This window comes from Anaerosphaera aminiphila DSM 21120 (assembly GCF_900129925.1).
In the GTDB taxonomy this organism is placed as follows: Bacteria; Bacillota; Clostridia; order Tissierellales; family Peptoniphilaceae; genus Anaerosphaera; species Anaerosphaera aminiphila.
In genome coordinates this window covers 1-115,343 of the sequence record NZ_FQXI01000005.1, presented here as the reverse complement: position 1 = coordinate 115,343, position 115,343 = coordinate 1, and the positions used below count along the sequence as shown (strand labels likewise).

Annotated in this window: 111 protein-coding genes, 1 tRNA gene and 1 other RNA gene (1 of these 113 running past the window's edge); 100 read left to right on the top strand and 13 right to left on the bottom strand. The window is 30.7% G+C overall.

What is annotated here, in order from left to right; all coding sequences use genetic code 11:
• On the top strand, positions 1 to 398 hold the 3' portion of the coding sequence (locus tag BUB47_RS04890) for a GNAT family N-acetyltransferase (RefSeq protein WP_073184301.1). It extends 100 nt beyond the left edge of the window; 398 of the gene's 498 nt are visible here — the last part of the coding sequence; the start codon falls outside the window, past its left edge; it ends in the stop codon at positions 396 to 398.
• Positions 399 to 410: 12 nt separating this feature from the next.
• Here BUB47_RS04890 and BUB47_RS04885 read toward each other — a convergent pair whose 3' ends face one another.
• Positions 411 to 2,231, bottom strand: a complete 1,821-nt coding sequence (locus tag BUB47_RS04885; RefSeq protein ID WP_073184299.1) for an ATP-dependent helicase — start codon at positions 2,229 to 2,231, stop codon at positions 411 to 413.
• A 146-nt stretch (positions 2,232 to 2,377) separates the two neighbouring features.
• On the opposite strand from BUB47_RS04885, the gene BUB47_RS04880 reads away from it, so the two are divergent.
• The 3 genes from BUB47_RS04880 (at position 2,378) to BUB47_RS04870 (ending at position 6,194) form a co-directional block, all read left to right on the top strand.
• The gene (locus BUB47_RS04880) at positions 2,378 to 2,926 is read left to right on the top strand and encodes a phosphatase PAP2 family protein (protein WP_073184297.1); all 549 of its coding nucleotides are present in this window, start codon (positions 2,378 to 2,380) and stop codon (positions 2,924 to 2,926) included.
• A gap of 12 nt (positions 2,927 to 2,938) precedes the next feature.
• Positions 2,939 to 3,733, top strand: coding sequence for a nitroreductase family protein (locus BUB47_RS04875; protein ID WP_073184295.1), 795 nt, complete (start codon positions 2,939 to 2,941; stop codon positions 3,731 to 3,733).
• Between the two features lie 157 nt (positions 3,734 to 3,890).
• Positions 3,891 to 6,194 (top strand): heavy metal translocating P-type ATPase, encoded by a 2,304-nt coding sequence (locus tag BUB47_RS04870; protein ID WP_073184294.1) that lies wholly within the window; start codon positions 3,891 to 3,893, stop codon positions 6,192 to 6,194.
• Positions 6,195 to 6,252: 58 nt separating this feature from the next.
• Here BUB47_RS04870 and BUB47_RS04865 read toward each other — a convergent pair whose 3' ends face one another.
• Complete coding sequence (locus BUB47_RS04865; protein ID WP_073184292.1) at positions 6,253 to 7,149, bottom strand: tRNA modification radical SAM protein MnmL/YtqA; 897 nt, start codon at positions 7,147 to 7,149, stop codon at positions 6,253 to 6,255.
• Between the two features lie 78 nt (positions 7,150 to 7,227).
• Positions 7,228 to 7,686, bottom strand: coding sequence for a copper amine oxidase N-terminal domain-containing protein (locus tag BUB47_RS04860; RefSeq protein ID WP_073184291.1), 459 nt, complete (start codon positions 7,684 to 7,686; stop codon positions 7,228 to 7,230).
• 171 nt (positions 7,687 to 7,857) lie between these two features.
• Between BUB47_RS04860 and BUB47_RS04855 the strand changes: the two genes are divergently transcribed.
• The 11 genes from BUB47_RS04855 (at position 7,858) to BUB47_RS04805 (ending at position 17,103) form a co-directional block, all read left to right on the top strand.
• A complete protein-coding gene (locus BUB47_RS04855) occupies positions 7,858 to 8,763 on the top strand; it encodes a tetratricopeptide repeat protein (protein WP_073184289.1) in 906 nt (301 codons plus the stop codon).
• Entirely contained in the window at positions 8,757 to 9,512 is a 756-nt protein-coding gene (map, locus tag BUB47_RS04850) for a type I methionyl aminopeptidase (RefSeq protein ID WP_073184288.1), read from the top strand. The genes BUB47_RS04855 and map overlap by 7 nt, the downstream gene beginning before the upstream one ends.
• Before the next feature lie 146 nt (positions 9,513 to 9,658).
• A complete protein-coding gene (locus tag BUB47_RS04845) occupies positions 9,659 to 10,093 on the top strand; it encodes a hypothetical protein (protein WP_073184286.1) in 435 nt (144 codons plus the stop codon).
• Between the two features lie 221 nt (positions 10,094 to 10,314).
• A complete protein-coding gene (locus BUB47_RS04840; RefSeq protein WP_073184284.1) occupies positions 10,315 to 11,139 on the top strand; it encodes a glycosyltransferase family 8 protein in 825 nt (274 codons plus the stop codon).
• Positions 11,140 to 11,252: 113 nt separating this feature from the next.
• Positions 11,253 to 12,428, top strand: coding sequence for an SAM-dependent methyltransferase (locus tag BUB47_RS04835; protein WP_073184283.1), 1,176 nt, complete (start codon positions 11,253 to 11,255; stop codon positions 12,426 to 12,428).
• 254 nt (positions 12,429 to 12,682) lie between these two features.
• Positions 12,683 to 13,384, top strand: coding sequence for a B3/B4 domain-containing protein (locus tag BUB47_RS04830; RefSeq protein ID WP_073184281.1), 702 nt, complete (start codon positions 12,683 to 12,685; stop codon positions 13,382 to 13,384).
• Positions 13,385 to 13,539: 155 nt separating this feature from the next.
• Positions 13,540 to 14,262, top strand: a complete 723-nt coding sequence (locus BUB47_RS04825; RefSeq protein ID WP_073184280.1) for a DUF1361 domain-containing protein — start codon at positions 13,540 to 13,542, stop codon at positions 14,260 to 14,262.
• Positions 14,263 to 14,277: 15 nt separating this feature from the next.
• Positions 14,278 to 14,877 carry a peptidylprolyl isomerase gene (locus tag BUB47_RS04820; RefSeq protein WP_073184278.1) on the top strand — a complete coding sequence of 200 codons (600 nt, stop codon included), beginning with the start codon at positions 14,278 to 14,280 and terminating at the stop codon, positions 14,875 to 14,877.
• Between the two features lie 61 nt (positions 14,878 to 14,938).
• Complete coding sequence (locus tag BUB47_RS04815) at positions 14,939 to 16,186, top strand: dihydroorotase (protein ID WP_073184276.1); 1,248 nt, start codon at positions 14,939 to 14,941, stop codon at positions 16,184 to 16,186.
• A 10-nt stretch (positions 16,187 to 16,196) separates the two neighbouring features.
• Entirely contained in the window at positions 16,197 to 16,436 is a 240-nt protein-coding gene (locus BUB47_RS04810; RefSeq protein WP_073184275.1) for a PF20097 family protein, read from the top strand.
• Positions 16,423 to 17,103: a DNA alkylation repair protein gene (locus tag BUB47_RS04805; RefSeq protein ID WP_073184273.1), complete on the top strand. Its 681-nt coding sequence runs from the start codon at positions 16,423 to 16,425 to the stop codon at positions 17,101 to 17,103. Before BUB47_RS04810 ends, BUB47_RS04805 begins: the two co-directional genes overlap by 14 nt.
• A gap of 20 nt (positions 17,104 to 17,123) precedes the next feature.
• Here the strand turns inward: BUB47_RS04805 and BUB47_RS04800 are convergent, their stop codons facing one another.
• Positions 17,124 to 17,837: a hypothetical protein gene (locus tag BUB47_RS04800; protein ID WP_073184271.1), complete on the bottom strand. Its 714-nt coding sequence runs from the start codon at positions 17,835 to 17,837 to the stop codon at positions 17,124 to 17,126.
• A gap of 143 nt (positions 17,838 to 17,980) precedes the next feature.
• Between BUB47_RS04800 and BUB47_RS04795 the strand changes: the two genes are divergently transcribed.
• Both BUB47_RS04795 and BUB47_RS04790 read left to right on the top strand, forming a co-directional pair.
• Entirely contained in the window at positions 17,981 to 19,372 is a 1,392-nt protein-coding gene (locus BUB47_RS04795) for an aminopeptidase (protein WP_073184269.1), read from the top strand.
• 19 nt (positions 19,373 to 19,391) lie between these two features.
• Positions 19,392 to 19,943 (top strand): pyridoxamine 5'-phosphate oxidase family protein, encoded by a 552-nt coding sequence (locus BUB47_RS04790; protein ID WP_073184267.1) that lies wholly within the window; start codon positions 19,392 to 19,394, stop codon positions 19,941 to 19,943.
• A gap of 48 nt (positions 19,944 to 19,991) precedes the next feature.
• Here the strand turns inward: BUB47_RS04790 and nrdG are convergent, their stop codons facing one another.
• Together nrdG and nrdD are read right to left on the bottom strand one after the other, a co-directional pair.
• Entirely contained in the window at positions 19,992 to 20,483 is a 492-nt protein-coding gene (nrdG, locus tag BUB47_RS04785) for an anaerobic ribonucleoside-triphosphate reductase activating protein (protein WP_073184266.1), read from the bottom strand.
• On the bottom strand, positions 20,483 to 22,606 hold the full coding sequence (gene nrdD / locus BUB47_RS04780) for an anaerobic ribonucleoside-triphosphate reductase (protein ID WP_073184264.1): 2,124 nt from the start codon (positions 22,604 to 22,606) through the stop codon (positions 20,483 to 20,485). Before nrdD ends, nrdG begins: the two co-directional genes overlap by 1 nt.
• A 264-nt stretch (positions 22,607 to 22,870) precedes the next feature.
• Here nrdD and BUB47_RS04775 point away from each other — a divergent pair, with 264 nt between their 5' ends.
• Positions 22,871 to 23,716 carry a DsbA family protein gene (locus tag BUB47_RS04775; RefSeq protein WP_073184262.1) on the top strand — a complete coding sequence of 282 codons (846 nt, stop codon included), beginning with the start codon at positions 22,871 to 22,873 and terminating at the stop codon, positions 23,714 to 23,716.
• 51 nt (positions 23,717 to 23,767) lie between these two features.
• On the opposite strand, the gene BUB47_RS04770 is transcribed toward BUB47_RS04775, so the two are convergent.
• The gene (locus BUB47_RS04770; RefSeq protein ID WP_073184261.1) at positions 23,768 to 26,113 is read right to left on the bottom strand and encodes a bifunctional dihydroorotate dehydrogenase B NAD binding subunit/NADPH-dependent glutamate synthase; all 2,346 of its coding nucleotides are present in this window, start codon (positions 26,111 to 26,113) and stop codon (positions 23,768 to 23,770) included.
• Between the two features lie 306 nt (positions 26,114 to 26,419).
• On the opposite strand from BUB47_RS04770, the gene BUB47_RS04765 reads away from it, so the two are divergent.
• The 11 genes from BUB47_RS04765 (at position 26,420) to thrB (ending at position 40,487) form a co-directional block, all read left to right on the top strand.
• Positions 26,420 to 26,929, top strand: coding sequence for a (2Fe-2S)-binding protein (locus BUB47_RS04765; protein ID WP_234945633.1), 510 nt, complete (start codon positions 26,420 to 26,422; stop codon positions 26,927 to 26,929).
• On the top strand, positions 26,929 to 27,771 hold the full coding sequence (locus tag BUB47_RS04760; RefSeq protein WP_083529069.1) for an FAD binding domain-containing protein: 843 nt from the start codon (positions 26,929 to 26,931) through the stop codon (positions 27,769 to 27,771). Before BUB47_RS04765 ends, BUB47_RS04760 begins: the two co-directional genes overlap by 1 nt.
• A complete protein-coding gene (locus BUB47_RS04755; protein WP_073184257.1) occupies positions 27,764 to 30,031 on the top strand; it encodes a xanthine dehydrogenase family protein molybdopterin-binding subunit in 2,268 nt (755 codons plus the stop codon). Before BUB47_RS04760 ends, BUB47_RS04755 begins: the two co-directional genes overlap by 8 nt.
• A complete protein-coding gene (locus BUB47_RS04750; protein ID WP_073184255.1) occupies positions 30,032 to 31,531 on the top strand; it encodes an HAL/PAL/TAL family ammonia-lyase in 1,500 nt (499 codons plus the stop codon). It begins immediately after the preceding gene.
• Positions 31,532 to 31,546: 15 nt separating this feature from the next.
• On the top strand, positions 31,547 to 33,106 hold the full coding sequence (locus BUB47_RS04745) for a BCCT family transporter (RefSeq protein WP_073184253.1): 1,560 nt from the start codon (positions 31,547 to 31,549) through the stop codon (positions 33,104 to 33,106).
• Between the two features lie 67 nt (positions 33,107 to 33,173).
• Positions 33,174 to 34,550, top strand: coding sequence for a YfcC family protein (locus tag BUB47_RS04740; RefSeq protein ID WP_159430534.1), 1,377 nt, complete (start codon positions 33,174 to 33,176; stop codon positions 34,548 to 34,550).
• 48 nt (positions 34,551 to 34,598) lie between these two features.
• Positions 34,599 to 36,095, top strand: coding sequence for an HAL/PAL/TAL family ammonia-lyase (locus BUB47_RS04735; protein ID WP_073184251.1), 1,497 nt, complete (start codon positions 34,599 to 34,601; stop codon positions 36,093 to 36,095).
• 71 nt (positions 36,096 to 36,166) lie between these two features.
• Positions 36,167 to 36,958, top strand: a complete 792-nt coding sequence (proB, locus tag BUB47_RS04730) for a glutamate 5-kinase (protein WP_073184249.1) — start codon at positions 36,167 to 36,169, stop codon at positions 36,956 to 36,958.
• On the top strand, positions 36,930 to 38,192 hold the full coding sequence (locus tag BUB47_RS04725; protein WP_073184247.1) for a glutamate-5-semialdehyde dehydrogenase: 1,263 nt from the start codon (positions 36,930 to 36,932) through the stop codon (positions 38,190 to 38,192). Before proB ends, BUB47_RS04725 begins: the two co-directional genes overlap by 29 nt.
• A gap of 3 nt (positions 38,193 to 38,195) precedes the next feature.
• A complete protein-coding gene (gene thrC / locus BUB47_RS04720; RefSeq protein WP_073184245.1) occupies positions 38,196 to 39,644 on the top strand; it encodes a threonine synthase in 1,449 nt (482 codons plus the stop codon).
• Positions 39,645 to 40,487: a homoserine kinase gene (gene thrB / locus BUB47_RS04715; protein WP_073184243.1), complete on the top strand. Its 843-nt coding sequence runs from the start codon at positions 39,645 to 39,647 to the stop codon at positions 40,485 to 40,487. It abuts the gene before it with no gap.
• 57 nt (positions 40,488 to 40,544) lie between these two features.
• Here the strand turns inward: thrB and BUB47_RS04710 are convergent, their stop codons facing one another.
• A complete protein-coding gene (locus BUB47_RS04710) occupies positions 40,545 to 41,267 on the bottom strand; it encodes a hypothetical protein (RefSeq protein WP_073184242.1) in 723 nt (240 codons plus the stop codon).
• Positions 41,268 to 41,360: 93 nt separating this feature from the next.
• On the opposite strand from BUB47_RS04710, the gene BUB47_RS04705 reads away from it, so the two are divergent.
• Entirely contained in the window at positions 41,361 to 43,667 is a 2,307-nt protein-coding gene (locus BUB47_RS04705; RefSeq protein WP_073184240.1) for a DNA internalization-related competence protein ComEC/Rec2, read from the top strand.
• Positions 43,634 to 44,650: a DNA polymerase III subunit delta gene (gene holA / locus BUB47_RS04700; RefSeq protein ID WP_073184238.1), complete on the top strand. Its 1,017-nt coding sequence runs from the start codon at positions 43,634 to 43,636 to the stop codon at positions 44,648 to 44,650. Before BUB47_RS04705 ends, holA begins: the two co-directional genes overlap by 34 nt.
• A 26-nt stretch (positions 44,651 to 44,676) precedes the next feature.
• Here the strand turns inward: holA and rpsT are convergent, their stop codons facing one another.
• The 5 genes from rpsT to lepB (BUB47_RS04675) form a co-directional block, all read right to left on the bottom strand.
• On the bottom strand, positions 44,677 to 44,940 hold the full coding sequence (rpsT, locus tag BUB47_RS04695) for a 30S ribosomal protein S20 (RefSeq protein ID WP_073184236.1): 264 nt from the start codon (positions 44,938 to 44,940) through the stop codon (positions 44,677 to 44,679).
• A gap of 76 nt (positions 44,941 to 45,016) precedes the next feature.
• Positions 45,017 to 46,177: a radical SAM family heme chaperone HemW gene (hemW, locus tag BUB47_RS04690; RefSeq protein ID WP_073184320.1), complete on the bottom strand. Its 1,161-nt coding sequence runs from the start codon at positions 46,175 to 46,177 to the stop codon at positions 45,017 to 45,019.
• A 36-nt stretch (positions 46,178 to 46,213) separates the two neighbouring features.
• On the bottom strand, positions 46,214 to 48,022 hold the full coding sequence (gene lepA, locus BUB47_RS04685; RefSeq protein ID WP_073184234.1) for a translation elongation factor 4: 1,809 nt from the start codon (positions 48,020 to 48,022) through the stop codon (positions 46,214 to 46,216).
• Entirely contained in the window at positions 48,015 to 48,575 is a 561-nt protein-coding gene (gene lepB / locus BUB47_RS04680) for a signal peptidase I (protein ID WP_073184232.1), read from the bottom strand. Before lepB (BUB47_RS04680) ends, lepA begins: the two co-directional genes overlap by 8 nt.
• Positions 48,576 to 48,600: 25 nt before the next feature.
• Positions 48,601 to 49,095, bottom strand: coding sequence for a signal peptidase I (gene lepB / locus BUB47_RS04675; protein WP_083529067.1), 495 nt, complete (start codon positions 49,093 to 49,095; stop codon positions 48,601 to 48,603).
• Between the two features lie 213 nt (positions 49,096 to 49,308).
• Here lepB (BUB47_RS04675) and hrcA point away from each other — a divergent pair, with 213 nt between their 5' ends.
• The 69 genes from hrcA (at position 49,309) to BUB47_RS04330 (ending at position 115,009) form a co-directional block, all read left to right on the top strand.
• Positions 49,309 to 50,340, top strand: a complete 1,032-nt coding sequence (hrcA, locus tag BUB47_RS04670) for a heat-inducible transcriptional repressor HrcA (protein ID WP_073184229.1) — start codon at positions 49,309 to 49,311, stop codon at positions 50,338 to 50,340.
• A 4-nt stretch (positions 50,341 to 50,344) separates the two neighbouring features.
• Entirely contained in the window at positions 50,345 to 50,899 is a 555-nt protein-coding gene (gene grpE / locus BUB47_RS04665) for a nucleotide exchange factor GrpE (RefSeq protein WP_073184228.1), read from the top strand.
• 38 nt (positions 50,900 to 50,937) lie between these two features.
• Positions 50,938 to 52,752, top strand: coding sequence for a molecular chaperone DnaK (dnaK, locus tag BUB47_RS04660; RefSeq protein ID WP_073184227.1), 1,815 nt, complete (start codon positions 50,938 to 50,940; stop codon positions 52,750 to 52,752).
• Positions 52,753 to 52,844: 92 nt separating this feature from the next.
• Positions 52,845 to 53,960, top strand: a complete 1,116-nt coding sequence (gene dnaJ / locus BUB47_RS04655; protein WP_073184226.1) for a molecular chaperone DnaJ — start codon at positions 52,845 to 52,847, stop codon at positions 53,958 to 53,960.
• 41 nt (positions 53,961 to 54,001) lie between these two features.
• Positions 54,002 to 54,913: a 50S ribosomal protein L11 methyltransferase gene (prmA, locus tag BUB47_RS04650; protein ID WP_073184225.1), complete on the top strand. Its 912-nt coding sequence runs from the start codon at positions 54,002 to 54,004 to the stop codon at positions 54,911 to 54,913.
• Positions 54,906 to 55,619 carry an RsmE family RNA methyltransferase gene (locus tag BUB47_RS04645; protein WP_073184224.1) on the top strand — a complete coding sequence of 238 codons (714 nt, stop codon included), beginning with the start codon at positions 54,906 to 54,908 and terminating at the stop codon, positions 55,617 to 55,619. Before prmA ends, BUB47_RS04645 begins: the two co-directional genes overlap by 8 nt.
• Positions 55,620 to 55,622: 3 nt before the next feature.
• Positions 55,623 to 56,933: a tRNA (N(6)-L-threonylcarbamoyladenosine(37)-C(2))-methylthiotransferase MtaB gene (gene mtaB / locus BUB47_RS04640; protein WP_073184223.1), complete on the top strand. Its 1,311-nt coding sequence runs from the start codon at positions 55,623 to 55,625 to the stop codon at positions 56,931 to 56,933.
• A 5-nt stretch (positions 56,934 to 56,938) separates the two neighbouring features.
• On the top strand, positions 56,939 to 57,277 hold the full coding sequence (locus tag BUB47_RS04635; protein ID WP_073184222.1) for a histidine triad nucleotide-binding protein: 339 nt from the start codon (positions 56,939 to 56,941) through the stop codon (positions 57,275 to 57,277).
• A gap of 92 nt (positions 57,278 to 57,369) precedes the next feature.
• Positions 57,370 to 57,552: a 30S ribosomal protein S21 gene (rpsU, locus tag BUB47_RS04630; protein WP_073184221.1), complete on the top strand. Its 183-nt coding sequence runs from the start codon at positions 57,370 to 57,372 to the stop codon at positions 57,550 to 57,552.
• A gap of 14 nt (positions 57,553 to 57,566) precedes the next feature.
• Positions 57,567 to 58,022, top strand: coding sequence for a GatB/YqeY domain-containing protein (locus tag BUB47_RS04625; RefSeq protein ID WP_073184220.1), 456 nt, complete (start codon positions 57,567 to 57,569; stop codon positions 58,020 to 58,022).
• A 32-nt stretch (positions 58,023 to 58,054) separates the two neighbouring features.
• Positions 58,055 to 59,365, top strand: coding sequence for an NfeD family protein (locus BUB47_RS04620; protein WP_073184219.1), 1,311 nt, complete (start codon positions 58,055 to 58,057; stop codon positions 59,363 to 59,365).
• On the top strand, positions 59,352 to 60,326 hold the full coding sequence (floA, locus tag BUB47_RS04615; protein WP_200779479.1) for a flotillin-like protein FloA: 975 nt from the start codon (positions 59,352 to 59,354) through the stop codon (positions 60,324 to 60,326). The genes BUB47_RS04620 and floA overlap by 14 nt, the downstream gene beginning before the upstream one ends.
• A gap of 4 nt (positions 60,327 to 60,330) precedes the next feature.
• A complete protein-coding gene (locus tag BUB47_RS04610; RefSeq protein WP_073184215.1) occupies positions 60,331 to 60,822 on the top strand; it encodes a hypothetical protein in 492 nt (163 codons plus the stop codon).
• 79 nt (positions 60,823 to 60,901) lie between these two features.
• Complete coding sequence (locus BUB47_RS04605) at positions 60,902 to 61,894, top strand: PhoH family protein (protein ID WP_073184213.1); 993 nt, start codon at positions 60,902 to 60,904, stop codon at positions 61,892 to 61,894.
• Positions 61,895 to 61,909: 15 nt separating this feature from the next.
• The gene (ybeY, locus tag BUB47_RS04600) at positions 61,910 to 62,356 is read left to right on the top strand and encodes an rRNA maturation RNase YbeY (protein ID WP_073184211.1); all 447 of its coding nucleotides are present in this window, start codon (positions 61,910 to 61,912) and stop codon (positions 62,354 to 62,356) included.
• Positions 62,357 to 62,360: 4 nt separating this feature from the next.
• Entirely contained in the window at positions 62,361 to 63,068 is a 708-nt protein-coding gene (locus BUB47_RS04595) for a diacylglycerol kinase (RefSeq protein ID WP_073184209.1), read from the top strand.
• A gap of 8 nt (positions 63,069 to 63,076) precedes the next feature.
• Positions 63,077 to 63,487, top strand: coding sequence for a cytidine deaminase (locus tag BUB47_RS04590; protein WP_073184207.1), 411 nt, complete (start codon positions 63,077 to 63,079; stop codon positions 63,485 to 63,487).
• Positions 63,477 to 64,370 (top strand): GTPase Era, encoded by an 894-nt coding sequence (gene era / locus BUB47_RS04585; protein ID WP_073184205.1) that lies wholly within the window; start codon positions 63,477 to 63,479, stop codon positions 64,368 to 64,370. Before BUB47_RS04590 ends, era begins: the two co-directional genes overlap by 11 nt.
• On the top strand, positions 64,370 to 65,068 hold the full coding sequence (gene recO, locus BUB47_RS04580; RefSeq protein WP_073184203.1) for a DNA repair protein RecO: 699 nt from the start codon (positions 64,370 to 64,372) through the stop codon (positions 65,066 to 65,068). The genes era and recO overlap by 1 nt, the downstream gene beginning before the upstream one ends.
• 17 nt (positions 65,069 to 65,085) lie before the next feature.
• Entirely contained in the window at positions 65,086 to 65,973 is an 888-nt protein-coding gene (gene glyQ, locus BUB47_RS04575) for a glycine--tRNA ligase subunit alpha (protein ID WP_073184202.1), read from the top strand.
• Positions 65,966 to 68,041 (top strand): glycine--tRNA ligase subunit beta, encoded by a 2,076-nt coding sequence (gene glyS / locus BUB47_RS04570; protein ID WP_073184200.1) that lies wholly within the window; start codon positions 65,966 to 65,968, stop codon positions 68,039 to 68,041. The genes glyQ and glyS overlap by 8 nt, the downstream gene beginning before the upstream one ends.
• 12 nt (positions 68,042 to 68,053) lie before the next feature.
• Positions 68,054 to 68,686 (top strand): transcriptional regulator CcpN, encoded by a 633-nt coding sequence (locus BUB47_RS04565; RefSeq protein ID WP_073184198.1) that lies wholly within the window; start codon positions 68,054 to 68,056, stop codon positions 68,684 to 68,686.
• Between the two features lie 12 nt (positions 68,687 to 68,698).
• Positions 68,699 to 69,514 carry a pyruvate, water dikinase regulatory protein gene (locus tag BUB47_RS04560; protein ID WP_073184196.1) on the top strand — a complete coding sequence of 272 codons (816 nt, stop codon included), beginning with the start codon at positions 68,699 to 68,701 and terminating at the stop codon, positions 69,512 to 69,514.
• 14 nt (positions 69,515 to 69,528) lie between these two features.
• Positions 69,529 to 70,542 carry a deoxyguanosinetriphosphate triphosphohydrolase gene (locus BUB47_RS04555; RefSeq protein ID WP_143270606.1) on the top strand — a complete coding sequence of 338 codons (1,014 nt, stop codon included), beginning with the start codon at positions 69,529 to 69,531 and terminating at the stop codon, positions 70,540 to 70,542.
• A gap of 8 nt (positions 70,543 to 70,550) precedes the next feature.
• Positions 70,551 to 72,353 (top strand): DNA primase, encoded by a 1,803-nt coding sequence (gene dnaG, locus BUB47_RS10055; protein WP_073184195.1) that lies wholly within the window; start codon positions 70,551 to 70,553, stop codon positions 72,351 to 72,353.
• Between the two features lie 60 nt (positions 72,354 to 72,413).
• Complete coding sequence (rpoD, locus tag BUB47_RS10050; protein WP_073184317.1) at positions 72,414 to 73,487, top strand: RNA polymerase sigma factor RpoD; 1,074 nt, start codon at positions 72,414 to 72,416, stop codon at positions 73,485 to 73,487.
• Positions 73,488 to 73,642: 155 nt separating this feature from the next.
• Positions 73,643 to 74,341 (top strand): tRNA (adenine(22)-N(1))-methyltransferase, encoded by a 699-nt coding sequence (locus BUB47_RS04540; RefSeq protein WP_073184194.1) that lies wholly within the window; start codon positions 73,643 to 73,645, stop codon positions 74,339 to 74,341.
• Positions 74,326 to 75,120 (top strand): Nif3-like dinuclear metal center hexameric protein, encoded by a 795-nt coding sequence (locus BUB47_RS04535; RefSeq protein WP_073184192.1) that lies wholly within the window; start codon positions 74,326 to 74,328, stop codon positions 75,118 to 75,120. Before BUB47_RS04540 ends, BUB47_RS04535 begins: the two co-directional genes overlap by 16 nt.
• A gap of 17 nt (positions 75,121 to 75,137) precedes the next feature.
• Positions 75,138 to 75,470: RNase P RNA component class A (gene rnpB / locus BUB47_RS04530), an RNA gene on the top strand.
• A gap of 138 nt (positions 75,471 to 75,608) precedes the next feature.
• A complete protein-coding gene (locus BUB47_RS04525; protein ID WP_234945632.1) occupies positions 75,609 to 76,583 on the top strand; it encodes a C40 family peptidase in 975 nt (324 codons plus the stop codon).
• A gap of 177 nt (positions 76,584 to 76,760) precedes the next feature.
• The gene (gene topA, locus BUB47_RS04520) at positions 76,761 to 78,845 is read left to right on the top strand and encodes a type I DNA topoisomerase (RefSeq protein WP_073184190.1); all 2,085 of its coding nucleotides are present in this window, start codon (positions 76,761 to 76,763) and stop codon (positions 78,843 to 78,845) included.
• Positions 78,838 to 80,289: a GspE/PulE family protein gene (locus BUB47_RS04515; protein WP_073184188.1), complete on the top strand. Its 1,452-nt coding sequence runs from the start codon at positions 78,838 to 78,840 to the stop codon at positions 80,287 to 80,289. Before topA ends, BUB47_RS04515 begins: the two co-directional genes overlap by 8 nt.
• Positions 80,286 to 81,467 (top strand): type II secretion system F family protein, encoded by a 1,182-nt coding sequence (locus BUB47_RS04510; RefSeq protein WP_073184186.1) that lies wholly within the window; start codon positions 80,286 to 80,288, stop codon positions 81,465 to 81,467. Before BUB47_RS04515 ends, BUB47_RS04510 begins: the two co-directional genes overlap by 4 nt.
• A 9-nt stretch (positions 81,468 to 81,476) precedes the next feature.
• Positions 81,477 to 81,848 (top strand): type II secretion system protein, encoded by a 372-nt coding sequence (locus BUB47_RS04505; protein WP_073184184.1) that lies wholly within the window; start codon positions 81,477 to 81,479, stop codon positions 81,846 to 81,848.
• A 4-nt stretch (positions 81,849 to 81,852) separates the two neighbouring features.
• On the top strand, positions 81,853 to 82,560 hold the full coding sequence (locus BUB47_RS04500; RefSeq protein WP_073184182.1) for a prepilin peptidase: 708 nt from the start codon (positions 81,853 to 81,855) through the stop codon (positions 82,558 to 82,560).
• Positions 82,557 to 83,939 (top strand): hypothetical protein, encoded by a 1,383-nt coding sequence (locus tag BUB47_RS04495; protein WP_073184180.1) that lies wholly within the window; start codon positions 82,557 to 82,559, stop codon positions 83,937 to 83,939. The genes BUB47_RS04500 and BUB47_RS04495 overlap by 4 nt, the downstream gene beginning before the upstream one ends.
• Positions 83,936 to 84,925, top strand: coding sequence for an AIR synthase family protein (locus BUB47_RS04490; RefSeq protein ID WP_073184178.1), 990 nt, complete (start codon positions 83,936 to 83,938; stop codon positions 84,923 to 84,925). The genes BUB47_RS04495 and BUB47_RS04490 overlap by 4 nt, the downstream gene beginning before the upstream one ends.
• A gap of 42 nt (positions 84,926 to 84,967) precedes the next feature.
• Entirely contained in the window at positions 84,968 to 86,218 is a 1,251-nt protein-coding gene (locus tag BUB47_RS04485; protein WP_073184176.1) for an N-acetylmuramoyl-L-alanine amidase, read from the top strand.
• 43 nt (positions 86,219 to 86,261) lie between these two features.
• Positions 86,262 to 87,569: a ribonuclease PH gene (gene rph / locus BUB47_RS10195; RefSeq protein WP_073184174.1), complete on the top strand. Its 1,308-nt coding sequence runs from the start codon at positions 86,262 to 86,264 to the stop codon at positions 87,567 to 87,569.
• A gap of 14 nt (positions 87,570 to 87,583) precedes the next feature.
• Positions 87,584 to 88,327, top strand: a complete 744-nt coding sequence (locus BUB47_RS04475; RefSeq protein ID WP_073184172.1) for a hypothetical protein — start codon at positions 87,584 to 87,586, stop codon at positions 88,325 to 88,327.
• Positions 88,328 to 88,374: 47 nt separating this feature from the next.
• Positions 88,375 to 88,451 (top strand) — tRNA-His (locus tag BUB47_RS04470).
• Between the two features lie 176 nt (positions 88,452 to 88,627).
• On the top strand, positions 88,628 to 89,626 hold the full coding sequence (plsX, locus tag BUB47_RS04465) for a phosphate acyltransferase PlsX (RefSeq protein WP_073184170.1): 999 nt from the start codon (positions 88,628 to 88,630) through the stop codon (positions 89,624 to 89,626).
• Entirely contained in the window at positions 89,616 to 89,840 is a 225-nt protein-coding gene (locus BUB47_RS04460; RefSeq protein WP_073184168.1) for an acyl carrier protein, read from the top strand. Before plsX ends, BUB47_RS04460 begins: the two co-directional genes overlap by 11 nt.
• A gap of 6 nt (positions 89,841 to 89,846) precedes the next feature.
• Positions 89,847 to 90,548 (top strand): ribonuclease III, encoded by a 702-nt coding sequence (rnc, locus tag BUB47_RS04455; RefSeq protein WP_073184166.1) that lies wholly within the window; start codon positions 89,847 to 89,849, stop codon positions 90,546 to 90,548.
• Positions 90,541 to 91,611: an elongator complex protein 3 gene (locus BUB47_RS04450; RefSeq protein WP_073184165.1), complete on the top strand. Its 1,071-nt coding sequence runs from the start codon at positions 90,541 to 90,543 to the stop codon at positions 91,609 to 91,611. The genes rnc and BUB47_RS04450 overlap by 8 nt, the downstream gene beginning before the upstream one ends.
• Complete coding sequence (smc, locus tag BUB47_RS04445) at positions 91,602 to 95,150, top strand: chromosome segregation protein SMC (protein WP_073184163.1); 3,549 nt, start codon at positions 91,602 to 91,604, stop codon at positions 95,148 to 95,150. The genes BUB47_RS04450 and smc overlap by 10 nt, the downstream gene beginning before the upstream one ends.
• 9 nt (positions 95,151 to 95,159) lie before the next feature.
• Positions 95,160 to 96,479 (top strand): signal recognition particle-docking protein FtsY, encoded by a 1,320-nt coding sequence (ftsY, locus tag BUB47_RS04440; RefSeq protein ID WP_073184161.1) that lies wholly within the window; start codon positions 95,160 to 95,162, stop codon positions 96,477 to 96,479.
• A gap of 13 nt (positions 96,480 to 96,492) precedes the next feature.
• On the top strand, positions 96,493 to 97,653 hold the full coding sequence (gene alr, locus BUB47_RS04435) for an alanine racemase (protein ID WP_073184159.1): 1,161 nt from the start codon (positions 96,493 to 96,495) through the stop codon (positions 97,651 to 97,653).
• Positions 97,654 to 97,755: 102 nt separating this feature from the next.
• Positions 97,756 to 98,112, top strand: a complete 357-nt coding sequence (ylxM, locus tag BUB47_RS04430; protein ID WP_234945631.1) for a YlxM family DNA-binding protein — start codon at positions 97,756 to 97,758, stop codon at positions 98,110 to 98,112.
• Positions 98,112 to 99,449, top strand: coding sequence for a signal recognition particle protein (ffh, locus tag BUB47_RS04425; protein ID WP_073184158.1), 1,338 nt, complete (start codon positions 98,112 to 98,114; stop codon positions 99,447 to 99,449). Before ylxM ends, ffh begins: the two co-directional genes overlap by 1 nt.
• Positions 99,450 to 99,502: 53 nt before the next feature.
• Positions 99,503 to 99,796: a 30S ribosomal protein S16 gene (rpsP, locus tag BUB47_RS04420; RefSeq protein ID WP_073184155.1), complete on the top strand. Its 294-nt coding sequence runs from the start codon at positions 99,503 to 99,505 to the stop codon at positions 99,794 to 99,796.
• A gap of 23 nt (positions 99,797 to 99,819) precedes the next feature.
• A complete protein-coding gene (locus BUB47_RS04415; protein ID WP_073184153.1) occupies positions 99,820 to 100,056 on the top strand; it encodes a KH domain-containing protein in 237 nt (78 codons plus the stop codon).
• Positions 100,040 to 100,549, top strand: a complete 510-nt coding sequence (gene rimM, locus BUB47_RS04410; protein WP_073184151.1) for a ribosome maturation factor RimM — start codon at positions 100,040 to 100,042, stop codon at positions 100,547 to 100,549. The genes BUB47_RS04415 and rimM overlap by 17 nt, the downstream gene beginning before the upstream one ends.
• Positions 100,546 to 101,274, top strand: coding sequence for a tRNA (guanosine(37)-N1)-methyltransferase TrmD (trmD, locus tag BUB47_RS04405; RefSeq protein WP_073184149.1), 729 nt, complete (start codon positions 100,546 to 100,548; stop codon positions 101,272 to 101,274). Before rimM ends, trmD begins: the two co-directional genes overlap by 4 nt.
• 5 nt (positions 101,275 to 101,279) lie before the next feature.
• Positions 101,280 to 101,627: a 50S ribosomal protein L19 gene (gene rplS, locus BUB47_RS04400; protein ID WP_073184147.1), complete on the top strand. Its 348-nt coding sequence runs from the start codon at positions 101,280 to 101,282 to the stop codon at positions 101,625 to 101,627.
• 100 nt (positions 101,628 to 101,727) lie between these two features.
• Positions 101,728 to 103,377 (top strand): glycosyl hydrolase family 18 protein, encoded by a 1,650-nt coding sequence (locus tag BUB47_RS04395; protein ID WP_073184145.1) that lies wholly within the window; start codon positions 101,728 to 101,730, stop codon positions 103,375 to 103,377.
• Positions 103,378 to 103,458: 81 nt separating this feature from the next.
• A complete protein-coding gene (locus tag BUB47_RS04390; RefSeq protein WP_073184143.1) occupies positions 103,459 to 104,097 on the top strand; it encodes a zinc dependent phospholipase C family protein in 639 nt (212 codons plus the stop codon).
• Between the two features lie 61 nt (positions 104,098 to 104,158).
• The gene (gene asnA, locus BUB47_RS04385; protein ID WP_073184141.1) at positions 104,159 to 105,157 is read left to right on the top strand and encodes an aspartate--ammonia ligase; all 999 of its coding nucleotides are present in this window, start codon (positions 104,159 to 104,161) and stop codon (positions 105,155 to 105,157) included.
• 82 nt (positions 105,158 to 105,239) lie between these two features.
• Complete coding sequence (locus BUB47_RS04380; RefSeq protein WP_327021223.1) at positions 105,240 to 106,010, top strand: hypothetical protein; 771 nt, start codon at positions 105,240 to 105,242, stop codon at positions 106,008 to 106,010.
• A 39-nt stretch (positions 106,011 to 106,049) separates the two neighbouring features.
• Positions 106,050 to 106,544 (top strand): crossover junction endodeoxyribonuclease RuvC, encoded by a 495-nt coding sequence (gene ruvC / locus BUB47_RS04375; RefSeq protein ID WP_073184140.1) that lies wholly within the window; start codon positions 106,050 to 106,052, stop codon positions 106,542 to 106,544.
• A 1-nt stretch (position 106,545) separates the two neighbouring features.
• On the top strand, positions 106,546 to 107,142 hold the full coding sequence (gene ruvA / locus BUB47_RS04370; RefSeq protein WP_073184138.1) for a Holliday junction branch migration protein RuvA: 597 nt from the start codon (positions 106,546 to 106,548) through the stop codon (positions 107,140 to 107,142).
• 5 nt (positions 107,143 to 107,147) lie between these two features.
• Positions 107,148 to 108,167 carry a Holliday junction branch migration DNA helicase RuvB gene (ruvB, locus tag BUB47_RS04365; protein WP_073184136.1) on the top strand — a complete coding sequence of 340 codons (1,020 nt, stop codon included), beginning with the start codon at positions 107,148 to 107,150 and terminating at the stop codon, positions 108,165 to 108,167.
• Positions 108,164 to 109,297: a SpoIID/LytB domain-containing protein gene (locus BUB47_RS04360; RefSeq protein WP_073184134.1), complete on the top strand. Its 1,134-nt coding sequence runs from the start codon at positions 108,164 to 108,166 to the stop codon at positions 109,295 to 109,297. The genes ruvB and BUB47_RS04360 overlap by 4 nt, the downstream gene beginning before the upstream one ends.
• Before the next feature lie 19 nt (positions 109,298 to 109,316).
• Positions 109,317 to 110,342 (top strand): tRNA preQ1(34) S-adenosylmethionine ribosyltransferase-isomerase QueA, encoded by a 1,026-nt coding sequence (gene queA / locus BUB47_RS04355; protein WP_073184132.1) that lies wholly within the window; start codon positions 109,317 to 109,319, stop codon positions 110,340 to 110,342.
• Between the two features lie 79 nt (positions 110,343 to 110,421).
• Entirely contained in the window at positions 110,422 to 111,537 is a 1,116-nt protein-coding gene (gene tgt, locus BUB47_RS04350) for a tRNA guanosine(34) transglycosylase Tgt (protein ID WP_073184130.1), read from the top strand.
• A gap of 15 nt (positions 111,538 to 111,552) precedes the next feature.
• Positions 111,553 to 111,840, top strand: coding sequence for a preprotein translocase subunit YajC (gene yajC / locus BUB47_RS04345; RefSeq protein ID WP_073184128.1), 288 nt, complete (start codon positions 111,553 to 111,555; stop codon positions 111,838 to 111,840).
• A 13-nt stretch (positions 111,841 to 111,853) separates the two neighbouring features.
• Positions 111,854 to 112,000 (top strand): six-cysteine ranthipeptide SCIFF, encoded by a 147-nt coding sequence (gene scfA, locus BUB47_RS04340; protein ID WP_073184126.1) that lies wholly within the window; start codon positions 111,854 to 111,856, stop codon positions 111,998 to 112,000.
• 51 nt (positions 112,001 to 112,051) lie between these two features.
• Entirely contained in the window at positions 112,052 to 113,398 is a 1,347-nt protein-coding gene (scfB, locus tag BUB47_RS04335; RefSeq protein ID WP_073184124.1) for a thioether cross-link-forming SCIFF peptide maturase, read from the top strand.
• A gap of 135 nt (positions 113,399 to 113,533) precedes the next feature.
• Entirely contained in the window at positions 113,534 to 115,009 is a 1,476-nt protein-coding gene (locus tag BUB47_RS04330) for an Lsa family ABC-F type ribosomal protection protein (protein ID WP_073184123.1), read from the top strand.
• Positions 115,010 to 115,343: the final 334 nt, after the last annotated feature.

The following is a 115,343-nucleotide window of genomic DNA, read 5'->3' as shown; positions in this document are numbered from 1 at the left end:
AAGAAGATGAACAGCCAAAATATAGAGAAATAATTGAAAATCTTTCGGATATATACATATTAGAAGACGGAGAATTGGTTTCCACTGTGAGAATTGGAGGTCATGATCCACAATATGACAAAATCTATAGTGGAAGTTGGATTACTAATGGGGAATACTATTCAATTCATAAAGTTGCAACTTTTTCTACAAAGAAGAATAGGGGATATGCAAAGAAAATGTTTTTGGAAGGTGAGAACATGGCAAAAGCTGACAACATTAAAAGTATAAAAATAGACACTCATGAAGACAATATTAAAATGCAGAACTTTTTAACTTCTATTAACTATAAGTATTGTGGAATAGTTTATTTAGATGTTGAGGGAAAGAGATTTGCCTATGAAAAAATACTAGAGTAATCCTCTAGTATTTTAATATTTGGATAGTTCTATTAAAAATCGACTCATTTCTGAATTCTCGCCGTTGTGTACTTTAGGGTAGATTAAATACAAGTCTTCTTTAGCTCTGGTCATTGCAACATAAAAAAGGCGCCGTTCTTCTTCAAGAAGTGAGTTGTCATTTTCAAGAGACTTGTTTGAGGGCAGTACGCCTTCAACTAAGTCAATAACAAAGACACTGTCAAATTCAAGACCTTTAATGGAGTGAATTGTGGAAAGGGCAATATTGGACTGTGAATTTTTAGGAACTTTCATCAAAAACTCCAAGTGCTTTAATCTTCCAAGTAGTCCTTCAAAAGTGTTTTCATCTTTTGCTATATATTTTAAATAGTGGCTGTATTCTCTAAGGGACTTATAGTTAAATCCAAATTTATTTGCACTGTCTTTTAAATATTCGTCATATTCAAGAGTATCCAGTATATAGTCTATTTTTTTGTAAATAGACAGTTGGCTTAGTGTTTTAAAATTTGAAATTAAGCTTGCAATGTTGTCTTTATAGTAACTGGGAAGCCCGGGATAGGTTAATAGAACTCGCAACACATTTTTTCCACTGTGAGTTTTTAAGTAGCTAATGTGTTTCTTGGAAATATAGCCCTTTATTTTATAGTAAAAAGTAGAAAAAGTATTAATATCAGATGTATCCTCAGAAAATTTAATTATATTTAAAATATCCTTTAAGACAAAGTGATTAAAGAATTTCATGTTGTTGTCTTTAATGTTGAATGTAATATTTCTTCTCTCTAAGTATTCTACCAGACCTAAGGCACAGAGGTTATTTCTATATATGACCGCATAAGTTTTTGAAGGGTCATCTTGAGTTTTTTTGTAGATAAATTCATATTCCTCGTCATTATTTTCTAAAATAATAATATTTACAGGCTCTTTATAGCTGTTAGTTGTAGATATATTTTTTTTAAATCTTGATGTATTATTACTTATAAACAAGTTAGAAGTGTTTACTATATTTTTAGTTGATCGAAAATTATTTTGCAAATAGTATAATTTAAGATCTTTGTAAACTTTTTTCAAGTTCAACAGGTAAGCGGGGTCAGCGCCTCTAAAACTATATATAGATTGATCGTCATCAGCTACAATAAATAAATTATTGTTAGGTGAGCAGAGGTAGTCAACTATTTGAAATTGAGAAATAGAAGTATCTTGCCCTTCGTCAATTTGAAAGTATTCGAACTTTGACTTAAACTTAGTCCTAATGTATTGATCAGCTTTAAGTATTTTTAAAGCTAAAATAACCATGTCGTCAAAATCTATTAAGCCTCTTTTTTCCTTGTAGTCCTCATAAATATTAAATATTTCACAAAAATTAGGTATTTCATTTTTTGAATCCTTGGGATTAGTAAGAGAATTTTTGTGATAGGAAATTTGACTGATTATTATTTCAAGCTTTTCTTCAGTTACATTTTTTGAATTTACTTCATAGTATATTCTCTTTAAAAGTTCATATTTTCCAGTGGAGCTATCTTCTATAAGAGTGTATTTTTTTCCTCTGAGCCTTGAATACTCAAGAATAATTTGATAGCAAAAAGCATGAATTGTGGAGAACTTAAGTGGTCTATTAAATGTGGGGAATAGAGCTTTAAATCTTTTTTGCATATCTAGTGCAGATGCTTTTGAAAAAGTAATAGTTAAAATTTTACTTGGGTCTACTCCTGATTTAATTAAGTTCATAGTTCGATATATGAGCATAGTTGTCTTTCCAGCTCCGGGGACAGCTAATACTAAAGCCGGTCCATTTATATGGTTAATCGTGTTTAATTGTTCATTGGTAAGGTTCATTTAAAATTCCTCCATAGACATTCTATAGATTAAACTTATAAATTTCAATTGATTTTAAATAATGAAATGTTATAATGATAAAAATAGTTTGCAGATTCCTTTATAAAAGTAAATTATTGTTATATAATTCTACATAGAGGTAGTGTATGAAAAATCCATTTAAGTTATTTGACAATTTATTTATTAATTTAATAAATAAAAAAATGAATAATAAGTTTTTTAGCTTTTTATTTTATTATATTACAAATTTGGGAGGACCATTTTTTCTAATTGGTCTTGTCATAGTATTGATACTGCTCGGAAATAATATGAGAAGTTTAGGTATTGAAATAGCCCTTGCTTTAGGAGTTTCTACGATTGTAGTTCAAATATTGAAGAGAACTTTTTCTAGAAATCGACCTTATTGGATATTAGAAAATTTAAATACATATGGTATAGATTTAAGGGATTATTCTTTTCCATCAGGGCACTCGGCGGCGAGTTTTTCAGTTTGTACTATAATTGCCTTAAACTTTCCGGCATTTTCTTTATTAATTATGTTTGTTGCCATATTAGTAGCTGTTTCAAGAATATATTTAGCGGTGCACTATCCTACTGATGTTCTTGCAGGAATTATTATTGGCATTGTTTCAAGTTTGATTGTTCACTATAAGCTATATCCATTTCTTAGCTTATACTTTCAAAATAAATTTTAGGGGGAAAATATTATGGTTATGACCAGTTTTTTACAAAAAAGACGTTCAGTTAGAGAGTTTAAAGATGATGCAATTCCAAGTCAATTTATGACTACAATTAAATCTTATATTTCAAAAATAAATGATGAAAAAGAAGATGTAAATTATGAAATATATGAAGATGGGCTAAAAATTTACAATGGACTTATTGGCAAAGCTGGATATGGTGGAGTTATGATAAAAGCCCCTCACTATGTGGCGTTTATAGCTGAAAATGACGATAGAGAAACACTTTTAGATGTGGGATATTATCTTGAAAAATTAAATACACAAATTACAAATTTAAATTTAGCTACATGCTGGATAACGGTAGATGAAGTCGATAGTAAGGTTAGAAGTGAACTATTTGGGGAAAGTGGAGATAAAGTAAAATATATAGTTGCTTTTGGATATCCCGTAGGTAAAAAACCATTAGTTCCTGAGGCGTTTAGCTCTAGGCTTGAAGTGCAGGAAATAGTTTTTTCCAAAGAAGTTGGTCAAAAAGTTAGTATAGATGAATTATACAGTAGAGGACTGTTTAATATATTTTCTTCAGTTAGATTTGCTCCTAGTTATAAAAATCTTCAACCTTGGAGATTTGTAATAAGAGATGAGTATGTGTACTTATATATGGTGAAATCTGAAAATGACAATCACGCCCTTGTGGATATAGGTGTTGTAATGTTTTATTTTGAAGAGATGGCAAAATCTATAGGGATGTATGGGAAGTGGGAGTTAAGCTTAAAAGACGAAGAAAACTATTTAGAAATAGGAAAATTTAAAATGTAATATTGGAAATGAAAGCCTTCAATCTTAAAAAGTTGGAGGCTTTTTATTTTCTCTTGACAAAATGAGCATATGGGCATATACTTTAATTAAGATATGAATAAGTAATCATATAAACATATGATTAAGGTTTAATTACATAATGTATAGGAGAATAATTATGAAATATTTAATTAAAGGACTAGATTGTCCGGTGTGTAAAAATGATTTAATAAAACATAAAGATAAAATCCTTGGACTTTTAAAAATTTATAGTACAGGAGATGACATAATTTTAGAGTCTGAAAATTCACTTTCGGGCTCAGATGTACTAAGCGGTGTCTCGAATCACTTAAAACATATCGGTCACAATCACGACATTAAAATTTACGATGAATACACTATTTTTTTAAAGGGCTTAACATGTGCCAATTGTGCTCAAAAAATTGAAAGTGAAACCAAGAAACTTCAAGGAGTAGATGATGCTAACTTTGATTTTTCCACTGAAAAATATAATATTTCACTAGTTCCGGGAACAGATAGAGAAATGGTTTTTAAATCTGTTGATGATATAGTAAGAAAGTTTGAACCGGGTGTAGAAGTTAGAGAAACTCTTGAAGAGAAGAAAAACAAGAATTTTAATATTGCAAAGCACAAAAATGAAATTATTAAATTTGTGGCTATACTGGCTTTACTCGTAGTAAATATAAATTTAAATATAGATAACAATATAAAAATTGTAATATATCTAGCACTTTATTTAATTGTTGGATTTGACGTATTAAAAAGTGCGGTTACAAATATATTAAGTGGAGAAATATTTGATGAAGAATTTCTAATGAGTATTGCATCTATAGGGGCAATTGTAGTAGGAGAGTATCCGGAGGCAGTTGCTGTAATGCTATTTTATCAAATAGGAGAAATGTTTGAAGACATTGCACTTGAAAAATCCAGAAATTCTATTTCAGAGGCCCTTTCATTAAAACCTGACTATGCCAATTTATTAATTGGAGATGAAGTAGTAGCAGTGGATCCTCAGGAAGTTAAACTTGGAGATATTATTTTTGTAAAACCTGGTGAAAAAGTTCCTCTAGATGGAGTTGTGTTAAGTGGAGGAGGATTAGTAGATACTTCGGCAATAACAGGAGAGTCAATTCCACAGTATATTGAAGAGGGAATGAAAATAATTTCCGGTTGTGTGAATAAAGAAGCTCTATTAAAAGTAAGAGTAGAGAGCACTTACGACAATACGACAATTTCAAAAATTGTAGATTTAGTTGAAAATGCAAATACTAGAAAGGCACCAATTGAAAAATTTATTACAAAGTTTGCTAAAGTGTACACTCCAATAGTTGTTTTATTAGCTGTAATAATTACAACAATTCCTCCAATATTTGGCATATTGGAATTTAAAGAAGCTCTTTTTAGAGCGTGTACTTTTTTAGTAATATCTTGTCCTTGTGCACTTGTAATATCAGTTCCTCTAGGAATGTTTGCAGGAATAGGTTCAGCATCTAAGGCGGGTATCTTTGTAAAAGGTGGAAATTATTTAGAAGCACTTTCAGAACTAAGCGACATTGTATTTGATAAGACTGGAACTATAACAGAAGGTGTCTTTAAGGTAGCGGAAATTAACACGGCATCAAGTATTTCAGAAGATGAGCTCTTAAGATTGGCAGCAATAGGTGAAAAAAATTCAACGCATCCAATTGCAAGAGCAATAGCAAGTGGAGCTCACAATTTAGATACAAGTGCAGAAATTTTAGATTTTCTTGAAGTGGCAGGCAAAGGTGTAAGCTATAAATTAAATGGAAGTTTGATTTTAGTTGGAAATAAAAAACTTTTAACTGAAAATAATATAGAAATGCCTTTAACAAATGACTCACTGGGAGTTAGAGTGTATGTGGCAAAAGATGATGAGTATTTAGGAGAAATTATAGTTTCTGACAAATTAAAAGAAAATATTGAAGTGGACTTAAGAGAACTTGAAAACAAGGGTATCACATTGACTATGCTCTCAGGAGACACTGAAAAAAACGTATCGGAAGTAGCTAAAAAAGTTGGAATTAAAAATTACTTTGGCGGATTACTTCCTGCTGAGAAGGTAAGTAAACTTGAAGATGTTTTAAAAAATGCAAAGAAAAAAGTTGCATTTGTAGGTGATGGTGTAAATGATGCACCGGTACTTGCATTGGCAGATGTTGGTATAGCAATGGGAGCCATTGGTTCAGACTACGCCATAGAAGCTTCAGATATTGTTCTAATGACAGATGAAATTTCTAAAATTTCTCAGGGAATAAAAATATCTAGTGAAACTAAAAAAATAATATATCAAAATATTATCTTTGCACTGGGAATAAAAGTTTTAATATTAATACTTGGAGCCTTTGGAATGGCAACTATGTGGGCAGCTGTATTTGCCGACGTGGGAGTTACTATAATAGCTGTAATAAATTCAATGAGGGCATTAAAAATAAAAGCTTAAAATTTAAACTGACTTCTAAAATATACGGACTAAAAGTCCGGTTGTTTAGAAGTCAGTTCTATTTAAGTACGTTCCACCTGTTTTTAAGTTCTTTGTCTATTGAAGATATGACAGATAATTTGTCAGCGCACCATATTGGAGCAACTAGCTTTTTTTTGTCAGGGTCTCCAGTTAATCTGTGAATGACAATATCTTTTGGAAGCATATCTATAGCATCACAAACTAGCTTAACATACTCATTTTTTTCTAAAAGAGGAAAGTTGTTTTCTAAATAATATTTATATAGAGGACTATTTTTTTGAATATATAGGGAGTGGATTTTAACACCAAAGGGGTGAATATCCTTTACATATTCAATGGTGTTAATCATATCCTGTTTATTTTCATAGGGAAGTCCAAATATCACGTGAGTCAAAAATTTTATGTCATGCTCTTTTAAAACTTTAATATTTTCATTAAAGCTATAGTGTGAATATCCTCTGTTAATAAGTGAGATAGTATCTTCATTAGTTGTTTGAAGTCCAAGTTCCACCCATAAAAATGTCTTTTTGTTTAAATCAATTAGCATTTTTAAAACTTTATCACTTAGACAGTCTGCCCTTGTAGCAATGGAAAGACCAACTATATCATCTCTATCTATGACGTAGTTATATAAAGCAGATAGCTCTTCTATATTGCCATAAGTATTAGTGAAATTTTGAAAATATGCAATGTACTTATTACTATTCCATTTTTTAGACAGTAATTTTTTTTGATCTTCAATTTGTTCATCTATACTTTTAAATCTACTTCCGGCAAAGTCGCCACTGCCACTTTCTGAACAAAAAATACAGCCCTTAAAACTTAGAGTTCCATCTCTATTGGGACAGGAATTTCCAGCATCTAGTGAAAGTTTTACAACTTTTCCATTAAATTTATTTTTAAAATAATCGTTAAAAGATAAAAAACGTCTCAAGTTAATACTCTCCAGTTCTAAGTTTAGTATAAAAAGTTTCCCCTACTTAAATAGTTAAATAAGGGAAGCTTCTAAGTTTTATTTAGTTGGCTTTGTGTAGCCGTCTCCAATTACTACAGTTCTATTTTCTCCATCCCAATCTACATTTACACCAAATTGTTCTGCAATAAATCTAATAGGTACGAAAGTTCGATTGTTTTTAATTTGAGCAGGTTCATCTAAATTTAAAAGTAGAGTTTTATTGTCAATGGACTTGCCCTTGGCGATAGTTATTCCAATAGTTAACTCTAAATGAACTTCAGCATCTTGTATAGTTATTTTTTGTGAATTTTCGTCCCAAAGCACTTCATATCCAAAGTTCTCAGAGATTACTCTAACGGGAACTAAGGTGCGATTATTTTCAATATAGGGTTCAACGTCAGTTTTTAAATATTCTCCATTTAACCAAATTTTAATTGGCTCTTGAGCATTTGTAGGTTGTGAAATTCCAAGTAACAATGTAAATAACAATAATAAACTAAATAGTTTTTTCTTCATAAAATTCTCCTAACTAAATAAATTATATAATAAAAGATTAACTTAAATTTTTAATTTAGTCAATAAATGGATTTATTAAAAATTGAAATCATTGTTATTTTAAACTATTATTGTGTGACAATTTCAATTATTTGCTATAATATCTATTTGGAAGGGCGGTTTGGATAAAAATTGGAGGCATCAAAGAAATACTATAACTATATAATAATAGCCAATGATTTTTTGGCTGTTGAAGAATATACAAAAGCTTTTGATTCTTTTGAAAAAGCTTTAAAATTTGCAAGTAGTGGAGAACAGAAGATAGATGTACTTTTTGAAATGGCAGATATATATTTAATATTTGAGAAATATAGTTTAGCTAGAGAAATTTATTTAAAAATATTAAATATAGATAGTTTGAGAAGTGGTGCTTACTACGGCTTAGCACTGTGTAATGACTTCTTAAAAGGAGATATAAAAGACACTATTAAATACTATGAGCTTGCAATAAAATACGATGCAAACTATGATAGAGCATACTATTATTTGGCATTGGCATATGACAGAGTAGGAGAAAAACAAAAAGCTCTGGAACTTTTTTCTAAATGTGTAGAGCTTGATGATATGGATTACATATCTTACAATGATATGGGTGCAATATATGAGGAACTTAAAGAATATGAAAAGGCTAAATTCTTTTTTGAAAAGAGTTTGGAAATAAATCCCAATTATTTCAGAGCACTTTTTAATATGGGAGTAATTTTTGGAAGAATGGGTAATATAAATAAGGCTTTAAGTTATTATAAAGAAGCTCTTGAAGAATCAAAGGATTCCTATATATATTTAAATATGTCAGCAGCTTATATTGAAAAGAGAGATTATAGAAGTGCAGTTGAAATACTTACAGAGGGAATACACTACAATGCTAAAAGTGTAAATTTGTACTATAATAGAGCTTGTTCTAAGGTAAACTTAGGTGACAGAAAAAGTGCTATAGTAGATTTAAAACGTGCTATAGATTTAAATGAAGATGTTGTAGATTGGGCTAAAAACGACCCTGATTTATGTGATATTATTAAGGAGCATGAGAAATGGTAGTAATAAAAACTGAAGAAGAAATTCAAAAGATGATAGCAGCAGGTAAAGTTTTATCAGGTGTTCACCATGAACTTAGAAATAAAATAAAGCCTGGCATAAAGACAATAGAGTTAGATAGATTTGTGGAGGAGTATTTAACAGAAAGAGGAGCATATCCGGAACAAAAGGGATATGAAGGTTATCCTTACTCCATTTGTGCCTCAGTAAACGATGAAATATGTCATGGATTTCCTGGTGAATATGTTTTAAAAGATGGAGACATTATAACTGTGGACATGGTAGTAAATGTAGATGGATGGCTTGCAGATTCAGCTTGGAGTTATGAAGTTGGAGAAGTTTCAAAAGAGGCTCATGACCTTTTAGAAAATACAAAAAAGGCAATGTACCTTGGGATTGAACAAGCTAAAATAGGAAATAGACTTGGAGATATAGGACATGCAATTCAAAGCTTTGCAGAGTCAAAGGGATATTCTGTAGTTAGAGATTTTGTAGGACATGGAATAGGAAAAAATATGCATGAAGACCCACAAGTGATGCACTTTGGAAAACCGGGAAGAGGACTTAGAATAGTTGAAGGAATGGTATTTACTATAGAGCCGATGATTAACATGGGTGAATATGAACTGACAATTGACGACAACGGGTGGACAGCCAGAACTAAAGACGGTTCTTTATCAGCTCAGTATGAGCACCAGTTGGCAATTACCAAAGACGGTCCTGTTATTATAACTGACCAAGGAGATTGTTAATTATTAGAAATAGAATTAAAAAATAGAGAAGTAGCTATTGTGGCTTACTTCTCTATTTTAAAATAATTAAAAGAATTATGAGTAACTGCAGATTTAAGGGTATAAATATTAATAGAGTGATTGACAACAAATAAGGAGATGGTAGTATGTCAAATTACGAAGAAAAAGAAGCAAAGACTTTAAATGAAATTGCGGATACTCTAATTAAACTTGATAAAACTTTTGAAGATTTAGAGGAATCAGAGGGAAGAGTAAAACACTTTATAGAACAGGAAAAGGCAATTCATGAAATTAAAAAGATAGTTAAAAAATGTAACAAAATAGAGGATTTGGAAGATGACCATATCTACGATGAAGTTTTAAACCTAGAAGATTTAAAAGATTTTGAAAGTGAAAATTTAAAAGAAATAGGAAATACAATAATAGACTTAGATAAAACTTTAGAAAAACTTGATGAAGGTAAAAATAGCAAAGTTAAAAGTTATATAGAACAAAAAAAGGCAATTCACCAAGTAAAGAAAATACTGCACAATGTAGGTCTATTCGACTCTTATGTAGAGGATGAGCTGGATAATATGTGAGGTCTATTTAAATAATTTAATATAGTAGAATTAAATACACTTTTAAAATTGAAGCTTACTTTTAAAAGTGTATTTTTAATAAAATATTAAATTTGAAGCTCAACTACAGTAATCCAAATAGTGGTATAGACTTGGAACTTGACCTTAATAGGGATATAATAAAAAAAGAGTTTTAAAATTTCAATATATTTTAGATATTATAACAGAAGGAGAGATTTTCAATGGAAAATATTGATATTTTAGTAGCATTAGATGAAAATTATTTACCTCCACTTAAAGTAATGTTAACTTCTCTTTTTTTTAACAACCCGGGTGAAAAGTTTCGTATATGGATTATGTATAGTCACATATCAAAAGAAAAATTAGATTCATTAGATAAAAATTTAAAAGCTTTAAATATGGAACTTCACAGTGTAAAAGTAAATGAAGAAGATTTTAAGTTTGACTACACAGTTGGAAGATACACTTATGAGATGTACTATCGTCTGTTAGCTCAACATATTTTGCCGAAATCTGTAAAAAGAGTTATTTATTTAGATCCAGATGTACTGGTTATAAATCCAGTTCGTGAACTTTGGGAACTGGATTTAAATGGAAAATTTTATGCTGCAGCTTCTCATACTGGAGCTACGGGATTATCAGATGAAGTAAATAAAATACGCTTGGGAACAGACCATAAATATTTTAATTCAGGTGTATTATTAATTGATTTAAATCTTGCTAGAAAAAGGACTTCTTCTAATAACATGTTTAAATATGTAAAAGAGCATAAAGTGGAGTTAGTACTTCCGGATCAAGATGTTTTAAATGGACTCTATGGTTCACATATTATGGAAATTGAAGATGCCATTTGGAATTATGATGCTAGAAATTACAATACTTACTATGTTAAAAGTGGCGGAGAAATGGATACAATGTGGGTTATGCAAAACACTGCAATATTACATTTCTGTGGAAGTGCAAAACCTTGGCAGCCGAAATACAGGTATAGATTTGGAGTGCTCTATATGCACTATATGAAAAAATCCAGCTATTATTTTGATTAATAGAGCTTAGTTTAGGTACTATAAAATATTACTTATTTGTATTATTAAATGTTGCTTTTTAAATTAAATGTTCTATAAAAGTTAATGTATGAAGAAAATATGGGGGCGGTAAAATGACTATTTTAAAGACTGCACTAAAGAAAATTTTTCGAGATTCTTTTAAAGAACCTGTTAAAGTTATTTTTTGGGATGGAGAAGAAATTAGCTACAATGGTGAAGAGCCAAAATACACTGTAAAATTCAATAAGAGCATATCAGATGAACTATTGAACAAAGATCCAACACTTGCTCTTGCTGAGGCGTATATGGACGGAGATATTGAAGTTGAAGGAAGCCTTGAAGAGCTAATAGTAGATTTATATAAAAATAAGGACAGTTTTATAAGAGTAAAAAGCGAACTACTTTCAAAAATTATAAAGTCAAAAAACAATAAGCATGACAGTAGAGAAAATGCTCACTATCACTATGATATTGGAAATGATTTTTATAAGTTGTGGCTTGATAAATCAATGACCTATTCCTGTGCATATTTTAAGGATAAAAACGACACTTTAGAAATGGCTCAGGAAAATAAAATAGACCATATCCTTAAAAAATTAAATATTAAGCCTAATCAAAAATTACTTGATATTGGATGTGGTTGGGGAGAGCTTATAATTAGAGCTGCACGAGACTATGGAGCTAAGAGTTACGGTATTACTCTTAGTGATGAACAGTATACAAAAACTCTTGATAGGATAAAGGAAAACAAGCTTGAAGATAGAGTTTTTGTAAAATTAATGGACTATAGAGATTTAAAAAATGAAAAATTTGACAGAGTGGTTAGTATTGGAATGCTTGAACACGTTGGAAAGGGAAATTTAAATGACTACTTTTCCAAAGTAAATGAACTTTTAAATGATGGAGGAATATCTCTTTCTCACTCTATAACTATGCCAAACGATGGGGCAAATAATATATTTTTAAATAAATACATTTTCCCAGGAGGATATGTTCCGGGGATTAAGGAAATAATAACTGAAGTTGCTGAAAATGACTTTCATCTTTTAGACGTAGAAAGTTTGAGAAGACACTATGCCCGAACCCTTGAAATGTGGACAGATAATTTTGAATCTAATTTAGATGAGATTAGAAAGACAAAAGATGAAAGATTTATTAGAATGTGGAGACTTTTTTTGCAGGGCTGTGCAGGATCTTTTAAATCGGGAAATATAGATATTCATCAAGTATTATTTTCAAAGGGCATTAATGATGAACTTCCTTGGACAAGAGAATATATATATAAATAATTTTTAAATAAAAGTGTAGAGAGTATATTATATATTTTCTACACTTTTTGTTTATTTAGAATGGGCTACACCAAATAAGATACAAAATATATGTATGAAAGTTTATAAATTATTTTTAGGAATAGTTAATTCACTTGGTAATTTATAAACAAGTAATTTAATAGAATTAAAATATAGTTTAACTTAATAAAATGGAATTTATAATTTCATATGTTATAATTTAATATATGTAAATTATATAAAAGAGGTGTAAAATGAGTAAATTTATAGCTGATGACAGCTTTTTTGATTTATTCCCAGATGCAAAGTTGAGCGTACTATTAATTAAGAATCTGAAAAATGGTGAAAGTCCTTCAGATTTAAAAAAAATACTTACTGAGTCAAATACTGTAGCTGAAAAGTATTTAGGTAAGGCAAAATTTAGTGACAATGAAGTAGTTAGTCAGTGGAGAGAAGCGTATAAAAAATTTAAAACTAAGAAAAAAGCCAGATGCTCTATAGAAGCTCTGCTAAAAAGAGTTGAAACCGGAAATGTAGTTGGTCCTATAAATGCAGTTGTGGACATATATAATTCAGCATCACTAAGGTATGGAATTCCAGCAGGAGCTGAAGATTTAGATAAATTTGTTGGAGATATGAAACTCACTGTTACAGAAGGTGGAGATGAATTCTATGCAATAGGTTCTGATAAAAATGAACCTACTTACGAAGGAGAGCTGTGTTATAAAGATGATGCAGGTGCAGTTTGTCGTTGCTTTAACTGGAGAGATGGACAGAGGACAATGATAGAAGAAGACACAAAAAATGCTTTTTTAATGATGGAAATTTTAAATGACGAAAAGTTGGAAGCTTTAAATGAAGCATTAGATTTTATAACTAACTTAAGTAAAGAGTATTTAAATGCAGATGTTCACAGATATATTTTAAGTAATGAAAATAGAGAAATAGATTTATAAAACATTAGAAAAGTGTTTAAATAATATTTTTAAGGTTTTATAAATTGAATTTTAAATGTTTTGAACAATATAACAAGTAAGTAAATTGAAAGTTTAAATATTAAAGTTATTTTAATTTAAACAAGATATAATATTTTAAGAGGAGCTATATAAATTTGAGTACAATTATTTTTGCAGCATTATTATTAAATGTATTTGCATTTCTCACAATAGTTCTGCGTCCAAAGCTATTTGGTGTAAAATTGTTTAAACCGATGATTTGGAACTTTAAACTATCTCTTTTACCACTTTTACTATTAGTGGTAAATGTTATTATTTTTTATATATTAGTGGGCCTTTCAGTTTATAAAGAACTTAATTTTATTGGAAATATTGCAGTAATAATATTTATTTTAGGAATGGCATTTTGGATATTGTTACTTCCAAATTCTGGTTATTTAATAACAGAGCTAAATTTAACTCATAGAAATGTAGATGAAAAAGAGGTCCCTGTATGGTATGACATTGTGTCAGTTTTATCATTTGCACTTTCAGGAATTGTAAATACTCTTTTAAACATAGTTGTATTTCAATTGTTGTATTTGATTTTATTTGACCCTGATGTTCTATTGAAAAGAGAAAAGACAATATTAATGACGAGTGCAGTCATTATTATACTGTTAGTTTCAATTGGAGTCTATCTGGGAAGGGCCATTAGATTTAATTCATGGGACATAGTTCATATTTTTTCTTTTTTTAAAAAGTTAGTTAGTTACTTTAAAGAAAAAGAGCATATTAAAGATTTTGTACTATTTGTCTTTTTTCATACAGTATTTTTTATTATAATGTACTTGTCGTTTGGAATACAAAATTATTTTGATTATTTAAAATATATTTAAAAATAGGAGGATAACATGTTAGAACAGTTAAAAGAACCGATTAAAGGTGAAGAAGTTGCAATTTTAAAGACAAATCACGGAGATATAAAGATAAGACTTTTTGAAGAAGCGGCACCAAAGACAGTTGAAAATTTTAAGGGCTTAATTGAAAAGGGATACTATGATGGGATAATATTTCATAGAGTAATAGATAATTTTATGCTTCAAGGAGGAGATCCAACAGGTACTGGAACAGGTGGTGAAAGTATTTGGGGAGGTAAATTTGAAGATGAATTTGATTTAAATTACAGAAATATTAGAGGAGCTCTTTCTATGGCAAATGCTGGACCAAATACTAATGGTTCGCAATTTTTTATAGTGCAAATGGGCCCTGTAGAAGATGATATAATTCGCCATATGAGATCAGCTGGAGAGGAAAATGGTTATTCAGACGATGTTGTAAATGCATATGAAAATTTAGGTGGAACGTACTGGCTTGATGGCAAACACAGTGTTTTTGGGCAAGTTTTTGAAGGTATGGAAGTTGTAGATGAAATAGCTTCTGTTGCCGTGGATTTTAGAGATAAGCCTGTAGAGCCTGTTGTAATTGAAAAGGCAACTATAGAAAAATTTTAAGAGAAGATATTTTTATCTTCTCTTTTTTATACTATAATATATTAAAAGTGAGGGATGGATTATGATAATAAAAAATGCACATATAATGGATCCAAAATCTAATTTAGATGGGATTTATGATATAAAAATAAATAATGGAATAATAGAAAAAATAGGCAAATTTGATGAAGATGGGCTGGATGTAAATAAAATGATAGTTGCTCCGGGACTTGTGGATATTCACGTTCACTTTAGGGACCCAGGATTTACACATAAGGAAGATCTTACTACAGGAAGTGAATCGGCAGCAGCGGGAGGATTTACAAGTGTTATTTGTATGGCAAATACAAATCCTAAAATTGAAAGTGTAGATATTTTAAAAGAATTTTTAAAGAAGGCAGAAAAACTAAAAATAAATGTGCACACCGTAAGCACGCTTACAAAAAACTTTGACGGTGAAAATTTAGTGGATATGGAAGAAATGACAAAATCAGGTGCTATTGGATTTTCTGATGATGGAATACCGGACAGAAATACAAAAGTTATATTAGAGGCCATGAATAGAGCAGTTCACCTTGATGTGCCAATAAGTTTTCATGAAGAAGACCCAAGTTTAATAGTAAACAATGGAATCAATCATGGAAGCGTTTCAGAAGAATTGGGAATATATGGCAGTCCTAGTATTGCAGAAGATGTATTAGTTGCAAGAGACGTAAATCTTGCCCTATATACAGGGGCTAAAGTGGACATTCAGCACATCTCCTCTGGAAACAGTGTTGAACTTGTACGCTGGGCTAAAAAAATGGGTGCAAATGTATATGCAGAAGTAACACCTCATCACTTTACACTTACAGATGAGGCTATTTTAAAACAGGGTACACTTGCAAAAATGAATCCTCCACTTAGAAGTAAAAGAGATAGAGATATGATTATTGAGGGATTAAAAGATAACACTATAGAAATAATTGCAACAGATCACGCTCCCCATACAAAAGAGGAAAAAGCCGTAGAACTTTCTAAAGCTCCAAGTGGAATAATTGGATTAGAAACTTCACTGGGTCTTGGAATAAGAGAACTAGTTGAAAAGGGACATCTAACTTTAATGGACTTGTTAAGAAAAATGACAATAAATCCTGCCGAGTTATACAATTTAAAAGCCGGCTATATTGCAGAAGGTGGACCTGCAGATTTAGTAATATTTAATCCAGAGGAAAGTTATAAAGTAGAAGAATTTAAGTCTAAATCTAAAAACTCTCCTTTCATTGGAGAAACTTTACCTGGGAAAATTCACTATACAATATGTAAAGGTGAAATAGTTTATGAAAATTAAGGTGAAGTAAATGAAGTGTCCAATTTGTGATAGTGAAATGGAAAAAGGTGGAATATTTGCAGATACCATATATGTATATTGGTACAATGAGGAAGAAGTTAAAGAGGACACCATTACTTTAAAGGTGCGTACTAGTGGAGTTCCAATTGGAAAAAATAATTTCGTTTTAGGGACAACAAGAATAGAAAATGCATATCTATGTAAAAAATGTAAAAAGATAGTGGGTGTATTTGACATTGCAAGGTACTGATAATGTAGAAAAATATAAAGAGTTTTTTGATAATATCACTTCAAAAAGAAATGAAGAAAAAAGTATTCCAATGGCAAAGTATATGCAAAATAAATTTGAATTTTTGGGAATTCAATCTAAAGATAGAAGGGATTTAAGCAAAGATTTTTTAAAAGAACTTAAATCAAAGAAAGAGATAGACTGGAGATTTGTAGAACTTTGCTGGGAAAATGAATATAGAGAATTTCAGTACATTGCCAATGACTATCTTAAAATGATGGAAAAGTTTTATAAATTTGATGATATTTATAGAATTAAAGAATTAATTCTTAAAAAATCTTGGTGGGATACTATAGATTTTTTAGATACAATTGTTGGTGAAATGGCATCTATGTATCCTGAACACAATGAATTAATATTAAAGTGGAGTTTAGACGAGAATATTTGGCTGAGAAGAATATCCATTGACCACCAATTGTTACGAAAAGGAAAAACAGACACTGAACTTTTAGAAAAAATAATTATAAATAATTTAGGGCAAAGTGAATTTTTTATAAATAAGGCAATTGGATGGGCGCTTAGACAGTATAGTAAGACAAATGAGAAGTGGGTTTTAGATTTTATAGAAAAATATAAAGACAATATGAACCCTTTAAGCATAAGAGAGGGAAGTAAGTATATAAAATAAGGATAGTCTAGTTACTATCCTTATTTTTTTCCTATAAATATATGAACATAAGAGAGTAAGTCTTTTGTTTCTCTTTGAACTTTAAATTTCATGGCTCCAACTTTATATAGTTTTGAAAGTGCTAAAATAGTTTTATCTGTATTTAAAGTTTCAATATTTTTTAAAACGTCAAAAGTATTATATTCAAAGGGCTTTGAAATATTTGATATTAACATATTAAAAAAATCATCTTCTCTTATTTCATTAATGTAGTCATTTTCTGCAGGTTCATCAGATTTAAAAATATACCACTCACAAGGTGCATTTACAACTGGATTTATATATTCACTTTCTAAAATATATTTTACAATATTTTTATTAATTTTATTTTGCTTTAGAAGTCTTTTATAGATAAATATAGATTTTTCTGAGAGATTTTTTACCAGTATTGTGTCATCATATACTCGTATATTTTTAAAGAGGTAAGAAAAATATTCTGGTAAGTGTCTATAATTTAAAATTTGAATATTAGGTGCATAGTTTAAATTGTGAAATTCATATTCTTTTAAGAAATAGGCAAGAATATATTGAATGTAAATATTATTGGAGATTAAATTTTCCAGTAGTAATTCCGGTGTATTAGGTGAGTGTTTTACTTTAATGCACTTTGGTTTTGAAAAATCATTTTCATCTAACTCAAAAGGTTCAGTATAAAAATATTCATTAAACTCTTCAGAACTTACTTTTTCAAACATAGCAAACTTCCTTTCTATAATAATGCAATTATACATCTTAAAAAGAGACAAAGTTAATAAAATATGAATATTATTATTTATAGAGTCAAGTTTTACAAAGAAAGATGGCTATGATAAAATTTAGTTTAATGAGGAGTGATAAAATGAATTTAGAAGATTTGGAACTAAAACAAAAATCTATTTGGCAATTAATAGACAAAAAAGAGTATGATAATATCTTTGACTACTGTGAGGGTTACAAAGATTTTTTAGATGAGGGAAAGACTGAAAGAGAATCCTGTTCTTATATAATAAAAAAAGCTGAGAAAAGTGGATTTATTCCCTTTGAAGAAGCAGTGAAAAGTGAAGTTAAACAGGGAGATAAAATATATTACAACAACAAAAATAAATCAGTTATTCTCTTTGTAATGGGAGAAAACTTAGAAGATGGAATGAGAGTAGTTGGTTCTCATATAGATGTTCCAAGACTTGATATAAAGCAAAAACCTCTATATGAAGATTCAGAGCTTGCTCTTTTAAAAACTCATTACTATGGAGGAGTTAAAAAGTACCAATGGCCTACTATACCTCTTGCAATACACGGAATAGTAATTAATGAAAAAAATGAAACTATTAACATAAAAATTGGAGAAGATGAAAGTGATCCTGTGTTTTATATTAATGATTTACTTCCACATTTAAGCGCTGATCAAAATAAAAAATCATTGGCAGCAGGTGTGACAGGAGAGTCTTTAAACATTGTAGTTGGACACAGTAGCTATGGAATATCTGATGAAAAAAACCCAATAAAAAAAGCTGTTTTAAAATATTTAAATGAAAAGTATTCTATAAAAGAAGAAGATTTTTTAATTGCAGAACTTGAAGTTGTTCCTGCAACTAAGGCAAGAGATGTTGGATTTGATAGAGCTATGATAGCAGCTCATGGTCATGATGATAGAATTTGTTCCTATGCAAATTTAGAAGCTATTTTAACTGTAGAAAATCCTAAAATTTCCACAGTGGGACTTTTTGTAGATAAAGAGGAAATTGGCTCTGTTGGAAATACATCTATGTCAGCTAAGTTTTTTGAAAACTTTATAGCAGAAATACTAAACACTCAAAAAGAGTATTCAGATATAAAATTAAGACGTGCTCTTGCAAATTCTAAAGTACTATCAGCAGATGTAACTGTGGCAATGGATCCAAGTTATAAAGAAGTGCTTGATGAAAAAAATGCAGCTTATGTAGGATATGGAATATCAATGGCAAAGTATACGGGAGCTAGAGGTAAGAGTGGTTCCAATGATGCAAATACAGAGTTTCTAGCTGAAATTAGAGACATGTTTAACAACAACGGTGTAATTTGGCAAACAGGCGAACTTGGTAAAGTAGACCAGGGAGGCGGAGGCACAATTGCATATATCTTAGCTGAATATGGTGCAGAGGTTGTAGATATGGGAACAGCTATGCTTTCAATGCACGCTCCTGTAGAATTGGCATCAAAGGCAGATGCATATATGACATATAAGGCCTACAAAGTATTTTTCAATAACTAATAGTTTAAAGAGGAGTGCTATGAGAAGAAAAGATAGAGAAATGGACATTCTATTTGGAGAAGAAGTAATTGATAATTCTCAATATGGAGTGCTTAGTTTAAGAGAGGGAGATGGAGTTTATTCTATTCCACTTTCCATAGTTAGAGATAAATCCACATTGTACTTTCACTGTGCGCTAGAGGGAAAGAAAAATAGTTTAATAAGTGATGGAGATACTGTCAGTGCAGTATTTGTATCCTATGCGAAAGTTCCCAACCTATTTAGTGAAGAAGAGTTAAAAGAAGTTGCAAAGAACAAAAACAACATAACCAGCAAAATTTATACTACCGAGTACTCCTCGGCGATAGTAATTGGGAAAATATATAAAGTTACTGAAGAAATTGGAAAAGTTAATGCCTTGAGATTTATTTGTGAAAAATATACGCCTGATATGATGGATTATTTTTCAGCTGCAATAGATTCGTCATTAAGTAAAACTGATGTATATAAAATAGAAGTAGAAAATTTAACATCAAAGCGTAAAAAATTTGGAAAAGATAGAGAAGAGTTGAAGTTTATGAAAAAAGAATAAATTTAGTAGTAAAAAATCTCTATAAGTAATTTCACTTATAGAGATTTTTTATTTGTCCCATAGTACTATATTATCTACTGTGCTCTTATTAAGATCTATTATTCTTTGATTTGATGAACCTTTAAATTTTAGTTTTAAATCTTTTAAGTCATTTATAAATAAACCATCAACTAAAATATCGCAGAGATATAAGAGTTCAGCTTTTATTTTATCTTGTAGGATTTGTTCATAGGTATAGCCTGAATAAATCCAAATGTTTTTATTGGTTTTAGATTTAATTTCTCTTAAAATTTTTATTAAGTCAGGAGAATTTTGGAAGGGCTCACCACCTAATATGGTAAGTCCTTCAACAACATCTTCATTTAAATAGTCGATTATTTTTTTAGTTTCTTCATCAGTCCAAATACTGCCTGCATTAAAATCTTGATATTCTTCATTAAAGCAGTCAGGGCACTTGTGAGTACAACCAGTTACAAAAAAACTGGTTCTAACTCCAGGGCCATTGGCAACGTCATACTCTCTAATTTGACCGTATCTCATTAGATGTGAAGTACTCTGTCATTTATTTCTTTGGTTCTTCCTTCATTCCAGAAGTTTTCTCCAAGATAGCCACAAGTACGTCTTACAACTGTAAGAGTTGCCTTGTCAGTATTTCCACATTGAGGACATTGCCAATCTCCACTTTCATTTAATTTAATTTCTCCATCAAATCCACATTCAGCACAGTAGTCGCTTTTAGTGTTAAATTCAGCATATTGAATATTGTCGTAAATAAATTTTACAATAGTTTCAAGAGCTTCCAAATTGTGTCCCATGTTTGGAATTTCAACATAGGAGATACATCCACCTAGAGACTTGTCTTGGAATTTTGACTCAAAGGCAAATTTTTCAAATGCAGAAATCTCTTCTCTTACATCTACGTGGAATGAGTTAGTATAGTATCCCTTGTCAGTTACATTTTCAATAATTCCAAATCTATCTCTATCTATTTGACAGAATCTATGAGTTAAACTTTCAGCTGGAGTAGCGTATAGTGTGAATTTTATTCCATATTCTTCAGTCCAACGATTAACAGCAGCATTTAAGTGATCCATTATTCTCATGGCAAATTCATAGCCCTTAGGGTCAGTGTGTGAAACTCCCTTTGTTAAAATAGTAGCTTCATACATACCTATATATCCAAGGGATACTGTAGAGTACCCACCCTTTAGTAGAGGAGCAATAGATTCGTGTTTGCCAAGTCTAGCTATGGCGCCGTGTTGCCAGTGGATAGGTGATGAGTCACTAGTAACTGTCTTTAAGTGTTCATATCTGATTAAGCCAACTCTTTTAACAAGGTCAAGTCTCTTTTCTAGAATATCAAAGAATTTAGTTTCATCGCCATTTGCCAAGATACCTATTTGAGGTAAGTTTATAGAGCAAGCTCCCATGTTAAATCTTCCTTCAAATTGATATTGACCTTTTTCATTTTTCCAAGGAGGTAGAAAAGCTCTACAGCCCATTGGTGCAAATACATTTCCTTCATAGTTTTCACGCATTTTCTTTGCACTAATGTAGTCAGGGTACATCCTCTTTGCAGTACATCTAATTGCAAGGCTTGTTAAATAGTAATATTTAGAGTCTTTTTTAATATTATTTTCATCTAATACATATATTAATTTAGGGAAAGCTGGAGTAACGTAGACGCCAGATTCATTCTTAATACCTTGTATTCTCTGTTTTAATATTTCTTCAATTATTTGTGCAACTTCATCTATATATGGATCATTATCTTCTAGGTACATAAATAAAGTTACAAAAGGAGCTTGTCCATTAGAAGTCATAAGTGTATTTATTTGATATTGGATAGTTTGAATACCACTTTCCAAATCTTTTTTAGTCATATTTTGTGCCATTTTTTCAGCCAGTTCAACGTCACCTAGTGTTTCAATAGCCAAATTCAAGTTTTTTTCATAGGATTTTCTCAAGTATTTTCCTAAGAAAGATACATTTATTGACTGACCACCATATTGGTTTGAAGCAATTTGAGCAATTATCTGTGTCATTACATTACATGCAACTTGGAAAGATTTAGGTGTTTCAATCATTTTTCCATTTACAACAGTACCTTTGTCCAACATATCTTTAATATTTACTAGACAGCAGTTAAATATTGGTTGAATAATATAGTCAAGATCGTGGATATGTATAGCACCATAATCATGAGCTTCAACTAAATCTGCAGGTATCATTTTTCTTTTGGCAATGTCTTTAGATACTTCACCTGCGATTAAATCTCTTTGTGTTGATGCAATTACCGGATTTTTGTTAGAGTTTTCATCCATTACAGCAACGTTAGTTTGATTTATCAGCCCTAGGATTTCTTCATCAGTAGTATTTTGTTCTCTTTTAAATGCCTGTACAGCTTTATAATTTTCATAAGCTTTTGCAGTTGCAGGATTGTCATTTTCAATTAATTTATAGTAGACTCTGTCTTCTATGTCATAAATAGTTAACGCTTCATTTGATTCTTGTGCATAGCGTTCAATTTCAGTTGCAATTTGTTTTGCTTGTCCATTAACAAATATACCACTGCTTGAATTCATAGCCTTTTCAATAGCAATTTCAATTTTGTTAATATTGAAAGGAACTTTGTCGCCATTCCTCTTAATTACTTCCATCATTAAATCCCTTCTCCTTTTAGAATATATCCTTTAGTTATATGTTTCTTCGTAATTAATAGTATACAACATATTGTGGTTGAGTTCAATAATTTTAAAGAAAAAGGCACAATATGTTGTAAAGGGCTGAAATGGGATAACATAGCTGTTTGCACTTAATAAGTGAATATTTTAAATAAAAATTTATTTATTTTTTAAAACTTTATTTTTAAATACTCTTATAATACAATGAGTATAATATAAAATATAATTGAAAAGAGGAAGAAAATGAAACTTTTTGTATTTTCAGATGTAGTGTGTCCATGGTCTTATGGAGAAGAAAAAGTACTTAGAGCCATTGATTACATATATGGGGAACAAATTGAAATATATAATATTATGGGTGGATTAATTGCAGACTATCACGACATACTTCCAATGAATATGAAGGATAAGGATTCAGAGGAGACTGCAAATAAAATACTTTTCCAATTGTGGCAGGGAGGTTATTATATGCACCATATGCCAATAATGAACCATCCTCCAAAGTTACTGTCTAGGGAGAAGGTAAGTACTTATATAATAAATACTGCCTTTGTAGCTGCTAGAATGACTGATGAAAAGCTTGCAAATAAGTATTTAAGAAAGTTAAGAGAGGCAACTTTACTAGATGGATTAAATACAATGGAAGAGTCAGTACAAGTTGAAATTGCAAAAAATGTGGGAATTAATAGAGAAGATTTTTTAGAAAACTTAAATAATGGGGCGGCTGAAGAATTCTTAGAAGATAGGATTAGTACCTTTGATAGAAGATTTACAAGTTATCCTAACTTTATGTACGTTGAAGAAAGCGGAAGAGAAAAAATTTTAACAGGGTACAAGTCACTAGAGGAGTTAATTGAATTTATAGAGGAAAGTGATTCAACTTTGACAAAAAGGGAAGTAGTTTTAAATAGTGAAGAACTTTTTAAATTTATAGAAAAATATGAGAGAGTATTTTTTGTAGAGTTAACAGAAGTCTTTAAAGATGAAGATAAAATTAAAGAATTATTAAATGAACTTGTAGTAGAGGGAAAAATAGTAACTAATGATTTAGATAGAGGAATGGAGATAAAAATAAAAAATAGTATTTAAGTTATTACATTAAAAGCAGCTCTGCGTTAAAACACAGGGCTGCTTTTTTAATTAATTATATTTATTTCTAATATATCTGTCTATTTCTTCTGCGGCAGTTTTTCCGGCACCCATTGCCAGTATAACTGTAGCTGAACCGGTAACCGCATCTCCACCGGCAAATATTTCTTTTCTAGAAGTTTGTCCCAGTTCATTTGTAAGAATACATCCCTTGCTATTTGTCTCTAAATTATTAGTAGATTGAGAGATTAATGGATTTGGATTTGTACCAAGTGCCATTATAACAGTTTCAAAATTTTCTTCAAATTCAGAGCCTTCAACTTTAACAGGGCGTCTTCTTCCTGATTCATCAGGTTCACCTAATTCATTTCTAACAGATACAACAGATTTAACCCATCCGTCTTCACTGCCTTTAATTTCAATAGGGGCAGTTAAAGTTTCAAATTTAATGCCTTCTTCCTGTGCGTGGTGAACTTCTTCAAGTCTTGCAGGAAGTTCTTTTTCAGTTCTTCTGTATAGGACTGATACGTCAGCGCCAAGTCTTTTAGCAACTCTTGCAGCGTCCATTGCAACGTTTCCGCCGCCAACTACAGCTACTCTACTTCCAACGTTAACAGGAGTGTCATATTGTTGCTCAAATGATCTCATTAAGTTATTTCTTGTTAAAAATTCATTTGCAGATACAACACCATTTAAATTTTCACCAGGTATGTCCATAAATGTAGGAAGTCCTGCACCTGAGCCTATGAAAACTGCTTCATATCCTGAGTTTAAAAGAGTATCAACTTTAATAGTCTTTCCAACAACTACGTCTGTTTCAATTTCAACTCCAAGATTAGTTAAGTTTTTAACTTCTGAATTTACAACACTATCCGGAAGTCTAAATTCAGGAATACCATAAACTAATACTCCACCAGGTTGTTGTAAGGCTTCAAATATTTTAACTGTGTAGCCCATTTTAGCAAGTTCTCCAGCACAAGTAAGACCTGCAGGACCTGCGCCTACAACAGCAACTTGGTGTCCGTTTTGTTCAGGTTTTTCAGAAATTTTTATTTTATGTCTTCTAGCATAATCTGCTACAAATCTTTCTAGTTTACCAATTGCAATTGCATCACCTTTATTTCCAAGGATACATTTTTCTTCACATTGAGTTTCCTGTGGACAAACTCTACCACAAACTGCTGGCAGAGCAGTGTAAAGAGCTAAAACTTTTGCAGCTTGTTCAAAGTTTCCATTGGCAATTTCCTTTATAAATCCAGGGATATCTATAGATACGGGACATCCTGCAATGCAGTGAGGAACTTTACAGTTTAAACAGCGCTTAGCTTCACGCATAGCTTCTTCTTCAGTATAGCCAAAACAAACTTCGTCAAAGTTTTTATTTCTAACATCCGGTTCTTGTACTGAAACAGGTATACGTGTAAATCTGTCAATTTTTTCAGTTACAGGAATGTCTTCAAGATGTTCATTTTTTGTGAGTTTTTCTTCTAGTTCAATATCCTTGTGTTGTTTTATAATAGCTTCATCTAAATTACAAATGTGCCCATCTTTGTGACTTTGAATAACAGCTCTCTTATTGTTGGCATTTTCTCTAAATTGTCTTTGTCTTTGAATAGCTGAATCAAAATCTACAAGGTGACCATCAAATTCAGGGCCATCAACACATGCAAATTTTGTTTGATTTCCAACGTGTACTCTACATGCTCCACACATTCCGGTTCCGTCAACCATAATAGGGTTTAAAGACACTGTAGTTGGAAGATTATATTTTTTAGTAGTTTGACAGACGAATTTCATCATAATCATAGGACCTATAGCTACACATTGATCATAGTGCTTCTTTTCTTTACTTATTAGGTCTACAATTTTATCTGTTACAAGACCTTTAAAACCATAAGTACCATCATCAGTAGCTATATATACATTTTTAGCATATTTTCTTATTTTGTCTTCTAATATTACATAGTCCTTAGATTTAGCTCCAACGATTACATCAACGTCAATGCCTCTATCGTATAACCATCTAATTTGAGGACATATTGGAGCTGTACCAACTCCACCTGCAACAAATAAGAACTTTGTATCTCTAAGTTGATTTATATCCTGTGAAATAAATTCAGAAGGTTGTCCAAGAGGACCTACAAAGTCTTTAAAAGCTTCGCCTTCTTCAAAGGCACATATTTTTTCAGTAGATTTTCCTGAAGCTTGTACGACAATTTGAACAGAACCTTTTCTTAAATCAAACCCACAAATTGTAAGAGGAATTCTCTCTGCATATTTATCAGCGATAACGATTACGAATTGTCCAGGCTTAGCAGAAGCGGCTATTCTTGGAGCCTCGACATCAAAGAGATAAATATTTGGGGCAAGATTTTCTTTTTTTAATATTTTATACATTTGCTCATCTCCACTTTAGTTAAATAGTTTAATATGTTAAATATATAACTATTATATCATATAGTTATATATTTGAACCTGTCTGAGTATATGAAATTCAATAATTAAGTATAAGAAATAATCTATAGTAGTTAAAATGAAAGAAATATTTAATTTAAATAGAATCTAAACAATTATATATGTAGTAAACATATATGAAGATATATATAGTTTTCGATTTAGTATATTAATATACTATAGTGTACTATTTAAAGAGCGAAAGTTAAGAAAAGTTGGTATAATAAACAAAAGTTAATATGAGGTAGTGTGTTAAAGGTTAATTTAGATTGGTATCAGAGAGTAGAGGGTGATTTTATGTTAGTAAATGTAGTAGTTAATGGTGAAAAGATAAAAAAAGATGTTGATCCTTGCTTGAGATTAATAGATTTTCTAAGAGATGAACTCAACTTAACAGGCACAAAGGAAGGGTGTTCAGAAGGAGAATGCGGAGCTTGTACAGTTATCTTAGATAGAGTAGCAGTAACTTCTTGTACAGTACTCACGGGCCAAGTTGACGGTTCAGAGATAATAACTATAGAAGGCTTGGAGAAAAATGGGGAATTAGATATTTTGCAGAAAAAATTTATAGAACATGGAGCGGTTCAATGTGGGTTTTGTTCTCCAGGCTTTATAATGAGTGCAAAAGCTCTAATGATGGAAAAAGAAAATCCCACATTAGAGGAAATCAAAAGATCTATAGAGGGCAATTTATGCAGATGTACTGGTTTTATAAAAATAGTTGAAGCCATAGATGCTGCTTGTAAGGAGGTTGTATAATGTTTTACTCTCCTAGAAGTGAAAAAGATTTAGTAAAAATATTAAAAGACATTGATGACAATACATATATTATTGCCGGCGGAACAGATTTAATTATTAAACTTAGAAATAAAAAGGCAATAGACTACAGTATTTTAGATATTACAAAATTAAAAGAGTGGAAAAATATTAGAGAAGATGAAAAAAATATTTATATAGGTTCCTTAGTTACTATGACTGAACTTTGTGAAAGTGATTTAATTTGTGAAAAACTTCCAGCTCTGTACTGGGCAGCTCATGAATTGGGTTCTACACAAATTAGAAATAAAGCAACTATTGGAGGAAATATTTCCAATGCTTCTCAATCGGCAGATACTCTTTTAAGCCTTTATGCATATGATTCTGAGATAAAAATAGTAAATGGAGATAGCGAAGAGGTAGTAGTTTCAATAGAAGATTTTGTAACAGGTAGAGAAAAGACAATCCTTAAAAAAGATGAAGCTGTAAAGGAAATTATTATAAAAAAAGATGATAGAATGAGTACTTTTCAAAAGGTAGGTTCTAGAAAGGCTGTTACAATATCAAAAGTGAGCTGTGCTGTAAGCTTAAAGATAAAAGATGAAATAGTAAATGAAGTAAGGGTATTTCTTGGGGCAGTAGGTGTAAAACCGGTTAGAGCGAATTTAATAGAAGAAGTACTTTTAAATAAAAGTTTAAATGAAATTGATTTGGAACTGCTATACGATGCTTCCTTTAATCAAGTGGAAATGGCAATACCAACTAGAGCATCTAAGTACTATAAAAGAGTTGCTATTGAAGGGTTAATGGAAGAAATTTTAGGAGATTTGATAAACTATGGATAATTATAAATATGTAGGTAAGAGTTTAATTAGAGAAGATAGTTTAGAAAGAGTTACTGGAAAGACGAAGTATATAATTGATGTTAAAAAACAGGATATGTTATATGCCAAGTTAATCTTAAGTGAAAAACCACATGCAAATTTGACATTTGATTTAGAGGAAGCTTTAGAAGTAGATGGGATTAAAGCCATTTTTACTCACAAGGACGTTTCCAAAGTTGCCTATAATTCTATGGAGTGGTTCACTGGCATAGAGGGCAAAAGAGATGAATACGTACTAAATGAAAAAGCCAGATACGTTGGAGATAGAATAGCTTTAGTAGTGGGAACATCTAAAGAGTCAGTGGAATATGCCATAAAAAAAGTAAAGATAACCTATGAAGAACTTCCGGTTACCGTGGGATTAGATTCTGCAAAAAGAGATGAAGTAATAGTAAAGGGCAATACCAATTTAGGATTTGAGCGCCATATAGAAACAGGAGACTACGAAAAAGCTAAAAGTGAAGCAGATTATGTAATCAGTGATATTGGATACACTCCAAGGACACATCACTTGGCAATAGAGCCACACTCTGCACTTGCTGAAATAGATGACTATGGAAATTTAGTAGTTTCAAGTGCCAGTCAAATGGTATTTACAGTTCAAATGCACTTGGCAAGAGTTTTAGAAATACCTTTTTCAAAAGTTAGAGTTATAAAGGCGAATATGGGAGGTTCTTTTGGCGGAAAACAACAGCCGATTTTAGAGATAACTGCCGGATTTGCAACGTGGAAATTAAAAAAACCTGTTCTAGTGTACATGGATAGAGAACAAAGTATGATAGGCACAGTTACAAGAAATCCCACTAGACAGAGGATTGAAACTGCAATAAAAAAAGATGGAACAATTTTAGGACGTAAAGTTGAAGTTGAAGTTGATGGAGGAGCGTACGATACTAATAACTCCAGTGTTACCAATGCTCTTGCAAAAAAACTCTTTAGACTTTATAAGTTTAAAAATCAGGAATTTATGGGAAGAGCTTACTATTCAAATGTAATTCCCGGAGGAGCTTGCAGAGCCTATGGTGGACCTCAAGCTCATGCAATAACGGAAATTAACATTACAAATGCAGCAAAAGCCATAGGAATGGATCCATGCGAGTTTAGACTAAAAAATTTAGTTGACCCCTATGCAGAAGATCCTACAGGTGGTCCAAACTTGGGAAAAGCAGCTATAAAAGAATGTATTATAAAGGGAATGGAAGCATTTAATTGGAAGGAAAAATACAAGAATATAAAGGGAAAAGACACAGATAGATATGCGTATGGAGTTGGAGTTTCAGCAGTAAGTCACAGTACGGGATATTGGGGAACTTTTCCGGACTTTACAAATGTGGAAATGGTTTTAAGTCCAGATGGAACTGTACTTGCAAAAGTTGCAGTTCACGAACAGGGTTGTGGAACTATAACGAGTTTAACGCAAATGGCAGCAGAAGCACTGGACTTAGATGTTAAGAAAATAAATGTGACAGAAGCAGATACATTTATAACACCTTATGATTCTGCAGGTACTCAAGCAAGTAGGGTAACTTCCGTAAGTGGAGGAGCATTAAAAAAAGCCGGCGAGGCAATTATTGAAAAACTATTTGATACTTTGCATAAGGTAAAAGATTTAAATATAAGTGACTTATATACAGATAATGGAGTAGTAAAAGTAAAAAATTCAAAAGAAGAATACTCTTACGGTGAAATTGCAATGATGAGAGAAAAACACTTGCAGGACTATATGTCTGTATACATTAATCATGAATCTACTGGGAATCCGGCATCACTAGCTGCTTGTTTTGCAGAAGTAAAGGTGGACAAAAAGACGGGATTTGTTGAAATAGAGGATTTACTTTCAGTTCATGATATAGGAAAGGCAGTAAATCCGTTGTTAGTGGAAGGACAAGTTCAAGGAGGTTGCCAGTTTATACTTGGCATGGCTCTATCAGAAGAAATAGTAATAGATGAAAGAGGATATGTAAAAAATCCAACACTTTCCAAATACCACTCATTAAACGTTCACGATATGCCAAATGTTAGAACACTTCTAATTGAAAGTGAAGATGAGTCCACACCTTATGGTGTAAAAAGTATTGGAGAGATATCAGCGGTTGCACCTGCTCCGGCAGTTTTAAATGCAATAAATTACGCTCTTGGAACCAATATTACCGACTACCCTGCAACACCGGAGAGGATAATAGAAAGTATAGAGAGTTTAGAGAAAGGAGGAGAACAATAAGTGGGAAAATTAGTATTAAATGGGGATCAATTGAGCCTAAATGATATTTACAACGTTTCATATAATGATGTAAAAGTTGAAATATCTAAAGATGCAGAAGAAAGAGTTAAGAAGTCTAGACAAGTTTTATTTGACATGGCAGCAGAAGGAAAACCTGTGTATGGATTAAATAGAGGGGTTGGTTGGAATAAGGACAAAGAATTTGATGAGGCATTTTTTGAAACATACAATAGAAACCTTTTAAATAGTCACAGTCTGGGCGTAGAACCTTACCATCCTGAAGAGCAAGTAAGAGCAATACTATTAATAAGATTAAATAAAGCATTAACAGGACATACAGGAATATCAGCTGATTTATTAGATCACTATAGAGACTTTTTAAATTATAAAATTCACCCTAGAGTTCCTATGAGATCATCTATAGGCGAGGGAGATATTACAACACTTTCTCATATAGGTCTGGCATTTATCGGCGAAGAAGAAGTAACTTATAATGGAAGAATAATGAACTCTAAAGAGGCAATGGATTTAGTGGGAATGAAACCTGCAAGATTAGGACCAAAAGACGGTTTGAGTATAGTTTCATGTAATGCTCAAGGCGAGGCAATGACTGCTATTTTATTAAGAGAAATCAAAGATATAATCGACATGTCAACATTGGTTTTTTGTCTGAGTTTAGAGGGATTAAATGGTGTAATAGAACAGCTAAGAGAAGATGTTAATGGAGTTAGAGGTATTAGAGGTCAAAGTTATGTGGCTAGACAGTGTAGAGAATATTTAGAAGGTAGTTTTTTATATGATTATGACCCAGAAAGAGCTCTACAAGATCCACTTAGTTTTAGATGTGCCCACGCAATTCATGGAGCAATGTATGAAGCAATGGACTATGTTGAAAATCAACTGAATACAACTATGAACACTACAGATGATAACCCTTGTATAATTACTGAAGAAAATTCTTCATTTGTAAGTGCAAATTTTGAAGTTACTTCGCTGGCTATAGGAGTTGAAATGCTTGCAACTTCTTTAAGTCATCTATCTAAGTCATCTTGTTATAGAATGATAAAACTTGCAGATCCGGAATTTACAAAATTAAATAGATTTTTAACTCCAAAAGAAGTTGAAACTATAGCATACGGTACAATTCAAAAGACGTTTACAATGTTAGATACTCAAAATAGAGGACTGGCGAATCCTTCTTCAATGGACTTTTATTCACTTGCAGGAACTATAGAAGACCACGCCAGCAATTTACCTTTAGCTGCATATAAAATATTTCAAATGCTAGATAACATCAGGTATATTATAGGTATTGAAGCTATGCATGCTGTGCAGGCAATAGATTTAAGGGGAAATACGAAATTGGGAAATGGTACTAAAGTAGCTTATGAAATTATAAGAGAAGTTGTTCCGTTTTACGACAAAGATAGAAATATAAGTAAGGATATAAAGAAAGCTTATGAACTAATAAAGTCTAAAAAACTTTTAAAACGTAATTAAAGGAGGATACATAGAGTGGATAATAATAAGAGATTAGATAAAAAAAATATACGTTGGCCAGTATTTATACCTGCCTATGCCATTACACTAATTACTGCAATCTATGGAATAGTAGACAGTAAAGGGCTTGCAAGTGTATCAAATTCATTTTTTAATTGGTCTTTAGACACATTTGGTTGGCTATACCAACTAGTAGTAATGGCAAGTTTAATATTTTCATTTGCACTTTTACTTTCTAGTAAGGGTTCTATAAGAATTGGTGGTAAAGATGCCAAATCTAAAATGCCCTTTTGGACTTGGTTTGCAATGGCACTTACCGGTGGAGTTGCTTCAGGGATAGTTACTTGGGGAGTAAATGAACCGTTAATATACTTTGGAAACGCGTATGGGGAGTTGGATACTCTAGGAATACAGGCGTTTTCTGATGAAGCGGCAAGATTTGCAATTGGTAGAAGTTTTTACAACTGGTCATTTGTACCCTATGCAATTTATGCACTTACTGGAGTAATTACAGCTTATGTTTATTTTAACAAAAAGCAAAGACTTGCTGTAACGTCTACACTTCAACCGCTATTTGGGGATAGAATTACAAGAGGTGGATTGTCTCACGGTATAGATACACTGTCTCTTTTAGGTAATGTTTTAGGTCTTAGTTCAGGACTTAGTGCTTGTATTATAATAATAACAACAGGCTTAAACTACACCTATGGAATTGATAATGGACTTATGTTATTTATATTAGTAGGTGCAGTAACCATATTCTTATACACTTTTTCTTCTTATGTAGGTTTAGAAAAAGGACTACAAAAAGTAGCAGGACTAAATGCCTATTTCTACTATGGTCTTTTAGCATTTTTACTTGTAATTGGACCAACGCTATTTATATTTAAAAATACAACAGCAGGACTTGCAGAGTGGTTCCAAAACTTTTGGGGATGGGGACTTGATCCCAACACAATTGGTGGGAAACCGCTAGTAAACTCCTGGACACTGTTTGACTGGGCTTGTTGGATAGCTTATGCTCCGGTTACTGGAATTTTCCTAGGACAAATATCCTATGGTAGAACTATAAGAGAATTCTTAGTAGTAAACTTAATATTACCATCAATATTTGGTATTGTATGGTTTGGAGTTTGGGGAAACAGTGCGCTGTTTATGCAAATGACAGGTCAAGTGGATTTAGTAAATACTATATTAAATCACAACGCAGTAACTGCACTATGGCAATTCTTACAAAATCTGCCTTTTGGACTGGGGACAATTGTCATTCCAATAAATATGCTAGTAGTAATGATTTCTTTCGTAACAGCGGCAGATGCTACATCTAACAACGTTGCATCTCTATGTGTTAAAGATATTCCAATTGGCGCTGAAGCTCCTGGAAAATTAAAAGTTCTATGGGGAGTTACAATAGGTGTTATAGCAATAGTACTTGCAGCATTTGGAGGAACAGAACAAGGCGTTGAAGGTATGAAAGCACTGGCAGCAGCAGGAGGATTCTTTGTACTATTTGTATTCTTAATACAAGTAGTATCAGCAGTGAAGATGTTCTTTATAGATAAAGTAGTTGAATAAATTGAAATAAGACAATAGAGGGCGAGTTTATAATTTGTCCTCTATTTTTATAAATGGAGGGATTTTTGTGAAAAAGAAGAAAATATCAATAAATGGAATAGTTGTACTATTTATATTGTTGCTAATAGTGGCTTTAAGTACATATCTTGTTCCAGCCGGAGAGTATACTAGAATTCAAGTTGATGGAAAAACTATAGTTGACGGTTCAAGCTATAAGTTGGTAGAGTCCAATCCTACAAGTGTGTTTAGTTTTTTCAAGTCAATTCCAATGGGACTACAAGAATCTTCAACTTTAATAATAATGATTTTCTTAATAGGCGGAGCTATAAAAGTATTTGAAAGTACGGGAGCAATACGAGCTTTTATACATTATTTACAAGATAAACTGGGAGAAAATAACAGTTACTTAATACTGATTTTAATATCGATATTTTTTGGATGTCTAGGAGCTTTTCCGGGTATGTTAGAGGCTGTAATACCATTTGCCCCACTGTGCATAGGAATTGCGCTATCTCTTGGATATGATATGTTAGTTGGAATAAGTATATCACTGGTGCCAATAGTTGTAGGTTGGTCATCAGGAGTTACAAATCCATGGACTACGGGAATTGGACAATCTCTTGCAGAACTTCCAATGTTTTCAGGATTTCAGTATAGATTTATTGCTTTTGTAATATTTATGGGAATTACTATTTCTTATACAGTTATATATGCCAATAAAATAAAAAAAGATCCATCAAAGAGTTTGCTATATAAAAAAGATATAAGTCATCTGACAACTGAAAGCGAAGAAATAAAACTCACTTCTAGACATGTGAGTGTATTAATAGTTTTTGCACTTACTATTGTAGCAATAGTATATGGATCGTTAAAACTAGGGTGGGGAATGATTGAAATGTCTGCAGTATATATTATTGGTGGAATACTGTGTGGACTTGTTTTTAGATATTCTCCCAACAAAATATCTGATGAAATTATTGCAGGCGGTAGAGATATGTTTATAGCTGCATTTGCAATAGGTATGGCAAGAGGAGTATCAGTTATAATGACAGAAGCTCACATAATTGACACTGTAGTAAATTATACTGCTTCTATTCTACAGGGAAAGTCAGCTTATTTTAATGCCTTTGGGATGTTTGTAATTCAAACGATTATAAATTTCTTTGTTCCATCAGGTAGTGGACAAGCTGTGGTAACTTTGCCGGTACTTTTACCAGTGGCTGATATAATTGGTCTCAATAGACAAATAGCAATACTTGCATTTCAGTTTGGAGACGGATTTAGTAATTTAATATATCCTACAGTAGGAGCTTTAATTGCTGTGTTATCCTATGCAAAAATATCATTTTCAGAGTGGTTTAAATACATTTATAAATATTTTATAATTATATTTATAATATCTACATTATTATTGATGGTAGCGGTAAAAATAAACTTTTCATAAATTACTGTAAATGAGCCCTAGGGGCTTATTTACTTTAGGGGGAAAATAATGAGTATAAAATTAAATAAAACACTATCTATAGAAGAGGCAATGAAAGTTATAAGATTTAAAGAGAAACTTGAATTTACAAAGGAAGCTAAAGAGAGAGTGCAAGCTTCAAGAGATTGTATTAATAGAGCAATTGAATTAAATATTCCAATGTACGGAGTTACAACCGGACTTGGTGCAAATAGTACAAAAAATATTTCAAGGGAAGAAACTAAACTCTATCAGGAAAAAATACTAAAAAGTCACGCAGTTTCAGTAGGTAGAGAAATTACTGAAGAAGAAGTACGCGGCATTATGCTAATGGTAATTTTAAACGGAATAAAGGGATATAGTGGAGTTAGCTTAGAGGCATTGGAGTGCTATAGAGAAGCTTTAAATAAAGATATATACATATTTGTTCCGGGAAGTGGCTCTGTGGGATATCTGTCACTTGAAGCTCATATTGCATTATCACTACTTGGCAAGGGGAAAATAATGTATGAAGGTGAGTGGAGAAACTCAAGTGAAGTATTAGAGTTTTATAATATAAAACCCTTAGATTTGTCATATAAAGAAGCACTGTTTTTAATATCAGGGACAACAAGTGTTACAGCATTTGCAACTATAGGAATTTATGATATGGAAAATCTTTTAAAGAATTTTGAACTTCTATCTGCAATGGAAGTAGAAGTAAATGGAGCTACTACAAGAGCTTTTGATGAGAGACTTATGAGCGTTAGAAAGCAATCCGAACAAAGAGAAGCAGCTAAAAATATATTAGATTATTTAAAAGATTCAGAAATATGCGAAAAGTACTACTATGAAAATCTTCAAGATCCACTTTCTATTAGATGTATTCCACAATTAATAGGACCTGTAAAAAAGAGAATTAATGAAGCAAAGGCCACTATTTTAAATGAAATGGACAGTTGTACTGACAATCCAATAATATATCAAAATGGAGATGAAGTTGAAGTAATATCTGGGTGTAATCCGGAATCATCTTATATAGGTTTGGAAATGGACTGCTGTGCAATATCTCTATGTATGCTTGCAAAGATGAGCGAGAGAAGAACCTTTAGACTTCTAGATGAAAAACTATCTGGAAAACCCGCCTTTTTAGTTAAAGATTCAGGCTCAAACTCAGGACTAATGATAACACAGTACACTCAAGCAGGACTTTTAAATGAAATGAAAGTTTTAGCAACACCTTCTGTAATTGATAATATTCCAACATGTGCAAATCAAGAAGACTATGTGGCTATGGGATTTAACTCTGCAAAGAAAATTGCAAAATTAGTTGAAAATTTAAATTATATTATGGCAATTGAGTTACTTGCAATATTTCAATCAAATGAGTTTATGGATAGAGATTTGAAGAGAAGCAGTGTAACTGAGAAAATATATAAGTATTTAAGGGATATAGTTCCAATATTAGAAGAGGATATTGAACTTTATCCAATAATAGAAGAACTGTTTGAAGTTATAAAATCGGGAAAATTAGTAGAGATTATTTAAAATTGTCTTTAATTGCAATAGAGCTTTTGGTATAGTATATAATTATAAACTATTAGAGAGAGTTGAGAAAAATGAGAAGCTTTAGCAATGAATTAAAAACCGTAGTTGTAAAAATAGGATCTTCATCTATTACTCATGACAATGGGATTATAAATCTTCAAAAAATAGATGAACTTGCCTGGGAACTTTCCAATTTAAAAAACCATGGAATTAATGTAATTTTAGTTTCTTCTGGGGCAATTGCTGCTGGTGCAAAAAAACTTAATTTAGTTTCCAGACCTAGAGATACTGTAGGGAAACAAGCTGCATCGGCTGTAGGTCAAGTTGCACTTATGAACACTTACAATAGAGCTTTTCATGAATTTGGATATGAGGCAGCCCAAATTTTACTGACAAAACAAATTGAAACAGACTTGATGATGAGAGAAAACTCTAAAAATACATTTGAAAAACTTTTAGAGATGAATGTAATTCCTGTGGTAAATGAAAATGATACAATTTCAACCTTTGAAATAGAGTTTGGAGATAATGACACTCTTTCAGCAGTTGTCTCTAGAATTGTAAACGCTGATTTATTAATATTGCTTTCAGATATTAACGGTCTCTACGATGATGACCCCCGAGAAAATCCTGATGCTAAATTAATCTGTGAAGTAGTAGAAATAAATGAAGAATTAGAAAAAATGGCAAAGGATTCCAATTCCAGTGTGGGAACGGGTGGAATGGCAACGAAAATAAATGCAGCTAGAATGTGTATGGAAAAGGGAATAGATGTTGTAATAGCTAATTCAGAAGAGTTGAAAAATATTAGAAAAATAGTAGAGGGTGAGGAAATTGGTACTATCTTTAAGGCAAGAGCTTGAGGTAATAGGAGAAAATTCTAAAATTGCAGGCAGAAAGCTCTCAAAGCTTGGAACAAGAGAAAAAAATGAAATTTTAAGCTCTATTAAAGTTTCAATGAGAGATAATAGTAAGAAAATTTTAGATGCAAATAAATTAGATATGGAAAATGGAAGAAAAATAAATCTTTCAGAAGGTCTGTTAGATAGACTCTACTTAAATGATGATAGAATTGAAAGTATGGTTTTATCTATAGATACAATAATAGAACTAGAAGATCCAATAGGCGAAATAGAAAATATGAAGACTTTGGAGAACGGCTTAATGCTTGGCAAAAAAAGTGTGCCAATTGGAGTTATAGCCATAATTTACGAAGCTAGACCAAACGTTACATTAGATGCTTCTATTTTGGGATTAAAATCTTCAAACACCATTATTTTAAGAGGTGGTAAAGAAGCATTTAATTCAAATAAGGCCATTGCAGATGCAATTAGAGAGGGAATTAAAAACTCCGGAAATGATGAGAATATGGTTACATTAATTGAAGATACCTCCAGAGAATCTTCTACTGAACTTATGAAATTAAAGGGATATATAGATTTACTAATTCCTAGAGGTAGTGCCAGCTTAATTAATACAGTAGTTGAAAATGCTAAAGTTCCAACTTTAGAAACAGGCGTTGGAAATTGTCATATATATGTAGATAAAAGTGCAAAAATAGATATGGCACTAAATATTATAGAAAATGCAAAGACCACAAGAGTAGGAGTTTGTAATGCAATGGAGTCACTTTTAGTTCATGAAAGTGTATCAGATGAGTTTTATAGTGGGTTAAAAACTATAATAGATAAATATAGCCTTACAGTTTACGGAGATGAAAGGTCTAGAAAAAAAATCGAAAATTTAAAAGTTGCTACTGAAGAAGAATATGCAAGAGAATATTTAGACTACGCAATGTCAATGAAAATAGTAGATGGAATTGAAGAGGCCATAGATCATATTTATAAATATTCAACAGGGCATTCAGATGTAATTATTACTGAGGACTACAACAATGCAATGAAATTTTTAAATGAAGTAGATTCGGCATGTGTATATGTCAATGCAAGCTCAAGATATACTGATGGAGCAGAATTTGGCAAGGGAGCGGAAATGGGAATTTCAACTCAAAAACTACATGCTAGAGGGCCAATTGGATTAAGAGAACTTACAAGTACAAAGTATGTAATCTTGGGATCAGGACAGATAAGGAAGTAAAATATGAGATATGTTAGTACTAGAGGAAATTCAAAATTAAATTCAACTTTCGAAACTCTTTTAAAGGGTTTAAGTGATGATGGAGGCCTATATATTCCGGAGAAACTTCCTGAGATGAAGTTTTCAAATGAAGAAATAGAAAAATTTGAATATGTTGATTTTGCTAAAAAAATTATAGGAACTATTTTTGATGATATAGATAGAGAAGATTTATATAGAGAAATAGAAAGTGCCTATGCAACTTTTGAAAAGGATATTTTACCTATTAAAAAAATTTCAAATAAATATGTAATGGAACTATACCATGGCTCTACTTTTGCATTTAAAGACTTTGCACTTTCTCTCTTGCCTAGATTAATAAAACTTGCCATAAAAGAAAAAAATCTAGAAGAGAAGATAGTAGTTTTAACAGCTACATCTGGTGATACTGGAAGTGCAGCACTCTATGGTTTTAAAGATGTGGAAGATACAAAAATAGTTGTATTTTATCCAACAGATGGAATTAGTGAAATTCAAAGAAGACAGATGACTACTATTGATGGTAAAAACACCTATGCTATTGCAATTGAAGGGAATTTTGATGATGCTCAAAGTGCCTTAAAAGAAATATTTAATGATGAAGAATTTAAAAGAGAATTGAAAGATAAAAAATATATATTGTCATCGGCAAATTCTATAAATATAGGTAGATTAGTTCCTCAAATAGTGTATTATTACTACTCTTACTATGAACTTGTAAAGAGAGGAGAAATTTCAAATGGAGAACTTATTTCAGTAAGTGTTCCAACTGGAAATTTTGGAAATATTTTAGCAGCATATTTGGCAAAAAAAATGGGACTTCCAATTAAAGATCTAATTTGTGCTTCAAATAAAAACAATATATTAACTGACTTTATAAACACAGGTGTATATGATACTAATAGAGAATTTTACAAGACAAATTCACCATCTATGGACATTTTAATTTCAAGTAACTTGGAGAGATTTTTATATTATAAATTAGGAGATTCTAAGTTATTAGTAGAACTAATGAAAGATTTAAAAGAAAAAGGCCAATATGAAGTTAAAGATTTAGAAATATTTAATGATGTCTACGGATATAGTTTTAATGATGAAGAGACAATAGAGGGAATTAAAAATTCTTATGATAAAGATAAGTATTTAATGGATACTCATACAGTAATAGCCTATATGGCAGCAGAAGAATACCAAAAAGACAACAATATAAAAGTTTTAGTGGCATCTACAGCTTCACCTTATAAGTTTTCCGAATCAATAGCAGAGGCGTTAAATATTCAAGCAAATGGAGAATTGGAAAACTTAAAAGAAATTGAAAAAAATACAGGTAATAAATTACCTGCCAGATTTGAAAATATTTTACAAAGTGAAGTAACTCAAAACCTTGTAATAGAAAAGTCCAAAATGAGAAGTTCGATTTTGGAGGTATTGTAAATGATAATTATTAAAGTGCCGGCGACTACTGCCAATATTGGGCCTGGTTATGATTCACAGGGTATGGCATTGAAACTATACAATGTTTTTAAATTTACAGAAGAGAAATCTTCAATAGAAGAAAATAACTTAATATATAAGTCCTTTAAATACTTCTACACTAGAAATAATATAAGTGTTCCCGAAGTAAAAATAGAAGTTAATGGAGATGTACCGTTGTCCAGAGGATTGGGCAGCAGTGCAACTTGTATAGTTGCAGGACTTATGGCTGCAAATGAAATGTCAAAACTTAAACTTGATAAAAAAGAAATTTTAAAATATGCAACAGAAATTGAAGGACATCCGGACAATGTAGCACCTGCAATTTATGGAGGACATATCACTTCAATAGTAAATGAAGATGTATTTTTTTCAAGAAGAGAAGTAAGCGATAATTATAAATTCTACTTGCTAATTCCGGACTTTGAACTTCAGACAAAAGTGGCAAGAGAAGTTGTAAAAACTGAAGTAAAGTTATCTGATGCAGTTTCAAATATAGCCAGAGCAACTTTAGTTTCAGATGCACTTTCTTCTGGTGACTTTAAGTTGTTAAAAGGTGCAGCAAAAGATTTATTACATGAGCCCTATAGGAAAAAATTAATTTCTGACTATCCTATATTTGAGAAAATATGCAAATTAAATAGTGCAGTAATGTTTATAAGTGGCGCAGGACCAAGTCTATTAGTAATTGCAGAAAAAGAAAACAGTAAAATAGAACAAGCTTTAAAAAACAGTGGTGAGAAAAAAGCTGTTTGGAAAGCTCTTAAATTAGAAGTTTCAAATGAAGGTGCTACTATATTATAAAATTCACTTAAGGGAAGATATTCAAAATTAAAAAAAAGGGGAATGAAAAATAAAATGTTATTTTTTCATTCCCTTGATTTTATTTAAAAGCTGATTTTCATCTTTTGTGTCAAAGATATGTTTTAATTCACTTATTAAATTAAATTTATTTTTATAGTCCTTAAAAGCTCTATTTCCGGCAAGTAAATTGACTACTACATATCCTCGCTCTTTTGTAATTGATGTAATTTTAATTAAACCAATTTCTCCGGTTCTATTTAAACATGGACCTACATAGTTGATTTTTCCAAGATTTTTAATAGAAATCTCATTGTCTATATGGCTATTGGTAATAAGTAAATTGGCATTTATTATGTAGTTTGAAAACTCTTCTAATTTATCAACTAGCGAAATATCTACAATATCATCATAAGATAGATAAATTTTATTTTCTCCATGAGAGATTTTATAATTTTTAACTTTTAAATTTGTAGATTTTAGTATACTCAATCTAAGAAGTGCATTTCCAAAATTTTGTTGCATAATATCTAAGCGCTTTTGAAAATTAATCTGTTCTTTTATTTCATCTGTATTGCTTTGATAGTAAGTATCTTCTCCAATTTTAAGAGTGTGTGGTTTTTGAGAGTTTATTTTATATTCATCACCTGCTATATTTTCAGTGCCAAAGAAAATTATGCTCTCTTCAGGTTTTACGTACTTTATTCCATTAATATCTTTAGTATTTACCGCTATTGTAGAGTGGATACTTTCGTAAGGAAATTTTATATATCTTTTATTCACAGTAATCCCTCATTTCCACTTAATTGTATCACAGTAAAACTCTTTATTGAATTAAATTTAACAGTATACTATTATTAATTATAAGGTGAATTTATGATTAGTATATTGTTGTCAATTTTAATTGGAATTTTATTTGGTCTGTACATAGATGTAAATATAGCAGTTATAGTAGTACTGGTGTCTCTTTGTGTAATGGGATTTTTTCTGTTGAGCAAAAAGAGAAGTGACAGGTTGTTATTTTTGTGTTTAATTTTATTTTTTATATCAATTGGGAATGTAAGTATACGAGAGAATATATCTATACCTGAGACTAATGTTATAGAGGCGACAGTAGTAAAAAAATATGTAAATAATAAAGAGAAGTACATTTTAAAAGAAGATGGAATTTTACCTAAAAAACATTTATGTTATTCAAAGAAAGTTTTAACTATTGGAGATAGAGTAGAAGTTAGTGGTAAATTTAGAGAACCTGATTTCAAGATGAACTTTGGAGGATTTGACAACAGAACCTATTTAAAAACTTTGGGAGTTCATTCAATTCTATATGCTGATAAAGTAAATAAGTTAGAATCGCCTAAGGGCTATTATAAACTTCAAAATAGTTTTTTTAAATATGTAGAAAAAAGTTTTGACCACTATTTAAATGAAGAAAACTCATCTTTAATGACGTCTATAGTTTTAGCAGATAGTACTTATATAGAAGACTCTGTAAAGGAGAGTTTTAAAGATATAGGTGTATCACATATACTGGCACTGTCTGGATTACATATTTCTATAATTTTATTTTTTTGTGAATTTTTACTTAAGCTTTTAAAGATATCAAAGTTAAAGAGAAAAGTGTCAAGTTTGTCAATAGTATTTATATATATAATGTTAATAGGTTTCCCTATAGGAGCTTTGAGGGCATATTTAATGAGTTTATTTTTAATGCTATCATATATGTTAAAAGTTAAGAATTCACCATTAAACAGCTTGTTTTTAAGCGCAGTGGTTATACTGTTGCTAAACCCATATAGTATATTTTCTGTTTCGTTTTTAATGAGCTATGGCTGTGTATTTGGACTAATTGTATTTTATAGTAAGATAAAAAATTATATTGGCGGAAACCCTATACTTGATTCTATTTCTGCAAGTATTGCAACAAGTATTATTATTTTTCCCATATGTATATATTTTTTTAAAGTCTACCCTCTTAAAACTTTTATTTCAAATATTATATTAGTTCCAATTTATTCAGGCGCAATTATTTTATCCTATGGTATTTTAATTTTAAATTTCATTGGTTTTTTAATAGCTCCTGCATTAAATTTAATTTTAAATATAGCTGGATTTTTTGTAAGTGCAATAAATTCTATAAGTTTATTTAGTATTAATACTGTTCAAGTTACGTTAAGCACAGTTTTTACTTACTACTTGATTATTTTTATAGTTTACTTTAGAGATAAGCTTGAAGTTTATAGAAAAATTTATAAGGTTGTATTTGTATATTATTTTATTGCAATGCTTATATCAGGACATAGTTTATATTTATATTCACAAGATTTCAGGGCAGATTTCTTGTATGTAGATCAAGGGGACTGCTCCATTATTAGCTCAAGTGGAAAGACATATATGGTAGATACGGGAGGGAGCTTTAGAAAGAACTTTAGGCCGGGGGAGTTTTATACTTTAAATTATTTAAAGTCTACTGGAGTTAAAAAAATAGAAAAGTTGTTTATTTCTCACTTTGATGAAGACCACATAGATGGAGTATTGGATATAATAGATGAAGTTGATATTGGTAGTGTATATATAAATTATGTAGAGGACAATATATATTTAAGAGAACTGTTAAATAGAAATATACCTATCTATAAAGTTAAAAAGAATGATATTATATATTTAGACGATAAAACTAATATTAAGGTTTTATCAAATCCAAAAGACTACATGGACTCAAATGACAAGTCAATGGTAATGCTTTTAAATCACAGGGGTTTTGATATTTTATATACAGGAGATGTATCTTCAAAAATTGAAGATAATTTAAATGTGAATTTTGATTTATTAAAGGTGTCACATCATGGTTCAAAAAACTCTACATCTGATGATTTTATTTCAAAGAGTAGACCAAAATATGCAACAATTAGCGCAGGAGTGAATAATATTTACTCCCATCCGTCAGTTGAAGTAATGGATATTTTAAATAAGTACAATGTAGATACAAAGGTTACAAGTGAAGACGGGCAAATAGAACTTAGAATTGACTACAAAGACGATATAACTTTTAGGGCAATAGGAGATAGATACTTTGATTTCAGTGTACTATTTACAATACTTGTCTATACTGTGGCAATATATTTATTTTTAAGGAAAATGGTGAAAGAATGCAATATAGAGATTTATATAAAGAGGAAATAAGTGGAGCATACTTATTTTATGGTAAAGAAAAACTGTTAATAGACAATACAGTTGAATATATTTCAAAAAAATATATTGATAAGGGAATGGAGACATTTAACTTGGCTTTTTTTGAAGGTAAAAACTTAACAGAGGACAAATTAATTTCTTCTTGTGAAACACTGCCAATTATGAATGACAAGAGATTAATTTTTGTAAAAGATGCCTCTTCATTTTCAGATGACTTGTCAAAGGAATTTTATAATTTTTTAGATAATATAGGGGATTTTTGTATTTTAATATTTTTAGATTCAGACAATAATTTAAATAAAGTTAAATCTTTTTATAAGTACTTTTCTAAGAGAAAGAGAAATGTTGAATTTTCCAAGTTAAACAACAGAGAAATATTTAATTTTGTCGAGGGATATATAAATAGAAAGGGATTAAAAATTAGCAAAACTGATTTAAGTTACTTAGTTAGTAAGTCATCTTATAATTCCAGAAATATAGATATGACGCTATATGATTTAAAAAATGAGTTAGACAAGTTGATATCTCTATCAAAGGACAATGTTATAAAGAAATCTACAATAGATGGCTCTGTAACGGAAAATGCAGATTCTAACATTTTTAGTTTTCTAGATGCGCTATCTGGTAAAGATACAGAGACAGCTTTAATTGAATATAAAAATCTACATCTTTTAAACGAGCCAACACAGAGAATTTTATTTATGTTTATTAGACAGGTTAGAAATTTAATTTCTTACAAAGAACTAAAAAAAGCTGTCTACAAGGATGCAGAAATTATGACAGAAATTGGAATAAAACAATATGAATACAGTAAAATTTCAAAAGCTGCCAATAATTTCGATTTAAAGTTCTTATATAATTTTTACAAAGAACTGCTGACTGTAGATGAAACTATAAAAACATCCAGTGTTGTAGATGATGTGTTACTGGAAATGTTAATAGTTGAGTTTACAAAACACAAAAAAGTAGGTTAATAAAAACTTCTTTTTAGAAGCTTTTATTAACCTACTTTATTTAACTTAAGTGTCAATCTTGACATTTTTCTTGAAGCTGCATTTTGATGAATAATATTTTTATGAGCAGCTTTTTTAAGCTTTTTGTCAATTAGCTTTAAAAGTTCTCTTGCTTCATCTATATTACCTGCATTTAGTGCTTGTTCAAATTTTTTAATTGAAGATTTAACTTCAGTTTTCATTGCCTTATTACGTTCATTATTTCTGTTAGCAACATCTATTCTCTTTATAGCAGATTTAATATTTGCCATGTAATCACCTCCATAGTTAATCTATAAGCTTTAAGTATTTTAACATTAATTTTAAGACAATGCAAGGTAAGTTTTACTATAGTCTTAGAAAATCTACTTCAACTATATTTGAAAGATCTAAACCTAACTTTGTCAAAACCACAGAATTATCTTCTATATATATTAAATTGTGGTCTATATTTTTTTGAATTTCTTCTCTGTAATATTCTCTAAAGTCAATTTTAAATCTCTTATTTATTTCATTAATATTAACTCCTGAGTTTAAACGCAAACCCATTATAGTAAATTCATTAATTCTATCTTTAATACTTAAGTTTTCGCTGTCTTCAATGGGAAAGTTATCTTCACTTAAAGCTTTAAAGTGTTTATTAAAGTTGGAAAAATTATAAAACCGAACATTGTCAATATTTGAGTGAGAGGATACACCGAGCCCAAGGTAGTTATTTAATTTCCAATAGTTTAAATTGTGCCTTGACTGATATCCCGGTTTTGCAAAATTAGATATTTCATATTGCTTATATCCAAGATTATCTAGTGAATTTAAAATATAGTGATACATTTTTCTGTCAAGTTCCTCTGAGGGAAAGTTAAGGGAATTTTTATCATGCATTTTTTTTAAGATTGTACCATCTTCAAGTATTAGACTGTAGTAGGATATATGAGACAACTCCAGTTTATTAATATGTTCAATGGATAATTGAACATCTCTCATACTTTGATTTGGAAGTGCCAACATTAAATCTAAACTTATATTTTTAATATTGTACTTGTGAAGTAAATTAACAGAATTAAAAATATCGGATTCTCTGTGATTTCTTCCAATAGTTTTTAAAATGTCATTGTTAAAGCTTTGAGCGCCCATAGAAAATCTATTTATATTTGAATCTAAATAAGTTTCAATTTTATTTTCATCTATGGAGTTGGGATTTAATTCAATAGTTATTTCACAGTCCTTTGAAATTGTGGAGAGAGATTTAATTTTATTTAATATATTTGAAATATATTTTGGATTTACAGAACTTGGAGTTCCACCTCCAATAAATATAGTGTCAATTATCTTATCTTCTAAAAACTCTCCATACTTTTCAATTTCAATATTTAAATGTGAAAAATATTTTTCAACTATTTCACTATTAAAAACAGAAGAGTAAAAGTCACAGTAGTAACATCTGCTTTCGCAGAAGGGAATGTGAATATATATTGATAAATTTTTATTTTTAGTTTGTATTTTTTTCATAGTTTTCAAAAAAGAAAATCCAGATATCTGGATTTTCTATTCCTCATCATATTTCAAAACAGATAAGAATGCTTCTTGAGGTACTTCAACTTCTCCAACCATTCTCATACGTTTTTTACCTTCTTTTTGTTTTTCAAGCAACTTTCTCTTTCTGGATATATCTCCACCATAGCACTTGGCAAGTACATCTTTTCTAAGAGCTCTAATAGTTTCTCTTGCTATTACTTTATTTCCTATGGCAGCTTGTATTGGAATCACAAACTGATGTCTAGGAATTACTTTTGAAAGCTTTTCGCAAATTTTTCTTCCCTTGGCATAAGCAGTTGATTCGTGGACTATTATAGAAAGAGCATCTACAATGTTTCCATTTATGAGTATATCCAGCTTTACAAGCTTAGATTCACTGTATCCAGTTAAATCATAGTCATAGGAAGCATAACCTCTAGTTTTTGATTTTAAAGCGTCAAAAAAGTCATATATAACTTCGTTTAAAGGCAAGTCATATTTAACAAGTGCTCTAGTTTCTTCAAGGTATTCCATGTCAATAAATACGCCACGACGATTTTGACAGAGTTCCATTACCGCACCAACATAGTCTGTAGGAGTCATAATATCTGCTCTTACAATAGGCTCTTCCATATAAGCTATTTCAGTTGGGTCAGGTAAATTTGTAGGATTTTGAATTTCAATTACTTCTCCATCAACTTTTGTAATTTTATAGATTACAGATGGGGAAGTGGTTATAACATCCAAGTTAAATTCTCTCTCAAGTCTCTCTTGAATAATTTCCATGTGGAGAAGTCCTAAAAATCCACATCTAAATCCAAATCCTAAAGCAGCGGAAGTTTCCGCTTCAAATACTAGTGCAGCATCATTTACTTGAAGTTTCTCAAGAGCTTCTCTAATATTAGTATATTCTTCACCTTCAGCCGGATAAATACCGCAGTATACCATTGGAACAACTTTTTTATATCCAGGAAAGGCTTCTTTAGTTGGATTGTTGGCAAGAGTTATAGTATCTCCAACAGTTGCTTCTTTTACGTTTTTAATACTTGCTGTAATGTAACCAACATCACCTGCAGAAAGTTTATCAAGACTTATATGGGATGATGTAGTTACACCTACTTCTACAACTTCAAAGACTTTTTTTGTAGCCATCATTATTATTTTATCGCCTGGTTTTACGGAGCCGTCTTTTATTCTCACAAAGCATACAACTCCCTTGTAAGAATCATAGTAGGAGTCAAAAATTAAAGCCTTTAAAGGAGCATTTTCGTCTCCGTCGGGAGCAGGTATATCTTCTATAATCCTGGTAAATACATCTTCAATGCCGATTCCTTTTTTAGCAGAAATCAAAGGCGCATTTTCACAGTCAATTCCAATAATATCTTCAATTTCTTTTTTTACTTCATCAGGTCTTGCACTGGGAAGGTCAATTTTATTTATTATTGGCACTAACTCCAAGTCCTGATCTATGGCCAAGTAGACATTTCCAAGTGTTTGAGCTTCAACTCCCTGAGTTGCATCTACAACAACTAAGGCTCCTTCACAAGCTGCAAGAGATCTTGAAACTTCATAGTTAAAGTCCACGTGACCGGGAGTATCTATTAGATTAAAAATATATTTTTCACCCTTTGGGTCAGAATATATTAGCCTTACAGCTTTTAATTTAATAGTGATACCTCTTTCTTTTTCCAAGTCCATCGAATCTAGGACTTGTGTTTGCATTTCACGTTCAGTCAACATTCCCGTCTGTTCTATTAATCTGTCAGCGAGAGTTGATTTCCCATGGTCAATATGTGCAATTATTGAAAAATTTCTTATATTTTTTTGTCTATCAGTCATTTAAACCTCCTATAGATCCAAATTCAGAAATAGGCCAATATCTAAAATTGGCAATTCCTCTAATAGTATCTTTATTTATAGGGCCAAAGTATCTTGAATCAAGAGACTTACCTGGCAATCTATTATCACCCATTACAAAGTATTCATCTGCACCCAATGTCCATGAATTTTCGTTGTAAATTAAAGTGGGGGTGTTTTCTTCAATATAATCCTCACTATAAATTTGTCCGTTTACATATACACTTCCATCTTTTATTTCAATAGTATCACCGGGGACGCCTACAACTCTCTTAATGTATTCTTTATTTTCTTCTTCAGGAGAGTCTAAAATTATTATATCTCCTTGTTCCGGATTGCTATAGTAAAGTGGAAATTTTAAAGAAATCAATCTGTTATTTTGTTGAAGTGTAGGCTGCATTGATTCTCCAATTACAACAGTTGTATTTAGAATAAAACCAGTAATTATAAAATAGAGTATTACTGCTCCTACAATAGTTGTAATCCAACTTAAGATTGAGCTTTTTTCCTCTCGTTCAGAATTTTTACTATCCATTATATATAATTCACCTCATTTTAAATTAATTGAAAGGATATATTTTAAAGACGACAACAGATTTAATATCTTTGCGACTTATTGGTCCAAATAATCTGGAGTCACTAGATGCTCCCGGATTTCTATTGTCACCTACAATAAAATACTCATTATCCTTTAATTTTACATCAGTGGCATTTATAGCCTCTGTGTATTCGTTGGAAATATAATCTTCTTCATATAGTTGGTCATCAATGTAAATTTTGCCGTTGGTAATTTTAATTTCTTCATTTGGCAGACCAATTAGCCTTTTAATATATTTTTTGTTTTTTTCAGTAGGGGGTTTAACTACTACAATGTCTCCTCTGGAAACAAAATATTTTTTGGGAATGAGAGAGAACATTACATTGTGATTACTAAGTGTTGGCTCCATTGACGAGCCGTTTACAAATGTAATGTTAAATAAAAAGTTTCTCACTACAAATGCCAAAATAAGTGCTATAAGTAAGAATTTTAAATTACTTGCTGTGCTATCTTTCATTATATGCCTCCTAAAATTCGCTAAACTCTATTTTAACACAGTTTCAAAATATTTTAAACAGATTAAGAATTCAATAGTTAGCTATTTATAATAAGCATCAAAAACCAAATAAAATATATTATAAATCTATTGACAATCTTTGACTAAGCTAGTATTATATATACATAAGCTTTAGCACTCGCTGCTAATGAGTGCTAATAAAAGGTGGTTGCAATGAATGAAAGAAAAACAGAAATCTTAAAGGCTATAATAAATTCTTATATTAATTTTCCAAGTCCTGTAGGTTCAAAGACAATTTTAAAGGAATTTAACATGGGAATTAGTTCTGCAACGATAAGAAATGAAATGGCAGATTTAGAAGAATTAGGTTATTTAAGCAAACCTCACACTTCAGCTGGTAGAATTCCATCGGACAAAGCTTATAGATTTTTTGTAGATGAGTTACAAGGAGAAGATTTTCAAGAAGACAAATTAAATATAGACATATCTTTAATAGATAAGTTATTTAAAAATGTTACAAAATTTGATGATTTATATCAAAATGCTGCTAGTTTATTGGCGGATTCAACTAATTGTACTGCTTTTGTCATAGCATTTAAAAAACCAGATACAAAAATTAAGTTTATACACTTACTAAATATTGACAAATATAGTATCTTGCTTTTAATAGTTGGAAATAAGGGAGTTGTTGAAAAACAAATTTTAAATGTTAAAACTCCTATACCAGACTATGATTTAGATATTATATGCGACAAGTTAAATGAATATTTAGTAGAATTGGACTTTCAAGAAATAGACGGATTAAAAGTTGTGTTAAAGGGACCAATAGTAAAATACAGTGACTTTATATCTGAGGTCATTAGCAGAGCAAGTATGTTTAATGAAAAAGTTAGTTCAATAGACATATACTATGATGGTATAACAAATATATTAAATTTTGAAGAATTTTTAAATTTAGATAAAGTTAAAAACTTTATTTCGTTTATGGAAGATAGAGATTCTATTTTAAAACTCATAAGTAATCCAATGAATTCATCTGATTTAGAAGTTATAATAGGCGATGAAAATACAGAGGAATTAATGAAGTCAAATTCACTAATTAGAGCTACTTTTAAACCAAAGAATCAACAAATGGGAGAAATTGGAATTATTGGACCAACTAGAATGGATTATAAAAAACAAATTGAAACTGTAAAAGAATTTAGAAATAATTTATCTTTTGCATTAGATGAAATAGTGAGGTGATTATGTGAGTAAGAGAGATAACTTAAATAAAAAGGCAGAAGAAGTAGAAGATACAGAGGAAGAATTGCAGGACATTGAAGAGGAAATAGAAGATAAGAAAAATACAGAAGATGTATCTGAAGATTCTCAAGGTGAGTCAGATGATGAGTTAAATTTAATGAAGGACAAGTTCGTTAGACTTCAAGCAGATTTTTCTAACTACAAGAGAAGAACAGAAAATGAAAAAAAAGATTATATTGACTTGGGCATAGAAAAAGTGATGTTGGGCCTATTGCCAATAATTGATAACTTTGAAAGAGCTTTGAGTATGAGTGATGAGAAGAACAGCTTTACTGAAGGCATTGATATGATATATGGCCAATTAATTGAACTACTAGAAAAGAATGATGTAAAGGAAATAGAAGCGTTAGATAGTAAATTTGATCCGAATACTCATCATGCTGTACTAGTAGAACCAAAAGAAGGCACAAAAGAAGGAATAGTAATAGAAGTATTACAAAAAGGATATAAATTAGGCGAAAAAGTACTAAGACCAGCTATGGTTAAAGTATCACAATAAATTAAAAATAAAAATCTCTTAAGGAGGAAACAAATAATATGGGAAAAATAATAGGTATCGATTTAGGAACAACAAACTCTGCTGTCGCAGTAATGGAAGGTGGAGACTCAATAATAATTCCTAACATTGAAGGAAATAGAACAACACCTTCAATAGTAGCTTTTACTAAAGATGGTGAAAGATTAGTTGGAGAAACAGCAAAACGTCAAGCAATAACTAACCCAGAGAGAACAATTCAATCAATCAAAAGAGAAATGGGAACTGACCATAAAATTACAATAGATGGAAGAAGTTATACGCCACAAGAAATATCTGCAATGATTTTACAAAAATTAAAATCAGATGCTGAAAGTTATTTGGGAGAAAAGATTACTGAAGCAGTAATAACAGTACCGGCATATTTTACAGACTCTCAAAGACAAGCTACAAAAGATGCAGGTCTCATTGCTGGATTAGATGTTAAGAGAATAGTAAATGAGCCAACAGCGGCAGCACTTGCATATGGTGAAGATAAAGAAAAAGAAGATCAAACAGTAATGGTATTTGACCTTGGTGGAGGAACTTTCGACGTTTCAATACTTGAATTATCTGACGGAGTATTTGAAGTACACTCTACAAGAGGAAATAACAAACTTGGTGGAGACGACTTTGATAGCAAAGTTATAGACTTTATAGCAGATCAATTTAAAAAAGAAAATGGAGTAGATTTAAAGGCAGACAAAATGAGTTTACAAAGATTGAAAGAAGCAGCTGAAAAAGCTAAGAAAGAACTTTCATCTACTATGTCTACAAATATTAACCTTCCATTTATAATAGCTACTGCAGATGGTCCACTTCACTTAAATATGGACTTAACCAGAGCGAAATTTGACGAGTTGACAAAAGATCTTGTAAAGAAGACAGAACAACCAGTATTAGATGCATTAAAAGATGCAGGACTTACTGCAAAAGATATAGATAAGGTACTATTAGTAGGAGGATCTACAAGAATTCCTGCTGTACAAGCAAGTATTAAAAGATTAATAGGAAAAGATCCTCAAAAGGATATTAACCCTGATGAAAGTGTAGCACTAGGTGCAGCAATTCAAGGTGGAGTTCTTTCAGGAGACGTAAAAGACTTATTACTTCTTGACGTTACACCACTATCCCTAGGAATTGAAACTATGGGAGGAGTAACAACTAGATTAATTGAAAGAAATACAACTATTCCTACTAAAAAATCTCAAACATTTACAACAGCAACAGACAATCAAACATCTGTAGATATTCATGTTCTACAAGGTGAAAGACAAATGGCATCTGACAACGTAACATTGGGAAGATTCCAATTAGACGGTATATTGCCAGCTAGACGTGGAACTCCACAAATAGAAGTATCATTTGACATTGATGCAAATGGTATAGTAAATGTATCAGCTAAGGACTTGGGAACAGGTAAAGAACAAAATATTACAATTACCTCTTCTTCAAACTTAACAGATGAAGAAATAGAAAAGAAAGTTAAAGAAGCAGAAATGTATGCTCAAGAAGATGAAAAGAAAAAAGGTCTTATTGAAGCTAAAAATAACGCAGATGCAATGATTTACCAAGCAGAATCAACTTTAGAAGAAGCTAAAGATAAAATAAAGCCAGAAGATAAAGAAAAAATTGAAAAAGCTCTTGAAGAATTAAAAGCAGTTAAAGATTCTGAAAATGTTGATGAAATAAAGGCAAAAACTGAAGAGTTGACTCAAGCTTTCTATGCTATATCAGAAGAGATGTATAAACAAACTCAATCAGATTCAGGACAAGCTAACCCTGAAGAAGATGTAGTAGATGCTGATTATGAAGTCGTAGATGAAGACGAACAATAATTAAGTATTTGAATAAAGCTAAATCAAAAAAGATTTAGCTTTATTTTTTTTAGAATACAATGTAAAATGGATTAGAAAATGGTGGTGAAACATTGAAAGATTTTTATGAAATATTGGGAGTTAAAAGAGATGCTAGTTTTGAAGAGATAAAAAGATCATATAAAAAACTTGCTAAAAAATATCATCCCGACTTAAATCCTGATAATAAAGATGCAGAAAAAAGCTTTAAAGAAATAAATGTGGCATATGAAATTTTGTCAGATGAACAAAAGAGAAAGACTTATGATCTCTACGGTGAAGACGGAGTAAATGGAAACTATCAAGATTCCGGATTTGGTGGATTTGGAGATATATTTGGAGATATATTTGATATGTTTGGGGGAGGATTCAGAGATTCTGATAGTACGAGGAATTCTAAATCTCCGACAAAAGGTCAAGATATAAGATATGATATAAATCTTGATTTCAGAGAAGCTGTCTTTGGCGTTGAAAAAGATATTAATATAAGAAGACAAGAAGATTGTAGTGTATGTCATGGAACAGGAGCAGAACCAGGAACTGACAAGCACACTTGTGATAAGTGTCATGGCTCAGGTCAAGTTAAAGTTCAGTCAAATTCCGCTTTTGGAAGATTTGTTAGAGTGGTAACCTGTGATAAGTGTAATGGGACTGGAGAAATACTCGATGACCCTTGTCACAAATGTCATGGATCTGGAAAAGAAGTTAACAATAAAAAAATTAATGTAAAGATTCCTGCGGGCGTAGATGACAACACTATAATATCTATGAAGGGCGAAGGTCATTCAGGGGAAAATGGTGGACCTAATGGAGACTTATATATCTATCTTTCTGTAAAAGAAGATTCTGTATTTAAGAGAACAGGCAATGACTTACACTTAGAAATTCCTATCTCATATGTAGATGCAGTTTTAGGTGGAGAAATAAAAGTTCCAACGCTTACAAGTTTAGTCGACTTTGAAATACCAAAGGGAACTCAAGGAGGAACTACCTTCAAACTTAAAAATGAGGGAGTTAGCTTTGTAAAAAAAGAAGGCAAAGGCGACCTGTACTTCACAGTAGATATAATAGTTCCTAAAAAAGTTAATGAAGAACAAAGGGAATTATTAGAATCTCTAAGAGATAAAAGTGAAAACGGAAAAGAAGAAAAAAAAGGATTCTTTGATAAGTTTAAAGAATTTTTTGAATAGACAAAATTTATAAATTTTGTCTATTTTAATATGGAGGAATTATGAAGTACGTAGAACTCATAATAAAAACAGAAGATAATCTGAGAGAAAAAGTAGTAAATATTTTATATGATCATGATATATATACGTTTGAAGAAAATACTGCAACAATAGTAGATGAATTAAACCAAGATGAAAAGAATTGGGATTTTATAGATGATGATGCCTTTTTTGTAGAAGAGGGAGAGTTATTAATAAAGTGTTATTTTGCAGAAGATGATTTAATAGATGTTGAAAAACTAAAATCAGAACTAGAAAAAGTAGATATAGATTCAACAATTAATATTACCAGTGATGAAGATTGGGCTAATAATTGGAAGAAATACTACCATCCCATAGAAGTTGGAGAAAAAATTACAATAAAGCCCTCTTGGGAAGAATACGACAATGATTCTAGGATAGTAGTTGAAATAGACCCAGGAATGGCATTTGGAACTGGAACTCATGAGACGACATATCTATGCATAGAGGCCCTAGAAGAGCACGTAAAGGATGAAGATGTTGTCTTTGATATTGGCTGTGGAAGTGGAATTTTAGGAATAGCAGCATTAAAATTAGGTGCAAAAAATGTCTTGGCGGTGGATATAGATGCAAAATGTATAGAGGCCACATACAACAATGCAAAGTTAAACAACACACTTGATAAAATGACTATTTACAAGGGAAATTTATTAGATGTTGTAGAGGGTAGAGCAAATGTAATAGTTTCAAATATAATAGCGGAAATAATAGTTGAAATGATAGGCGATTTAAAGAAACACTTAAATAGAGGTGGACTATTTATTTCATCTGGAATAATTGTAGAAAAAATTGATATGGTCAAAAATGCGTTGGAAAAAGAAGGATTTGAAATATTAGAAGTAAAAGAAAAAAATGGTTGGGCATTAGTTGTTGGAAGAGAGAAAAATGTATAGATTTTTTGAAGAAAGTAAATTTCAAGATAGTATAAATTTATCACCGAAAAATTCTCATCACTTTTTAAAAGTTTTGAGGATAGGTGAAAGAGAAAAAGTTGAAGTATGTGCCAATAATGGAATTTTTTTAGCTGAGTTACAAGAAGTAGAAGAAAATATTGTAATATTAAAAAAAATTAGTGAAGTTGAGCCCAAAAATGAGAGTAAAATTAAAATTACACTTTTCCAGGCAATTTTAAAGGGCGATAAAATGGATCAGGCATTAAAACAAGCTACAGAAGTTGGAGTGTCTGAAATTTATCCACTAATACTAAAGAGAAATGTTGCAAATATAGAACAAAAATCTGATAAAAAAGTTCAAAGGTGGCAAAAAGTAGTTGAGGCGGCAGCAAAACAGTCTAAGAGGGATTTTATTCCAAAAGTAAATTCACCTATAAATTTAAAGAATCTAATTGATAACTTTAAAATGAAGGACTTAATAGTTCCCTATGAAAGCGAAGAAAATAAAACTCTCTATGATTTAAAAAACCTATCAAGTGATATTGCTTTGGTAATAGGCTCGGAAGGTGGATTTGAAGAATCTGAAATAGAGTTATTAAAAGCAAATGGCGCAAATATAATAACGCTTGGAAACAGAATTTTAAGGGCGGAGACAGCTGCTGTATGTTCAAGTTTTTCAATAATTTATTATTTAGAAAGCAGGTAATTGATGAAGAAGACATTTTCTATATTGACGTTAGGATGTAAAGTTAATAAATATGAATCTGAGGCTATGTCTGAATTATTTGAAGAGAGAGGGTACTTAAATGTAGATTTTGAAACAGAGGTTTCAGATATATACATTATCAATACTTGCACAGTTACAAATTTATCAGATAAAAAGTCAAGGCAGTTTATAAGACGAGCAAAGAGAGAAAATCCGGATTCTATAGTTATAGTTATGGGATGCTATTCTCAAACAGCACCAGATGAAGTAAGTGCTATTGATGGGGTAGATATTATAATAGGTACTACTGAACGTAGTAAAGTTGTAGATTTGTGTGAAGAGTTTGAAAAAAATAAGAGTCAGATTAATATAGTCAGGTCACTTAAAAATGATAGAGAATTCCAAAGCATCAACATAAGTAGAGAAAAAGATATGACTAGGTCTTATATGAAAGTTCAAGACGGCTGTAACAGATATTGTACTTACTGTATAATTCCTTATGCAAGGGGAAACATAAGATCTAGAAAACTTGAGGACTGTCTTGAAGAGGCGAATGTACTTGCAGAAGCAGGTTATAGAGAAGTTGTAATTACGGGTATTCACGTGGGCTCTTATGGACATGATTTAAAGGACACTAGTCTAATAGATTTAATAGAGAAGATATCAGAAGTAAATGGAATTGATAGAATTAGGCTTTCCTCAATAGAGCCTAAAACTATAACAGAAGACTTTATGAAGAGGGCAGTAAAAACCAAAAAATTGTGTGATCATTTTCACCTATCTCTTCAAAGTGGATCAAATAAAGTGTTAAGAGAAATGAATAGGAAGTACACAAGAGAAGAATATTATAATACTACAGAGTTAATAAAGAGCTATATGCCAAATGCAGGGTTGACAACTGATGTAATTGTTGGTTTTCCGGGAGAATCAGAAGATGAATTTATGGAAAGTTACGACTTAATTAAAAAAGTTGGATTTTCAAGAATACATGTATTTAAATACTCTAAAAGGTCAGGCACAAAGGCAGCTGATATGGAAAATCAAATAGACGGAAATATAAAACATAAACGCAGTGAAAAACTTATTACACTAAATGAAGATTTAATGAAAAACTTTGCAGACAAAAACAGAGGAATAGTACATTCAGTTCTCTTTGAAGAAAAAATGACAGACGGTTTTTACGAAGGATACACTACAAATTATATTAGATGCAGAGTAAATTCTAAAAAAAGTTTAAATAATGAGATAAAAGATGTTAAAATAGTAGATACAGATAGAGAACCAGTAGAAGTTGAATTAGAAACGGAGGGTTAGATATTATGGATTGCTTATTTTGCAGCATTATAAAAGGAGAAGTACCTTCAGACTGTATTTATGAAGATGAACTTGTATATGCATTTAATGATATAGATAAACAAGCTCCGGTACATTTTCTAATAGTACCAAAAAAACACATTGACTCCACTGATGACTTAGAAGAAGAAGACGCAGATCTTATAGGTCATGTATTTTTAGTTGCGAAGAAATTGGCAAGAGAATTAGGAGTTACAAATGGCTATAGAATTGTAAATAATTGCAAAGAAGACGGAGGCCAAACAGTAAATCACATTCATTTTCACGTTCTGGCAAAGAGACAATTAAATTGGCCACCGGGTTGATAAAAATTCTATTGAATTATTGACACTTTTAAGGTATAATTATTAAGAATTAGCCCAGAGGGCTACTCTTTTCTGCGAGAGGAGGGGAAGTAATGTCAGAAATTAAAGTTGGAGAAAATGAATCTCTTGATAATGCTCTTAAAAGATTTAAGAGACAATGTGCCACTAGCGGAGTTTTAAAAGAGGCAAGAAAGAGAGAACATTACGAAAAACCAAGCGTAAAAAGAAAGAAAAAATCTGAGGAAGCACGTAGAAAAAAACATTCAAAATACTAAAAGAGGTGTAACAAATGTCTTTAAAAGAAAAACTTATGGAAGATCTTAAGGTTTCTATGAAGAATAAAGATAAGCTTCGAAAAGATACTATTACTATGGCACGTGCAGCAATAAAGCAGAAAGAAGTCGATGAACGTATAGAGTTGTCTGATGAACAAGTTGTAGAAATACTTACTAAGCAGATGAAAGAAAAAAAGTCTTCAATAGAAGAATTTGAAAAGGGAAATCGCCAAGACTTAATAGATCAGACTAATTCTGAGATAAATATACTACTTGACTATTTACCTAAACAATTAACTGAAGAAGAACTTACAGAAATTGTAAAAGAGACATTAGATGAATGCAATATTAATTCCCCAAAAGATATGGGATTATTGATGAAAAATATAATGCCAAAAATCAAAGGTAAAGCAGATGGGAAAATGGTAAGTAAAATTGCTCAAAATTTGTTAACTAAACCTGGGGAATAAACCCAGGTTTTATTTATTTAGGAGATAATATAATGAAAAAGAATATATCTTTTTTAGTTTTATTTTTCATGCTCTTATCTAGTGTTGGAGCTTATGCAAGTGCTCCTACACTTAGTACAGAGTTGCCAAAGGCAGAAATAGTGCCCATAAAGGGAGATATTAACAATTCTAATGCATCCTTTGTTCAAAAGAGTATAAAAAAAGCTGAAAATAACAATGCTCCAGTAATTATTTTTGAGATAGATACATATGGTGGATCTGTCTATGCAGCAGAAGAAATAAAAAACCACATAATGGATTCAAAAGTTCCCACTGTAGCTTTCGTCAATAACAAAGCTGAGTCTGCAGGTGTTTTAATTACAATAGCTTGTGAAAAAGTCTATATGTCTAAGACAGCTACAATAGGATCGGCAGAAACAGTTCCAAACAATGAAAAAAATCTTTCATTTTGGAGAAGCATTTTAAGAGACACTGCGCAAAGTAGAGGAAGAGATTCAGAAATAATAGAAGCTATGGCAGACAGGGATATTGTAATTCCCGATATTTCTCAAAAGGGAAAGTTGCTTAATTTAACGTCAAAAGAGAGCTTAGAACTTGGGATTTCAGACGGTGTATTTGAAGATTATTCGTCAATACTAAAGAGCTTAAATTTAGATGGAAATAATTATGAAGTAAATGAAATGGATGCAAGTTTAAAATTTATAAATATAATTTCAAATCAAAGTATTTCCACTTTACTTTTAGTAGTTGGAATGGTTGGATTTGTTATAGAAATATTCACTCCCGGGTTTGGAGTTGGGGGTATATTATCAGTTATATCCTTTGGATTATTTTTTATAGGTAATATATTTGCAGGAAACTCCACATGGCTTGCTATATTAATATTTGTATTGGGTATAATACTACTTGGAATAGAATTAATAGTTCCAGGATTTGGAATAGCGGGAATCAGTGGTATTTTATGCGTAATAGGTGGAATAGTTTTAGCAATGGAGTCAATTCAAGTAGCATTACCAAGTGTGGCAATTGCACTAGTTATTGCAATACTAGTAGCAGTTTATTTAATTAAAAAAGGAGCTAGTTCAAAGTTCTTAAAAAAAGTGGCAAACACTCAAACTCACAATTCCAAAGAGGGATACTTAAGTGTGGACACTACTGAATTAAAAATTGGAGAAATTGGCAAGACATTAACTATTTTAAGACCGACCGGTTTTATAGAAATAGATGGTAAAAAGTACGAGGCAATAGCCTATGAAGGTTTTATAGAAAAAGACATGAAAGTTCAAGTTTATAAAATTGAATCTTTTAAAGTCTTTGTAAGGAGGATAGATGATGGTATCTAGTATATTAAGTGGTGCAGTAATAGCTGTTATAGTAGTTGTAGTTATATTATTTTTTACATTTGTTCCAGTGGGACTTTGGATAACAGCTTATTTTTCAGGTGTAAAAATAAAAATTTCAACACTTATTGGAATGAAACTTAGAAGAGTTAGCCCTGGAAAAATAGTATATCCTATGATAAAAGCAACAAAGGGTGGAGTAGATTTAGAGCTTGAAAGTTTAGAGGCACACTATTTGGCTGGTGGAAATGTAAATACACTAGTAGATGCATTAATAGCGGCAGAGCGTGCAAATATTCCTCTTCAATTTGAAAGAGGAGCGGCAATAGATTTAGCAGGAAGAAATGTACTTGAAGCTGTTCAAGTATCAGTAAACCCGAAAGTTATTGAAACACCTAATATTTCTGCGGTAGCTCAAGATGGTATAGAAGTAGTTGTAAAAGCTAAAGTAACAGTTAGGGCTAACATAGATAGACTTGTTGGGGGAGCCGGTGAAGAGACAATAATAGCCAGAGTTGGTGAAGGTATTGTAACAACTGTAGGTTCAGCAAAAACTTACAAGGCAGTACTTGAAAATCCGGATTCAATTTCAAAAGTAGTTTTAGATAAGGGACTTGACTCAGGTACAGCTTTTGAGATACTATCCATTGACATAGCTGATGTTGATATAGCAAGAAATATAGGTGCTAGACTTCAAACAGATCAAGCTGAAGCAGATAAGAGAATAGCTGAGGCAAAAGCTTCTGAAAGAAGAGCAATGGCACTTGCTGAAGAACAAGAGATGAGAGCTAAAGTTGTAGAAGCAGAGGCAGAAGTACCTCTAGCAATGGCTGAAGCATTAAAGAGTGGAAATTTAGGAGTTTTAGATTACTACAAAATGAGAAATTTAAATTCAGATACTGATATGAGAGAAGCTATTTCAAAAGTAACTGATAGTAACGATAACAAGAAAACTGATAAGTGATAATATGGATAATATAATTGGATTACTAATTGTGATTTTAGGTATTGGACTGGGAGCATATAAAGATAGGAATAAAAAAGAAAATAGTAAAAAAGACAAAAATAAAGTATTTAATCAAAGTTTAGACAACAGGCCAAAAGACGATTTTAAAATTAATTCCAATAAAAGAAATAAAGAATTTAGCTTCAATAGTGATACAATAAAAAAGTTTTTATCTGAACAATTAGATAAAAAAGATGGAGCACAGATTCTAAGCAAAATAGAAGATGAAGTGGAAAATCTTAAAGAAAGAGATATTTCAGCAGGTGATTTGGCAAAGCTTAGAATTGAAGCAGAGAGAAGTAATTTTATGGAAACTTTAAAGGAATTTGAGCCTGAAGTTTCTGCAATAGAGACAAATGTTGTTTTAGACAGCGAATTAAATAGTGAAAAACTTGCTAAAATGATAATAATGAAAGAAATTTTAGATAAACCTAAATCTTTAAGAGAAGACTAACGGGAGGCTTAAGCCTCCCTATTTATACTTCAATAGTATGTTGATATATGGTATTATAAATAGAGTTATGGAGGTAATGATGGCTGAAATTTTAATAGATATTTCTACACTGAATTCAGGAATGCAAATGCAATTATACGGCAAGCTTGACGAAAATATAAAATTAATTGAAAGAGAATTAAGTATAAATATAAAATTAGAAAATGAATATTTAAAATTAAAGGGTGCAGATGAAGACTTGGAAAAAGCATCTATTCTATTTAATAATTTGTTTGAACTTATAAAGAGACAAAAGAAACTTTCAAAAGAAGATATTGACTATTCGATTAAGCTGATAAAAATGGGAAATACTGTTCCAATTTCAGAATTATTAGATGAAACTATTGTATATACTTCAATGGGAAAACCTATAAGAGCAAAAACTCTTGGACAAAAGAGGTATTTAGATTCTATTAAAGACAATGACATAGTATTTGGCATAGGACCAGCCGGAACGGGAAAAACTTACTTGGCAATGGCGATGGCAGTAAGGGCTTTTAAGAACAAAGAAGTAAATAGAATAATACTCACTAGACCTGCAGTTGAAGCGGGAGAGAGTTTAGGATTTTTACCAGGAGACTTACAAATGAAGGTGGATCCCTATTTGAGACCTCTTTACGATGCACTGTTTGAAATACTTGGTAATGACAACTATTCTAAGTACGTTGAAAAGGGATTAATAGAAGTTGCACCCCTTGCATATATGAGGGGAAGAACGCTAGATAGTGCTTTTATAATTTTGGATGAAGCACAAAATACTACTAATGAACAGATGAAAATGTTTTTAACTAGACTTGGCTATGGTTCAAAGGCAATTATTACAGGGGATATTACTCAAACTGACTTGCCAAAGGGAAAAGAGTCAGGTTTAAATAGAGTTTTAAAAATATTGAAAGATGTAAAGGAAATAGGAATAGTTTATTTGGGTAATAATGACATTGTAAGAAATTCACTTGTACAAAAGATTATAAGTGCATATGACAAGTATGAAATAAAAGACAAAGATAATTCAAATAGAGAAAATAATAAGTGAGTGAGAGTAAATTAAATGAATGTTTTATTTGACAATAGACAAGATGAAATTTATATTGACGATGTTATAACTGAATTAATTAAAAAATCTATAAGAGAAGTAATAGATGAAGAAAAACTAGATGAAAATATAATGATAAGTGTTTCTTTTGTAGACGATGAAGAAATTAGAACGTTGAATAGGGACTTTAGAAATGTGGACAGTTCTACAGATGTACTTTCATTTCCAATAGATGATGAATTTCAATTAGATGAGAGAATACTTGGAGATGTAGTAATTAATACAAAGAGAGTTATTGAGCAGGCAGAAGAATTTGGACATTCAAATGAAAGAGAACTATCTTATTTAACTGTTCACTCTATACTACATTTACTGGGATATGACCATGAAGACGAAGAAGATAAAAGCTTAATGCGATCTAAGGAAAAAATAGTAATGGATCGAATGAAGTTATATAGGTGATCAAATGAAAAAAGGCAACTTTATTTCCTCATTTAACTATGCTGTGCAGGGTATAATTTCGGCACTAAAAACAGAAAAAAATATGAAATTACACTATTTAGCTGCTTTGGGAGTAATTATAATAAGTTTGTTTATGAACTTTTCAAGAGTTGAGTTTATGCTCTTAATATTTGCAATTACTTTTGTAGTTGCAGCTGAAATGATAAATACTGCTATTGAAAGAACTATTGACTTAATTGTTCAAGATTATAACCCCATAGCAAAATATATAAAAGACGTATCAGCAGGAGCAGTTTTAATATCGGCGATTAACGCTTTAGTTACGGCTTATTTATTGTTTTATGATCGAATATCCAATGTGGGAGATCTATTATTAGTAAAGTTAAAAAACTCAGTGCAACACTTGAGTTTTATTTCTGTTTTAATAGTTTTAATTTTAACTGTTGGAGGAAAGTACCTGTGGGCCAAAAAAAATGGTGGCACATATTTTCAAGGAGGAGCAATTTCAGGTCATACATCCTTAGCGTTTTGTGCTGCTACTATAATTGCTCTTATTAGTGAAAATACATTAATTACTCTTGCAGCATTTGGCATAGCTTTTTTAGTTGCAGAGAGTAGAGTTGAAGGCGGTATTCACAAAATCAGTGAAGTTGTAAGTGGAGCTGTACTGGGAATATTAGTTGTGCTTGTAGTGTTTAGAATAATAGGATAGGGGAATTTATGGAAAATAGAGAACTTATAAAACTTGCTATTAATGCAAAGAACAATTCGTCTTATACTCCCTACTCAAGCTATAAAGTTGGAGCAGCTGTGGAAATGGAAGATGGGAGCGTCTATACAGGGGGAAATATTGAAATAGTTTCCTATTCACCAACTAATTGTGCAGAGAGAACTGCAATTTTTAAAGCTGTGTCGGAGGGAAAGAGAAATATAAAAAAAATAGCTGTAGTGGGAGATAAAGAAAACACATTTCCCTGTGGAGTTTGTAGACAGGTAATTAGAGAATTTGGAGAAAATCCGGATATTATAGTTGCCAATTCTCCAGAGGATTATAGTGTGTACAAGCTTGAAGAACTTCTTCCTCACAGCTTTGGACCGGAATATTTAATAGGGGGAAAAGATGAAATTTAAATCAGGTTTTGTAACAATTATTGGAAGACCTAATGTGGGTAAAAGCACACTTTTAAATGCTATAATAGGTCAAAAAATATCGGCTATTTCAAATAAAGCTCAAACTACTAGAGATAAAATTACATTAATTCACACAGATGAAGATTCACAGATTATATTTTTAGATACTCCTGGAATTCAAATGCCAAAGAATAAACTGGGAGATTTTATGCTAAAGACATCTGAAGATACTCTTTCAGAAGTAGATGTAATAACTTATATAGTGGATTGTTCTGAAAAAATCGGGAAAATGGATAGCTATATAATAAATGAGCTCAAAGAAAAAAAACTTAAAGCTCCTATTATATTGCTAATAAATAAAGTTGATGAAATTCAAAAGGAAAAACTTTTTGAAATAATAAAAATGTATGATGAAATAGGAATTTTTAAAGAAATAATTCCAATATCGGCTCTAAAAAGAGATGGGATTGAGAATTATATAGAAGTCTTAAAAAAATATTTATCAGAGGGACCTATGTTTTATCCGGAAGATATGATAACAGATAAGCCTGAAAAATATATTGTATCTGAGATAATAAGGGAAAAAGCACTTAGATTTTTAGATGAGGAAATACCTCATGGAATTGCAGTTTCAATAGAATCTATGAAAGAGCGAACAGATAAAAATCTAATGGATATTCAAGCTAATATATATGTTGAAAGAGAGTCTCATAAAAAAATAGTCATAGGAAAGTCTGGTTCAATGTTAAAAAAGATAGGTACAAATGCCAGAAAAGAAATAGAAAATTTACTGGATATGAAAGTAAATTTAACCTTGTGGGTAAAAGTTGAAAAAAATTGGAGAGACAAGGAGAACAAAGTAAAATATTTTGGTTATAAGTGATGGAAAAAACTACTGCTGAAATAATAGTTTTAAGTGAACAAAAATATAAGGAAACAAGTAAAATTTTAAGAGTCTTTACTAGAGAGTTGGGGAAAGTGTCAATACTGGCAAAGGGCGCTTTAAGTGCTAAATCTCCCTTAACCTCTACAACTCAAATATTTACAAATTCAACTGTAAAATTAATTAAGGGAAAGTCATTTTATTATATAGAGCACTCAAAATTATTAAATTCAAATTTTGAAATAAGAAGTAATTATGAAAATTTAATTATGGGGAGCTTTATTTTAGAGTTAGTTGACAAAACTTTTCTTGAAGGTGAAACTAATGAAAAAGTTTTTGAGTTATTAAAAAAAATGTTACTTTTAATTTCTAAAAAAGAAGATGTAATGCCCTTGGTTATGGCCTTTGAATTGAAGTATATGTCCTTTTTGGGATATAGACCCAAAATAAGAGAATGTAAAAATAGTGTGTTTTCAGTATTAGATGGTGGAATAATAGAAAAACCTACTGAATATCAAGAAAAATGCTATAAATTAAGCGACAAAGATATTTACTATTTAAATAAATTATTATATACTTCTTTAGATGAATTAGAAGAAGAAAATTTTACTGAACTATCAAATTTACAAAATATCATTTTAGAATATATAAAATATAATCTTGAAATTAGTGAATTTAATTCGCTTTTATTGATATAAATTTAAGGAGGAGACAAATGTATTTCCAAGATTTAATACAAAGTTTACAAAGTTATTGGAAAGAAAAGGGATGCGTTATTATGCAGCCATATGATGTTGAAAAGGGAGCGGGAACAATGAACCCATCTACTTTTTTAAAGGCATTGGGACCTGAACCATGGAGGACTTGTTATGTTGAACCATCTAGAAGACCGGCAGACGGCAGATATGGTGAAAACCCAAATAGGCTTTATCAACATCATCAAATGCAAGTTATTTTAAAGCCATCACCTGAAAATGTGCAAGAACTTTATTTAGAGAGTTTAAAGGCTATAGGAATAGACCCACTAAAACACGATATTAGATTCGTTGAGGACAACTGGGAAGCGCCAACACTGGGTGCTTGGGGTCTCGGATGGGAAGTTTGGCTAGATGGCATGGAAATAACTCAATTTACTTATTTTCAACAAGTTGGAAGTGTAAACTGTGATTTGGAATCTGCGGAACTAACATATGGTCTAGAGAGAATATCTATGTATTTACAAGATGTAAACTCTGTATACGATATAAAGTGGAATGAAAAATTGACATATGGTGACATATTTAAAATGTCAGAATATGAAAATTCTGTATATAGCTTTGAACTGGCAGATATAAAAATGCTAAAAGAACTTTTTACCACTTATGAAAAAGAAGCAACTAGAATTATAGAAAATGAATTAGTTCTTCCTGCTTATGATTATTGTTTAAAATGTTCTCATACGTTTAATGTATTAGATGCAAGAGGAGCAATTTCCGTTTCTGAGAGAACTAACTATATTTCAAGAGTTAGGAATATTGCAAAGGCAGTAGCTACACAGTATTTAAAAGAAAGAGAAGAAATGGGATTTCCTTTATTAAACAAGGGAGGTAAGGAAGATGAATAAATACTTACTAGAAATAGGAGTGGAAGAGCTTCCAGCTAGACTTGTTGAAATGGCAATTAGTCAATTAAGACAAAAGACAGAAAAATTACTAGCTGATAGTTTAATAAATTTTGAAAAATTAGAAATATATGCAACTCCAAGACGTTTAAGTTTAATAATAGATGGAGTAGAGTTATTTCAAGAGGACATCAACACTGAAGCAAAGGGACCGTCTAAAAAAATATCCTTTGACAGTGAAGGAAATCCTACAAAACCACTACTTGGATTTATAAATGCACAGGGAATTAATGTGGAAGATATAATAGTAAAAGATTTTAAAGGCGAGGACTATGTATATGCAAATATACATAAAAAAGGAGATTCCTTTGAAAATATAATTAAAGAAAATATTGCTGAGCTAATAAAATCAATTAACTTTCCAAAGAGCATGAAGTGGGGCGGAAAAAATATTAAATTTGCACGACCTATTAGATGGATTGTATCTATTTTAAATAGTGAAGTAATAAAATTTGATTTTGAGGGAATACCGGTTTCAAATATTACAAGAGGTCATAGGTTTTTAGGTAAATCAAGTGTTGAAATAGACAGTGTAGACAACTATGAAAAAATATTAAAAGATAATTTTGTAATTTTAAAACAAGATGATCGTAAAGAAATAATAAAATATGGATCAAATAAATTAGCTAGATCTCTAGGCGGAGAAATACATGAAGATGATGATCTACTGGAAGAACTCACTTATATTGTTGAATATCCCAACCCTATTATGGGAAGAATAAAAGATGAGTATCTTGAATTGCCTAAAGAAGTTATTACTACTCCAATGAGAGATCACTTGAGATTTATGCCAATCTATTCAGCGAAGGGTGATTTGTTGCCATATTTTATAACAATAAGAAATGGAAATGATGACTACAAAGATATAGTAATAGCTGGAAACGAGAAAGTTTTAGAAGCTAGATTAGAAGATGCAAAATTTTTCTATAAAGATGATATTTCAAAACCTCTTGAAGATTATGTGGACTCTCTTAAGGGAGTTATGTTTCAAGATAAACTTGGAACTATGTATGACAAGTCAAAGAGAATAGGAAAGTTATCAGAAAAAATTGGAGAGTATCTTGAAGTCGCAAGTGAGACAGTAGAAGCATTAAAAAGGGCATCTGAACTTTCTAAGGCGGATCTTACTACAAAATTAGTTCAAGAATTTACAGAGCTTCAAGGTAAAATGGGATCTATTTATGCTGAAAAATCCAATGAGTCAGATATTGTCTGTCAGGCAATCTTTGAACAATATCTACCAAGGTATTCACATGATAGCCTTCCAAAATCTACAACAGGCTCTATACTTGCCATAGCCGATAAATTAGATACAATAGTAGGTATGTTTTCTATTGGGCTAATACCAACGGGTTCACAAGATCCATTTGGACTTAGAAGAAGTGCAATAGGTATTATTAATATAATAGAGTCTAATAAGTGGAAGTTGTCTATAGAAGAACTTATTGACTATTCAATGTATGTATATGTAGAGGAAAGAGAACTTGTATTTGACTACAATAACCTTAAAAAAGATATATTGGAATTCTTTAGAGGCAGAGTTAAGACAATGCTTCAAGAAAAAAATATAAGATACGATATAATAGACGCGGTAATAAACTTAAATGAAAATAATATAGTTACAATATTTGACAAATCAACTATATTAAATGAATACTTTAAAGTTGATAGAGATGAGTTAATTGATGCACTTTTAAGAGTTCACAATATTTCAAAGAAGTTTACAGAAAAGACATTTTCAAAAGAACTGCTAACAGAAAAAGAAGAATTAAAACTATATGATGCAATGTCTGACCTTCTTCCAAGGGCATCTGAAAATATAAAATCGGGAAATTACAGTAGTGCACTAGACGGACTATCTGAATTAATTTCACCGATAAATGATTTTTTTGACAATATAATGATTTTAGTAGATGATGAAGCAATAAAGAACAATAGGTTGACAATGATAAAGGAAATAGATGATGTTGTAGGCGAGATTTTTGACGTAGAAAAAATAGTAACTAGTTAAGTTGGTGATGAGTTGGAGTTTACTAAGAGACAAGAAAAAATAATAGAAATCGTAAGAGAAAGTGGACCAATAACTGGGGATGAAATTGCAGGTAAGTTATCTCTTTCAAGAGCAACAATTAGACCGGATTTAACAATTTTAACAATGTTAAATATGTTGGGAGCACGCCCAAAAGTAGGATATTTTTATACAGGCAAGTCGGGGTTATCTGTTTTTTCAAAAAAAGTAAATAGCATTAAAGTAAAAGATACTATGTCCCTTCCAATTGTAATGGATGAAAACAGCAGTATATACGATGTAATAGTGGGCCTTTTTTTAGATGACATGAGCTCAGTATTTATAACTAATGGTGGATTTTTAGCAGGAGTTGTTTCAAGAAAAGATTTGCTTAGAACAGCTATGGGTAAAATAGATTTAAATAGCACACCAATAGGACTAATAATGACTAGAATGCCTAATATTGTATATGTAACTGAAGATAGCAGCGTGTTAGAGGCAGCAGATAAGATTGAAGAAAAAGGCGTAGATTCTCTTCCTGTTGTTAAAGTTGTAGATGAAGAATTAAAAAAATTTAAAGTAGTTGGAAGATTTACAAAGACAAATGTCAATAGAATTTTTGTAGAGCTTGCAAAAGATAATTTTTAGAAGGAGGTCACTATGACAGATAGCACAATGATTATTTATGTAATTTCTGATTCTATTGGAGAGACTGGAGAACTAATTGCGAAGGGAAGTATAAGACAATTTGAATCAGAAAACTTTGAAATAAAAAGATATCCATACCACAACAGTATTGAACAAATAGAACCGATTTTACTAGAAGCGTCTCAAAGTCCGAAGAGTCTCGTAATATATACAAATGTAGTGCAAAGCACCAGAGATTATATTGAAAAAGAGACGAAGAGATTAAATCTTCATACAGTTGATGTAATGGGCAGCCCAATGAATCAAATTGAACAAATACTAGGATATCCTCCAATAAGAGAACCTGGTTTAATAAGAAGATTAGATGACAATTATTTTAAAAAAGTCGAAGCAATTGAATTTGCAGTTAAGTATGATGATGGAAAGGATCCAAGAGGAGTAATTAAGGCAGATATTTGTCTAGTTGGAATATCCAGAACATCTAAAACTCCGCTTTCAATGTACCTTGCTAACAAAAACTATAAAGTTGCAAATATTCCCCTAGTTCCTGAAGTGCCAGTTCCAAGTGAGGTCTATGCAAAAGACGTAAATAAAGTAATAGGACTGACATGTAATCCGGAAAAACTTATTTCTATAAGAGAAGAGAGATTAAAATCTCTTGGACTTTCAAATGGGGCAAAATATGCTAACATAGATAGAATTAAGGAAGAGCTTAAATACTCAAAACAAATTATGGAAGAACTGGGTTGTATAGTTATTGATGTGACAAGTAAAGCAATTGAAGAAACTGCTGAAATTGTAATGGAGCACGTTGATAGTTTAATTTAGTGGGAAGTGATAAATTGATTCAGCGAGAAATTAGAGAAGAATTAGAACACAAGATGTTTTACAAGACAGCTAGTTTTTCAGATGCGACTAAGGGAAGAAAAGTTAAAGAGGAGAAGTGTAATTTAAGAACTGAGTACCAAAGAGATAGAGATAGAATACTGCATTCAAAGTCTTTTAGAAGGTTAAAACACAAAACTCAAGTATTTATTTCTCCCGAAGGGGATCATTTTAGAACAAGACTTACACATACACTAGAAGTGTCTCAAATTGCAAGGACTATTGCTAGAGCTCTAGAGTTAAATGAAGACTTAGTAGAAGCAATGGCATTAGGACATGACTTAGGACATACTCCTTTTGGGCATAGTGGGGAAATGGTATTAAATGACTTGAATCCCAAGGGCTTTAGACACAACGAACAGTCTTTAAGAGTAGTTGACTTTTTAGAGACAAGTGAAAAGCGCAGAGGATTAAACTTAACCTATGAAGTAAGAGATGGTATAGTAAACCACTCAGGAAGCTCCACAGCATGTACACTTGAGGGGAAAATTTTAAAATATGCAGACAGAATTGCCTATATAAATCATGATATAGATGATGCTATTAGAGCGGGTATAATTAATATTGAAGATATTCCCAAAGATTTAATTGAAATATTGGGAAAGAAAAATTCTAATAGAATAAATACAATGATAAATTCCTTAGTTAAGGAAAGTTATCATAGAAATTTTATAAAAATGGATGAAGTAATTGGAAAAGCAACCTTGGATTTAAGGCGATTTATGTTTGATAGAGTCTATTTAGATAAAGTAGTTAAATCAGAAGATGATAAAATAATACACTTAATTAGCTCTTTGTTTTCACACTATCAAAAGAATATAGATGAAATTCCCAAGGAAAATTTAGAAATTTATAAAAATACAGATCATACAAGAGAAGATATAATATGCGACTACATTGCAGGTATGACAGATGTATATGCAATTAATTTATATAAATCTATCTATATACCAAAGGGCTGGAGCAAGTAGGTGATTAAATGTCTTATATTATAGATGAAGATGTTCTAAATGAAATAAGAGATAGAGCTGATATAGTAGATGTAATATCCAGTTATGTCAATTTAAAAAAAAGTGGAAGTAATTATATGGGGTTGTGTCCATTTCATGGAGAAAAAACCCCTTCTTTTTCTGTGTCTCCCTCTAAGGGAATTTTTCACTGTTTTGGATGTGGTGTCGGTGGAGACCAAATAACGTTTATAATGAAGAGAGAAAACTTGGGGTTTAGAGATGCAGTTAAATTTTTAGCGGATAAATACAATGTAATTTTAAAAGAAGGTGGAGAGAATAACCACCTAGCTGAAAAAAAGAAAAGGGCGTATTTGGCTAATAAAAAAGCTGCAGAATTTTATTTAATGAATTTAAGCGAATCCAGAGAGGCATTTAACTATTTAAAAAATAGAAATATAGGTGTGGATATTATAAAAAAATTTGCTCTGGGATATGCACCAGACCAATGGGATAAATTATATAAATACCTTAGAAATATGAATTTTACAGATGAAGAACTTGAAGGATTTAATTTGACAACTAAGACAAAGAGGGGAACATATATAGACAGATTTAGAAATAGAATAATGTTTCCCATAATAGATACTCAAAAGAGAGTAATTGGCTTTGGTGGCAGAGTTTTAGACAACTCTTTACCAAAGTATTTAAACACAAGGGACACTATAGTTTACAACAAGGGAGAAAATTTATATAATTTAAATTTAATTGCACTGGAATCAGACAGAAATAGCATTATTTTAGTTGAAGGATACATGGATGTTATATCTCTATATAAAAGTGGTATAAGTTATAGTGTAGCAAGTCTTGGTACCTCATTGACAGAGGCGCAAGCTCAACTTATAAAGAGATATGGAAAAGAAGTGTATATATGTTATGATGGTGACTCGGCTGGTGAAAAGGCAACTAATAGAGCAATCGATATACTAATAGACCAAAACATAAGTCCAAAAATTATATCACTGCCAAATAATTTAGATCCAGATGATTATGTGGCAAAATATGGAAGACTTAGTTTTGAATTGGAAATGAAGCAAAGTTTAACATATTTAGATTATAAAATTTCTAAAATAAAAGAAAGTTATAATTTAGATTCTGCAGAGGGATTGACAGGTTTTACAAGTGAAGTTGCAAAAGTTTTGTCCAGAGTAAAAAATCCTATTGAAAGAGATGTCTATATAGACAAAGTTTCTAGAGAGTATTCTGTATCAAAAGAAGCTATTGCCAGCTATATTAGGGCATTATTTAAAGATAAAACAAAAAAACAAAAGAATTTTAACAATTTCAAACCTAAAGTCAGAACAGAAAAGTATTTATTAAATGATGCTAGAAAAAAGGCGGAATTGCTTTTAATTAAATATTCATTAGCGGGCGAAGATGAGTTTAATACTTTAAAACAAAATTTAGAATCCTATGAATTTGAAAACTTATATTGCCGAATAATTTATGAAGAATTAATTCAACAATATGAGCTTGAAAAATTCGAATCAGAAAAAATACTACAAAATTTAAAAGAAAAAAATTTAATTGCTGAGGATTTCATAGTAGAATTAGAAAATGTAAATATTGACAATTATAATTCTAAGGAAGTGGTTAGTGAACTTATTAATACTGTAAAAAAAGATGAGTTGGATATTAGAAAAAAACAATTATTAAAAGAGATTAATGATTTCGAAAATAATAAAAACGTAGCCAAAAAAGAGGATCTTTTAAAATTAGAGGAGCTAATAAGTGAATTGAACGATATTAATGAAAATCTCAACCTTTCTCAATAAGGAGGAATTAGTATGGACGAAGAAAAAAAACTAAATTTAGAAGTAGATGATGATATAGACATGGTAGGCAAGAAAGCCAGTATAATTGACACTTTAAAAAATGCCGGAAAGGCAAAGGGAAATTTAACTTACACTGAAATTATAGATGCCCTTGGTGAAATGGAAACTGAAAGTGATGAAATTGATCTAATATATCGAGACTTTGAAAAAGATGGCATAGAAATATTAGATGATAAAAAAATAGAAGAAGAAGTTATAGAAGAAGTAACTGAAGAAAAAGAAGATTTGTCTGTTCCAAAGGGAATAAGTGTGGATGATCCGGTTAGAATGTATTTAAAGGAAATTGGAAAAATTCCTTTGCTTACAGGACCTGAAGAAGTTGAAATAGCAAAGAGAATGGAAGCCGGAGACGAAGATGCAAAGCAAGAATTGGCAGAGGCAAATTTAAGATTAGTTGTATCTATAGCTAAGAGATATGTGGGAAGAGGAATGAGCTTTCTGGACTTAATTCAAGAGGGAAATCTTGGACTTATGAAAGCTGTAGAAAAGTTTGACTATACAAAGGGATTTAAATTTTCAACTTATGCAACATGGTGGATTAGACAGGCTATAACTAGAGCTATTGCCGATCAAGCGAGAACTATTAGAATACCAGTGCATATGGTAGAGACAATAAATAAATTAGTTAGAGTACAAAGACAATTAGTTCAAGAACTTGGAAGAGATGCATATCCAGAAGAGATTGCAAAGGAAATGAACCTAGATGTTGAAAAAGTAAGAGAAATTCAAAAGATAGCTCAAGAACCTGTGTCCTTGGAAACTCCTATAGGCGAAGAAGAAGATTCTCATTTGGGAGATTTTATACCAGATGATGAAATTTTATCACCATCTGACGCTGCCACATTCGCCCTTTTAAAAGAGCAATTAGGCGATGTGTTGGAAACATTAACAGACAGAGAAAAAAAGGTTTTAACACTTAGATTTGGGCTAGATGATGGCAGGGCGAGAACTCTTGAGGAAGTTGGAAAAGAATTCGATGTTACAAGAGAGAGAATCAGACAAATTGAAGCAAAAGCTTTAAGAAAACTTAGACACCCTAGTAGAAGTAAAAAATTGAAAGACTTCTTAGAATAAATCGAAGAAATAGAAATACACTTAAACGATAAGTTAATTTATTTATAACTTATCGTTTTTTTATTTAATGGATTTAAGAATTGAAGCAACATTTATTATAATATATACTATAAATTGAAAATAATTGAAGGAAATAAATAGGTGTGGAGAGATTAATGGATATATCAAATAGATTAAAGACCATTGCTGAAATGGTAGACAAGGGTTCAAAAGTAGCAGATATTGGAACAGATCACGGTCTAATACCAAATTTTTTAGTAAATGAAAATATAAGTGACTTTGTAATATGTTCAGATATAAGTGAAGACTCTTTAAATAAGAGTATTTCTCTAGTAAAAGACATGCACAATGAAGAAAAAGTTTTTCCAAGAGTTGGAAATGGACTTGAAGTTTTAAGTGAGTCTGAAGTTGATACGGTTATTATTGCCGGAATGGGTGGTCAGTTAATATCAGACATTTTAAAAAAAGACATTGAATTAGTTAAAAATTTTAAAAGGTTAATACTACAGCCAATGCAGGGACAGCATTTGTTGAGAAAGTACTTATATGAAAATAACTTTAAAATTGTAAATGAGGAAATTATATTTGAAGACAATAGATTCTTTGAGATAATAGTTGCCTATTACAGGGAAGATAAAAATTTAGTAGAGGAAATTTTTTATACAGTTCCAAAAACTTTATATGATGAAAAGGCACCTATTTTAAAAGAATTTTTAAATAATAAAATAAAATACAATGAAAATATTATTAATGCTATAAAAGGTGAAGAGTTGACAGCTAAATCAAAAAGCAGAATAGGTGATTTGTTAAGTGAAAATAGAGAGTATAGGAGATTAATATGCAATATAGAGTAGAAGAGATTGTAAATTATGTTGAACTTTGGGCTAAAAGAGAGTATGAAGAATCTTGGGACAATTCAGGAGCACAGATATACTTTAAAGATGAAAAAGTCGAGAATGTAGTAGTGTCTTTGGATTTATTTGATGAAGTGGTAGATATGGCAATTGAAAAAAATGCAAAGTTGATTATTACACACCATCCAATGTTTTTTTCTTCAATAAAATCTATAGATAATGGTGATTATGTTGGAAAGAATATAATAAAGGCTATAAAAAACGACATTTCAATTTACAGCGCACACACTACACTAGATATAGCAGAAGGTGGAGTTAACGACTTGTTATGTAGCTTGCTTAAATTAGAGGGTGTAAAAGGCCTATATAGGACGGAGAATGGATTTTACTTGGGAAAGACAGGATACTTAAAGAAAAAAATTTCGTTAGAGGACTTTGTAGAGTTATTAAAAATCAGCTTAAATACAAAAAATATAAAGATATATGGCAAAAAAACAAATTTTGTGGAGCAAGTATCTCTTTGCGGAGGTTCAGGATCTGATTTTATTAGTTTGGCATCTGAAGAGAAGTCAGATGTATATATAACAGGTGACATAAAGTATCACGATGGACAACTTGCCTATGAAGAGGGTATTACATTAATAGATGTTGGACATTTTAATGGTGAAAAAATAATTGTAAATGAAATTAAAAAATATTTAAAAAATAAATTTGAAATAAATATATATCCAATAATTAAAAATAATTATGAAATTTCATTTGATGATATAGGTAAATAGTGCTAAAATAATAAAGGCAAGTAAATTGGTCAATCGCATCAAATTTGATGAGGAAAGTCTGTGCTCCACAGAGCAGGATGCCGGTTAACGACCGGTGGGGGCGACCCTAAGGCTAGTGCAACAGAGATATACCGCCAATTTATTGGTAAGGGTGGAAAGGTGAGGTAAGAGCTCACCGGGTTATTAGCAATAATAATGCCATGTAAACCCCATTCGGAGCAAGACCAAAACAGGATAAAACAGATGCTGCTCGCATCTGCCAGTAGGTAGGTCGCTAGATTTTATCGGCAACGATAAAAGTAGATAGATGATTGATAAAACAGAACACAGCTTACAGATTTACTTGCTAATTTTAAAGACTACTTAATAAAAGATTACAAAATTATTAAAGATTTTAATAATTTTGTAATCTTTTATTGCTTTTCTGTAACCAATTTGTTATACTTTAATAGAATTAATTTTGAAAAGCGATTAAGGAGTGTTATATATTGTTGAATATTAATATAAAAAATAAAATTCCTGTTGGACTAACAGCACTTTGTTTAGTGTCATTATTTGGTCTAAAGGATACTGGGATTTTCGTGAATGAGCACGTTCAAACAACTTATAGTGGAAATAAAGTATACTTTGAAGCCGGAGAAGTAGCTGAAATAGTAGAAAAAGTAGAAGATGGATACATAGTGTCTAAGGGAAAAGCTAAAGTTACAATTCCTGTTGAAAAGATTCAAGTAACTGAATCAGAAACAACAACATACAAGGTTGTAAAAAATACTTCTATTAAAGATTCTAACGGACAAATAATTCGTAGTTTATTTTTAGGAGAAGAAGTAGTATTAGTTGAAGATTTAGGCGAAAATCTTGTTGTTAGAAGTGAAGACAATGTAAAAGGTCAAGTTTCAAAATCAAATTTAGAATTCGTTGGAACAGAAGTTGCAAAGTTTGATGCACCAAAGATAGAAACTAAAGATTCTAATGTGGTAAAAATAGAGACATTAGAACAAGAGGAAAGAGAAATTGCAGAAACTGCAAGAAATAAAAATGTAGAATCTGTAAATACAGATAGAGTTGAAGAAAATATACCTTCAAACAACGAAAAAGCAAATGAAGCTATTGATTTAGCCTTAAATAATCTTGGCGCTACATATGTATATGGAGCAACAGGAGATGGTGGTTTTGACTGTTCAGGATTAATATATTCTGTATATAAAGAAAAACTTGGAGTTAACTTGCCAAGATCTTCTTCAGAACAATCTAGCTATGGAGCTCAAGTTTCAAGAAATAATCTTATGCCTGGTGATTTAGTATTCTTTAATACCTCTGGGGGAGGAGTCTCTCATGTGGGTATTTATATGGGAAATGACAATTTTGTACATGCATCAAGTGGACAAGGTAAGGTTATGGTTTCATCATTAAGTGAAGATTATTACAATAGTAGATATGTAAATGCTACTAGAGTATTATAAATTTTAATAGTTATTTTAAGTGAATAAAATTCTCTTTATAGGATAAATTTTTATAAAGAGAATTTTTTTATTTTCTTTATTCTTGAAGATATGGAAATTTGCTGTTATTATATAATCAATTAAAATTTTGAATATGAATATGACAATTTAATTCATAAAAAATAAAGGAGTGTAGGTTTGGCTAGAAATTTAGTAATAGTAGAGTCACCAACAAAGGCAAAAACAATAAAAAAAATGTTAGGAAGTAATTATAAAGTAGTTGCTTCTGTTGGACACATACGAGACCTTCCAAAGAGTACACTGGGGATAGATATAGAAAATGACTTTGAGCCTAAATATATAAATATAAGGGGCAAGGGAGATTTAATAAAGAGCTTAAAAAAAGATGCCAAAGCTTCAAATAAAGTGTTTTTGGCAACTGACCCAGATAGAGAAGGAGAAGCAATATCTTGGCATTTAGCGCATATACTTGATATTGATCCAAATAGTAAATCAAGAGTAACTTTTAATGAAATAACAAAAGATACTGTAAAAAAACAAATAAAATCTCCAAGAGCGATAGATATAAATTTAGTAGACGCTCAGCAAGCGCGCAGGGTATTAGATAGATTAGTTGGATATAAGATAAGTCCACTACTATGGAAAAAAGTAAAAAGCGGTCTTTCGGCAGGTAGAGTTCAATCAGTGGTGTTGAAAATTATTTGTGATAGAGAACAGGAAATTGAAGACTTTATATCTGAAGAATATTGGAGTATAGAAGCTAATTTAAAAAAATCCAGGAAAAGTTTTGAAGCAAAGTACTATGGAACTTTAGAAAATGGAAAAATTAAAAAAGTAGAAATAAAAAATGAGAACAAGGCAGATGAAATTTTACAAAATATAGATAGAGAAAATTTTATAGTTTCAGACATTAAAAAAGGAGTTAAGAAGAAAAATCCAAGCCAACCTTTTACAACATCGACAGTGCAACAGGAAGCTTCCAAGAAACTAAACTTCTCTACTAAGAAAACTATGATGTTAGCTCAAAGACTATATGAAGGTATAGATATTCCAGGAGAGGGTTCAGTAGGTCTTATAACTTATATGAGGACGGATTCAACTAGAATATCCCAAGAAGCTTTAGATTCTCTAATGAAGTATATTGGAGAAAACTATGGAGATAGTTACTCTAAGAAAAATACTTCTTCAAAGAAAAAAGACAATGTTCAAGATGCTCATGAGTGTATTAGACCTACAGATGTAACTAAGGCACCCTATTTAATAAAAGACTCTCTTAGTAGAGATGAGTATAAACTGTATAATTTAATTTGGAAGAGATTTGTGGCATCCCAAATGCAACCTGCACTTTATAACACTATGAGACTTAGTATTAATTCAAATAATGAAATATTTAAGGCATCAGGTTCTCAAATTAGTTTTGACGGTTTTTTAAAAGTTTACGAGATAGATTCAGAAAAAGATAATATATTACCTGATTTAGAAGTTAATGATAAATTAAAACTGGATTCAATTGACAAAAACCAACATTTTACTCAACCACCAGCAAGGTATAATGAAGCAAGTTTAATAAAATTACTTGAAGAGTTGGGAATAGGTAGACCGTCAACATATTCACCTACAATAAGTACACTTCTTTCTAGATACTACGTAGTAGTAGAAGATAAAAAGTTAATTCCAACAGAAATTGGAACTACAGTAAATGATATATTAATAGAAAATTTTCCGGATATAATAAATGAAAAATTTTCAGCTGAATTAGAAACTGAATTAGATACTATAGCAGAGGGTAAATTACAGTGGAAAAAACTAATAGAAGATTTTTATGAAAAATTTGAAAAAGAACTGTTAGTGGCAGAAGAAAAAATTAAAAAAGTTGAAATACGAGATGAAGTTACTGATATAAAATGTGAAAAATGTGGACGCAATATGGTCATTAAAATGGGACGATTTGGAAAATTCTTAGCCTGTCCGGGATTTCCAGATTGTAGAAATGCAAAGCCACTTGTTGAAAAGATAGATGTAAAATGTCCTAAATGCGGCGGAGATATAGTTGTAAAGAGAAGTAAAAAAGGTCGTAAGTTTTTTGGATGTAGTAATTATCCAGAGTGTGACTTTGTAACCTGGAACAAGCCAATAGATAGAAAATGTCCTGAATGTAATGAAATTCTTGTAGAAATTAGCAATAGAAAAGAGCATATTATAAAATGTAGCAGTAAAACATGTAGTTATAGAGAAGAAGTAAAAGAGGAGAAAAATGAATAATTTTTTAAGCAGAGAAACTTTAAAAATTATAAATAGAGATATTTCTATAAAATACAATGTAGTTCCTCAAAATGAAAATAAAGACAGCATAGTATTTTGGTCAATTTCTGATGACCAAAATACTTCTGTTTATTTAAAGTTATTGACAGGCAAAAATATTATCTTTAAAATTTGTTTAGAGAGAGAATTAATTTTACATAGGAAAAATATCTATAGGGTAGATGATAAATCCACGATAGTAAAAGAACTAAGTGAATTAGAAGAAGATGCAGCTTTTGAAAAAACTTTGGATAATGACATAATAGACTCTCCAATAGTTAGACTTTTAAATTCCCTATTGGACTATGGAATAGAACACAATTCTTCAGATATACATATTGATAGCAAAAAGGAAGGTTCTACAATAAGAACCAGAGTTGATGGGGTATTAAATTATATTGATGAAATTCCACCGAAATCAACACAAATGTTAATTACTAGGATTAAAGTTTTAAGTAACTTAGACTATACTGTAAAAAATATTCCTCAAGATGGACGATTTACATATGAGTATTTAAATAAGAGTATAGATATAAGAGTTGCAACTACGCCAACGTCTTTTGGAGAAAAAATAGTACTTAGAATTTTAAATAAAGAGACAGTTGAATATACAAAAGAGGGAATAGGATTAAGAGAAGAAAATTTAAATATTATTAACTCTTTAACCCACCAGCCAAATGGACTTCTATTAATTTGCGGACCAACGGGGTCCGGTAAAACTTCTACAATTTATACTTTGCTAAAATCTCTTAAAAGTGATGAAATAAATATAATGACCATTGAAGATCCCGTAGAATATAAAATTGAGGGGATTAATCAAATAGAAATAAATGAAAAAGTAGGCTTAAATTTTGAATCAGGCTTAAAATCAATATTAAGATTAGATCCTGACATAATAATGGTTGGAGAAATTAGAAATTTAGAAACAGCTGACACTGCAATTAAGGCGTCAATTAGCGGCAGATTGGTTTTTAGTACTATTCATGCCAATGACAGTCCTGCATCAATTTATAGGCTACTGGACATGGGTATAGACAATTACTTATTATCAGCAGGCGTAATTGGAATAGTATCTCAGAGATTGCTTAGAAAGCTTTGTAGTTGTAAGAAAAAAGTAAAAAAATATGTAGAGTTGTATGGCAGAGAAATGGAAATTTACGAACCGGTCGGATGTGAAAAATGCTATAATGGCTATAGAGGTCGAGTTGCTGTTTTTGAAATACTGGTAGTAAATGAAGAATTAAAAAGAGCGATAAACAAGGGAGCTTCTCTAAGTGACCTAAGAAAGTTGGCAGAAAAAAGTGGAATGATTCCTTTAAAATCGGCAATGGAAGATATTTTAGTTAGAGGAGAGACTTCTCTTGAGGAAATTTATAAAAACATTATGACGATAGGTGAAAAATGATTTATAAATGTAAAGTAATTAATTTGGCTGGAGATATTTTAGAAGAAAAAATAGAAACATCTTCAGAGGACAAAGTTATAGAAATTTTAAGAAATAAAAATTTGAGACCTATAAAAATAGAAGAGGAAAGTTATTCAAATGTAGAGTTAAAAATCAACAAAAGAGTTTTTTCTTCAAAAGATATTCAAATTTTATTGTACCAGCTTTACATAATGACAAAATCAAAAATACAAATTCCAAAGGCATTTGAAATACTGATATTCCAAAACAAAGGCAAAAAGAAACTCATATTAGAAGATATACATAGAAATTTAAATAGAGGTTACCCTTTAAGTGAATGTCTGTCAAAGACAAAAGCTTTTCCAGTTTTAATTGTCAACATGGTAGCAATAGGGGAAAACTCCTCTGACATATCTTTAATACTACATAGCCTTTCAGAATACTACATAGGAGAAAATATACTTAACAAGAGAATAAAAAATGCACTAATTTATCCTATGATATTAATAGCGGTTACTATTTTAATAGTGAACTTTTTAATTTTAAATGTAATGCCAACATTTATAGACATATTTAAAAATTCAAATGCAAACTTGCCCCTTTCAACTAGAATTCTTATAGGCACTTCTAATTTCGTAAAGGACAACTTACTAATACTAATATTATTTGTGTTATTTTTAATAATTATAGTTATAGTTTATTTAAAGACAAGTAGTGGAAAGAGAAAACTTGACTTAATTAAACTAAAGAGCAGTTATTATAAGCTAATAATGTCAAAGAAATTTATTAGTATGATGTATTTTTTAACTGATTCAAAACTTACAATTTCAAAATCACTAGTAGTCATTGAAAGTTCAATTGACAATATAATAATAAAAGAGAAAATTGACAATTCAATTTCCGATTTAAAAAGAGGAGTTAAATTTTCTGAAACTTTGTTTAATTACAATATTTTTTCAGATATTGTAATTTCAATGATAAAAATTGCTGAAGAGTCAGCTAATATAAATGAAATACTTAAATCATTAGATGAATATTTAGAACACGAAATAAAAATAAGAGAAGAAAAACTCCTAGCCTTAATTGAACCTGTAACTATAATAATTCTATCCATAATTATAGGTTTTATCATTATTGCAATTGCCATACCTATGTTTGATATAACAAATAGAATATGAGGTGTATTTATGAAAAGAAAAAAGTTAAGAGGATTTACGTTAATTGAATTAGTTATAGTTATAGCAATTCTTGCAATTTTAGTTGCAATTGCCATACCGAAGTTTAGTAAATCTAATTTATCAGCTCAAGCTGCTGCTCACAATGTAAATGTAAGAGAAATTAAAAATGCTTCAATATTATATTTAACAGATAAGTCTGATGAAAATATTACTTCTATAAATATTGAAGACTTGGCAGAATATTTTGACAATGAAATTCCAAAACCGGCAAAGACAATGGGAGATAGCTTTTCTATTTCCATAGACAGCAGTGGAAATATAGTTGTAAAACCTGGAACTGTAAAGGTTGATGGAAATAAACTTGTTTTAGACAGCAAGTAGGCAGGTGAGTGTTGTTTACATATTTATATTTATTTTAGGAGCAATTGCAGGTTCTACAATTGAGGCCTTTATCTATAGAAGAAATAATTTTAAAAGCTTTGTATTTGGCAGATCTAAGTGCGAAAGTTGCAATCATATAATCCCAATGTACTATAATATTCCAATAATTTCCTATATATATTTAAGGGGAAAGTGTAAGTATTGTAATTCTAAAATTTCTATATTTAATTTTTTATGTGAATTAAGTGGAGGAGTTTTATTTGCATTGGCATTTCATAAATATGGATTTAATGTATATTTTTTATTTAGGCTTTTTGAAATAATTTTGTTGTTATTAATAGCCTTTAACGATTTAAATGAAATGTATATACACATTGTTGATGTAGTATTGTTGTTTGTAGTGGAATTACTATTTAAAATATATAGTGGAGCTTCAATATATAGTTCAATAAAGCCTATGATTTTACTATTTTTGTTTTACAGTATTATCTACATCCTTACAAAGTCAGTAGGCGAAGGAGATATTGTTTTAGGGGCAGTGTCGGGATTTTTTGGAAGTAACTTATATGAGGGATTTGTAATTTTTAGAGATAGTTTTATAATAGCTGCCATTGTAAGTGTGTTTTTAATGGTATTTAAATATAAAAGAAGAGAAGATAATATAGCGTTTTGTCCCTATATCGTTATTGGAATTTTGAGGATGATACTATGAATATTAAATTTACAAAATTACAAAGTGAAATTATTTTAATAGTGGAAGATTTTAAAATAACCGTTATAGATGAAAGAGAAAGAGGAGAAATAATTATTCCAAAAAATTTAATTATTGACGGAGAAGTAAAAGACAAGCAGCATCTTTTTTATCTTTTAAAGAAATATTTTGAAAATAGAGAAATTTCTACAAAAAATACATTTAAAATATTGTTTAACAGTTCCAAAGTAATATCTTTAAATATTAGCTCTCCTATTTTAGATAATGTAGATTTAAAATCAATGGTAGCTTATGAGATTAAGTCATCTCTTCCCATAGATCAAGATAAGTACACAATTAGATTTAATAAACTTAAAGAAAAAGAAAGCTATTTGATAAATATATTTTTAGTTCCCAATACAGTTTTAAGCGGATATATTGAATTATTTGAAAATTTAAAAGTCAATAAGTGCCAATACTACTATTTAAACTCTATTTTAATTGAAAATTTAGAATTTGATAATATAGTAAATTTAGGATTTGAAAATATATCTATATTAAATTCAAATAGTGGAAAATACGTAGTTAGAAATTACTATAATGACGATTTTTTAAGTCTTTTTAATAAATATAATATAGAATATTACAATGCAATTAGTTTAATAGATGACAAATTTGAAAATATAGACGATAATATTAAGGAAAAGTTTAACTACCAAAGTAAAATTTATATTGAAGAGAGATTTGGAGTTCTAAATAAGAATTTGAGAGATGGCTCTGTAATATTTACGGGAAATTTACTAACAGATAAAGTAAAAGATCGAATATCAAAGTTACTAAAAGATAGAAAATTAAGCTTTAACATAGACTATAGATTATTAAATTATCAAGAAAACTTAAACTTTGGAAAAGTTGAAGAAACAAAGAAATTAAATAAAATATATTTTTTTCTTATAGGATTGGTTTTGCTAAATGGATTAGTATATCTACACTTAGGTAAAGTTATGTCTAAAAAAGAAGAGAACTTTCAAAATTTAAGCTTGGAAAAATCTAAAATTCAAAGTGAAGTTAGTAAACTAAATACTGAACAGATAAAAGTTGACAGTGACAAATTAAAGTTGAAATTAAAAGAAAAAGAAAATATTAATGATAAAATTAATAGAGCTAAGTACTTTGAAGAAACGTTTAACATTCTTGAAACAGAAGAACATGAAGATATTTTGTTTACTGATTATTCTTTAGAAGATACTTATTTATATGTAGATGGGATGTCAAATAGTAAAGATTCAGTAAATAAGTTAGTAGAGAAACTAAAGTTTAAAACTGATTTAATAGAAAGTAACGTAGCAGATGGAATAATTAACTTTAAAATAAAAATAGAATTGGGTGCCTTAAATTGAAAATAGGAAAAATATCAAATGAAGAATTAAAAGATTATGTTTTTAAAAATATTATAAAGACTAGAAAAGAAGTTTTAGTTAGCTCTGAAATAGGTATGGATACTGCAATATTGGATTTTGATAGCGATTTAATTGTAATGTCTACAGATCCAATAACTGGCTCTACAAAGGACTTGGGCAAGTTGTCAGTAAATATATCTTGTAATGATGTAGCTTGTGGAGGGGCAGAGCCAGTAGCTATACTTATGAGTATTTTACTTCCACCGTCTTCAACACTTGAAGAATTAGAAGAAATAGTAAGAGATGCAGATGAAGAATGTAAGAGACTTAATTTAGATATTGTGGGAGGTCACACTGAAGTAACTGACGCAGTTAATAGAATAGTAGTAACTACTACTGTTGTTGGAAGAGTTAAAGAAGATGAGTTGCCATCTATCAGTTCAATAGAAGTTGGAGACACAGTAGTAATATCTAAATCAATAGGAATAGAGGGCTCTTCAATTATTTATAAAGAAAAAAAAGAAGAGTTGGATAAAATTTTAAATGTAGATGAAAAAAAAGAAATAATGAATTTTTCAAATTTGCTATCAGTTGTAAAAGAGGCTCAAATTGCCAAGAAATTTGGGGTTAAGTATATGCATGATATTACAGAAGGCGGATTATATGGAGCACTTTGGGAAAGTGCGCAAGTGATAAATAAAAAGATAACTATTGATAAGGACACTCTCCCAATAACTGAGTCTGCAAAAAAAATTGTAAAATACTTTAACTTAGATATATATAGACTGATTTCCAGTGGAAGTATGATTTTTATAATGGATAAAAATGAATATAAGGGCTTTGAATTAGAATGTAAGAAGAACAATATAGAGGTTATGGCAATAGGAAAAGTAGAAGATGGTGCAGGGTTTTACGTTAAGTCTAAAGGTGACTTTGTAGAAGAAATTAAAAATACTACTGTAGATGAACTCTATAAAGTGGTATAATCATTATAATTTATTGTGTAATGTAATTATAAGGAGAAAGTTATGAAAAAATTTTTAAGCGTACTTATTATACTTGTGTTTTTAGTAAACAACAACGTATATGCGGCTTCAACATTTAATGTAAAAATAGATGGGAAAAAGGCAACAGTAAAACAAGTAGATGTTAAAATTGACAGTAAGGCACTAAAAAGTGATTTTAATCCATATGTAGTAAATGGAAGGACCTTTGTTCCAATAAGAGAAATAACAGAGAGTTTAGGAGCAACTGTTGAGTGGGATAATAAAGTTAAAAGTGCCACTATTAAATTAAATGACAAAGAAGTAAAATTGAAAATAGACAGCAGTGTAATTTATACTAATGGGGAAAAGTCAGTACTTGAAAATGACTCAATTCCAAAATTTGCAGTTTACTCTAATCCAAAAAGTGAAACAAAGACTATGGTTCCACTTAGGTTCTTATCAGAGGCCTTTGGATTTAACGTATCTTGGGATTCAAAAGCAAATTTAGCAAGTATAAAAACTGTTGAAGAAGTTAAGGCAAGTCCAATTTCATCTTCAATAGAAAATACAAATTCATATGTTTCAAATGTTGAAAAACAAGAAGCTAATAATTTAAGTAAAAGTAGTAGTGAAGAAGTATTTTCAGCAGCGGGGCTGGACGTTTCCACAGAGGAAACTAAGAGAATAGTAAAAGTAACAGATAAAATTACAACTGAAGGTCCTTTAAATATAGTAATTGATCCGGGGCATGGCGGAAAAGACAATGGGGCTACTGCTGTAGATGGAACATTTGAAAAAGAACTAAATTTAAAAGTTGCAACTAGACTCTATGATAGATTAGTATCTAGCGGTTATAATGTAACAATGACAAGGTCATCTGACGAGTACATTAAGTTGCTCGATAGAGCAAGTGAATCAAATAATAGCGATGCGGAAATATTCTTATCTATACACTTTAATAGTTCCGACAATAAAGCAGCTAGGGGAATTGAAGTTTTATATGCTTCAGAGGACAGTGTGAATATTAAAACAGTAAAACAAAAAACTCTCGCAAGTGAACTCTTGGAGTCATTAATAAAGGAAACTGGAATGACCAACAGAGGAGTAAAAAACAGACCTGACTTAGTAGTTTTAAATAAAACTAAAAATGTATCTGCAATGGCAGAGCTTGGTTTTATATCAAATGAGTCAGATTTTAAGTTAATAGACACAGATGAATATATAGATAAATTTGTAAATGGACTTTATAATGGATTAGTTAATTATATTAATAGTTATGTAGAAAATAAATAAAAGAGGCTTTGCCTCTTTTATTTATGGTTTAGAGGAGAAATAAATGAGAGCTGATAATAGAGGAAATAAAGAAATTAGAAATTTAAATTTTCAAATTAATTATACACCTAATCCAGATGGTTCTGTTTTAGTAGAATGTGGAAACACAAAAATAATTTGTACTGCAATGATAGAAGATAAAGTTCCATTTTTTTTAAAGGGGAGTAATTCAGGTTGGCTATCATGTGAATATTCAATGCTGCCAAGTTCAACTCAAAGTAGAAAAGTCAGAGATATTTCAAAAGGTAAAATAGATGGCAGAAGTCAAGAGATACAGAGGTTGATTGGCAGAAGTTTAAGGTCTTGTATAGATTTAAAACTATTGGGCGAAAAGACTATTTGGATAGATTGTGACGTAATATCAGCTGATGGAGGAACTAGAACGGCTAGTATTAATGGAGCTTTTGTAGCTTTAAAACTTGCTATTGAAAAGAGTTTTGCAAAAAAACAAATACAAAAAAATCCACTTATAAGCAATGTTGCAGCTATAAGTGTGGGTATAGTAAAAGGTGAGAAATTATTAGATTTAGATTATTTAGAGGATTCTAAAGCAGATGTAGATTTAAATGTAGTTATGAATTCAAAAAAAGAAATTATTGAAATACAGGGAACAGCTGAGGGAAATACATTTTCCAGATATGAATTAAATGAACTACTAGATATTGCGGAGTTGGGAATAGAGGAAATATTAAATAATCAAGAAGAAATATTTAGGGGAGATGAAGTCATAATTCTCTCAACTGACAATGAGCATAAGGTAAAAGAAATAAAAGATATACTCTATAGCATTCCAGTGGAGATAATTTCAAAAAAACAAGCGGGACTTTCCAGTATTCAAGTTGAAGAAAATTTAGATACACTAGAAGGCAATGCGAGGCTTAAAGCTCTGGCACTAAAAGAAAAAAGTAAACACAGTGTAATCGCAGATGATACAGGACTATTTGTGGAATATTTAAATGGAGATCCGGGAGTTCACTCAGCTAGATACGCAGGTGAGCACGATGACAAGAAAAATAGAGAACTATTACTTGAAAATTTAAAAGACACAGATAATAGAAGAGCTTATTTTAAAACAATACTAGTATATATTGATGAACTTAATGAAGAATATATATTTGAGGGCATTTGTAATGGACATATCTCAAAAGTTGAACGTGGAGATAAGAGTTTTGGATATGACTGTATATTTATTCCAAATAGATTTGAAAAAACTTTTGGAGAAATGAGTTCACAGGAAAAAAATGCAATTAGTCACAGACAAAAAGCAGTAAATAAATTTAAGAATTTTTTACAGAAAAAGTATAAAATTTAGCAGGAGGAATCTTAATGTCACTGGGAGAACTAAAAGTTTTTAAACTAGAAGGCGATTCTAAAGTAGAAAAAACACTTACTATGAAGTGGGTTCAAAAAGAAGAATTGGATAATTTATATGACTTTATGGTGAGAAATTACAATATGCTAGAAAATAAAGAGACATTTTTACTTCAGCCAAAGGAAGAAATGTTTGAGCCATTTCAAAGGGCAGGAAAAATTTTAGGGTTATATGACGAAGAAAATAATATTGTTGCTCAAAGGTACCTTGTACTCTTAGATAAGTACAATCCAGAACTAATGGACGACATAAAATTATCGAGTTCAGAGCGAAAAGATATAATATATTTAAAGTCAATTTTAGTAGATAGAGCTTATACTGGAAATAAACTGCAATATAGAACTTTAGAAATAGTTAAGGATATTTTAGCTAAAAGAGGTTACTATAAGTATATGTCTACAATATCACCTTTTAATACCTTTAGTTTAAACAATGCTTTAAAAGGAGGGCTTCAAATTAGGGGGTTGGTAAAAAAATATCCCAACGAAGAAAATGTTGATGGAGTTTGGAGATATATTAACTATCTTGATATTAGAAGTTCAAATAAAATGGCAAATGAGAATATAGAAGTGGATAGATTAGATATTGACACTCAAATTGAGCTTATGTCCAAAGGATATATTGGAAAGCAACTTACGGAAGATAGAGAAAGAATAGTTTATGACAGATTGCCTACAGAGAAAAAAATAGTATGTTGACTTTTAGTATTATATTTGTTATTATTTTAAAAGACATTGATTATATGGTGGGTATGGCCTAGTTGGTTAGGGCGCAAGATTGTGGCTCTTGAGGTCGTGGGTTCGAATCCCACTATCCACCCCATAAAATCAATAAAAAGTAGTTGAGATTAAATCTTAACTACTTTTTTTATGCTGTTTCTTAAAGAGGATATTACTCCCTAACAGTAGTGTTTTACTTATTAAAATAGTAAATGCAATTATTTATTGATTTTTCTAATGATTTACTATATATTAATTTAAAGATAAAGGAGGCATCTTATGAAGGTATTATTTGATACATCTGGTGGAGACAATGCGCCTATAGAAATTATTAAAGGAGCTCTTGAAGCAAGAGGAGAATTTAATATTGAAATAGCATTTGTAGGAAAAGCTGAAGAAATAGAAAAAACTATTGAAAAATTTGAAGTTAAAGAAAAATTTGAAATTATAGATGCACAAGAAAAAATTGAAAATGATGAGGAGCCGGCTTTTGCATTGAGAAGAAAGAAAAACTCTTCTACTGTAATCGGACTTAACTTACTTAAGTCAAAAGAGTATGATGCGTTTATATCAGCTGGTAGTACAGGAGCTCTACTGGCAGGAGGGCTTTTTATAGTAGGCAGAATTGACAATATAAAAAGAGCAGTACTTCCTACGTCACTTCCAAATTTAAATGGAAAGACTATGATTATAGACTCTGGAGCGAATGTAGATTGCAGTGCGGAAATGTTATTACAATTTGCAAAAATGGGAAGAGTTTACTTAGAAGAAATTTTTAAAATAAAAAATCCAACAGTGGGCCTTTTGAATATTGGTTCGGAAAAGGGAAAGGGAAATGCTCTGACAAAAGAAACTTATGATTTGTTAGAAGAGTCCAACTTAAACTTTATTGGAAATATAGAAGCACGCGACATTACTTTAAGTGGCTGTGACTTAGCAATATGTGATGGATTTGTTGGGAATGTTTTATTAAAGAACACAGAGGGAGTTTCAAAGTTTGTATTAAAGTCCTTTAGTGAAGTTGTAAAACAAATTGAATTAAGCGAACAAAGCCAAGTGGAAATAGGCAAAATATTTAATATTGCATCAAAAAAACTTGATGCCAGTGAAGTTGGTGGAGCTTTACTTTTGGGACTTAACAGAGTTGTTGTTAAGGCTCATGGCAATGCTGATTCAAAGGCCATTAAAAATGCTGTTAAAGTGGCAATTGATGCTGTAGAAAATGAAATAGTAGATAAAATAGAAAAAGTATTTAAGGGAGATTTCAATGAGAGATAAAATTTTAGAACTAATAGCAACTCAATTTAATAAAGAAGTAAAAGAACTAGATGATGATATGTCATTTATCGATGACTTAAATGCAGATTCAATTGATATAGTAGAGTTTGTTATGACTATTGAAGATGAGTTGGGAATTGAAATTAATGATGACGATATTGAAAAAATGTCTACAATAGGGGATGTAATAGAATATATAGAAGAAATTGAGTAGGATAATATGAAATATGACATTTCAAAATTACTTTTAGATTTAAAATATAACTTTAAAGATATAAATATTTTAAATACAGCCCTTACACATTCTTCATATGTAAATGAACACAATTTAAAAGACGGCATCAGCAATGAAAGACTTGAATTCTTAGGCGATGCCGTCTTAGATTTGATAATTGGAGAGTATTTTTTCTTAAAGTATGGCGACACATCTGAGGGGACTCTTTCTAAGTACAGAGCTTTAGTAGTTGACGAAGAGAGCCTTTATGAAGTTGGACTAAAACTTTCAATTGGAGATTATATGAAGTTTGGAAGGGGAGAGAAAAAGTTAGGTGGAAAAAACAAAAAGTCTATTTTAGCAGATTGTCTGGAGGCTATAATTGGCGCAATTTTTTTAGACTCAGGATATGAAGATACAAAGAGAGTAGTACTTGATATTTTTAACAGTAAACTATTAGAAGTTGGAAGACAAAAATTAATAAAAGATTATAAATCCAAATTACAAGAAATTTTTCAGAAAAATAATAATTACAGCATAGAATATATACTGTATGATGAAAAGGGTCCAGACAACGGAAAGACCTTTTATTCAAAAGTTTTAGTAGATGGAGAAGTTTTAGGAAGGGGTAAGGGCAGCACTAAAAAAACGTCTGAACAAATGGCGGCAAAAGATGCTCTTATAGTTTTAGGTGAAGTAAATGTCTAAAAAAAATATTATTCCAATTTTCGTTCCGCACCTGGGATGTCCTAACGACTGTGTATTTTGTAATCAAAATAAAATTACTGCAGCCTCTACAAATGTCACCAGTGAAGATGTAAGAAATACTGTAGAAGAGTATTTAAATTATTTTAAAAACAAAAAAAATATTGAAATTGCATTTTATGGAGGAAGTTTTACAGCCATAGATTTAAATATTCAGAAGAGTTTGCTATCAGTTGCAAAAGAATATAAAGAGAAAAAAATAGTAGGCGAAATAAGAATTTCAACTAGACCTGACTGCATAGACGAGGAAATATTAAATACTTTAAATTACTATTTAGTAGATATTATAGAACTTGGAGTTCAAAGCTTAGATAGAGATGTTTTGCTTAGGTCCAATAGAGGCCATGATGATAAATGTGTCTATAAGTCTTCGGAAATGATAAAGGACTATGGATTTAAATTGGGACTACAACAAATGCTTGGGCTACCGGGAGACACATTGGAGAAGTCTTTATTTACGGCAGAGGAATTTATAAAAATTGCACCTGATATTGTGAGAATTTACCCTACTTTAGTTATTAAAGACACTCAGTTGCTAAAAGATTTAGAAAGTGGAAATTATGAAGCGCTATCTCTGGAAGAGGCGGTTTATATGAGTAAGGAAATATTAAAACTCTATATGATTAACAATGTAAATGTAATAAGAATTGGATTGCAACCCACTGAAAACATTCAATTAAATAAAGATGTAGTTGCAGGCCCTTTTCATCCCTCAATAAGACAACTTGTAGAGGGAGAAATACTTTTTGAGGTAATAAAAAACTACTTTTCAAATATTGAAATAAACAGCGGTGAACTTACTATATTTGCCTCTGGAAAAAATATTTCAAATTTATCAGGTCAAAAGGGAATTATTAAAGCTAAGATTATAGAGTTGTTGAAGTTAAAAAAATATAAATTACAAAGAGATGTTGTGCCGAATAGTGAATTAGTATTAAGCTATAATAATGTAAGAAAAAATATAAAAATATTAGATTATTTAACATTGGAGAAAAAATGTACTTAAAAACACTTTACATACAAGGGTTTAAATCCTTTGCTCAAAAAACTAAAATTGAATTTAACAATAAAATTACAGGCATTGTAGGTCCTAATGGAAGTGGAAAGAGTAATATATCTGATGCTATTATGTGGGTACTGGGAGAAACTAGCGTTAAGAGTTTAAGAGGATCTAAAATGGAGGATGTAATATTCTCAGGAACAGATAGTAAAAGACCTCTTGGCTTTGCCGAAGTCAGTATAGTCTTTGACAATACAGATAGAACTCTTCCTCTTGAGTATAATGAAATTTCTGTAACTCGTAGAATGTATAGGTCTTTAGAAAGTGAATTTTTAATTAACAATGTCAAATGTAGATTAAAAGACATAAAAGAACTATTTATGGATACGGGAATAGGAAAAGATGGATACTCTCTAATAGGTCAAGGTAAAATCGAAAGTATTTTAAGTAATAGACCGGAACAGCGTAGAGCAGTTTTTGAAGAAGCAGCAGGGATTTCAAAATATAAAATGAGAAAATTGGAGACTGAAAATAAACTTAAGAGAACAGAAGACAATATAGTAAGGTTAAATGACATAATTTCAGAAATAAAACAGAGAGAAGAAATCTTAAAAGTTGAATCAGAAAATGCAATTAAGTATAAAGAATTATTTAATGAATTAAAAACCTTAGAAATTACAAATGCCTTTACTGAAATTGACAAGTATAAACAAAGTAAAGATAAATTAGATGAAAAAGAAAACACTCTTAATTTACAAGAGATAGAGTTGAAAGAATCTCTGGAAGCTGTAAATAAGGAAAAAATTTCACTAGAAAGTGAAATAGGAGAACTAGAATCTAAGATAGAAGAATTTCAAAAACTTGAAGTGGAAGACAACAGGAACTATGAGCGTTTAATTTCACAGCTTAGTTTAATAAGTGAAAAGAAGGAATTTACAAAAAACACTTTAGAACAAAACAAAAATACTTTAAGCGAATTAAATATAAATATAGACAATAGAGAAAAGTCTAAAATAGAGCTGCAAGAAAATTTAAAAGTAAGTGTGGACAATGAAAGTGAAATACTTAACAGTATTGAGTTATTGCAGAGAGATTTAAATATAAGCTTGGAAAGACGAAGTGAAGTTGAAAAAAGTTTAGAACAGGACAATGCTGAGTTAATAGAACTTCACAGGGAAAAATCTGAAATTGACTCAAAAATTTCTATAAGCAATTCTCTAATGGAGGAAAAAAAGTCCAGACTTGAAAATTTAAATAAAAATTTAAAGACACTAAATGACAATAATTTAGAAATTGAAAATAATTTAAAAGAAATTTTATTAAAAAAATCTAAATTAAGTTCAGAAAGCACAGCTTTAGAGAGTAAAAAAGAAACGCTAAACAGTGATATAAATTCGCTGGAAGCAGAAGTAAATTCTTTAGAAAAAAATCTACTGGAATATAAAACTAAATTTGAAAGAGAAAATGCAAGGTATATTGCACTTAAAAATCTTTCAGAAAATTATGAAGGCTATAATAAAAGTGTTAAATCTTTTATGAACTACACAAAGAAGAGAGAAAACTTTTCAAAGTCTTTAGTGGGACCTGTAGCTGACAATATTAAAGTAGATGAAAAATATGAAAAGGCAATAAGTGTTGCCTTGGGAGGTTCTCTTCAAAATATAATAATTGAAAGTGAACAAGATGCAAAAGAAATGATAAAACTCTTAAATAGGGAAAAACTTGGAAGAGTTACTTTTTTACCAATTAATAGAATGAGTTCAAAAGCTCCAAGTATTAAACTTGAATCTTTTAAAGAAAGTGGAATACTTGGATTTGCCTATGATTTAGTTAGTTTTGACCAGAAGTATGAAAATGTGTTTAAAAATCTACTTGGAAGAATAGTTGTTGCAACAGATTTTGACAGTGCTTTAGACTTTTCTAAAAAGACTAAAAACAGCTATAGAATTGTAACTTTAAATGGAGATAGTTTAAATATAGGAGGCTCTATAACAGGGGGAAATATTTCAAAACACAGCACTGAGATATTGAGTAGAAAAAATGAAATTGACTTAATAAAAGAAGAAGTAAAAAATGTACAGAATTTATATAATGAAACACTAACTGTATTTGAAAGTAAGATGAAATCACTTGAAGACTTACAATCAAACTTAAATTCATCAAGAGAAGAACTTTTTAAAGTGTCTTCAGAAATATTGAGCTTAGAAAACACATATAACAATATTAATGTTTCAAAAGATAACAATGATTCATATTTGAAAAAATACAATGTTGAAAGAGAAGAAATAGAAATTTCTATATTAGAAGATGAGAAAATTCTAAAGGACAATAGGGAAAAATTAATTGAAATTGAGAAAGTTCTTTCAAATAAGAGTGAGGTAAACATTTCTGCAGAAAGTAATTTAACTAATATAAAACAAGAAATAGATACAAAAGTAGAAAAAGTAAATGAAGAAAAGTTGAAGTTAGTAAAAATTCAAAATGAAATAGAAAATATAACTGGAGAAATAAAAAGATTAGAAGTTGATAATAGTTCTGACAATATTAAAATAGAAAATATTCTAGTACAAAATAAAAATTCTGCATTAGATGTAGATATACGTGAGGCAGAAGAGAAAAAAATTAAAGACGATTTAGAAGAGATGAAAGAACTTTTAAGTGAAAAGTCTAGAAAGATAATAGAAGAAAAATTATTAAAGGATGAAAAAAAAGAATTGCATTCTAAATCACTGGAATCTTCTTTTAAATACCAAAATGATCTCTTTGAAATTGAAAGAAAAATTACTAAATTAAATTCTGATAGAGAAAAATTTGAATACAGTATAACTTCAATTTTAGATAAAATGAAAATTGAGTATGAAATTGAAGAAGAGGACATTAAAAATTTAATTGAATACAAATCTCATAAATTACTGTTAGAAAATATAGAAAAGTTAAAAAACAATATAAGAAAATTAGGAGAAGTAAATATATTTTCAATAGAAGAATATAAGTCTGTTAGTGAAAGATTGCAGTTTAATTTAGAGCAAAAAGAGGATTTATTAAACTCAAAAGAAGAAATTCAATCTATTATAAAAAAACTGGACAGTGAAATGAAAATATTGTTTAAAGAATCTTTTATAAAAATATCTAAATACTTTAATGAAATTTTTAGAATACTATTTAATGGTGGAAGAGCAGAAATTGAAATTGACGGAGATGACGAGTTGAGCAGTGGAATTGAAATAAAAGCTCAACCTCCTGGCAAGAGATTTCAATCACTATCACTATTGTCAGGAGGCGAAAGGTCTCTTACTGCAGTAGCTTTGTTATTTGCCCTATTAAAAGTTAGACCGGCACCTTTTTGTATACTAGATGAAATAGATGCTGCACTCGATGATGCAAATATTAAACGATATGCAGATTATTTAATGACATTGAAAGATATGCAGTTTATAATAATTACTCATAGAAAGTTGACAATGGAAATTGCAAATGTGCTCTATGGCGTAACTATGGAAGAAAAGGGTGTAAGTAAGATAATATCCGTTGAGTTAAAAGACTAGGAGGCAAAAATGTTTAAGTGGATAAAAGACAAGCTTTCAAAAAATGAAGATAAAATACAAGAAGAAATAGCGCAAGAAGAAATAGCACAAGAAGAAGTAGTTCAAGAAGAAGTAATACAAGAAGAAATAGCGCAAGAAGAAGTAATACAAGAAGAAATAGCGCAAGAAGAAGTAATACAAGAAGAAATACCACAAAAGGAAATAGCGCAAGAAGAAGTAGCGCAAAAAGAAGCAGTACAAGAAGAAATAGCACAAGAGGAAATAGCGCAAAAAGAAGTAGTACAAGAAGAAATAGCACAAGAAGAAGTAATACAAGAAGAAGTAGCACAAGAGGAAATAGCGCAAGAAGAAGTAATACAAGAAGAAGTAATACAAGAAGAAATAGCACAAGAAGAAATAGTTCAAGAAGAACCTGAAAAAGTATCTATATTTCAAAAGCTAAAACAAGGATTAAGTAAGACTAGACACGAAATGGGAGTTAAAATTAACACAGTTTTAGGTGCATATGTAAAAATTGATGATGAAATGCTAGAAGATATAGAAGATATATTAGTATCAGCTGATATTGGAATGCAAACTACAATGAAATTAATAGATAATTTGAGAACTACAATAATAAATGAAAAAGTTAATGATCCGGCAATGGTTAAGCCTCTGCTAAAAAAAGAAGTAAAAAAACTTATGAATGAAGACTTAGACACAAAAATATGTGATGAAAAACCTACTGTAATATTAGTAGTAGGAGTAAATGGCGTTGGTAAGACAACTACAATTGGAAAGTTATCCAATAAATTAAAGGCAAAGGGCAAGAAAGTTTTAATTGCCGCAGGTGATACATTTAGAGCTGCTGCAATAGATCAGCTTAAAACATGGGGCGACAGAGCTGAAGTTGATGTAATTGCGCACACTGAAGGAGCTGACCCTGCTGCAGTAATATTTGATGGAATATCAGCTGCAAAGTCTAGGAATTGTGATGTGTTAATTTGTGATACAGCTGGTAGACTTCACAATAAGGCAAATTTAATGCAAGAATTAGAGAAAATAAATAGAATAATTGACAGAGGATATCCTGAGGCAAATAGAGAGACGCTACTTGTACTAGATGCCACAACAGGACAAAATGCCATGAACCAAGCAAAGACATTTAAAGAAGTTAGCGATTTATCTGGAATTGTACTGACAAAGTTAGATGGCACAGCTAAGGGTGGAGTTGTTATTGCGCTTCAAAGTGAATTACAAATACCTATAAAATTAGTTGGTGTTGGAGAGGGAATAGATGATCTTCAAGAATTTAATATGGATTCTTTTATAGATGCAATTTTTGACTAGGAGTGTGTAAGTAATGAAATTAACCAGATCCGCATGGATGGAAGTAAATTTAGATAAGCTTGAAAATAATATGAGCCAAATTAAAAATATTGTAGATGATAATATAAAAATAATTTCTGTTGTAAAGAGTAATGCTTACAGCTTTGGAGTTACAAAAATAGTAGAGACATTGAGAAAAACTGGAGTAAATTATTTTGCAGTAGCTACAAACAGTGAAGCATTAAAAATAAGAAAAAACTTTAATGATGTAGACATATTAGTACTTGGCCATACACCAGATTTTTTAATGGAAGATGCTATAGACAACAATATAGTAATGGCTGTATATGATTTAGAATCTGCTTTAAAGTTAAATGAAATGGCCAATTCAAAAAATAAAGTTGCCAGAATTCACTTGGCTATTGACAGTGGAATGAATAGAATTGGATTTAAGTTAAAAGAAAAAAGTTACAGTGATGTAGAAAAAATTAGCAAGCTTGAAAATGTAAAAATTGAAGGAGCTTTTTCACATTTTGCTGCTGCTGACACAGATATTGAATATACAAAAAATCAATTTGCAAATTATAAGACATTTGTAGAAGAAGTTGAAAAAAGAGGCGTTGATGTTGGATTAAAGCACATTAACAATTCACAGGGTATTATAAATTATAAAGAATCCAGCTTAGATGCTGTAAGGCCTGGAATAGTTCAATATGGTTCAACTGAAGGAGTAGAAAGTAAGTATGAAGGCTTTAGTGTTGATTATATTGGGGAAATTAAGGCGAGGATAACTAATTTAAAAGTAATTGAAAAAGGTGAAAAAGTAAGCTATGGTTTAACCTATGAAGCGGATAAGACAACAGAAGTTGCCACAATTCCCCTCGGATATTCCGATGGACTATTAAGACAATTAAGTAATAAAATAGATGTCTTAGTAAATGGCAATAGATGTCCTCAAATAGGAAGAATTTGTATGGATCAGATGATGATTGATGTAACTGGTATGAACTGTAAAATAGGAGATGAAGTAGTAGTTCTTGGCAAACAAGGCAATGAAGAAATCACTATTTTGGAAATAGCAGAAAAAGCCGGAGAGATAGCTACGTCTTATTCTTGTCACTTTTCAATGAGACTTCCAAGAGTTTATATAAGAGATGGAAAAGTTGAAAGTATATATGATATTAACTTAGAATAAAAACCTTTAAAGGTTTTTATTTTTTTGTTGACATATAAGTAAATAGTGAGTATAATAATTAAGGTCAACGAAGAAGATTGACCCTGAAATTTTGGTGATAATGTGATTGAAAATGTAATTGAAATGAATATGCTTTTAGATTTTTATGGTAAGTTATTATCTGAGAAACAATTTAAATCAATGGAAATGTATTACAACTATGATTATTCTTTAAATGAAATTGCAAAAGAACTAGATATTTCCAAGCAAGCTGTTTCAAATAATTTAAAAAGAGCAGAAGTTAATTTAAAAGAATATGAAAGAGATTTAAAGTTGATTGAAAATTTTAACACCAAAGAAAAAGAAAAAAGATGTTTAAAAGATTTGTTTAATGATTTAGAAACTAATTCAAAAGATTTGGACTGTATTACATTGAATAAAATATATTCCATCATTTTTGGAGAAGAGGAGGTTTGCTAATGATATTTGAATCTCTATCGGATAAGTTACAGAGCACAATGTCTATGCTTAGAGGCAAGGGGAAATTATCTGAAAAGGATATTGACGCTGCCATGAGAGAAGTAAAGCTAGCTCTACTTGAAGCAGACGTTAACTTTAAAGTGGTAAAAGACTTTATAAAAACAGTAAAAGAAAGATCACTAGGTTCTGAAGTCATGGATAGTTTGACGCCAGGACAACAAGTTATAAAAATAGTAAATGAAGAGCTCACAGCACTAATGGGTACTGGAGAGGCAAAGATTGACTATTCAAAAAAACCGACAATTATAATGATGTGTGGACTTCAAGGTGCGGGGAAAACAACTACCTCGGCAAAACTTGCGAACTTAATGAAAAAAAACGGAAAGAGACCACTCCTAGTTGCCTGTGACGTATATAGGCCGGCAGCAATTAAACAACTTCAAGTTGTTGGTGAAAGCGTAGATGTTCCAGTATTTACTATGGGAGATAAAATCAGCCCTGTGGATATTGCAAAAGCATCAGTGGAACATGCAAAGAAAAACGGTAATGATGTAGTATTAATAGATACGGCAGGTAGACTTCACATAGATGAAAATCTAATGGAAGAATTAATTGCCATTGATAGCGCTTTAAGTCCTTCTGAAATATTATTAGTACTAGACGCTATGACGGGACAAGATGCAGTAAATGTTGCAGAATCCTTTGATCAAAGATTAAAACTAACTGGAGTAGTACTTACAAAGTTAGACGGAGATGCAAGAGGTGGAGCAGCTCTATCAATAAGAGCAGTTACAAATGTTCCCATAAAATTCACTGCAATGGGAGAAAAATTGGACCAAATTGAAGTTTTTCACCCAGATAGAATGGCTTCTAGGATACTTGGCATGGGAGATGTATTGAGTTTAATAGAAAAGGCCCAGTCAGCAGTAGATGAACAAAAAGCTATTGAACTTGAGAAAAAACTTAGAACTCAAAGTTTTACTTTAGAAGATTTTTTAGATCAACTGGAGCAAATGAAAAATTTGGGTCCTATAGAAGATATTTTGGGAATGCTTCCTGGAATGAACAACAAGATGCTAAAAGGTGTCAATGTTGATGAAAAAGAATTTGCAAAGTTAGAGGCTATTATAAAGTCTATGACAACTGCAGAAAGACAAAAGCCGGATATCATTGATGTCTCTAGAAGAAAGAGAATTGCAGAGGGAAGCGGGACTTCACCTGTAGAAGTGAATAAACTGTTAAAACAGTTTAAAGACTTGAGAAAAATGATGAAGCAATTTGGTGGCATGGGAAAAACAGGTAAGAAGAAAAAATTTAAAATGCCTTTTTCCTTTTAATTAGTTAGAATTTATTTAATATAGATTTAGTATTTATGTGGAGGTGAAATAAGTTGGCAGTAAAAATAAGACTTAGAAGAATGGGAGCTAAAAAGAACCCGTTTTATAGAATAGTGGTTGCTGATTCTCGTAGTCCTAGAGATGGCAAATTCATAGAAGAAATAGGATATTACGATCCATTAACTGAACCAAAAAAAGTAGTTGTGGATTCAGAAAAAGTTAGTAATTGGATAAAAAATGGTGCAAAACCAACAGATACAGTAGACAGATTATTTAGAGAAAACAGTGTATATGAAGCTGAAAAAGAAACAGCTGAAGAAACGAAAACAGAAGATGTTAAAAATTAGTATCTTTTGTATGGAGGAATCAAATGGTTGAATTAGTTGAATATATTGCTAAATCTTTAGTTGATAATCCTGATTTCGTAGAAGTATCATCAAGCAAAGAAAATGATGAGCTAAATATTTGTCTTAAAGTTGCACAAAGCGACATGGGGAAAATAATTGGAAAACAAGGTAGGATTGCAAAGGCTATTCGATCTATTTTAAAAGCAATTTCTCTAAAGGAAAATATAAGGGTTAATTTAGAAATTGAAGAAATTAAATGAATACACGATAATAGGTAAGATTATAAATACTAAGGGTATTAAGGGAGAATTAAAAATACTTCCATTGACGAGTTCAGTAGATAGATTTTCGGATTTAAAAACTGTATTTGTAGGGGAGGATTTAGAAAATTATACCATTTCAAAAGTGTCCTATGATAATAAATTTGCATATATAAAATTTGTGGAATTTAATGATATAAACGAAGTTTTAAAATTTAAAGAACGGTTTTTATACGTTAAAGACAGCGATAGAATTAAACTTGATGAGGGAACTTATTTTATAAGTGATATTATAGGATGTGAAGTATTTAATACTGATAATGAATTTTTAGGAAAGATAGAAGATGTACTTGAAAATCCAGTAAATGACTTATATGTATTAAAGAATGAAAATGGTCAGTACTTAATTCCCGCTGTTAAGCAGTTTATAAAAAAAGTAGATGTAATTAATAAAACTATTATAATTGATCCTATTGAGGGGTTGATTAGTTGAAATTTAGTATTCTCACACTTTTTCCTGAATTTTTTGATTGTTTAAATAACTACAGCATAATAGGTAGGGCAATTAAAGAAGCGAAAATAGAACTAGAGACTGTCAATATTAGAGATTTTTCCCAAAATAAACATGGACAAGTTGATGATTATTCCTACGGCGGAGGCCCTGGTATGGTTATGCAAGTAGGTCCAATTTATAGAGCTATAGAATCTGTTAAAAAAAACAACTCAAAAGTTGTATACTTATCTCCTAAAGGTAGAGTTTTAACTCAAAAGAAGTTAATTGAATACTCAAATTTAGAACATTTAATTTTATTAAATGGACACTATGAGGGAATAGACAACAGAGTCGTAGAAAATTATATTGATGAAGAAATTTCAATAGGAGACTATGTTTTAACAGGAGCTGAAATACCATCTATGGTACTTATTGATGGAATAGCTAGACTCATTCCAGGTGTTTTATCATCTGAGGAGTCATATAGTTTGGAATCCCATTACAATGGACTTTTAGAGTATCCTCAGTACACAAGGCCTAAAGAATTTAACGGGCTAGAAGTACCGGATGTATTGTTAAGTGGAGATCACAAGAAAATTGAACAGTATAGAATTTGCCAGGCTATAAGAACAACGTTAGAAAACAGACCTGATTTAATTGATAGGTCTAAATTATCAGATATAGAAAAAAAATATTTAGATTATATAGAAAGTGAAAGGAGGTAACCTAATTGGATATCATTAGAGCACTTGAAGAAGAACAAATTAAAAAAGATTTACCAGTAGTAAATCCAGGAGATACAGTACAAGTTCATTATAGAATTATTGAAGGTTCTAGAGAAAGAGTTCAAGTTTTTGAAGGTACTGTACTAAAGGTACAAGGAACTGGAGCTAGAAAAACATTTACTGTTAGAAGACTTTCCTATGGAATAGGAGTTGAAAGAACTTTTCTTTTAAATTCCCCAAGAATTGCTAAATTAGAAGTAACTCGTAAGGGTAAAGTTAGACGTGCAAAATTATTTTACTTGAGAGGTAGACAAGGAAAATCTGCCAAAGTTAAAGAAAAAGTTAATTATTAAGAGGAATAGGGCTAAAATAGTCCTATTTTTTATTTAAAGCTTTTAATTTTTAGTATAAGCCTATATAATAGATATATTAAAAATTGATGAGGATGGTTAGATGAAAAAAGTTTTAATAGTATTACTAGCTCTATTAATAATAGCAGCAGGAGGCTTCTACTTTTTAAGGTCTAAAGGCTCTAGCGAAACATCTAATAAATATAAAGATTTTAGCTTTATAAGTGAAGATCAAGATGTGGACAAAAAGGACTTTGCAAGAATTGATGGACAATACTACCTTTCTTTAGATTTTATAAAAGAAAATATAGATGATACAGTTTCCTATGATGAAGCTGAAAAAACCGTTATTTTTACAAATTCTAAAGGCACAAAGAGAGCAAAAGTTGGAGCTGATGAGGGAACTCTAAATACACAAAAATTTGGAATTAGAGATCCAATAATTGAAAAAGATGGAAAGATATTAGTGCCAACAGAAATCTTTATATATGACTATCCTGTGGAATTGACATATGTTCAAGATAAAAAACTGTTACTAATGGACTACACAAATGTAGAATATGCAGTCGGAACTTCTACAGGAGATGGACTTAATATGAGAGAATCTGCAAGTGTAAATTCTCCAATAGTTTCAATATTGGAAAAAGATTCAAAGGTATATGTATATGGCGAAAAGGGCGATTTTTATAAAGTTAGAGAGCTAGACGGATATGCAGGTTACATTAAAAAAGACTTATTAGATGTAGAACTTCCAAAAAATAAATTTAAAATGGATATTCCAGAAGAAAAAAGAGAGGCCAAAGAGCCTCTCAATTTAACATGGGACTATACTTACGGACCTCAGAGCCAAGAGAGTATAAATTTAATTACTGATGTAAAGGGCTTAAATGTAATTTGCCCTACTTGGTTTTCTATAAAAGATACAAATTTAAATATTATTGATAGAGGAAATCAAGAATATGTAGATAAATATAAGAGTTTAGGTATTGAAGTTTGGGCCTATTTAGATAACTCCTTTGATGCTGATTTAACGAGAGAAGTACTTTCTAAAAGCTCTTCCAGAGACACTATAATATTAAAGACATTGGAACTTACAAAAAAATATGGACTTACTGGAATAAATATAGATTTTGAAAATACAAGAGTTGAAGACAGAGATAATATAACTCAGTTTGTAAGGGAGCTCTCAGGAGTTTTCAAACAAGAGGGCTTAGTTGTAAGTGTTGATGTGACTCCTCAAATTTCAAGTAATGTAAAAAATGAACTATATGATAGAAAAGCTCTTGCAGATACTTGTGACTATGTAATGTTAATGGCCTATGATCAGCATTGGTCTTCGTCTCAAACAGCAGGCTCAGTAGCTCAATATAAATGGGTAGAGGGAAATTTAAATGTACTATTTAAACAGATACCTCAAGATAAGTTAGTCTTAGGGATTCCACTTTACTCAAGGCTTTGGAATGAAGATGACACTAAAGTTAAGTCAAGTGCCCTTTCAATGAATCAAGTACAAAATATATTACAAAGTAAAGGTTTAACACCTAAGTGGGATGATGTGTCAAAACAAGACTATGTTGAATACACTGAAGACAATAAACACTATAAAGTGTGGATAGAAGATTCTAACTCAATAGAGTGGAAAGTGTCTCTTGTAAATAAATACAATCTGTCAGGAGTAGCCAGTTGGAGAAAGGGCTTTGAAACTCAAGACATTTGGTCAACTATAGATAAAGTACTATCCCATATAAAATAAGCTTGGAATAAAGCTCAAATACATTGACAAAGTGAGTAAAATGAGTTAAGATTAAATCATTATTTAGGTTTAATTAAAGGGGTGTTTAAAATTCTAACAGACTCACATAAACTTATAGCAAGAGAAATTCATAAAAATATAGTAGAAAATTACGATGTTGATTTAGATATAGATAAATTACAATGGGGTAGTATTGCACCTGATGTATTGCCTTATTATAAATTTAAACGTCATTATAAAGACGAGAGTTTAGAATTCATTTCTAAAGAAATAGTTCACTTAATTTTTTTAGGTAGATATTCTAATTTAAAAAATAAAAACTCTTTCTTCATAAGACAGTTAAGTAAAAAAGTAGGAATCATTTCTCATTACCTATGCGACTTTACTTGTTATCCTCATGCATATAGAGTAACATTTATGGACGATATGAAAAGTCACTTAAAGTATGAATCTGATTTAAATGAGTATGCTATTAATATTCATAAATTTAATGATGTGAATTTAAGTACTGAAGATTTAAATATATATGGTGATGACTCTAAAAAGTTAGCAGACATAGTAGGGGAATATATTGATAGTGTAGTAGAAGAATATATGGAAGATGAAAAATCTTTTTCAAATGATTTAGATTATGCTTTGAAACTTAGTTCAAATGTGGCATTATTTATAATTGAAATGATATTAAATTATTCAGAAGAAATGGAATATCAGTTTAATTAGAAATCTAAGTTCAAATTCTCTCATCAATTGATGAGAGAATTTTTAATTATTGGAGGTAAGGATGAGAAACAACTCAGAGGTAAGCAAATTAAATTTAAAAGAGACTCAAATGGCTATAAAGTCTTTAAAAGATTATTTTCAAAGAGATTTGGCAAATACACTAAATTTAGCAAGAATATCTGCGCCACTAATGGTTAGGCCGGAAACTGGATTAAATGACAACTTAAGTGGAGTTGAAAAAGCAGTAAGCTTTGACATAAGAAATTATGGAATAAATGTTGAAATAGTACAATCATTGGCAAAATGGAAGAGAAATGCCCTAAAAGAATATGGATTTAAATCTTATGAGGGACTTTATGCTGATATGAATGCCATAAGACCGGATGAGGAACTTGACAATATTCACTCAGTCTATGTAGACCAATGGGACTGGGAAGTTATAATAAAAAAAGAAGACCGTACAGAAGAATTTCTAGGACTTATCGTAAGGGAAATTTTTGAGGTGTTTAAAAGAGCCGAAGAATATATAAATCAGGTTTATCCCAATGCGCTAAGTAAAAAATTACCTGAGGAAATATTTATTATATGCGCTCAAGAACTTGAAGACTTATATCCGAATTTATCAGCTAAAGACAGAGAAAGAGAAATAGCTAAAGAGAAAAAAGCCGTATTTATAAAAAAGATAGGTAGGAAATTAAATTCCGGAGAACCTCATGATGTAAGAAGTCCTGATTATGATGATTGGGATTTAAATGGAGATATTTTATTTTGGGATGAAAAAATTGACAATGCAATTGAACTTTCCAGTATGGGAATAAGAGTAGATGAGGAATCTTTAATAAAACAATTAGAAGAATCTAATAAAATGGAGAGAGTAGATCTTCCGTACCATAAGAACCTGTTAAATGGCCAGTTACCCTATACTATTGGTGGAGGAATCGGACAGTCAAGACTTTGTATGTTCTTTTTAGAAAAAAGCCATATAGGTGAGGTACAAGCTTCTGTTTGGGATGAAAAGACTATAGAGGAATGCAATTCAAAGAGAATATTTTTATTATAATAAATATTAAAGTTACAAAATTATTAACAAATTTCTAATAAATTATAGTATAATAACTTTATTAGATATGGAGGAATTAATTATGGAAGCAATGACAAATACGAATAGGGCCGAAAATGATTTAAATTTTTGCTTTAAAGACATAAAAAGATTTTTAATCGAAAAGTTTCTATATGATAACGATACGGAATCTATAAATATTTTGTTAAATATTTATAATTTTGAAGAATCGGTAGAAAATATTCATCCTACATATCTATCTTTGAAACATTTAAAAAAAGATATTATTAAATTTTTAAAAGACAAAGAGGGAAAAGAGTTAATAGCTTATAACTTAAGTAATTTAATTCACGATGATGTAAATAGATTTGAACTGCTTTTGTACCTTGAAGGATATAGAGCGGGTTTAAATGCAAATAAAAGTGTAAATAAACTTGAAATACTGACTTTTAAGTACTATGATATTGAAGATTTGTATATACGCAAAAAATTATTTAACAATGATATTAACAAAGTTGATATTTTAAGATTAAAAGAAAACCTATTAAAAGATGTGAGAAGAGATAAAAAGGTGAAGAAGTATATTCACGATATAGTTTTTAGATTTAACTTGCGCTTAATTAGGAGAAAAATTTTAAATTTAAACTCACATACAGATAAACAGTTGATGTTAAATCTTGATGACAGTGCCCACAATGAAAAGTTTGTAGAGACGGATTCTCACTTAAATAAAGAGGAACTCTATGGTTTAAATAAAAAGATAGTTAGATTTTTATATTTAGACGGAATGAGAATTTTTGGCAATGCCTATTGGGATGGAATCAACGATAAACTTATGAAAAGATACAAATAAAACTAAGATTATATCTTAGTTTTTTTTAAAAGAGGGATTATGATTATATTGGGAATTGACCCTGGACTTGCAATAGTTGGGTATGGATTTATAGAGTTAATTGGAAATAAGTACAGAGTGTTAGACTATGGAGCAATATTAACTGATTCCAAAATGGAATTTCCAATGAGGTTGGAAAAAATATATAGAGATTTAAATAGGCTAATAGAAAAGTATAAGCCCGATGATGTGGCTTTTGAAGAGTTGTTTTTTAATAAAAATGTAAAAACGGCAATTACTGTATCTCATGCTAGAGGAGTGGAAGTGCTCTGCGCAAAAATAAATAACAAAGAACTTTTTGAGTACACGCCCCTACAGATAAAACAAGCCGTTGTAGGCTATGGTAGGGCTGAAAAGAGACAAGTTCAAGAAATGGTGAAGATAATACTTAACTTAAAGGAAATACCTAAACCTGATGATGTTGCAGATGCTTTAGCAGTTGCTATTACTCATGGATCAAGTATTAAATTTAAAGAACAATTTAGGATGAAGTGATATGATAGATTTTATTTATGGAATAGTAAATTATATTTCAGATAATTATATAGTAATAGACAACGGAAGTATTGGATATAAAATTAGCATGTCCTCAAAAGAAATTGAGGAATTGGAAATTTCTGAAGAAGTAAAAGTTTTAACAAAGATGGTTGTCAGAGAGGATGACTTGTCGCTTTATGGGTTTATCCATAGAGACTCCAGAATACTATTTGAACTTTTAACCACTGTAAGTGGTATAGGTCCAAAGGTAGGATTGGGAATTCTATCTGCGCTTACAAATTCGGAAATTAGAAAAGCAATAATGGAGGAAAATTATAAACTCCTAACTACTGCTCCCGGAGTAGGTAAAAAGACGGGAGAGAGGATAATTTTAGAACTTAAAGATAAGATTTTAAAATATTCATTTGATTCACAAATAGAAATTGAAGAGAGTACTGTTAATAGAGAAAAAGATTTAGACACATCTCCGGCTGTTGAAGCGCTAATGAGTTTGGGATACAATAAATACGAAGCTAAAAAAGCTCTATCTGGAGTAGATGAAAATCTTGAGATTTCAAAAGTGATAAAAGAAGCGTTGAAGAATCTTGGGAGGTAATTTTTTTGGAAGATGAAAGAATTGTAGAGCCTAGCTTAACCTCACTTGATCAGTCTATGGACAATAATAGTTTAAGGCCTAAATGGTTAAGCGAATATGTAGGACAAGAAAAAATAGTAGAAAAGTTAAAAATATTTATAGAGGCGGCAAAAAACAGACATGAACCGCTAGATCATTGCTTATTAAACGGACCACCTGGACTTGGAAAAACTACTCTTAGCTATATTATAGCCAATGAAATGGGAGTAAATGTAAAAGTTACCAGTGGACCTGCAATAGAGAGACCAGGTGATTTGGCAAGTATATTGTCAAATTTAAATGAAGATGATGTCTTGTTTATTGATGAAATTCACAGAATAAATAGATCAGTAGAAGAAGTTCTATATCCTGCAATGGAGGACTATGCACTTGACATAATAATTGGAAAGGGACCATCTGCAAGATCTATAAGACTTGACCTTGAAAAGTTTACGTTGATTGGTGCTACTACAAGATCCGGTCAGCTTACATCTCCTCTAAGAGATAGATTTGGAGTAATGCTAAATTTAGAACTATATGATATTAAAAGTTTAACAGAAATTATAACCAGATCAGCCAGTATATTAAATATAGGAATAGAAAGAGATGGGGCACTGGAAATTGCAAGGCGTTCAAGAGGAACTCCAAGAATTGCAAATAGACTTTTAAAGAGAGTTAGAGACTATGCAGAAGTGCGAGAAAATGGAGTTATTACAAAAAAAGTTGCCATAAACGGATTAAACTTACTTGAAATAGACAAACTAGGCTTAGATAATTTAGATAGAAGAATTATTTTGACAATGATAGAAAATTTTTCAGGTAGACCTGTTGGAATTGACGCCATAGCTGCTTCTGTAGGTGAAGAGAGAATAACTATAGAAGATGTATATGAACCTTATTTAATGCAAATAGGATTTTTAAATAGAACTTCCAGAGGGCGTATTGCCACAAAGGCTGCTTACGATCACTTTGGCATAGAATACAAAGAACAGGAGAGTTTTTTATGAAAAAAATTTCGATGTTGGTTTTATTATTGGTAATTTTTTTGTTTCCAACAAATAATTACGCACAAGAAGAGACGTATTTAGATGTTAAAATTGGAAAGACTTATTCTGAAAACGAAGTGCTTACAATTACTTCATCTGAAAATTTATACTTAGTTGATGCAGACTATAATAAAGTTCTAGATTTAAATACAAAGTCAGTAACTGCTACATTAAAAGACAATAAAATTGAAGTAAAAAGTGATTCTCAAACTTATTCTACAGATTTTCCTCAAGATGGAAGTATGCTTATAGGAACAGATGGATTTTTAAAAGTTAAAAATGAATATAGAGGATATATTTCTTTTAGAGTAATAGAAAATAAACTATATGTAATAAATTCTGTTGAATTAGAAAGCTACTTAAAGGGAGTTGTACCGAGAGAATTGTCACCTAGTTATCCAATAGAGGCATTGAAAGCTCAAGCAATCTGTTCAAGAGGATTTGCGCTAAATAATATAAATAAGTATTCAAAACTTGGATATAATCTTGATGACACTACTAATTGTCAGGCATATGAGGGAAAGACTATAGAAAGTGAAAACTCAAATAAAGCTGTAGACGAGACTAAGGGAATTTATGCCACATATGATGGAAAAGTTGCAAATACTATTTATGGTGCATCTTCAGGTGGAACTACTGCAAATGCAAATGAAGTGTGGATGGGAGATAGTATATCCTATTTAAAGGCAATAGAGGACCCATATTCAAGTAATTATACTTGGGAGTGTGAGTTTGGTTCAGATGAAATAAATAAGGCATTAAAAGCCAGTGGAAAAGACGTTGGAGACTTTTTAAACTTTAACATTGCAGAAGTGGACAGTTCAGGAAGAGTTAAGAACATAGATATAATTGGAACTGATAAAACTGAAACTGTTACAGGAAGTCAGTTTAGAAATATATTTGGAAATATGAAATTAAAAAGTACACTATTTACAATCTCAGCTACTGAAAAGGGTATTGTATTTAATGGAAAGGGATTTGGGCATGGCGTTGGCATGAGTCAACTTGGCGCTGTGGAAATGGCAAAAACGGGAAAAAGTGCCAATGAAATAATTGGATTTTACTTCCCGGGAGTAATTTTAAATAAGTAAATTAGAAGGGACATTTTAGATGAAGACAAGTGATTTTAACTATGATCTACCTAAGGAGCTAATAGCACAACATCCCTTAGAAAAGAGATCAAATTCAAGACTACTACTTTTAAATAAAAAAACGGGAGAAATTAAACATGAACACTTTTATGATATATATGACCATTTAAATAAAGGTGACGTTTTGGTTTTAAATGACACTAGAGTTTTACCGGCTAGAATACATGGCAGTAGAGAGGGAAAAGAAGAGCACATAGAATTTTTACTATTAAAGAGACTTAATGGCGGAGATGTGTGGGAGTGTCTATGTAAACCAGGTAAAAAGGTGAAGATAGGTACGAAAATATTTTTTTCAGATAAGTTAAAAGCTGAAGTAATAGATATAGCTGAAGACGGAAATAGATTTATAGAGTTTAAATATGATGGTATCTTTGAAGAAATATTAGATGAACTTGGAGAAATGCCACTTCCTCCATATATAACAGAAAAGTTAGAAGACAAAGAGAGGTACCAAACTGTATATTCAAAAGTTGAAGGTTCAGCAGCAGCACCTACAGCGGGGCTTCATTTTACATTGGAGCTTTTAGAAAAGCTTGAAGAAAAAGGTGTGGAAATTTTATATATTACTTTACACGTTGGACTTGGAACATTTAGACCTGTAAAAGTAGATGATGTAAAAAATCACAATATGCACTCGGAGTTTTATGTAATTAGTGAAGAAGTGGCAGAAAAAATAAATAGAGCTAAAAGTGAAAATAGAAGAATTGTGTCTGTGGGAACTACATCAGTGAGAACACTGGAAACAGCCTCTGATGAAGACGGATTTGTAAAAGAGTCAAGTGGTTGGACTGATATCTTTATCTATCCGGGATACAAATTTAAGTGCGTAGATGCACTGATTACAAATTTTCACTTACCTGAGTCAACACTTTTAATGTTGGTTTCAGCTTTTTCATCTAAAGATATTATCTTAAATGCCTATAAAGTGGCAGTTGATGAAAAATATAGATTTTTTAGTTTTGGAGACGCTATGTTTTTATATTGAAAAAACATTGCGTTTTTCATATTGTGAGGGATATAATATGGCAGTATTGTATTTTATAGAATAATTGTTAGGAGAAAATATGTTTGAATTTGAACTTATAAAAGAATCAAAAGAGTGTAAGGCAAGACTTGGAAAAATAAAGACCAATCATGGAGAAATAGAAACTCCTATTTTTATGCCTGTTGGAACTAGAGCTACAGTAAAGACAATGACTCCTGAGGAGTTAAAAGAAATTGAAGCTCAAATAATACTTTCAAACACTTACCATTTATTTTTAAAACCTGGAACAGATATTATAAAAGAAGCAGGTGGACTGCATAAATTTATGAATTGGGATAAGCCGATTTTAACAGACAGTGGCGGATTTCAAGTTTTCAGCTTAAGTGATAATAGAAAAATCACAGAAGAGGGAGTGGAATTTAGATCCCATATTGATGGCTCAAAGAAATTTTTATCGCCGGAGATATCTGTAGATATACAAAATATTTTAGGCTCAGATATAATGATGTGCTTTGATGAGTGTGCTCCTTATCCTGCAAGCCATGAATATATTGAACACTCTATGAACAGAACTACTAGATGGGCTAAGAGATGTAAAGAACACCATAAAAACACTGACAATCAAGCTCTATTTGGTATAATTCAGGGAGGAATGTATAAAGACCTTAGAAGACAAAGTGCAGAGGCGCTAGTTGAATTTGACTTTCCGGGATATGCAGTTGGAGGATTAAGTGTTGGAGAACCTCTTGAACTTATGAATGAAGTACTGGACTATACAACGGACTACATGCCCAAAGACAAACCAAGATACTTAATGGGAGTGGGAACACCTGATTATTTATTTGAGGCAGTAGAGAGGGGAATTGACATGGCAGATTGTGTGCTGCCAACGAGAATTGCAAGAAATGGAACAGTTATGACATCAAGTGGAAAACTTGTAATAAAAAATGGAAAGTATAAATCGGATTTTACACCACTGGATAGTGAGTGTGATTGCTATGTATGTAAAAATTATTCAAGAGCTTATATTAGACATTTATTTAATGTAGATGAAATTTTAGGACTTAGACTTGCAACGATTCACAACCTACATTTTCTAATTACGCTTATGAAAAATATTAGAGAATCCATAAAAAATGATAACTTCTTAGAATTTAAAGATGACTTTTATGGGAAATATGGTTATAATAGTTAAGAAAGGAGAGGTTTTATGAATGCAAATGCACTAGCTAGTTTTGTGCCCATTATAATATTATTTGTAATAATGTACTTTATGATGATTAGGCCACAAAAGAAAAAAGATGCTCAAATGAAAGAAATGATTGCCAATTTAAAAGTTGGAGACAACATTATAACAATTGGTGGAATTATGGGTAAAATAGTAATAGTTAAAGATGATTATGTATGTTTAGAAACTTCTGGTGAAAAATCTAGAATTGATATAATGAAGTGGGGCATTAATGCCGTAGTTAACAAAACAGAAGATTTAAAAGCTTAAGGGGGTAGAACTTATGAAACATATAAGAACTCTTACAAATAAGAGATTAAAAGATACTTATGCAAAAGGCGGTTGTGGAGAGTGTCAAACTTCCTGTCAATCAGCTTGCAAAACATCTTGCACAGTTGGAAATCAAAAATGTGAAAATAATAGTAAGTAAGAGGGTTGGTGTTATCCACCCTTTTATTTTTGTTAATGGGAGATTTTAAAGATGTCAGATATTCATAAATTTTATTTAAATGACAAATATATAATTTTAGATATAGCTAGCGGTTCAGTTCATGTAGTAGATGAAATAATCTACGACTTAGTAGATGACTATTTAAATTCCAGCAGTGAAAAATTAGTTGAAAAATACTCTGGTAAGTACAGTGTGGACTCTATAGAAGAAGCTATTTCAGAAATTAAAGAATTAAAAGAAGAAGAATTATTATTTACAGAGGACAAGAGACTTTCAAAGCCTGTTTACAATCCTCAAAATATTGTAAAGGCAATGTGTCTGCACGTTGCACATGACTGTAATTTACGATGTGAATACTGTTTTGCATCACAGGGAGATTTTCACGGTCAAAGACTTTTAATGACTGAAGAAGTTGGAAAAAAAGCTTTGGACTACTTGCTGGAAAATTCTGGAAGTAGAGTAAATTTAGAAGTGGACTTTTTTGGTGGAGAGCCACTTATGAATTTTGACTTAATAAAAAAATTAGTAGATTATGGAAGATCAAAAGAAAAAGAATACAATAAGCACTTTAGATTTACAGTAACTACAAATGGAGTTTTGTTAAATGATGAAATAAACGACTATATAAACGAAAATATGGACAATGTAGTATTATCTCTTGATGGAAGAAAAGAGATAAATGACTATATGAGACCGACTACAAATGGTAAGGGCTCTTACGATTTAATAGTTCCAAAATTTAAAGAACTAATAGATAAAAGAGGAGATAAAGACTACTATATTAGAGGTACATTTACTAATAAAAATCTTGATTTTTCCGAAGACTTATTAGAATACTATAAACTTGGATTTAAAAAGACTTCTATTGAACCTGTTGTAACAGATGAGAGAGAAGAATATGCAATAAGAGAAGAGCACTTAGAAGAAATTTTAGACGAGTACGAAAAAATGAGCAAGGACTATATAAAAATAAAGAAAGAAGATAAGGACTTTTTATTTTTTCACTTTATGATAGATTTAACTCAAGGACCTTGCATAATTAAAAGAACTGTTGGATGTGGAGCAGGCTCTGAATATATGGCAGTTACTCCCGATGGAGATTTTTATCCATGTCATCAGTTTGTAGGAGAAGAAGAATTTAAAATAGGCGACGTCTATAACGGTGTAAAAAACACTACTTTAAGAGATGAGTTTAAAGGCACCAATGTATATACTAAAGAAGAGTGTTATAACTGTTGGGCAAGGTACTACTGCAGCGGAGGTTGTCATGCAAATGCCTACTACTCAAACAATGATATAACAAAGCCCTATAAAGTAGGCTGTGAAATGGAAAAGAAGAGAATAGAGTGTGCAATTTCAATACTTGCAAATGAATAACCACTTTTAGTGGTTATTTTTTAATTGAAATATGTTATTATATTTATAGATTAAAAAGAAAGGGTGTATGGGATGTAATTTTAACTTCTAATGAAAATGTGTGTAATGAAAAATAATATTGTTAGGAGTGATTTTATGTCTTTAATACAAATTTCAAACTTAACTTTCTCTTATGATGGAAGTTATGATAATATTTTTGAAAATGCGAGTTTTCAAATAGACAGCGATTGGAAATTGGGATTTATTGGAAGAAATGGTAGAGGAAAGACTACATTTTTTAATCTGCTACTGGGAAAATATGAATACAGTGGTCAAATCAATTCATCGGTTACATTTGATTACTTTCCCTATGAAGTAAAAAATAAATCCGAGCTGACATTAAATATACTAAGTGAGATGTCAAGCCAGTCAGAAGACTGGGAATTTATGAGGGAGTTATCTCTACTGGATATTGACGTAGAAGTTTTATACAGACCCTTTGAAACACTTTCAAATGGAGAGCAGACTAAAGTTCTATTGGCAGCGCTATTTTTAAAAGAGGGCAACTTCTTATTAATAGATGAACCTACAAATCACTTAGATGCACTTGCCAGAAAAACAGTATCTAACTATTTAAAAACAAAGAAGAGTTTTATTTTAGTATCTCATGACAGAGAGTTTTTAGATGAGTCAGTTGACCATATACTTTCAATAAATAGGGAAAATATAGAAGTACAAAGTGGAAAATTTTCAACATGGTGGGAAAATAAAAAGCGACAAGATGAATATGAACTAAAGAAAAATGAAGGTTTAAAAAAAGACATTTCCAGATTAAAAAAATCTGCAGATAGAACCTCCAGATGGTCGGACAAAGTTGAAAAGTCAAAGGGAGTAAAGGTATCAGGCAATAAACCTGACAAGGGCTATGTTGGACATAAGTCTGCTAAGCTGATGAAGAGGGCAAAGACTTTAGAAACGAGACAAAATTCTGCTCTAGAGGAAAAGATTAAACTTTTAAAAAATATTGAACAAAATGATGAGTTAAAAATAAATCCATTGAAACACCACTTAAATAGATTAATTGAATTTTCGGATGTGGAGTGTTTTTATGGGGAGCACAAGGTGTGTGGACCAATATCCTTTATAGTTGAAAATGGAGATAGAGTTGCATTAAATGGCAGCAATGGAAGTGGAAAAACTACGATTTTAAAAATGATTTTAGGAGAGCAAATAAAATATACTGGACAGTTTAACGTGGCATCAAATTTAAAAATATCTTACGTTTCACAAGACACTTCTGGTTTAAAGGGAAACTTACAGGAATATGCTTTAATGAAAGATATAGATGAGAGTTTATTTAAAACTATTTTAAGAAAAATGGACTTTGAGAGAGTACAGTTTGAAAAAAATATTGAAGATTTTTCAAGTGGTCAAAAGAAAAAAGTTTTAATTGCTGCAAGTTTATGTGAAGAAGCTCACATTTATATTTGGGATGAACCTTTAAATTATATTGATATATTTTCTCGTATGCAAATAGAGGATTTAATTGAGGAGTTTAAACCGACTATGTTATTTGTAGAACATGATATGTTTTTTAGAGAAGAGATTGCAACTAAAATTATAAATATGTAAGTAAAATGGTTCTAAATTTATAAAATTTAGAACCGTTTTTTTAGGTTCTATAATAAATGTTGGGGTGAGTACTCCAACATTTATTTTTTTGCAAAAAAAGAATGCACGTATCCCAAAAATCCTTTACCATATAAAGTGACTAAACCAAATAGAAAGGGTGAAATACGTGCAAGATAATTATATACAAAAACTTCTCAATATTAAAGATATTATTGTAACAAATATAACAGAAAATAGTGAAACCATAGAAGTTTCTATTAAGTCTACTAATAATACAGGTATTTGTCCTTGTTGTAAACAGCCTACTACAAGAATTCATGACTATAGACTCCAA

Excerpts from the sequence above, each read along its gene's own strand:
- BUB47_RS04885 (WP_073184299.1), bottom strand. The coding sequence starts at position 2,231 with ATGAACCTTACCAATGAACAATTAAACACGATTAACCATATAAATGGA.
- BUB47_RS04880 (WP_073184297.1), top strand. The coding sequence starts at position 2,378 with ATGAAAAATCCATTTAAGTTATTTGACAATTTATTTATTAATTTAATA.
- BUB47_RS04875 (WP_073184295.1), top strand. The coding sequence starts at position 2,939 with ATGGTTATGACCAGTTTTTTACAAAAAAGACGTTCAGTTAGAGAGTTT.
- BUB47_RS04870 (WP_073184294.1), top strand. The coding sequence starts at position 3,891 with ATGAAATATTTAATTAAAGGACTAGATTGTCCGGTGTGTAAAAATGAT.
- BUB47_RS04860 (WP_073184291.1), bottom strand. The coding sequence starts at position 7,686 with ATGAAGAAAAAACTATTTAGTTTATTATTGTTATTTACATTGTTACTT.
- map (WP_073184288.1), top strand. The coding sequence starts at position 8,757 with ATGGTAGTAATAAAAACTGAAGAAGAAATTCAAAAGATGATAGCAGCA.
- BUB47_RS04845 (WP_073184286.1), top strand. The coding sequence starts at position 9,659 with ATGTCAAATTACGAAGAAAAAGAAGCAAAGACTTTAAATGAAATTGCG.
- BUB47_RS04840 (WP_073184284.1), top strand. The coding sequence starts at position 10,315 with ATGGAAAATATTGATATTTTAGTAGCATTAGATGAAAATTATTTACCT.
- BUB47_RS04835 (WP_073184283.1), top strand. The coding sequence starts at position 11,253 with ATGACTATTTTAAAGACTGCACTAAAGAAAATTTTTCGAGATTCTTTT.
- BUB47_RS04830 (WP_073184281.1), top strand. The coding sequence starts at position 12,683 with ATGAGTAAATTTATAGCTGATGACAGCTTTTTTGATTTATTCCCAGAT.
- BUB47_RS04820 (WP_073184278.1), top strand. The coding sequence starts at position 14,278 with ATGTTAGAACAGTTAAAAGAACCGATTAAAGGTGAAGAAGTTGCAATT.
- BUB47_RS04815 (WP_073184276.1), top strand. The coding sequence starts at position 14,939 with ATGATAATAAAAAATGCACATATAATGGATCCAAAATCTAATTTAGAT.
- BUB47_RS04810 (WP_073184275.1), top strand. The coding sequence starts at position 16,197 with ATGAAGTGTCCAATTTGTGATAGTGAAATGGAAAAAGGTGGAATATTT.
- BUB47_RS04800 (WP_073184271.1), bottom strand. The coding sequence starts at position 17,837 with ATGTTTGAAAAAGTAAGTTCTGAAGAGTTTAATGAATATTTTTATACT.
- BUB47_RS04795 (WP_073184269.1), top strand. The coding sequence starts at position 17,981 with ATGAATTTAGAAGATTTGGAACTAAAACAAAAATCTATTTGGCAATTA.
- BUB47_RS04790 (WP_073184267.1), top strand. The coding sequence starts at position 19,392 with ATGAGAAGAAAAGATAGAGAAATGGACATTCTATTTGGAGAAGAAGTA.
- nrdG (WP_073184266.1), bottom strand. The coding sequence starts at position 20,483 with ATGAGATACGGTCAAATTAGAGAGTATGACGTTGCCAATGGCCCTGGA.
- nrdD (WP_073184264.1), bottom strand. The coding sequence starts at position 22,606 with ATGATGGAAGTAATTAAGAGGAATGGCGACAAAGTTCCTTTCAATATT.
- BUB47_RS04775 (WP_073184262.1), top strand. The coding sequence starts at position 22,871 with ATGAAACTTTTTGTATTTTCAGATGTAGTGTGTCCATGGTCTTATGGA.
- BUB47_RS04770 (WP_073184261.1), bottom strand. The coding sequence starts at position 26,113 with ATGTATAAAATATTAAAAAAAGAAAATCTTGCCCCAAATATTTATCTC.
- BUB47_RS04760 (WP_083529069.1), top strand. The coding sequence starts at position 26,929 with ATGTTTTACTCTCCTAGAAGTGAAAAAGATTTAGTAAAAATATTAAAA.
- BUB47_RS04755 (WP_073184257.1), top strand. The coding sequence starts at position 27,764 with ATGGATAATTATAAATATGTAGGTAAGAGTTTAATTAGAGAAGATAGT.
- BUB47_RS04735 (WP_073184251.1), top strand. The coding sequence starts at position 34,599 with ATGAGTATAAAATTAAATAAAACACTATCTATAGAAGAGGCAATGAAA.
- proB (WP_073184249.1), top strand. The coding sequence starts at position 36,167 with ATGAGAAGCTTTAGCAATGAATTAAAAACCGTAGTTGTAAAAATAGGA.
- thrC (WP_073184245.1), top strand. The coding sequence starts at position 38,196 with ATGAGATATGTTAGTACTAGAGGAAATTCAAAATTAAATTCAACTTTC.
- thrB (WP_073184243.1), top strand. The coding sequence starts at position 39,645 with ATGATAATTATTAAAGTGCCGGCGACTACTGCCAATATTGGGCCTGGT.
- BUB47_RS04705 (WP_073184240.1), top strand. The coding sequence starts at position 41,361 with ATGATTAGTATATTGTTGTCAATTTTAATTGGAATTTTATTTGGTCTG.
- holA (WP_073184238.1), top strand. The coding sequence starts at position 43,634 with ATGCAATATAGAGATTTATATAAAGAGGAAATAAGTGGAGCATACTTA.
- rpsT (WP_073184236.1), bottom strand. The coding sequence starts at position 44,940 with ATGGCAAATATTAAATCTGCTATAAAGAGAATAGATGTTGCTAACAGA.
- hemW (WP_073184320.1), bottom strand. The coding sequence starts at position 46,177 with ATGAAAAAAATACAAACTAAAAATAAAAATTTATCAATATATATTCAC.
- lepA (WP_073184234.1), bottom strand. The coding sequence starts at position 48,022 with ATGACTGATAGACAAAAAAATATAAGAAATTTTTCAATAATTGCACAT.
- lepB (WP_073184232.1), bottom strand. The coding sequence starts at position 48,575 with ATGGATAGTAAAAATTCTGAACGAGAGGAAAAAAGCTCAATCTTAAGT.
- lepB (WP_083529067.1), bottom strand. The coding sequence starts at position 49,095 with ATGAAAGATAGCACAGCAAGTAATTTAAAATTCTTACTTATAGCACTT.
- hrcA (WP_073184229.1), top strand. The coding sequence starts at position 49,309 with ATGAATGAAAGAAAAACAGAAATCTTAAAGGCTATAATAAATTCTTAT.
- dnaK (WP_073184227.1), top strand. The coding sequence starts at position 50,938 with ATGGGAAAAATAATAGGTATCGATTTAGGAACAACAAACTCTGCTGTC.
- prmA (WP_073184225.1), top strand. The coding sequence starts at position 54,002 with ATGAAGTACGTAGAACTCATAATAAAAACAGAAGATAATCTGAGAGAA.
- BUB47_RS04645 (WP_073184224.1), top strand. The coding sequence starts at position 54,906 with ATGTATAGATTTTTTGAAGAAAGTAAATTTCAAGATAGTATAAATTTA.
- mtaB (WP_073184223.1), top strand. The coding sequence starts at position 55,623 with ATGAAGAAGACATTTTCTATATTGACGTTAGGATGTAAAGTTAATAAA.
- BUB47_RS04635 (WP_073184222.1), top strand. The coding sequence starts at position 56,939 with ATGGATTGCTTATTTTGCAGCATTATAAAAGGAGAAGTACCTTCAGAC.
- rpsU (WP_073184221.1), top strand. The coding sequence starts at position 57,370 with ATGTCAGAAATTAAAGTTGGAGAAAATGAATCTCTTGATAATGCTCTT.
- BUB47_RS04625 (WP_073184220.1), top strand. The coding sequence starts at position 57,567 with ATGTCTTTAAAAGAAAAACTTATGGAAGATCTTAAGGTTTCTATGAAG.
- BUB47_RS04620 (WP_073184219.1), top strand. The coding sequence starts at position 58,055 with ATGAAAAAGAATATATCTTTTTTAGTTTTATTTTTCATGCTCTTATCT.
- floA (WP_200779479.1), top strand. The coding sequence starts at position 59,352 with ATGATGGTATCTAGTATATTAAGTGGTGCAGTAATAGCTGTTATAGTA.
- BUB47_RS04610 (WP_073184215.1), top strand. The coding sequence starts at position 60,331 with ATGGATAATATAATTGGATTACTAATTGTGATTTTAGGTATTGGACTG.
- BUB47_RS04605 (WP_073184213.1), top strand. The coding sequence starts at position 60,902 with ATGGCTGAAATTTTAATAGATATTTCTACACTGAATTCAGGAATGCAA.
- ybeY (WP_073184211.1), top strand. The coding sequence starts at position 61,910 with ATGAATGTTTTATTTGACAATAGACAAGATGAAATTTATATTGACGAT.
- BUB47_RS04595 (WP_073184209.1), top strand. The coding sequence starts at position 62,361 with ATGAAAAAAGGCAACTTTATTTCCTCATTTAACTATGCTGTGCAGGGT.
- BUB47_RS04590 (WP_073184207.1), top strand. The coding sequence starts at position 63,077 with ATGGAAAATAGAGAACTTATAAAACTTGCTATTAATGCAAAGAACAAT.
- era (WP_073184205.1), top strand. The coding sequence starts at position 63,477 with ATGAAATTTAAATCAGGTTTTGTAACAATTATTGGAAGACCTAATGTG.
- recO (WP_073184203.1), top strand. The coding sequence starts at position 64,370 with ATGGAAAAAACTACTGCTGAAATAATAGTTTTAAGTGAACAAAAATAT.
- glyQ (WP_073184202.1), top strand. The coding sequence starts at position 65,086 with ATGTATTTCCAAGATTTAATACAAAGTTTACAAAGTTATTGGAAAGAA.
- glyS (WP_073184200.1), top strand. The coding sequence starts at position 65,966 with ATGAATAAATACTTACTAGAAATAGGAGTGGAAGAGCTTCCAGCTAGA.
- BUB47_RS04560 (WP_073184196.1), top strand. The coding sequence starts at position 68,699 with ATGACAGATAGCACAATGATTATTTATGTAATTTCTGATTCTATTGGA.
- dnaG (WP_073184195.1), top strand. The coding sequence starts at position 70,551 with ATGTCTTATATTATAGATGAAGATGTTCTAAATGAAATAAGAGATAGA.
- rpoD (WP_073184317.1), top strand. The coding sequence starts at position 72,414 with ATGGTAGGCAAGAAAGCCAGTATAATTGACACTTTAAAAAATGCCGGA.
- BUB47_RS04540 (WP_073184194.1), top strand. The coding sequence starts at position 73,643 with ATGGATATATCAAATAGATTAAAGACCATTGCTGAAATGGTAGACAAG.
- BUB47_RS04535 (WP_073184192.1), top strand. The coding sequence starts at position 74,326 with ATGCAATATAGAGTAGAAGAGATTGTAAATTATGTTGAACTTTGGGCT.
- BUB47_RS04515 (WP_073184188.1), top strand. The coding sequence starts at position 78,838 with ATGAATAATTTTTTAAGCAGAGAAACTTTAAAAATTATAAATAGAGAT.
- BUB47_RS04510 (WP_073184186.1), top strand. The coding sequence starts at position 80,286 with ATGATTTATAAATGTAAAGTAATTAATTTGGCTGGAGATATTTTAGAA.
- BUB47_RS04505 (WP_073184184.1), top strand. The coding sequence starts at position 81,477 with ATGAAAAGAAAAAAGTTAAGAGGATTTACGTTAATTGAATTAGTTATA.
- BUB47_RS04495 (WP_073184180.1), top strand. The coding sequence starts at position 82,557 with ATGAATATTAAATTTACAAAATTACAAAGTGAAATTATTTTAATAGTG.
- BUB47_RS04485 (WP_073184176.1), top strand. The coding sequence starts at position 84,968 with ATGAAAAAATTTTTAAGCGTACTTATTATACTTGTGTTTTTAGTAAAC.
- rph (WP_073184174.1), top strand. The coding sequence starts at position 86,262 with ATGAGAGCTGATAATAGAGGAAATAAAGAAATTAGAAATTTAAATTTT.
- BUB47_RS04475 (WP_073184172.1), top strand. The coding sequence starts at position 87,584 with ATGTCACTGGGAGAACTAAAAGTTTTTAAACTAGAAGGCGATTCTAAA.
- plsX (WP_073184170.1), top strand. The coding sequence starts at position 88,628 with ATGAAGGTATTATTTGATACATCTGGTGGAGACAATGCGCCTATAGAA.
- BUB47_RS04460 (WP_073184168.1), top strand. The coding sequence starts at position 89,616 with ATGAGAGATAAAATTTTAGAACTAATAGCAACTCAATTTAATAAAGAA.
- rnc (WP_073184166.1), top strand. The coding sequence starts at position 89,847 with ATGAAATATGACATTTCAAAATTACTTTTAGATTTAAAATATAACTTT.
- BUB47_RS04450 (WP_073184165.1), top strand. The coding sequence starts at position 90,541 with ATGTCTAAAAAAAATATTATTCCAATTTTCGTTCCGCACCTGGGATGT.
- smc (WP_073184163.1), top strand. The coding sequence starts at position 91,602 with ATGTACTTAAAAACACTTTACATACAAGGGTTTAAATCCTTTGCTCAA.
- ftsY (WP_073184161.1), top strand. The coding sequence starts at position 95,160 with ATGTTTAAGTGGATAAAAGACAAGCTTTCAAAAAATGAAGATAAAATA.
- alr (WP_073184159.1), top strand. The coding sequence starts at position 96,493 with ATGAAATTAACCAGATCCGCATGGATGGAAGTAAATTTAGATAAGCTT.
- ffh (WP_073184158.1), top strand. The coding sequence starts at position 98,112 with ATGATATTTGAATCTCTATCGGATAAGTTACAGAGCACAATGTCTATG.
- BUB47_RS04415 (WP_073184153.1), top strand. The coding sequence starts at position 99,820 with ATGGTTGAATTAGTTGAATATATTGCTAAATCTTTAGTTGATAATCCT.
- BUB47_RS04395 (WP_073184145.1), top strand. The coding sequence starts at position 101,728 with ATGAAAAAAGTTTTAATAGTATTACTAGCTCTATTAATAATAGCAGCA.
- asnA (WP_073184141.1), top strand. The coding sequence starts at position 104,159 with ATGAGAAACAACTCAGAGGTAAGCAAATTAAATTTAAAAGAGACTCAA.
- BUB47_RS04380 (WP_327021223.1), top strand. The coding sequence starts at position 105,240 with ATGGAAGCAATGACAAATACGAATAGGGCCGAAAATGATTTAAATTTT.
- ruvC (WP_073184140.1), top strand. The coding sequence starts at position 106,050 with ATGATTATATTGGGAATTGACCCTGGACTTGCAATAGTTGGGTATGGA.
- ruvA (WP_073184138.1), top strand. The coding sequence starts at position 106,546 with ATGATAGATTTTATTTATGGAATAGTAAATTATATTTCAGATAATTAT.
- BUB47_RS04360 (WP_073184134.1), top strand. The coding sequence starts at position 108,164 with ATGAAAAAAATTTCGATGTTGGTTTTATTATTGGTAATTTTTTTGTTT.
- queA (WP_073184132.1), top strand. The coding sequence starts at position 109,317 with ATGAAGACAAGTGATTTTAACTATGATCTACCTAAGGAGCTAATAGCA.
- tgt (WP_073184130.1), top strand. The coding sequence starts at position 110,422 with ATGTTTGAATTTGAACTTATAAAAGAATCAAAAGAGTGTAAGGCAAGA.
- yajC (WP_073184128.1), top strand. The coding sequence starts at position 111,553 with ATGAATGCAAATGCACTAGCTAGTTTTGTGCCCATTATAATATTATTT.
- scfA (WP_073184126.1), top strand. The coding sequence starts at position 111,854 with ATGAAACATATAAGAACTCTTACAAATAAGAGATTAAAAGATACTTAT.
- scfB (WP_073184124.1), top strand. The coding sequence starts at position 112,052 with ATGTCAGATATTCATAAATTTTATTTAAATGACAAATATATAATTTTA.
- BUB47_RS04330 (WP_073184123.1), top strand. The coding sequence starts at position 113,534 with ATGTCTTTAATACAAATTTCAAACTTAACTTTCTCTTATGATGGAAGT.